Genomic DNA, 115,343 nt, shown 5'->3' with positions numbered 1-115,343 from the left:
GTTTTTAAACTTAGATACAACTTACTGAAACTTTAGTATCCCGGATTCTGAACTAGTTTATCATTTCTGTTGATCTCTCCCCGACTTATCGGGCGGAAATACATTTTATCCACCCAGGTACGGGTTTCGTTTTCTGTATTGTCCTGAGGGGTGTAAGAATAGTCATATACATCTGGATCATACCGATAAGGCACATGCGGTGTAGCTCCCGGCTTCAGCTTCGCCTCCACCTGAATATCCTTGATACCTCTGCCCAATGTGGTGGGTGCAATCAACCATCTTCTGGCGTCATGATACCTATGCTCTTCATAGGCAAGCTCAATCCTGCGTTCATTTCTGTATCGATCTCTCAAGGCGTCGCCTGCATCGGTCACGGCTGGCATACCCACTCTGAAACGTATTTTGTTGAGCCAGTTTCTGGCCTCAGCCTCATCGCCCAATTCAATAGATGCCTCGATATAATTCAGCACCATTTCAGTGTACCTGATAAATGGCCACGGAATCACTTGTGCACCCGACTGATTGTCAATGACGGCCGGATCAGAATCTATAAACTTCCTCACATAGTAATGCGTACGGCTACCATTCCAGTTCTCGATGGGAGACTCTCTCGTGTCAACGCCATTGATAATTCCACCGTCGCCATCGTCGTAGTAGCCGGTCTGGATTTGATCCATGGGATCAATGCCAGCCACATCGGAGGGTCTTGGCTTCCAATCAGCACCATCATAAAGTACAGTAGCATACAACCGAGGATCACGATCATCGTAGGGAGCGCTCGCATGGGCAGCATTATTCCAGTCAAACCTAGAGCCGTCCATCATTTCATAGTCATCTACCAGCTGCTGGATTGGTGTATTGCCTGCCCAGTTGTGGTAGCCGTTAGGCCCATTGTTAATGCCGAAGTGGATACCACCCAGCGGCCAGTTGTTTTCAACCGTATATAGCGGGGTTTGCGTTCTTTGGAAAAGTAGTTCCACTGCTGCACCCGCATCTGCCACGGCACTACCACCCCCATACGAAAGTGCCACATAGTTAGCTTTTCCTTCTTCAGGAGAAACCGGCGCAGTAAGAGCCAGCTTATAACCGCTACCTGCATCTATCACCGCTTTGGCGGCAGCTCTCGCCGCTGTCCATCTGGCAGTTTGATCTCCGCTGGTATAGCCATGAAGATCCGTAAGCCCTGATACCGAAGCAGAGGCTGTTGGAATATCATGCAAGTCGCTGGCTGCATAGATCAACACCCTTGCCTTAAGCGCCATAGAAGCAATCTTGGAAGTCCTGCCTGGAGTTTCAGGCTTTCCGTCAAGCAATGTAATCGCCTGATCAAGGTCTCCAACAATAAAGTCTACACATTCCGCAAACGTACTTCTTGCAATCGTGTAGTCTTCATCCAAACCGTACGGTTTATCAATAATGGGAACCCCACCATAGAATCTTAATAGCTGATGATAATAGTAGGCTCTCAGAAAGTAAGCCTCACCAAGAAGCCGATCCTTTAAATCCTCATTGTCAAAAGTTGCAATTGGAAGATTCTCTATTGCTGTATTCGCTTGCCTGATAGCCAGATACATATTATTCCACTCGTAGGTAGGACTCATCCAGGCCAGGTTAGCTGGATTTTCAGACCCCTCATTAAACGGGTTAATATTCCTGCCTGCATGTGTAAACATAGCCTCATCGGTTATTGCTGCAAGCATCTGCTCCTCAAAACCTCCATATCCCAAATAGGAGTAGACGTTGTATATAAATGCTTCCGACAGTGGCCCATCGCTCCAGGTAAGGTCACTGGAAATCTTGTCAAGAGGCTCTGTATTAAGAAAGTCCGTATTACATGCCATAGGCACGAACATTCCAGCAATTAGAACCCATATTTTTATCGTTATTCTTTTCATAGTTGCTCTCATTAAAAGGTTAAACGAATACCAGTGTTAATTACCCTTGCTTGTGGGTAATACGTTCCAGCAACATTTGTTGACTCAGGGTCAAAAATTCCTTGCCTGTTCAAATAACCAAAAGTAATCAGGTTAAGGCCATTCACATATACCCGGAAATTGCGAATTCCTACCCTCTCGGCTAATGTAGATGGGAAATTATACCCAAGCTCAACGTTCTTCAACCTGAGGTAATTTTTGCTCAACATGTAGTAGGTGTTGTTTCCATAGTTACCGCCAGTAAAGTAGGTATCTCCTCTACTTGCCAATCTTGGGTGAGTGCTACTTGGATTGTCAATTGACCATCTATTGTCATAGCTGTATTCCAGATAATTTCCGATGTCACCAGATTCAGTTTGCAAACGGATCACAGCACCCATCGCCCCCTGGAACAAAATAGCCAGGTCAAAATTCCTGTACTGGAAATTCATGGTTGCGCCGAAGTTGAAGGTGGGTGTATTTGTCTTGTCCATCCTTGTTTGGTCGTCACCATCAATCTTACCATCGCCATTTATGTCCTTGAACTTCATGTCGCCAGGGATAAGATTAGGCGTCACAGCACTATAATCGAGTGTGTTGTCATTGATCTCACTCATGTCTCTGAATACTCCATCAGACTCATAAACCAAAGATGATTGGTTATCATATGGGTTGTCATATGGCTTTCCCTCCTGGCGCTGGTATTCGGGCGCCCCGGGAATCTCGTCCATGAAGATGACTTTGTTCTTCGAATAACCACCGTTAATCCCAAAGGCATAAGTTAAACCTCCAGACTGATTATTGTAGCCCACAGTATACTCAAAGCCTTTATTTTCAATTTTACCGGCATTCACGGGCGGCAAAAGAGAGCTGATACCTGATGACGCAGGGGTTGAACCAGTTTTCTGGATTAGAATCTGATCTCTTTTATTATAAAAATACTCAAACGCAAATGTCAATGCGCCATTGAGCATTGTACCATCAAGACCTATGTTAGCGTTGTTGGCTCTTTCCCAGGTAAAGTTCGGGTTAGCGAGACGAGTCTCGGTAAGTGTTTTCACCACTTGTCCGTTGATGGGATATTCTCCAAAGCCGTAGGTAGCCAAATAAGCATATTCCTGAAGATTGTCATCAAAATAAACCTGATCATTACCCATTTGGCCGTAGGAACCTCTTATTTTCAAGAAGTTGACAAAGCTGATATTGTTTTGGAAAAAATCCTCATTGGAAATGTTCCAGCCAGCCAAAATTCCAGGGAAGAATCCAAATCTGTCAGATTCAGGGAAAATGTATGAGCCGTCGTATCTCCAAATGAATTCGGCAAGATATTTCTCCTTATAGTTGTACGCTGCCCTGCCATAATTACCAAGGCGAGCTCTTTCATATCCACTACCATCAGTGTTTTGAGCCAGAGATCCTCCAGCAAACAACTGATCAATAGCTGGAGAGATATAGTTTCTCCTATAAGCAAGGAAGTTATCGCCCTTGAAGGTTTCCCTTGTTATGCCTGCCATCAAGTTGATGGTATGGTCATCACCAAATGTCTTCTCGTAGTTCAACATTCCTGTGATGTTTGTATTCAAAGAAGTTTCTTCTTCTTGAGTCAGTCTAGGGTCTGAAAAAGTAGACCTCAACGCCTTTGTTAACTGCGGAGTAACTCCATCAGCTTCATAGCTTACCTTGTCCCAAGTGTACAAATACCAGGGTGTTTCCCACCTTTTATCACGATCAATCTTTTTGTCAACCGAGCCCATCAAAGTAAATTTCAGACCATCAATCCAAGGGTTGGTGATATCGACTCTTCCATTGGTTTGAATATAGTCAGTTGGGTTTTTCTGATAGCCAGTAGCGTTTGTTGTAATCACATAAGGGTTTTGTCCATTTTCAATATCAGGGCCTGGCAGACCGTTCGGCCATACTTCTGGCTCTGTTGGACGACCCCGCATCAACATTCTGAAAATAGAGCCTGCCGACTGTGTTGGATAATTCCTTACTTCCTCACGAAACATTATACCGGTCTGTGTGGAAATATACTTGTTCACTTTCGCATCGAGATTCAATCGAAAATTATACTGCTGATACTTAGTAGCAGAGTTTTTATAGTAGGCATCCTGATTTACATAGCCAATCGAAGAGAGATACTTCACATTGTCTGTTCCTCCACTGATCTGTAGGTTTTGCCTGCTTTGCGGCGACCATGTTTTGAATGCATCACCAAACCAATCCGTATCGGGGTGCCCCCATGGGTCAGAACCATCTCTATATTTTTGCATATCAGAGGGGCTGAACTGAGCACTTAGGGAGGTGCCAGTGGAAGGGGAAGTAAACGTACCTGTCTGCTGAATACTCTGCCAAGCCGCATCCCACTCGTTGGCAGGAATCGATTTGTAAATGGGCAGCTCATTCATGATCGTTCCGTACTGAACGGCGTTGGCCATTTTCGGCACTAACGTTGGCTGCGCCCAGCCCTGATTAAAGTCGTACGAAACCTGTGGGGCTCCAGTGGCTCCTCTTTTTGTCGTAACCAGTATGGCTCCATTTGCTGCCCTGGCTCCATAAATAGCAGCGGCAGCGTCTTTCAGAACAGTTATAGACTCTACATCTTGCGGACTAAGGCGACCCAAACCACCCTCTCTGTCGGGAATACCATCAATCACGATAAGGGGCGAACTATTTCCAAGGGTATTAATACCTCTGATGTTGATTTGCGAGCCATCGTTACCAGGCTCACCGCTTGTTTGAATCACCACCAAACCAGGCAAACGGCCAGAGAGTGAATTCGAGAGATCCACTGCAGGTGACTTTACCAGGTCAACACCTTTTGCAGCTACGACTGAACCTGTCACCGTCACCTTTTTCTGCTCTCCATAACCCACAACTACTACTTCACCAAGTGTTTTGGTGTCGGTAGCCAGGGTTACTGCAATGGACGACCTGCCACCTACGATTACTTCTTGCGTCGCAAAGCCAATAAAAGAAAACACCAGAACTGAATTTTCGTCTGTAACGCTCAACCTGTATCCGCCGTCAGCGTCCGTAATGGTACCGTTGGTGGTTCCTTTCTCGACAACGTTCACACCGGGAAGTGATTGGCCATTTTCGTCCTTCACAGCACCTGATACAGTGAATTCAGGGTTCAGAATTTCATTTTCAGCAGATGCCTTCTCGGGGCCCCTATTTGTTTCGGGCTTATAGAGAGAGATTCTATCTGAAATAACTTCGTAGGAAATGTCGAGCGGCTGGAGCATTCCGTCAAGTACTTCACTCAACTTCTTGTTCTCAACATCAACGGACACCTTTTGCCTGTCTTTGATTCGCTTGGGGCTGTAAGCGAATTTTACGTTGGCAATTCTTTCAATTTCTGAAATGGCACTTTTAAGTTCGACATCCTCAGCTTTGAGAGATACCTCCTTGTCCAACAGTGCCTGGCCAATGAGCTCATTGGCCGACGAAATGGATGTTGACAATGCAACGACAACCATTTGGGTAACAAATATCTTCATGCCCTGAGAAAAGTACTTTCTCCTTGCATGAAGTAGGTTTAGTAGTTTCATAAGTATGTAAGTTTGTAGGGTAGTGCACTTTTTTTAGCCCTTTTATTTACCTCACGGATCCTCAAAAAGGGGCTGGCTCCAAAGGTACTCGTGGTACCAGAGGTCATTTTCTATGTAGATTTCTGTTTCATATAATTTATCTTTTTAGTTAATAATTGGTTTCTGGCAGCCTTGTCCGTTTAGCAGGATTTTAGTGCCCATCACTTCGTACTCAACACCAACCGACTTCCCAATCACAGATAATAAATCGTAAAGAGACATGTCGGACAGGTCTCCTGTGAAAGTACAGTTGCTGATTGATGCATTTTCCATCACAAACTCTATCGAGTAATTCTCCTCAAGTTTGGAGGCGATCTCGCTCAGGGTATTGTCTTCAAATACCAATAACTTGTTTTCTCTTGTTGGCACTTTTACCGGCCTGGGTTGTTCAACCAGTGAGGTAACCAGATGAGTTTCTTTGACAAAGAAGGTCGCCTTTTGGTTTCTGGTGAGGATAACACCTTTCTTGACCTTCTTCTGGTCGGCCTCATCGGTTTCGTCTTCTTCCGACTCGTAAACCGACACTCTTCCCGACACCACATTTACTTCGATTGTAGAAGCATTTTCAGGTGCCACCATGCTGAAACTTGTGCCCAGCACCCTGGTAACGATATTGCCGCTGTATACAAAAAACGGTCGGTCAGGGTTTCTGATCACATCAAAAAAAGCCTCGCCTACAAGGTTTACCTCCCTCTTCTTTCCCGAAAATTGCCTGGCGTAGCTGATCTTGCTTTCTCCTTTTAGTATCACCTGGGTGCCATCTGGAAGCCAAATCTCCCTGGTACCTTTCGAGTTATTCTCAACTACAACCTCATCGGAAAGCGCCGGCGTGGTGACGGCAATAGTTTCAGGTTCGCCCTGAGACAGCTGCTGGTATGCCACGAAAGAAGCGATCATCAACAGAAGTGAAGCAGCCACTCTGAAAATCAACTGCCGACCCCGAACGGCAGGCTCGTTCCCTCCCTGTTCCCGGGCCTCCAGAATTCTCGCAAGCATTCTGTCCTTTATTTCAATTTTTTCAGATTCGCTCAAATCAATGTCGTTATTGCTTATATCTTCAAACCATCTTTCTACTTCAAGCTTTTCAAACTCAGAGCTACTGTTTTTCAAATAGCGTTTTAGCAGTTGTTCAAGTTCTTTTTGTTTCATTTTCATGGCGCACGCCCGGCATCAAAAAGGATATACTAATTGTTTAAATATTGTCCACGCCTACCAACTAGACGGGCAACTCGCTGTTTTTCCTAAAAGGAAGGTGAAAATAAATCAGATTTATTGTGTTCGCTGGATGGAGTCGCAATAATGGGTTAAGTTCTGTGGAAAAACCTAGCCCAGAAAAATAAGCAGGAGACTAAAAATAATGCTCTTCAAATAGAGTCGCATGACCTTCAGAGATTTTGTCAGGTGGTACTGAACCGCCTTTTCCGAAATTTTCAGCTTTTGTGCAATTTCTTCCACTGGTGAATGATCAAGCCGATTCATTCTAAAAATACTCCTTGACTTTTCAGGCAGCTGAGTAAGTCCCTCTTCTATCAGCTTCGAAAGATCACTTACTGCCATCATGCGGTCTGTATTATTCTCGCCGGCAGGAGGCGAAACTTTAAGGTAGTCGAGGTATTTATTTCTTACTACCTGGCTGTGTATGTAGTCGATCACACTGTTTCTGATGGAAGAATGCAAATACGCTTCGATCTGCTTTATATGCAGCAAATCTCTTTTGTCCCAAAGCTTAAGAAATAGGTTTTGAACAAGGTCTTCAGACACCTCCTTGTTTCGGGTGCTTTTGTAGGCTATCAAAAAAATCCTATTCCAAAACCGTTCGTATATGACGATGAATGCGTCTTTTTCTCCCCTCTGGAAAGCTTCCAGGAGTTCGTTGTCATTGGCGTAGCTGGACGAAAGCACTTTCATTTTCAAGTAGGTAGAACTCTGCAATGTTAGTAAAACTCGATATAAATCCAAGTTTAGACAGTCGGAGACTAGATTAAATATAACAAATATGGCGGTGAAATGTAAGCGCTATGGTGCATAAATATTTAGAGTGGGGTGGTGAAAATTGAGGAAACTAAATCTCCCTTCGTCATTTAAAAAGTTCTATTAGATTTCCTTTTTTTAATGCTCCTGTGTCAGGCACATTTAGAAGCGTGCCATCGCTTGGACTAAATCGGCGAAAAGGGAGTCCCTGGAAATATCCGCAACCCCGTCAACTTTTCAGCATATTTTAATTAGCTTTATTATTCCACAAAACTTTGTTTATGAAGCCTCTGCACAATCCCCCGGAACCATCCATTCTCAAAAAAGTTGATCGCCGCTCTTTTCTGAAAATTAGCGGCCTCAGCGCCACAGGCATTATCATCGGCATGCAGATAGGGTGCTCTCCTTCAAAAAAGAAAGATAGCGGCATTCCTTTCTCCCCCAATGTTTACCTGACGGTGAACAGCGACGGCACGGTGACCATAGTGGCCCACAGGTCGGAGATGGGAACCGGTATTCGTACGGGATTGCCGCTCATTGTGGCCGACGAACTGGAAGCCGACTGGAGCAAAGTGAAGGTGGTGCAGGCCATAGGAGACGAAGCCCGGTACGGAAATCAAAATACAGATGGGTCGTTTTCGGTGCGCATGTTTTTTGAGCCTATGCGAAAAGCAGGTGCCACAGCCCGAATGATGCTGGAGCAAGCTGCGGCCAACGAGTGGGGTGTTCCCGTTGGCGAGTGCAAAGCAAAAAATAGCGAAGTGGCACATGAGGGCAGTGGCAAAAAGCTAGGCTTTGGCGAGTTAACTGAAGCGGCGTCAAAACTGGAAATGCCAGCCGAAGACAAAATCACCCTAAAGAAAAAGTCAGAGTGGAAATTCATTGGCAAGTCCACACCCATCGTTGACATTGAAGACATTATTAGTGGCAAGGGCGGGTTTGGCCTGGATAAAAAGGTGGCTGGCATGAAATACGCCACGGTGCTCCGTTGCCCTGTGGCGGGAGGAAAGGTAAAAACCTTCAATGCAGACAAAGCCATGCAGGTAGCTGGCGTGCAAAAGGTATTTGAAATGCCTTTCACAGCTTTCCCGGGTGGAATAAACGCTCCTTTAGGTGGCTTGCTCGTGGTGGCGGACAACACCTGGGCGGCCATCAAAGGGCGAGATGCGCTGGAAGTAGAATGGGACTTTGGCCCCAATGCCAAATACAGTACAGCAGATTATTTTGAAGACATGCTTGGCAAAGTGAAAAACAAAGGCCAGGTGCATAGAGAGGAAGGGTCGGTAGAAACATCCTTTAAAAATGCTGCGAAAACCATTGACTCCACATACCTGATACCCCATCTTTCTCATGCACCCATGGAGCCGCCATGTGCCGTAGCTCATTTTAAAGATGGAAAGTGCGAAGTGTGGGCTCCCACCCAAAACCCCCAGGGGGCCAACGATGCCCTGGCTGAGGCGTTGAAAATAGACAAAGCCAATGTCACAGTGAATGTCACATTGCTTGGAGGTGGCTTCGGGCGGAAATCAAAGCCTGACTTTATCGTGGAAGCCGCACTGGCCTCCCAAATGAGTGGCTTTCCCGTCAAAATCATTTGGACAAGAGAAGATGATATTCAGCACGACTTCTTCCACGCCTGTAGTGTGCAGCGGATCAAGGTGGCGCTGGACAACAACAAAAAGGTGACGGGCTGGGAGCATCACAGTGTTTTCCCACCCATCGGTGGTACTTTCTCACCGGATGCAACGGGCCCAAGTTTTGATGAGCTCCAGCTGGGCATGGTCGACATGCCTTTTGATATCCCCAACATCTCCTGTCAGTCGCACGAGGCAAAGGCCATGACCCGTATTGGCTGGCTACGATCGGTAAGCAACATCCAGCATGCTTTTGCCATTGGCAGCATGGTGGATGAAATTGCTGTGGCCAGACAAATGGATCCGGTGGAAAATCTGCTCGATTTGATCGGGTCGGACAGGGAAATCCCCTTTGACAAGCTGATGGAAGGCTTTGGCAACTATGGCGAGCCTGTTGAGAAGTTTCCGATGAAAACAGCACGCCTCAAAAATGTGGTTAAGCTCGCTGCCGAAAAGTCGGGGTGGGGCAAAGAACTGCCTAAAGGGCACGGCATGGGCATTTGTGCACATCGCAGCTTCCTTACCTATGTGGCCTGCGTGGTGCATGTGGCGGTTGACGATGCCGGCAAGCTCACCATTCCGGAAGTTCACTTCGCTGTTGACTGTGGCATTGTTGTGAACCAAAACTCTGTCAAAAACCAGTTTGAAGGAGGTGGAACATTTGCCTCCAGCCTTGCCCTGAAAGGGGGTATTGCTTTCAAAGATGGGCAAACGGTCGCTAAAAACTTCGACCAATTTGAAGTGGCCCGCATGCAGGACACCGCCAAAGAGATCTTTGTTCATCTGGTAGAAAGTGACGAAAAGCCAACAGGTGTTGGAGAACCACCGGTGCCTCCTTTTGCGCCTGCTCTGGCCAACGCAGTTTTTGCGGCTACGGGAAAGAGAAGCAAAGAACTGCCCATCAAGATGAGCTAGCAGTTACTTGATGTCGCTTGCAAACACCAACAGGTATCCGTTGAGATCACGGATGCCAAACTCTCTTTTGCCATAGAAGGTGTTTTTTAGTGGCATAAAGACCTCCACTTTTGCCTTCACCTGTTGATACAGCGCAGCGGCATCGTCCACCTCGATGAATAACGAGAGACTGCCGCCGGTTTTTTCAGTATTGAAGCCTGGAAGATCTTCGCCAATACTTGCGGCGGTCTGAAACATGAGCTGCACCGCTCCATGCATCACCATTCCCCATTGAAGACCACCGCTCGGGGCAGGCACGCTCGGCCCTTCGGTAAAGCCAAAAATTGTCGAATAGTAGGCCATGGACTCCTCCACACTTGCAACCATCATGTTTGGTGAAAGCTGTTGAAATTTTTGCATCTTCTAATGGTTTGTTTGTTGCCACAAGTTAGGGCTAGCCAGCTCATCAGCTTTTGTAAAAACCCGACAGTTGATGAATTAATGCATAAGGCTGGATGGCAAAAAGTGTCCAAATTCCCGGAAATCTTTGGCAAGGTGAGCATGATCGTAGTAGCCCATATCCCAGGCAAATTCCATCAACGACCCATCGAAGCCTGAAAGTTTCCCGGAGGCCTTTCTGAAGCGAACAATGCGCTGGTAAATTTTTGGAGACACGCCTATCCTCTCCCGTGATCTTCTTTCCAGCGTTCTCTCGCTCAGGTTATTTGCCCTGCAAAATCCTTGGATCGAACCTGAGGGGCTGCTGAAGAACTGATCCGCCATGTCCCACCCGGGCTCATTTCCCAACCTCGCAAGCAAACGAAGTTCAATTATTTTGATCCTTTCTGAAACCGACAAAAATGCCAACTGCTCTGTCAGGTTATGTAAATCACCCTCATCCAGTTCCTTGAGTGAGGCAGTCCTGTTGCTAAATTCCGCCAGGGGACGCCTCAGAAATCTCCACGCTCCCTGGTTTTTAAACCTCACACCTAATAAATCTGTTGGGCCACCTGCTTTTGTAAAAATAGGTGCGGTTTGGATGCCGACATAAAAGGACTGAAACTGGTTACAGGAAATTTTGCCATGCTCCTCGTAGAGAAGTGGGGCAGAGAAGTTGAAAATAATGTCGGAACAGGCGTCGGGAAACACGGGCCTGAAGCTATTGAGCTGCGTGGCACTTTTGACACACCAATAGCACTCTACAAACTGTTGCAGCCTGAGGTCTGGAGGAAATTCTGTATAGGGCATATCAGGCTGCAACAACATTGCTGAAAGCTAGTTTTCGTACTTTCTCCAGCCGCCCAGAATAGTGCCAGCTAGCGTCCAAACCACAAGATCCGCTCCCCCGTCGACCCAGGCTAAGCCGTAAGGTCTCATCGAAAAGAAATTTACTGTCATGTGCATTAGCAGCGAAAAGGAAACAGCCATGATAAAGGCAGTTTTAGCGCCATCTGCTGCCGACCCGACATTCATTCTTTTGAAAAGCCATGCCAACACATAGGCAAAAACGATGGCTGTAATCACACTCGAAATATAGGGCGTGGAACCACCCGACATCACATCTGCTTCGGTAAGATTATTAAGCCGCATCCAGGTTTCTGCAAACATCCCATACCACAGGGCAGGGATAACCTGACCAAGCACAACAATGACCAAAATGGCCCAATGATTGATTTTAAGCGTTTTCATAGTAAGTAGGTTAGAGTGATAAGCTATATCAAATTAACCATTTTTACCCTAATCACAATTTCTTCGCCCGGTTCCAGTATTCGTCCATTTCAGCCAGCGTCATTTCCCCAAGGCTCTTGCCGTCCTTGGCCGACTCTCGCTCGAGGTACTGAAATCGCTTAATGAACTTCTTATTGGTTCGCTCCAAAGCCTCCTCAGGATCAATATCTATAAACCTTGCATAGTTGACGAGCGAAAAAAGCAAATCGCCAAATTCACCTTGTGCCTTCTCTTTATCAATTTCCTTTTCCCCGCTCACATTGAATTCTTCCTTGAATTCCTGCATCTCTTCTTCTACCTTCTCCCACACCTGCTGCTTCTTTTCCCAGTCAAAACCAACCCCTCTGGCTTTGTCCTGGATCCTGATCGCTTTTACCAGCGCAGGCAATGTTTTGGGCACACCGCCCAATACAGACTTGTTGCCCTTTTCCTTTAGCTTGATCTTCTCCCAGTTTTGCTTGACCACGTCCTCGTTCTCAGCCACCACGTCGCCATAAATATGCGGATGCCGGTTGATCAGCTTTTCACATAAAGAGTTGATGACATCGGCCACATCAAAGCTGCCAGTTTCAGAGCCGATTCTTGAATAAAAAACCAGGTGAAGCATCAAATCACCCACCTCTTTTTTGATCTCATCCTTATCTCCCTCCAGAATGGCATCCGACAGTTCATATGTTTCCTCTATCGTCAGGTGGCGGAGTGTTTCAAAGGTCTGTTTTTTATCCCAGGGGCAGTTTTCACGAAGCTCGTCCATAATGGTGAGCAAGCGGTCAAAGGCTTTCAGTTTTTCCTCTCTCCGTAAATCCGGGGCTGGTATTTTTTCCATCAAATGAATTTTCCTTTGTGGCGACTTGTTGAACAAACAGGCGGCTGATTAGGTATTGTAAAACCGCTCTTTTTTCTTTGCATAAAGATATAGAATGCCATGGTAACAGTTTTATTAGGAATTGGATTTATAGCACTGTTCTTCATTTTGATGTCGGTACGGCTGATATTTTTAAAAAATGGAGAGTTCAAGGGCACATGTGCTTCACAGAGCCCGTTCCTAAATAAGGAAGGTGTAACATGTGGCTATTGCGGCAAGAATCTACAACCTGGAGATGCTTGCGCTGACCCGGCAGGAGGCAATCCAGATTCCGAAGTCAATAAAGTTTTGTCGAAATTTTAAGGCGTTAAATCGATTAACGACAACATCTACCCTATAAAAAGGCACTATCTTTGAATTCTACCATTTTATCACGGTATTTTTTCAGTAAATTTGCGCCCGCAAGTAACTAAACCTGGAAAAGTGACTTTAATTAAATCAATATCTGGCATCAGAGGAACAATAGGTGGAAAAGTTGGTGACGGCTTGACTCCTCTGGATACTGTTAAGTTTGCAGCAGCCTATGGCCAGTGGCTATTGACACAAAAGGCTCATCCAATGGTGGTGATCGGACGAGATGCACGGATTTCCGGCGAAATCGTCTCCAGCCTCGTTGCGTCTACACTACAGTCGCTTGGCATCGATGTAATTGACCTCGGTCTTTCAACTACTCCCACTGTAGAAATGATGGTAGTGGAAGAAGGAGCCGGTGGGGGAATTATTATCACTGCCAGCCACAATCCGATACAATGGAATGCGCTTAAGCTGCTTAACAGTAAGGGAGAGTTTCTTTCTGGAAGTGACGGCGAAAACATCTTATCTATAGCGGATGAAGAGGCTTTCGACTTCGTTGACGTTAAAAAACTCGGCAGCTACACCTTCAGAGAAGGTACCATAGAAAAACACATCGAAAAAATTCTTGCGCTTCCTATGGTGGACGTGGAAGCTATCCGGCTCCGCAACTTCTCCGTTGCTGTGGATGCTGTGAATTCCACCGGTGGCATAGCCGTACCCATGCTGCTGAAGAAATTGGGAGTAGACCGTGTCGAAGTTTTCTACGGCGAACCCAATGGCCATTTCCCTCACAACCCTGAACCATTGCCTGAGAACCTTACCCACATTTGCGGTGAAATAGAAAATGGGCAGTTTGATCTGGGTATTGTGGTCGATCCTGACGTGGATCGTCTGGCACTGATTTGCGAGGACGGCAATACTTTTGGCGAAGAATATACATTGGTGGCTATTGCCGACTACGTGCTGTCGCAAAAGCCTGGGGCAACGGTTTCAAACCTCTCCTCCACCAGAGCGCTAAGAGATGTGACCGAAAAATACGGACAGAAATATGAGGCGGCTGCAGTCGGCGAAGTGAATGTGGTCGAAAAAATGAAAGCAATCGGCGCTGTGATCGGTGGCGAAGGCAATGGCGGAGTGATCCTTCCTGAGCTTCACTATGGTCGGGATGCGCTCGTAGGCATCGCCCTTTTTCTTACCCACCTGGCCAAGTTCGGGAAAAGCGTGTCGATGCTTCGGTCAAAATATCCAAACTACCATATCTCAAAAAACAAGATTGAGCTTTCGCCGGAAATGGATGTTGATCTCGTATTGCACGAAATAAAAGACAAATACCAGCGGCAGCCAATCAATACTGTGGATGGTGTCAAAATTGAATTTGACAAAGAATGGGTGCATCTTCGTAAATCAAACACCGAGCCCATCATCCGGATTTATTCTGAGTCAGAAAGTCAGGCTACAGCCGAGCACCTGGCCCACAAAATCATGATGGACATCAAAGAGATTATTTCAGAAAAAATCTGAAGCCATGCGAGTATACCTTGACAATGCTGCCACCACACCACTCGACAAAGAAGTGCTGGAGGCCATGCTACCCTACCTGACCGAGCACTTCGGCAACCCCAGCTCTATACATGGGCACGGTAGGCTGGTGAGGTCGGCGATAGAAAGGTCAAGGAAAAAAGTAGCTGAGTTACTGAATACCTCGCCCTCAGAAATCTTTTTTACATCCGGTGGTACTGAGGCGGATAATACTGCCCTGGTGAAATCGATAGAAGCGTACGGGCTTACTCATGTCATCACATCAAAAATTGAGCATCACGCTGTGCTTCACACACTTGAGTACCTGCACGAGCAGGGCAAAATTGCCCTGACCTATGTGGAGCTTGACGAAAAAGGCCATGTGAACCTTGATCACCTGGAGGCATTTCTGAAAGACCATCCCGGCAAGGCATTGGTCAGCCTGATGCATGCCAACAATGAAATTGGTAACCTGAATGATATTGAGAAAATAGGTCAGCTAGCTAAGGAGTACAAGGCTGTTTTTCACACCGACACTGTGCAGGCTGTTGGGCACTACAGGCACGACCTGCAGGTGCTCAATCTGAACATGATGGTAGGGGCTGCCCACAAATTTCATGGGCCAAAAGGCGTTGGCTTCCTGCACATCAACCATAACTGCAAGATTCATCCTTTCATTCATGGTGGTGCTCAGGAGAGAAATATGCGGGGGGGCACTGAAAACGTTCCGGGCATCATTGGCCTGGCCAAAGCGTTGGAGCTTGCCTACGAGCACATGGATGAGCACCGGAAGCACATGGAAAGCCTGAAAGAGAGCATGATCCGCCAGCTATCCGCCAGCGTTGAGGGCATCACCTTTAACGGCGACTCCGCCAATTTGGCTAATAGCCTTTATACCGTGCTCAGCATCAGTCTTCCTCCCAACGAAGACAACGACATGCTCTTATTCAGCCTGGACATCGAGGGCGTTTCTGCCTCTGGTGGCAGCGCTTGCTCCAGCGGTTCTCACGTTGGCTCGCATGTGCTGGGTGCCTTGGGAGTAGATCCCATGAGGGGAAATATCCGGTTTTCTTTCTCTCGCTTCACCACCCAGCAGGATATCGACTTCACCGTTCAAAAACTGACTGAGCTTGTGGCCGTCAGGGCCTGACCTCGGAAGCTTTCTCTAACACCAGGTTTTTCAGGCATTGTATCCAAAGCGGATGATCGTTGAGGCTTTCTACCAAGTCCCAACGTTCCCCGCCGGCCTCCAGAAATTGCTCATGGTAGGTCTCGCCGACTTCAACAGTTGTTTCGAGGCAATCCGATACAAAAGCCGGAGAAAAGGCGAGCACTTTTTTGTAGCCTTTTTCAGCAAACTCTACCAGCTTCTCGTCAGTGTATGGTTGTATCCAGGGGGTTTTGCCCAGCCTGCTTTGAAAAGCAACTGTGTATTTGTCTTCAGGAATACCCAAGCTTTCAGCAATCAACCGTGAGGTAAGAAAACACTGGGCCCGGTAGCAATACCGGTTCTTGTCGTGGAAGCTATTGCAACACTTGCCCAGCTGGCACTGGGAACCAACCGATCCTTTGAGAATCTGTCTCTCGGGCAATCCATGATAGCTGAATAAGTAGTGATCGTAGTCATGCTGCTCCATCCATTTTTTTGCCCGCTGAGCAATCACTTCTATGAACAGTGGGTCGTCGGCAAACTGATTGATGAAACGAATATTTGGTATGATCTGCCATTTCCGAACAAGCTCCATTACTTTGTCAGCAACCGAGCCTGTGCTGGCAGAGGCATATTGTGGAAAAAGTGGCACCACAATTATTTCGCTCACGTGAGCTTTCTTTAACTCTTCCAGCCCTGATGCTATGCTAGGGTTTTGATACCGCATGGCCAGTGCAACCACGTAATCATTGGTCAATTCTTTCTGAAGTAAGTCCCTGACGTCTTCCCCATAATATTTAAGCGGCGAACCACGCTCATCCCACAGCTTTTGATACTCTGCCGCTGACTTAGGCGCACGAAAGGGAGCAATGATAAAGTTAATAAGCATCCACCTTTGTACAAAAGGAATATCAATTACCCGGCCGTCCATTAAAAATTCTCTCAGGTATTTCCTTACATTAGGGGTATCTGGCTGATCTGGTGTTCCTAAATTGACCAGCAACACTCCCTTTTTCCCTTTCTTGTTATTCATATTTCAAATTTATAGACTAACAGGATTTTTTAAGGATGGTTGTCGAATTCTTTTAATTAATTTAGTTAAACAAAATGCAATCATGAGAAAACACGTAGCTCAAATAACGCTATCACTTTTATTTTCTACAGCAATTTCTTCATCCTTCGCCCAGGGCTCAAATGTTGGAAGTACAGCCTCCACATCAGGCAACGAATACCTGCAAAAGCAAAATGCTGTTGACCGCCTTGCCGTTGTTAACCCCAACACGGCAACTTTCGGAATACCCCTGCCGCCGGCATCGCTCGAAGGAGACTTCTATCTGGATTCCGAATTCAGGGAAGGCAAATTTGAGTTGACTATGGCTCCAAAAGTTTATGAGGGTTTGGTTATAAGGTATGACTTGAGAAGCAACCTTATTGAGATCAACTATGATGATGGTGTGAGAGGATTGGACGGAAATAAAGTAAAATATTTTGACCTGAAGAGTTCCACCAATAAGTACCAAAGGTATGTCAACGTGAATCAGCTAAAGGGCAGCGGCGACGATATGCCTGCCAATATTTTTCTGGAGGTAATCGTTGACGGAGCTGTGCCGCTTTATTCTTACGAAAAGATCACAATCAAGAAGGCGGACTACAACATAGCCCTGAATGTCGGCAACAAGAATGATCAAATTCTGAAGAAACCGGTTTATCTCTCCATCGTAAACGGCAAAGCTATTGAGCTAAGCAAAGGCAAGAACTCCAATGTGTTCTCACTTTTGCCTGGAAAAGAAAATGAATTAAAAGCGTATGCCAAGGCCAATAAGATCAAGCCCAAGGATGTTGAAGACTATGTGGCGATAATCAATAAAATTAACTCGATGAAGTAGAAGTTAATTAAAAATAGTGGGCGGCCCAGATAATATAAGCATACGCACTAAAGCGTATGAACCGGGTAAGGGAGAATAGCAACATCTTTTTGAACGAATATTTCAAGGCGCCCACTAGCATGCAAATGCCTGAAAAAGGTAGTGGTGTGAGCGCAGCGACAATGATCAAAAAGCCGCCATATTCGTCCAGGTAGGTGGTGTACTTACCAAAAAAGTTTTTCTCGAGGGTTTTGTAGAACTGGGTCTGATTGAGGTAGGAGCCAATAAAGTACCCGATCACTCCTGCAGCATAGGAAAGCGTGGCCAAAATCAAAACGTTAGAGATATAAATGGCTGCCACTCCTTCTCTGAGCGACCAGATCATAAATACCTCGGGTGGAATGATGCCCACCACAACCTCGGAGACTGTGAATATTGAAAATACGTACAGCGGCTTTTCGTATATGGGAGACAGCCAATCCAGGTAGTCAACATCCACATAACGTTTCACCACAAGGTAAGCTATCACCAAAAGAGCAAACCAGGCCAGGCCCTTTAAAAGATTCTGTAGCAGAAAACTTTGTCTGTTCATACTTGGTCAATTCTTCCCGGGCAAACATAAAAGTTAGTTTGTCCATTATTATCAACATTGCCAAAAAAAAGTATCTGCATCCTGAAAAATATGAGTGCACAGGGTAACTAATTGCTAAAAAGAAGGTAGTGAAGCTAAAGTTTTGTAACAATATGGGGGTTCTTTTCCGTCTGAATGTTTAAGACTTAGCAACTACCTAACCAAACCACCTTGCAAGAAAAAAAGTATTCTATTTTATATGTAGACGATGAGTCGAACAACCTCATCGTATTTCGCAATGCCTTTTTCAGGAATTTTAAGGTAATCACGTCCAATTCAGCTGAGGAGGCCCTGGATATTTTGAAGACTGAGGTGGTTCAGGTGATTATTTCCGACCAAAGAATGCCTGGCATGAGTGGCATCGATTTCCTATCGAAAGCTAACCAGATATCGCCCGATTCCATCAAGATGATTCTCACTGCCTACAGCGATATTGATGTGATACTCAAAGCGGTCAATGAGGTAGGTATTTACCAGTTCATACTCAAGCCGTGGGATTCCAACCACTTGCTGCTTACCCTCAACAACGCCATACAGAAATACGAACTCAGCACTCAAAACAAAGCCCTGATCGACGACCTGGGCAAGGCTAAGGCTAACCTGGAGCAAAAGGTGATTGAACGCACCCAGGAGCTGGCCACAAAAAACAAAGAGCTCTCCACCCTCAATGAAGTCAAGGACAAATTTTTTTCGATCATCTCTCATGATCTGAAACTGCCTATCGCTTCACTAAACATCCTGCTCGAAATTATGCTCAGCTTTAAGCATCAGCTTGATGAGCAAAAAGTGCATGACCTGGGCGAAAAAGCAAAGGAGTACCTCCAACACGTTACCCAACTGCTCGACAACCTACTTCACTGGTCATTGTCGCAAACAGGTGATATTAAAATCAGCAACAAAAAAACTGACCTGGTGAAGGTAGCCAAAGGCCAGGTGGACTTATTCGATTTTCTGGCCTCACAGAAAGACATACGAATTATCATGGAAACTGATGGACACCCGCTATGGTCAATGGTGGATGAAAACATGGTAAGTCTTGTGCTGAGGAACCTGATCAGCAATGCTATCAAGTACTCTCACGAAAAAGGGGAAATACACCTTTCGTTCAGTAAAGAAAAGGATATAGTCATCATTTCAATTGTCGACGACGGGGTGGGCATTCCACAAGAACTGATCGATAAACTGAAGGGAAATATGTGGAGCGAGCCAAGAAGGGGCACTATGAATGAAAAAGGTGCAGGCCTGGGTCTCAGGCTGGGCAAGGAGTTCATAGAAAAAATGCATGGACAGCTTATTATCGATAGCAGCGTGAATAAGGGAACCAAAGTAAAAGTATACCTTCCTCTGTATGAGGTTGTAACCCAAAAAGAAATTGCTTAAGAAAGCCTACATACTGCTCATTCTTATCTTTCTTGTGTGGGAAACTGCTTTCTCACAGGAAACTCCCTATCCGTATACAGAAGACAGCCTGAAGGCGACTTCCTTCTTGCTAAAAGCAGAAATAGCCCTCTCCGAAAAGAGACTGGACTCAGCAATTTTTTATGGTAACAATGCGCTCGCTATGGCGGAATCGAGGGCCATCCGATGCCTCATAGCCAGAAGCAATATAGTGATCGGCGACAGCTACAAGCAAAAAGAACAATTCGCCTCCTCGCTCAATCATTATCTCGTCGCCCTCAGGGAGTTTGAACTCCTTGGCAAACAAATGGAAGCATCGCAAAGCAACGACCTTATCGGTGAGCTATACGATGAATGGAAAGTGCCCCAAAAAGCCTGGGTGTATTTCATGAAGGCCTATGAGGAGAAAAAAGAGATCAATGACACGCTGGGCATGAAGTATAGCCTGGGAAAGGCTGCCAGGGCCTTTGAACTGGCTGGCAACAACCAGAAAGCGATTGAGAACTACCAACTCATGCTTCACCTGATTAGCAGCGACGACAAGCAAGCTGAGTTGACGCTATTACGCAGGCTTGCCCTTCTGCATATCGACGAAAAGAAGCACACCCTGGCCCTGGCTTACGACCTGCAGGTGTTGTCCATTTACCAGGCTATAAAGGATACGCCCGGCATCATCGCCTCTCTGAACAATATCGGTTACCTCTATCAGTACCTCGATGAAAAAATGCTGGCGCTGGAATACTTCAAAGAGTCGCTCGAACTCGACCTGAAGCATCATAGCAATGATCCATTCTATGTGGGCGACATGGTGCTGCTGGCAAATATCGGGAGCATTTACCATGATATGGGCGACAATTCCAGAGCGCTGAACTACTTCTTCGAAGCCATCAAATCGAATGAAGCAAGAAAGACTCCCTCAAAAACACTTCCGCTATACAACGAGGTAGTTGCCACCTACATGAAAATGGATCAGTGGGAAAAAGCAAGAACATTTGCTGAAACTGCCATTCAAATTGGCGAGAAGCTCCCACAAAAGTCCGAAGACCTTATTGTCACCTATAAACGCCTTTCCGACATTCACGAACATCTTGGCGATTACAAACAGTCTCTGGGATACTTCAAAAAATTTGCCTGGTTGTCCGATTCCATTTCCACTGACCGACAACGACATGCCAAGTCTCAGTTCAATCAGCTACTTACGCTGGACAAAAAAGAGAACGAGATCAGGCTGCTGATGGTAGAAAAGGAAATTAAAGACCTGGCATTGAAAGAGCTTCAGCTCGAATCTCAGGAAAAGCAAAGGGATATTGACTTGCTGCAACGTGACAATGAAATCCAGCGGATCATTCTGGGGAAACAGCTCGCAGAGAAAATCCAGGAAGAGCAAAAGCTTAAACTGGAGCAGGCCAGACTAGAGGCGCAAAACAAAGACAATGACATAGAGTTGTTGCAAAAAAACAAGTTCATTCAAGACCTTGCGCTCAAGAAAAAGGAGCTGGAAGAAAAAGAAAACCAGAAAGAGATCGAAATTCTCCTTCAGGAGCAGGCCATTCAGGATCTAGAGCTGACCAAAATCAAAAGCCTGAGAAATTTCTTCATCGGCGTCACCTCCCTGGTATTGGTCATTTTGTTCCTTATTCTGAGGAGCTACCGCATCAACGCACGGGCTAAGAAACTGCTGCAGGGCCAGAACGAAGAAATCAACTACCAAAAAGAGGAAATTGAAACTCAGAAAGACAAGCTGGAAGAGTCGTACAACGATATTAAGCGCCTCAGTGAGGTGGCCAAAGAGATCAACTCCCACCTTTCGGTAAGTGATATTGTGCAAATTGTGTTCAGGTATATACATGGCCTGATGGACTACTCAATTGTCGGCGTAGGCCTTTTTGAAGAAGACAGCCACAAGCTAAGGTTTCAGGTAATAAGCAAAGGCTCAGCTTCAATAGAAAAAATAAATGTCTCGCATAAAAAGGCCGATCACCCGGCCATTGCTTGTCTTGAAAACTCAAGGGAAGAAATTTTCTTCGATACCACCTTGCAACCCGATTTTGTGGGATTTTCTACCAATCATTCGGTTTACAGGTCGGTGATTTATCTCCCACTTGTGGTGAAAAATAAGCGCATAGGTGTGTTAACGGTTCAGCATCTGGAAGCTGAGCAGTACCAAACCTATCAGGTCAATATCCTGAGAAGCCTGGCGTTGCACGTAGCCATCGCCCTTGAGAATGCCTCTGCTTACCAACAAATTGCTGAAAAGACCCACAACCTTGAAAAAGCGCTGATGGAGTTGAAGGCTGCGCAAGCGAAGCTCATTCAAGCTGAAAAAATGGCATCACTGGGTGAGCTTACTGCTGGCATTGCACATGAGATCAACAACCCCGTCAACTTTGTTTATGCAGGCGTGGACGGGCTCAAGAATTCCCTGCAAGACCTTATTACCGTGCTAAACAAGTACGCTGAGCTGGAAGAATCAGATGAACCAAATATTTCACCTGCCTTTTTGCGGGAAATAACCGCCCTTAAAGAGGAGCTATATTTCAATGAAACCAAAGAGGGCATGTTCCAGGTGGTGGAGGCGATTCGTGAGGGGGCCGTTAGAACGTCGCAAATAGTCCACGGGCTGCGAACCTTTTCCATGAACGATAAAGGCGATAAGCAGCTGACTAACCTTCATATAGGCATCGACAATTCACTAGTGCTACTCTCCCCTAAGATCAAGGAAAAAAGGGTACGGATAAAAAAGGAATATGGAGATTCGATGAAGCCTGTTGAATGCTTTCCCGGCCAAATCAATCAGGTATTTATGAACCTTATTTCAAATGCACTGGATGCGGTGGCCGAAAAAGGTATCGTAATCATCAGAACTGAAGGTTTTGCCGATAAAGTAAAGATCTATGTGGAAGACGACGGCTGCGGCATGTCGGACGACATTCAGAACAAAATATTTGAACCCTTCTTCACCACCAAAGGCTATGGAAAAGGCACCGGGTTGGGTCTGTCTATCACGTTTGGCATTATTGAACGACACGGTGGTAGCATTGAAGTGATGAGCAAACCTGACAACGGCAGCCGGTTCACGATTACATTGCCCGTGTGATCAGGTCTTTTACGAGCTGCCCCGTCTTTTCTGGCTGCTCCATGGGAAACATATGACCAGCATCCACAGCGATGAACTCAGTTTGTTTGAACCTCTTTTTGTGCTCCTCAATGGAAGCTGCAGAACCGATCTCAAAACGATTAGAGTAGAGGTAAAAGCTTGGTACATCAATCTTCCCGCTTCCCAATGAAAATGGTGTGTGCTTAAAAATCCTGTACTCTTCTTTCGTTGAAAAATCTAGTTTCGCCCTGCCCTGCTCCGTCTCTACAAGACCGTGCTCAATGTAGTCTTTAAAAGCCTCGGGGTGAAAATCTTTGAACAGTGGCTTATTTCTGAAGCTTTCGGCTACCACCGCCTTACTGTCCCATTCCCACTTTCTCTTTTTTGCTTTTACAGCTGGCGGCACAAGCTTGCCGGAAATGCCCACAATTCTTGCGCCTAATAACAGGAGGCGCATTTTTTGACCAAAAAATGGCGGATCCATCATGATCAACCCTTGGAACAAATCTGGTCGTTTATAGTAAGCGTTCAGTGTAACCACAGCTCCAAGGGAGTGGCCAAGGCCAATGACTGGCTTCTTTTGCTTTTCTATTGATTCAATGAGCTGATTGGTTAGTGGCGCCCAGGAAAACCTTGGTTCAAACCTCTCGTCGTGCCCGAATTTTTCCAAATATTGCACATCGTGCGGCGCTAGCTGCTCAAGGAAATAGCGGTAAGTAAGCGCTGTAAACCCATTGGAATGAGCAAAATGTATAACGGACATTAATTTTTCCTTTTCTTCGACTTTTCTGAGGGCTCCTGACCCTTTTCCCAATCCTTTTTAAAGTCTTTCAGGGCAGCATCCGCCGCATACTGGAACCCTTGTGCCGGTGAAGAACCCATCGCCTTGCCATCGCTTTGATAAACAGTGTCACTTTTGCAATCTACCAGGTACAACGACGTATGGTATTTTCCACTTATCCGTTCGTGTGTCTCAAGTTTGAATGTCATTACACTACAGGAGTCCTGCCTGATCTCGGCATCCCAATTCTCCCTTGTGTCTCCAATCAGATGAAACTGCTCTATGGTAAGCCATCTTCTGGCGTACAAGCTCACCTGAAACATATCCTTGATGCCCGAATAGTCAATTGTTTCGACACTCACATGCTGGAATGGGGGGATGGGCGGAGTCGTTTGTGCGTTGGTAAAACAGGATAACGCCATTGATAGAACTACAACCAGAATCACTCTCTTCATCTTATTCAACAAGTTTTTCAATGTTTTCCTCACTACAAAAATAGAACTCTATTGCATAAATTTACCGATCAAAAGCGGTATTCTACTATCATTCAAAGTCTTTCATTGAATTTAGTTCGAATAGCATCAACCTATTGATTTCACCACAACCGCCTTCTATGAAAGAGCTAAACGAAAACACACCTATGGCAGAGATGATGAGCCACTTTAGCCAAAAAGGTACCGTCGCATGGATTGGCGTTCGTCCGGCAAGGAATGAAGCCGTTTTATCGGTCAAAAAAGTGAAAGCAACACCCGGAAACGGGTTGGAGGGCGATCGGTTCAAAGGATCGGCCAACAGCCCCAGGCAAGTGACGCTTATTCAGGCTGAGCATCTGGCAGCTGTGGCTTCGATGATGAACAAAGAAAGTGTTGACCCGGGGTTGTTAAGGAGAAATATTGTGGTGCAGGGCATCAATCTGCTGGCGCTAAAGGATAAAACCTTTGCCATCGGCACTGCTGTTCTGGAAATGACCGGCTTGTGCCACCCATGCTCAAAAATGGAGAAGGCATTGGGCTTTGGTGGCTACAACGCCATGAGAGGCCATGGCGGTATCACAGCTAAAGTAATAAAAGAAGGGGTGATTCAGGTGGGCGATTCGGTGCTTGCTTCAGAAGACGGTTCGGGTGACTGATCGCCAGTCAGTTTGCTGTCTGTTTTTTTCAAGCCAGAAAGCCTGTCCAGCTCCCAATGAGGGAGCAACAAGTCGTTGAACCTCAGCTGATACTGCTCTATCAGCGTTTTTACCATGAAATTGATCCTTCGCAAGGCATCTTCCCGGTAGTCGATCCTATTCATCGGATGGTGAATAAACAGCATGATAACTGGAAAAGACTGCTTTCTAAACTCTCCCAAAACCGAAGGAATCTGGTCACTTGCCTGCTCGCTGCCCGCCAATTGCTCATTTGCTTGCCTGGCGAGTTCTCCGATGTGTTTCACCAAATGAACGTACAGTTGCTGCGTTTCCTGAGTGGAGTTTGCGTACTCTTCGGTCAACTCATTGCTGTAGTTGGCCACCAATTTTAGTCCCGTCAGGCAAGCGTTCAAGGTCGGGTACACATTGGGCTGCCAAAATATTTCTCTGAACGTAAACAGATTTGGGAGCATCTCTGCATCATAATAAGGGTCACTCTCAAGCTGGTGAATGAGCGCTAGAGAAACCTTTTCACTCACAAAATTTCCCGCCACCAGATTGAAAGACCACTCTGATGCCTCCTCCCCAACTATTTTAAGAAAAGGCCATATTTCACCGAAATCAAGTTTCATAGGCATTTGGAAAGATAGGAAGGTCGGCAAAAAGAAAAAAGTGTGGTTTCATTCATTGCTAGAATCGCCTCAATTGTCCTGATGTTTTTTATTTTTACTTTGCGACATTAACATTTTGAACAACACTGACTCATGAAGTACTTTTTTATTTTGGCCCTCTTCGCTTTGCTTGTAGCGTCCTGTGGTGACCCTGTTACCAGGGCTATCGCCTTTGAAGATACCGACTACAAGGATATTTCTCAGGACTTGCAGACCAGGCTCATTATGGCCGAAGCTGGGGATACTATCGTTATATTACCCGGCCATTATGTGTTTAAGAGGAGCCTTACTTTGGAAGGAAAAGACAGCATCACCATTATGGGTGCTGGAATGGACAAAACCATTCTCTCCTTCCACGAGCAAACAGAAGGAGCCGAAGGCCTGAGAATTCAGAACGGAAACAAGATCGTGCTCAAAGATTTAACGATCAGAGATGCAGTCGGCGACAACATAAAAATACAAGACATTAACGGCCTGGAGCTGATCAACGTGAAATCGGAGTGGACAGGTGAGCCCGAAGAAACCAACGGGGCTTATGCGATCTACCCTGTGATGTGCAAAAATGTTTTGATTGATGGATGTGTGGCTATCGGTGCCTCCGACGCTGGCATTTATGTGGGGCAATCGCACAACGTTATAGTGAGCAACTCTACTGCCTATAACAACGTGGCCGGCATCGAAATAGAAAATACCACGAGCGCTGATGTTTTTAACAATGAAGCCTATGATAACACTGGTGGCATCCTGGTTTTTGACCTGCCTGGTCTTTCCCAATTAGGGGGAAACGTCAGGGTGTTTGACAACAAGGTAAGTAGCAATAATTTCCGAAACTTCGCTCCTAAAGGGAACATAGTGGCCTCGGTGCCTCCCGGCACAGGCGTGATGGTGCTGGCGATGACATCAGTAGAAATTTTTAACAACAAGGTATCTGAAAACAGAACGGCAGGAGTGTCTGTTATCAGCTATGACTTTGTGATGGCAGCAGCAGCCATGGACGATTCGAATGACGGCGACGCACAGATGTCGCAGAATGAAGTCGCCTATAAAGCTGACAAAAACTACAATCCTATCCCCTCTGGCGTATTTATTCACGATAACAACATCACCAGTAGCTTTACTTTGCCCTCTCTCAAAAGTGATATTGGCTATCTGCTCGTATGGCAATTCGGACTCTCCATTCCTGACATTCTGTGGGATGGGATTACGGCTGATCCAAATGACAAAATAATCTGTGTGCAAGAGAACGGTGGCGCATCGTTTGCCAATATGGACGCAGCCAATGATTTTGAAGACAGCAACCGGGATATTGATGCACACACCTGTTCAGGAAATGTGCTTCCCCCGGTCGTTTTAGAAAAACCAGTTGCTTCGCTATGAGGTTTTTTGTTGCCGTCCTTTTCCTTTTTGCTTTTTTTGCTGCCTGTGACTCAGGCCAGAAAAAAGAAGCAAGTCAAAGACTTGTCCCTGCTTCTTTAAGAACGAACAACGACAATATCCGGCAAAACAGGCAACCTCTTTCACTTGGCCCCGACAAGCTGTCGGAGTTCGTGTTCTTCGAAGGAAAACTATCGGATTTAGTACCAGGCAAAGGTATTGTCCCCTACGACCTCAACATGCCATTGTTCTCTGACTATGCCGACAAAAGCAGGTTTGTGGCCGTGCCTCCAGATAAAGTTATCACCGTGTCGGAAGATGGCTCGCTTGATTTTCCTGTTGGCACCAGGCTCATCAAAACTTTCCACTATCCCGCTAAAAACGAGGCTGGCAGAAAGCTGATGGAAACGAGGGTGATAGAAAAGACGGACAAAGACTGGAAGGCCCTGACCTATATTTGGAACGATGAGCAAACGGAGGCGTTTCTTGAAGTAGCTGGCGGCAATATCGATGTTGAACTGGAGCAAGATGGCGTGTTGCAAAAAGTAAGCTACTCAGTGCCGGATATAAATCAATGCAAAACATGCCACGGCCGATCCAACGCAGTGATTCCCCTGGGCCCAAAAATTTCGCAGCTAAATAGAGACTACACCTACCCCGAAGGCACTACTCAAAATCAATTGAGTTACTGGAAAAGCAAGGGACTTCTTGACCTTCGGGACGAAGCCGCCGCATTGGGGGCATTTCCTGACTGGAACTCCGCACATGCCAACGTCAGTCTGGCCGCCAGAGCCTATCTCGACGCCAACTGTGGTTCGTGCCACCACCCGAAAGGTTCAGCCAACACATCGGGGCTATTTCTCACCTTTGACGTCGCCGAAAGAAGTAAGTATGGCATCATGAAAAAACCCGTCGCAGCTGGCAAAGGATCAGGAGGGCGGCTTTATGGAATTGTGCCTGGCAAACCAGAAGAGTCTATACTTGTTTTCAGAATGGAGTCAACCAACCCGGGCATAATGATGCCAGAGCTTGGCCGGTCGCTACAACACAAGGAGGGAGTTGCTCTTATCCGTCAGTGGATATCAGAATTGGAGGCAAGCACTCCCTCACAATAGTTTATTTTTGCAGGCTTTAGGGGCTTACCTATAATTTCTTGTCTTTCAGGAGAGTACACGTTAAAATTAACGAACCTTTAACATCATTTTAACGTCCTGGGAAAAATAAAGTAGTACGCTTGCATAATAAATTCAAAGGGTCATGTTTAAGTTAAAACCCATCTACCTCAACGGTAAAAAGTTCATTCAACTTTCTCAGTTGCCAATGCGCCAGGCCAACGCTTTGCTGTCGTGGCTGCCAGGTAAAAGTATCATGCGCCTGATCAACGACGGCGTTGAGCTTGAAGACTGTATCGACTATTCCAACTATGAGTATTGGTTCGATACTTATTTCAAGAAGAGAGAGTTCGAGCTGGACTTTTGATATTTTTCAAATAGAGTATTGACCCCCGACGCTCCTTTCGGGCATGTCATCATATTCTCCTCATTTCTTTACAGACTATCGCTCATCAATCGATTGAATTTGTATTTTTGGAAATAACCTGTTTTTCATATTTCCCAAGTACTTCAATCGCAGCAATAAATGAGCAAAAGATGGGTATACAAAGACCTACCTGATCCCGAAACAGTGCATTCGCTGGCTTCAGGCATTAAGGTAAGCGATACCCTGGCAGCATTGCTGGTTCAAAGAGGCTATTCCACTTTCGAAGAAACCCGTGCCTTTTTCAGGCCACACTTGGGTCAGCTACACGATCCATTTCTGATGAAAGACATGGAAAAGGCGGTGAACAGGTTGAGCGAGGCCATTTTCAAAAAAGAGAAAATTCTTATTTATGGAGACTACGACGTGGATGGCACCACTTCTGTGGCACTGGCTTATGGGTTTCTCCGTAAGTATCATTCCAACATCGACTATTATATACCTGACCGTTACGATGAGGGTTACGGCATTTCGGAAACTGGCGTTCGCTGGGCAGCCGAGCATGGCTTTACACTCGTCATTGCCCTGGACTGTGGCATAAAAGCAGTTTCGAAAGTAGCGCTGGCCAATTCCCTCGGTGTGGACTTCATCATTTGCGACCACCACCTTCCCGGCCCGGAACTGCCCAAGGCATTTGCCGTGCTTGACCCAAAACGCCTCGATTGCGACTACCCGTTTGATGGACTCAGCGGCTGTGGAGTCGGCTTCAAGCTCATGCAGGCCTTTGCGATACAAAACACGGTCGATATCCAGGAGCTTTATCTTTACCTCGATCTGGTGGCTGTCAGCATTGCCTCCGACATTGTCCCAGTTGTAGGCGAAAACAGGGTGCTGGCCTACTTTGGTTTACAGAAGCTTAATAAATCGCCTTTGCCTGGCCTGAAAGCCTTGAAGAATCTTTCGGGTATTCGGGGAGATGTGACAGTGACCCGGGTAGTTTTCGGTATCGGGCCACGCATCAATGCAGCCGGCCGAATCGATCATGCGGGTGCGGCAGTGGAGCTGTTGCTGGCAAGAACGGAGGAAGAAGCCGAAGAGCTGGCAGCCCAGCTTGACATCAAAAACGACCTCAGAAAAGGCTTTGATGAAAACATTACGAAAGAGGCTCTCGCAATTATTGAGGAAGAAGATCAACTCAAGAAATCTTTTTCGACTGTGCTGTATAGAGAAAATTGGCACAAGGGCGTTATAGGCATTGTAGCGTCCCGTTGCATAGAAAAATTCTATCGGCCTACTATTATACTTACAGAGTCAAATAGCAAAGCAACCGGCAGTGCCCGGTCAGTGGTGGGCTTCGATGTGTACGAAGCCATAGCAGAGTGTGCTGACTTACTCGACCAGTACGGTGGTCATAAGTACGCAGCCGGGCTAACGATGAATCTGGACAAGGTTGAGGCCTTTAAGGAACGGTTCGAAGAAGTGGTGGCCAGAAGAATTACACCCGAAATGCTGGAGCCAATCATTGACATCGACCTGGCAATTCCTATCGAAGGTATCAACCACAAGTTTTTCAATATTTTACGTCAAATGGCTCCATTTGGGCCTGGCAACATGCAACCGGTGTTTGTCTCCACCAACGTAGTTGCCAAATCGGTAAAGCAGCTGAAAGACATACATTTGAAAATGTTCTTAAGCCAGGAAGGTTCAAAGGCTTCCCTTGAAGCTATTGCGTTTGGGTTCGGCGAGTACTACGATGCTATTGCCCATGGCGCACCTTTCAATGTGGCATATACCATTGAAGAGAATGATTTTATGGGAAACAAAACCATGCAATTACACATCAAAGATTTGAAGCTTGATTAATACCCGGAAGGATCGATGAAACTAAGTGCACACAACCTGATAAAAAAGTATAAAGGAAGAAGCGTTGTCAACAATGTGTCAGTTGAGGTTTCGCAAGGAGAAATTGTCGGTTTGCTCGGCCCCAACGGTGCCGGAAAAACGACCTCCTTTTACATGATAGTAGGCCTGATAAAGCCCAACGACGGGGAAATTTTCCTGGATGAACAGAACATTACTGACCTGCCGATGTACCGGAGGGCCAAGCTTGGTATCGGGTATTTGGCACAGGAAGCCTCCGTGTTCAGGAAACTAAGTGTAGAAGAAAATATCATGGCTGTTCTCGAAATGAGAAATATTCCGAAGGCTGAGCAAAAGGAAAAGCTGGAAAGCCTGCTGGAGGAATTTAGCCTCGGGCATGTGCGCAAAAACCTCGGCATGGTGCTTTCCGGAGGAGAGAGAAGAAGGACCGAGATTGCCAGGGCTTTGGCAGTTGATCCCAATTTTGTATTATTAGATGAGCCTTTTGCAGGGGTAGACCCAATCGCTGTCGAAGAGATCCAAACTATTGTGGCCCAGCTCAAGAAAAAGGATATTGGAATCCTCATCACGGACCACAATGTGAATGAAACGCTGTCGATAACTGACAGGGCCTATTTGATGTTTGAAGGAAAACTGCTAAAATCAGGGACTGCTGAAGAGCTGGCTGCTGACGAACAGGTAAGAAGGGTGTACCTGGGCAAGCACTTCGAGTTAAAAAGAAAAGTTTAGTCAACAACACCAATGGAAATTCTCAATTCGATAATGACCTGGGTCATGAAAAAGCGAATCCACCAGATCGAGCTTTTCATGAAGTATCCCTTTGAGGTGCAGGAGGAGCTTTTCCAGAGGCTGATTCAGCGGGGTAAGGACACAGAATACGGCAACAAATACGGCTTTGTGGATTTTCGAAATCACGAGGACTTTCAAAAGCGGGTGCCCATTGTTTCCTATGAAGAACTGGCGCCCTACATTGACCGATTAATGAAGGGAGAGCAAAATGTGCTCTGGCCAAGTGAGGTAAAGTGGTTTGCCAAGTCGTCGGGCACTACCAATGCCCGCAGCAAATTCATCCCCGTTTCTCCGGAGGCACTTGAAGACTGCCATTTTAAGGGTGGCAAAGACCTCATTTCCATCTACGTTAACAACTACCCCGAATCCAAGCTTTTTACAGGCAAGGGCCTCACCATTGGCGGCAGCCAGCAGATCAATCAGTTTGATAAAAACGCCAACTCCTATTACGGCGATGTTTCCGCTGTTATCATCAAGAACCTTCCTCTATGGGTTCAGTTTGTGCGCACACCAAGCATGGAAATTGCGCTGATGGACGAATGGGAAGAAAAAATTGAGATGATGGCCACCACCACGCTGGAGGAAAACGTAACCAGTATTAGTGGCGTGCCCACATGGACGGTCGTCTTACTACAGCGAATACTGGAGCTAACAGGCAAAACCAATATCCTGGAGGTGTGGCCAAACCTGGAAGTCTTCTTCCACGGCGCAGTAGCTTTCCCCCCGTACAAAGACCTCTTTAAGGCGCTCATCCCCTCCGATGGCATGCGCTACATGGAAACCTACAATGCGTCCGAAGGCTTTTTTGGCATACAAGACCAAAGGAACTCAGACGAGATGCTGCTGATGCTCGACTACGGCATCTTTTATGAGTTTGTCCCTTTTGAGGAAATTGGCAACGATAACCCCAAAGCACTAACACTGGAACAGGTAGAAATCGGCGTCAACTATGCGATGATTATTACAACCAACGCTGGACTATGGAGGTACAGAATTGGTGACACGGTTAAGTTTACCTCTATCAGTCCTTTCCGGGTCAAAATCAGCGGCCGGACAAAGCACTTCATTAACGCCTTCGGCGAAGAGCTGATCATAGAGAATGCAGAAACGGCGATTACTGAAGCATGCAGGGAAACCTCGGCGGTGATCAGCAATTTTACAGCCGCCCCACGTTACCTTGAGGGTGGCCAAAAGGGAGCTCATGAGTGGGTGATGGAGTTCATTAAGCCTCCACAGGACAGAACCAGGTTCATCGAGGTTTTGGACAGCACACTTCGAAAAATCAATTCAGACTACGATGCCAAACGATATAAAGGCCTTGCCCTCGAAGCGCCGGTGCTCTACGTGGTGGAAGAAGGCACTTTCTACCAATGGATGAAAAAAAGAGGGAAGTTAGGTGGCCAAAATAAAGTTCCACGGCTTTCCAATTCCCGGGAGTATATTGACGACCTGCTGGAAATGATGAACGTTACGGCATAAAAAAAGGGAGCCATTCGCCCCCTTTATTGATCTGATTTCTTCGCTCATCATGAATGCCTGTCCCGGATCACCTTGCCATCGGGCGATATCAAAATCAGGCGCTCCAGGTTGCCTTTTTCCAGCTGTATCTCAAACCTATCACGGTTGAACCTGCCCACAGAGATTATTTCATTTCGATCAACCACCTTCCAATTGCTATACTGCGAATGTATCGTAGCTTCTACTGCCTCGGGCAGTTGGGCGTGCTTCTTTATTTCATTAGCCTTTTCAAACCCCCCATCGGGTTTGTAGTACGCTGTGAAATCCAGATCACTGTTTTCGATGACTACCTTATACACTTTTGCCGTCAAGCTGCCCTTGCCTTCCATGTAGTGCAGGTACCACGTTTGATCCTGGAAATTGCTCGTTTCCGGAAATTCATTCTCCAGGCTTTTGAGTATCCGAATGGGCACTTCGCTCCTCTCAATTTTTGTGTTCTTGCCTATTTCAATTTGTTGGGCACTGGCCTCAACCACAATTCCAAAAGCTATAGCCACTGCGGCCAGCATTGATAACTTTTTCATTTCGATGGTTTTTTTGTGTTCTTTTCCAGGCAAGCGTGGCTGTTTGTCACGCTTTGGAATTTGAGGCCTCAAATATTTCCCAGATGAGTTTAAAACGATCCAAAAGTACGTTTCGTTCTTCTCAATGGAACTATTTTCTTGACTAAACCAGCTTCACATAGCTGCCCAACCACTTAATGTTGTGCCAGTAGTTCTTCACCACCTTTTGAACCCGTCTATCATTGAAATGGCCATCGAAGTCGATATAAAAAATATACTTAAAATTAGAGCCTTCTTTGGCTGGTCGGCTCTCAACTTTGCAAAGATTGATCTTGGCTTTGTGGAATTCCTGTAGAAACGTAACCAAAGCTCCCGGCTTGTCTTCGAGGCGTGCTAAAATGGAAGTCTTGTCATTGTTGCTTGGCTCGTTAAAATGGCCTTTGCAAAGAATGATGAACCGGGTAGAGTTCTCTCCGGAATCTTCAATGTTCTCAAACAGTATCGGAAGGTCGTATTCCTTGGCCGCAATATGAGCGCAAATAGCGGCCGCACCTTTTTCTTCCTTAGCTATTTTTACAGCCGTGCTTGTAGAGTTGACCGGCACCAGTTCCACTCCTTTGTCGAAATGATCCTCGATGAAAGCACTACACTGCCTGAAAGCAATGTCTTTAGAATAAATTTTCTTAATGCTTTTCAGGTTTTCTTCCTCAGTGGCAAAAGCGAAGTGGATGGCCAAAGGCAGCTCGGCAATGATGTTGAGGTCGTACCGGCCAAGCAGGTCAATTGTTTCCTGAACCACGCCCTCCTGATTATTCTCAATAGGCACTACGCCAAACCTCGCCCTATCGCTCTTAACGGTTTCAAACACCGCTTCAATGGAGTTGAGTGAGGTGTAAGTGCTCATTGCCCCATACCGGCTTTCGGCCGCCTGGTGGGTAAAACTTCCTTCCGGCCCCAGGTAAGCCACTCGTTCAGGCAGCTCCAGATTCCTCGCTACTGCGAAAATCTCAAGAAAGATGGCTTCAATGGCCGCCCTGTTGAGCAATCCTTTGTTCATTTTGTCAAGCCTGTCGATGATAGCCTTTTCTCTTTCGGGGCGGTAAATCGTGGCGTTGGTCTTTCTTTTCAGGTCACCGACCTGCTTCACCACTTCCATCCTCTGAGCCAATAAGTCCAAAATCCTGTTGTCCAGGTCATCTATCTGCTTCCGGTATTCTTCTAGTGCCATGTCCTATGCCTTATAATTAATTCCTGATCCAACAGGTATGCGCTGTGCGGATGTTGCCTTTATTTTGAAATGGGAACAAAAATGTACGTTTTTTTTGGGTAAAACAACATATAGCAGCTGTGTCAGTTGGCCGAAACGGCGGGCTTCGTCAAGGCATATTTCTTTTGGTTGTCGCATGCTAAAAAAGGCATTGTAATACGTCTGGTATTTCAATTGGTAAATTCTACTGCTTGCGCTAACTTTGGCCGCAAACAATTCCTGAAATGCAGAGAGATACATTGATTTTTGACCTCATCCAAAAAGAGAAGAAAAGACAAGAAGACGGCATTGAGTTGATAGCCTCTGAGAACTTTGCTTCTCCGCAGGTAATCGAGGCGATGGGTACCGTGCTAACCAATAAATATGCCGAGGGCCTGCCTGGCAAAAGATATTACGGAGGCTGCGAAGTGGTGGATGAAATAGAAACTCTTGCGATTGAGCGTGCAAAGGAATTGTTTGGCGCCACGTGGGCCAACGTACAACCTCACTCAGGGGCTCAGGCAAATGCCGCCGTGATGCTGGCAGTGCTTAATGCCGGTGACGCTATCCTTGGGTTTGACCTTTCACATGGTGGACATTTAACTCACGGATCCCCCGTCAACTTTTCAGGCAAGCTGTACCGGGCCAATTTTTATGGCGTTGAAAAGGAAACCGGCGTCATCAACTATGACGTGGTAGAAGCTACAGCAAAGAAAGAAAAACCTAAGTTGATGATTTGTGGTGCTTCAGCTTACAGCAGAGACTGGGACTACGAAAGACTCAGGGCTATTGCCGATGAAGTAGGTGCGCTGCTGCTGGCCGATGTGTCTCACCCTGCGGGGCTCATTGCCCGGGGTTTGCTCAACGATCCGCTTGACTATTGCCACATAGTAACCACCACCACGCACAAAACACTGCGGGGCCCAAGGGGTGGCATGATCATGATGAGGGAGGATTTTGAGAATCCGTTTGGGCTAAAAACGCCTAAAGGTGACTTGAGAATGATGACCTCGCTGCTGGACGGCGGTGTTTTCCCTGGCACGCAAGGCGGCCCACTGGAGCATGTGATTGCAGCCAAAGCCATTGCCTTTCAGGAAGCTTTGTCGGACGACTACATGAACTATGTGCTGCAGGTACAAAAAAATGCGAAGGTAATGTCGCAGGCGTTTATGGATAAAGGCTACAAGGTGATTTCGGATGGTACCGACAACCACATGATGCTGATCGACCTGCGCCCCAAAAACCTTAGTGGCAAACAGGCAGAAAATGGCCTTATAAAAGCGGATATTACCATCAACAAAAATATGGTTCCCTTCGACGACAAGTCTCCGTTTGTAACCTCTGGCATGAGGCTCGGAACTGCGGCCATGACCACAAGAGGACTCAAAGAAAAGGACATGCTGAAAATCGCCGAACTGGTGGACGACGCATTGATGAACCATGAGAATGAGTCCAAACTTTCCGCTATCAAGAAGGAGGTAAATAGCTGGATGAGCAACTTCCCACTTTACAAATAATTAAACTATATCGGCCGTGGCGGAGAGTGAAGAGAAAGAAATGTCGTTTATCGACCACCTGGAGGAACTCAGGTGGCATTTGGTACGTTCAGTAGCATCAGTATTGGTTTTTTCCGTGGCCGCCTTTGTTTCCAAGGGCTTCATTTTTGGGGTACTGATTCTTGGTCCATCCAAAACAGACTTCTGGTCTTACAGAATGCTTTGCAAGCTCTCAGAAGTAGTTGGAATAGATGCGCTGTGCATCAACGAGCTTCCCTTCATTATCCAAAGCCGACAGCTTACCGGACAGTTCACTATGCACATCACCTCCTCACTGGTGGTGGGGCTGATTTGTGCCTTCCCCTATGCCTTTTGGGAAATTTGGCGATTTGTTGCGCCGGGACTTTATTCACATGAAAGGAATTTGACTCGTGGGGCCACCTTTTTCGTGAGCTTCCTTTTCATGATCGGCGTGTTATTTGGCTACTTTATAGTAACACCTGTGTCAGTTTACTTCCTGGCCAACTATCAGCTGGATCCATCCATTCTCAACGAGTTTGATATTATCTCTTATGTTTCCACTGTAGTGACGTTGGTACTGTCAAGCGGGCTGATTTTCCAGCTTCCGATTGTGATGTATTTTCTAACGAAGGCGGGAATTGTAACGCCGGAATTCCTGATCACCTACAGAAGACACGCTATCGTCGTTATCTTCATTGTTGGTGCTGTGATTACTCCACCTGACCCTTTTAGCCAAATGCTTGTTTCGCTGCCGATCGTTGGTCTTTATGAAGTGAGTATCTATATTTCTAAGAGAATCAAACGCAGAGAAGCGAGAGAAGAAGCAAAAGAAGCGCTGAAACGAAACCCGAAATCATGAGCTTAAAAATTGCCCTGGGAGCTGATCATGCTGGCTTCGGTTACAAAGAAAAGATACTTGCCTTTTTGCAACGTGAAGGTCACGTAGTAAAGGACTTTGGCACCTACAGTGCTGATTCGATAGACTATGCGGACTTCGCTCATCCTGTGGCCACATCCGTCGAAAGTCATGAATCTGATTTTGGTATCCTTATTTGTGGCAGTGGCAATGGTGTGGCCATGACGGCCAATAAACACCAGCAAATACGAGCGGCCCTTTGCTGGAAAGAGGAACTCGCTTCACTTGCAAGGCAACACAACAACGCCAACGTATTGTGCATGCCGGAGCGTTTCGTCGACTATGAAGAAGCTGAGAAAATGGTGAAGGCTTTCCTTTCAGTTGAATTTGAGGGAGGCAGGCACGAACGAAGAGTGGGCAAAATAAGCTGTTGATTACTCCCTTCTTATATAGAAGTTAGTCCCCGCCACGCTCTCATATCTTTTGCCTATGGCAGGTGCCCGATCTATTAACTTAGGCATCAAACCTTCGAGGTCTACAATTACGTCCGGCTCTGTCTGACTGATATTGTTAAATACATTTTCAACATTGCTGTAAAAATCGAGTTGTGTTACCTCCTCCTGGCTTAGGTCCCAATTCAGGTATTTGCTGCCCAATGCGCTGCTTTCGTAGTAGCTTTCCTTATCGCCAATTACCCATATTTTCTTGCCTGCGTAGCTAGCAGGCAACAACTCCTTTTGAGCAAAATATGCATCGTAAGTAATTATCTCATTGAGCCTGGCAGGCAACTTAAATGTTGCATAGCTCCAACCAAGCACCAAAACAAAAACCAAAGTATTAAATATTTCAGCCCAAATTCTCCGCCTCATTTCCAGGATGTAGTGAGCGGTAAAGAAGGCTAGCGGCGGCACGAAAATAAGGAGCAGCTGAGGAACGATTTGATTCGAAATAGCCAGCGTGATGAATCCCGCAATAATGTTGATGAACATTACCTGCTGAAACTTCACCTGATAGTTGGCAAACCTTGCTTTCGTGTAAATCCGAAACAGAGAAACCACAAGAATCAACAGTGAGGCACCGCCGATAACCAAAAGCTGAAAAGAGGACATCAAATAATGTTTCCTGGTTCTCCAAAGTCCTTTCATAAACTGTGTGTGGAACTCATCCACAGCGTCGAGCCAATAGTAGTAAGCATAGCTGACAGAAATCACCACCGAAAAGCCAAAAAAGAGCAGAATGTACCGCCGTGGAATGGATCCCGTAAAGAGCGCCAGCGACAATGCTGTGGTAAGAAGGAAGGGAAGCAGCGGCAGATAGAACAATACTGCAACACCCAAATAAAGGCCTGTGTAGAGGAAAAGCTCGTCCCGGGTATTGTTGTCTATGCGCCGGAAAATATTGTTGATCGCTAATAAGATGAACGTGATACTGAACAGAATTGGCGACAGCGTGATGAAGTCGAACGAAAGATTCATGTACATCATGTAAAACAAGGCAGGCACGTAGGTGTTTTCCTTGTAGGCTTTGTTCCGTAGCAGTACCTGGTTGAATAGTCCAGCCTGAATAATCACCAGCAAAGCAGAGATGACGTAGTAAGGCCAGCGGGAGTCGCCAAACAGGTAGAAGATGACCTGATACATGACGCCTGACAGCGGCCCGATGTCGTCCCAAATATCGAGATAAAGGTGACCGCCCTGAGCCATTGCTTCCCCAACAAGCCGCCAGTGCAGCTCCGGTAACGTCAGTGGAATTCCCCAAATGTAAAATGGCAGCCTTACCAGCACCAAAAGTAGCAGCACAAAAATGAGGCGGTAAGGGTCGTTTATTCTAAAAAAAGATAGCAACGGATTTTCTCAAGGTTATTGTCTTGCCACGAAAATACGTGTTATAACGCCGATTGTGCAAAATAATGCGGATATTTGCCACCTTATGGAGAGCACCAGACAACAAAAATACGCCCGCTTAATACAGAAAGAATTAGGGGAGATTTTCCAGCGTGACACAAAACACATGTTTGGAAAGGCCTTTATCACCATTACGCTAGTGAAAATGAGCCCAGACCTCGGCTTTGCCAAAGTGTACCTCAGCATTTTTATGGCGTCGGACAGAGATGAAATGCTTGCGCAGATTAACGAGCGCAAGAGCCAGGTTCGAAAACTTCTTGGCCAAAGGATAGGCAAACAGGTAAGAATAATTCCTGAAATTGCTTTCTTTATTGATGACACTGAGGATCACGCACGCAAAATGGATAGTTTGATCAACAGCCTAGATATTCCACCGGCGGACGAGGAAAATGAAGAGACAGAAGGTTAACGAACTACTACTTTGAATCTACCTCTATTCATCGCCAGGAAGTATTTCGTCTCCAAGAAAAAGAAAAACTTCATCAACGTTATTTCCATCATCTCCATGGTAGGGGTTGCCGTTGGCACCATGGCATTGATCATTGGGCTCTCATTTTTCAATGGGCTGGAGGATATTCTCAGAAACCTGTACGGCACATTTGACTCGCAGATAAAAGTAGAGGCTTCAAAGGGGAAAACTTTTGCAGCCAACAAAAGCCTGATTGATTCAATAGCGGCTGTTCCGGGTGTGTCGATTGTGTCTGAAGTAATCGAAGACTTTGTGCTCATTTCCTACAACGACACTGACATGGTGGCGAAGATAAAGGGTGTTAGCGATAATTTCATCAGCAACCACCGCTTTGAAGAGCACCTTGTTCAGGGCGAGCTCCTGCTTAAGAAAGACAAAATGCCAAGGGCCATTATTGGGCGTGGCATTCAGTACGCCCTTTCAATTTCGGCCAACAACGATTTCCTCGCACTACAGCTTCATTACCCAAAAAATGTGAACCCAGGCTCGTTAAGCCCATCGAGCTATTTCAATAAGCAAAGCATTATGCCAGGTGGCTTTTTTGCTCTTGAGAAGCAGTACGACGAGACCTACATCTTCGTCCCACTTGATTTTGCCGTCACATTAACGGAGTTTGGCAACAAAAGGACAAGCCTGGAGCTCCAACTACAAGAGGGTTTCACCCCAGAAGCTGTGAAGCCGACATTGCAAAAACTACTGGGCGACCAATTCAAAATCCAAACTTCAGAAGAGCAACATTCTGATCTCTTCAAAATACTGAAGTGGGAGAAGTTTTTCGTTTTTCTGACCTTCTCGTTTATTGTGGCTATTGCCTCATTTAACATCTTCTTCTCGCTTTCCATGCTTGCCCTCGAAAAGAAAAGGGATGTGGCGATCCTCTATGCGCTTGGTGCCACAGATAAGCTCATCAGAAGGATTTTCGTGTCGGAAGGTGCACTTATCGGGCTCATTGGCGCCTCTATTGGCCTCGTGCTCGGACTTACTTTGAGCTATCTTCAGCAGCAGTTTGGGGTTGTTTCTTTGGGTATGCAAAGCTCTATTGTAGACGCCTATCCTGTGCTCATCGATCCCCTCGACGTTGCCGTTACTGCTGTGCTTTCTATCCTGGTCACCTTGCTTGCCTCCTACAGACCCGCCTACCTGGCAAGCAAATCAAAGTTTATCGCTGACTTGTGAACCCGTCAGCGGTTCATTTTTGCCGTATATAAAATGAATCGCCCTCGGGTGCTTCACCAATAAAGCTATCAATGTTTTAGTTTTCAACTGATTGGAGAAACTTCATTGATTTTAGAGTCAAACAGATTACAGAATTTTGATGCTTATTTGACCGATAATGGTTAGTTTTCAGGTTTGAAAATTTTTTGAATCTATTAATGAACGTTTCACCAGCAAAACCATTCAAATTAATTTATTCTCTGTTCCAGCACGAGTACCTCGGCTATTTGGTGGAATCGTTCGTGGTACAAGTAGATGAAAAAGGCAGGCTTTCTTTGGCTTCTCAAAATATTTCCTTCAAGAACGCACAGGAATTTGCTGCCGGGCTGGACGAAGTCGATTACGAACTCATAAAGACGATGGACTCGATGCAGCAGGATGCGGTAGTGAGTCACTTTCATAAAAAAAAGATCAAGCCGGCAGAATTCTTTTTAAAAACCTACGACACCGAAAAAGGAAACAAGCTACTACAGCAGGAAATTGAGCAGTACCTGGAAAGAAGGAGAGGAAAACTACTGCCCTTGATGGTGAACAAGGAGGTGTACGAAATGGGGCGAGATGGTGACCCTGCCTGGAAAAAGCTGGAATGGCAGAACGAACCAGCCACTGTTCTCTTCCACTTCAGGCGAAATGAAGACAACACTCACTACTTCCCAACGCTGAAGCTGAACGGCGAAAAGCTTGAGTTCAACAACAAGGGGGCCTACATCGTAAGTAAAAAGCCGGCCTGGATGGTGATGGACAATATGCTGTTCACTTTCAAAAAAGAAGTAGACGGCCATAAGCTAATGCCGTTTTTGAACAAGAAGTTTATTGTGATCCCCAAGTCGGTGGAGGATACTTACTACAGGAAGTTCGTCGCTCCTCTCGTTGCAGCTTTTGACGTATACGCCAAAGGCTTTACCATCAACACCGTTAGCTTCCCCCCAAAGGCTGTTATCACTTTTTCTGAGCTTGCATCAACAAAAGAGCTATCACTCTTTTCCGACGAGGGCAATGTGGCTGTGGCGGGCGATCCCAACGATGAAAAAATGCTTTTTGAGCTCGTTTTTCAATACGGCCCGTACAAGTTCAAAGCTGAAAATCTGACTGAAGTGAGTGTGTCGGTAGAGCAAAACGGAGACGACTACACATTTCACAGAGTCAACCGTGACCTGACGAGAGAACGGGAAATTATTGCCCTATTGAAAGAGTCGGGGCTGGAGTTGAAGCATGCAAAGGCCACCCTGAACAAAGGGGAAGCGTTCAGCTGGATGTCTTTTACCGCTCCTAAGCTGGCAGAGCTTGGGGTCAAGCTTCAGCAAAACCAAAAGGGAGACAAGCGGTACTTTATCGGTACTTCGCAAATCTCGATTGAGGTAAGAGAAAACATTGACTGGTTCGACATTTTTGCCACGGTTCGGTTCGGTGAGTTTGAAATTCCATTTCAAACCATCAGAAAGCATATCATTCGAAAACAAAGGGAAATCACGCTCCCCAATGGGGAAATCGCCGTTATCCCTGAAGCCTGGTTTACGGAATATTCTGAGCTTTTCAATTTTGCCGAAGATGGCAAAGCTGACGGAAGTGCCGTTTCACTCAAAAAACATCACCTGGCGCTGGTTAAGGAGTTGAGCAATAGCGACCTGGCTACCGTTACACTCAGCAGAAAACTGGAGAAGTTGCGGGGCTTTGAGGAGATCGAAGACTTCCCGGCCCCATTGCATTTTAAGGGCACGCTAAGGCCCTACCAGAAAGCTGGGTTCAATTGGCTAAGGTTCCTCAACAGCTACAACTTTGGCGGCTGCCTGGCAGACGACATGGGCCTGGGAAAAACCGTGCAGACGCTCGCAATGCTTCAAGCCGTGAAAGAAGAACAAAACGGCAACACCGGCACCAGCTTGCTTGTCATGCCCACATCGCTTATCTACAATTGGGAAAAAGAAGCAATAAAGTTTACTCCTGGCCTCAAAGTGCTGAACTACACAGGCACACAAAGAGAGAAAGATGTCACCAAATTTGCCGACTACGACCTGGTGCTCACCAGCTACGGCATCGTGCGGCTTGACATCGACTTGCTGGAAAAGTTTTACTTCAATTACATTATACTTGATGAGTCTCAAGCCATTAAGAACCCTTCTTCCAACATTGCCAAGTCAGTGAAGAAACTTCGATCGAAGCACAAACTTATTCTGACAGGAACGCCGGTCGAAAACACCACGCTGGACTTGTGGTCGCAAATGAGCTTTATCAATCCTGGACTTTTGGGAAATCAGGCATTTTTCAAAAATGAGTTCCTTAACCCTATTGAAAAAAAGAACGACGAAAAGAAGGTTCAGAAGCTTTACGCCATTATAAAACCGTTTATTCTGCGGAGGAAGAAAAACCAGGTGGCTACTGAGCTGCCTGAGAAAGTTGAAAACGTTCAGTATTGCACCATGACTGCGATGCAGGAAGAGGAGTATGAGACAGCCAAGTCGCTGTTCAGAAACAAAATCATGGATCAGATAGAAACGGATGGCGTCAACAAGTCGCACATGATTTTGCTACAGGGCCTGACAAAGCTCCGGCAGATAGCCAACCACCCCAAGCTCGTTGATCCCGACTATGGGGGCGACTCAGGAAAGATGGAGGACGTGACCCACATGCTGGCAACAGCTGTCGGCAAAGACCACAAAATATTGGTTTTTAGCCAGTTTGTGAAGCATTTGGCTTTGCTGGAAAATTACCTGAAGGAAAACAGAATTACCTATTGCTATCTCGACGGCTCCACCAAGGACCGCCAGGCACAGGTAGAGAAGTTTCAAAATGATCCCTCTATTAAGGTGTTCCTAATCTCTCTGAAAGCAGGAGGCTTGGGCCTCAACTTAACCAAGGCCGATTATGTGTTCCTCCTCGACCCCTGGTGGAACCCGGCCGTGGAGGCACAGGCCGTGGACAGAGCGCACAGAATTGGGCAGGAAAACAAGGTTTTTACCTACAAATTCATCACGAAGAACACTGTAGAGGAGAAAATATTGGCGCTTCAGCAGTCAAAAATGAAGCTGGCTACGGAATTAATTAGCACCGAAGAGAGTTTTGTAAAAAATCTTTCGAAAGAAGATATCCAGAATCTATTAACCTAAAAACCATAGTAATGACTGATCAGGAAAAAACCACCGTTGAAGGCGAAATCGCAACACTGGAAGGCAAGCTTACCGGCGACATGTTTCAAGACATGGAGATCAGGGATAAAATCCACAACCTCAAAATGACACTTGAGGGAGTCCGCCCGAGCAACTCTGAATTTGAGTGCGTGGGCTGTGGGAGCTAATGAATACCCTTCGGTAATATTTTCTGACCTGCCCCTCCGCAACCGCTATCTCGAAGCTAAAAGAGAGACGGCAGGTTGGGTTTGAACTTCCCACCTAAAAATTTGTCAGCCACCAGCAAGACAGCAATGGCCGTGGCAATAACCACAAGCTGAATAAGTGCTGGATTGTCGATTGTTTCGAGCATGGGAGCAAAGTCGAACGCTGGGAGTTCAGGAAGGTAATTGGGCTCTACGGTTGGGGGCGGCACCGTTTCCTGAAATAAAGGCAATATGCTAAGTACCCCAGCAAACATAGCTGCAAAAATCCCCAGTGCCATCCAAAGAAGTCGGTTGCTCTTACTGGCCCTGGCTCTTCCGGCCTCTATCCTATTCATAATGTTATCGGTGAAAAGCATATCATCGAATTCCATCATGTTATGTTCAGCCATTAGCTTGTCAGCATTTTGCATGCTTATCAACTGCTTTTGCAAAACGCTGTCCTTGCTTATTTGCTTCTCCAGCTCCTTCCTCTCACCAGCTGGAAGTTTATCTCCTAAATAGTCGAATAATTTTTGTTCCATGTTTTCCATTGCCTTTTCTTTTTAGGTCAATGAGGTTATTTCCTCTTTCAAGCACTTTCCCAGCCATTCGGCCAGCTTTTTTCGTGCCCTGAAAATTTTTACTTTAACATTGTTGGGGGCAAACCCAGTAATTTTTTCAATCTCCTCCAGCGTCAGCTCCTGAAAGTAATAGAGTGTAATCAAAAACGCATCATCCTCAGGCAACCTTTCAATCGCCTTGTTGATCCAGGCCCTCCTTTCCTTTTGAGAAAGCAGCTCACTGGAGTTCATACTGTCCGCATCCAAAACGCCGGAAGCCTTCTCAATATCTGTTTCAGGTAGCCTTTTTTTCCTCCTTTTACTTATCGCAGTGTTAAAAACAATTCTATAAAGCCATGTACTGAATTTGGCGTCGCCTTTGAACGACGAAATATTGTTATAGGCCTTAATAAAAGAATCTTGTGCTACCTCCTGGGCGTCTTCGTGCGAGCCCGCAACCCTGAGAGCAAGCGTGTAAACATAGCTTTTGTGCCTGTCTACCAAATGGCGAAAGTAGGCAGACTCCCCCTTTTTAATAAAGGTGATTAGCTCCTCTTCAGTATAACTAGTTTTTGACACCGCCCCTATGACGCACGTTTAGACACAGAAGTTACCGAAAAAAAAATAAAGTTTCATTTGTAACCGCCGCAGGAAGCCGGGCGTCATAGGGGCAAATCAAAACTTAAAATATCATGCACGGACCAGAAGTATTAATCCCATTAGCGCTGTTTACCTCCATTGCCATCACCATCATCTTTTGGAGGAAGTTTCTTAACGAAGAAAGACTAGCTGCCATCGAGAAGGGTGCCGACCCCAATGTTTTCAGAGGGAAGTCAACCAATAGCATTGCACTTAAATTTGGCTTGCTGTTTATTGGTGTAGGCTGCGGAATTTTATTTGGAGGTCTTATTGAAGGCTTTTTCAGAGATGAAGAGGTGGCCTATTTTTCCATGATTTTCATCTTTGGAGGCGCAGGACTTTTTATCTCACACAAAATGGAACAGAAGGAGAATCAATAGAATTTATTGGTTCCTCTTGCTATTTACCTGGAAGTCAAAAATATCAGTCCTTTTATAATGACCCGTTACATCAAGGGTCATTTTTTCCTTTATAGCCTCACGCAGGGGCAACTCTACCTCAATCGTAGTTTCCAAATCGAAAATAGGCTCCCGGATGTAAAACCCGTCGGGCCCCACCACACAACTCCCACCTTTCAGGAGCAAGCTTTCGGGGTTGGCTTTTAGGTCGTCTGGAAGCTCAAAGGCTGCGGGGATGTCTTTCGCCCTCAGTATCTGCCCAACGGCCAGCACAAAACACCGGCCCTCGAAAGCATACTGACGACTGGCAACCTGGTGCATTTCGTGTACTGTGGGCCACAAAGCAATGTGAACTTCCTCCCCGGTTTCGTGCATTGCTTGCCGTGTGAGGGGCATCCAATGCTCCCAGCAAATGAGCCCACCCACTCTTGCCCCAGCGATTTCTGCTGACCGCAATCCGTTTCCATCACCGACACCATAGATCAATTTTTCCGTGAAAGTCGGCATCAGCTTTCGGTGATGCACCACTAGCTCACCAGCCGAGTTGATTAGGGCCATTGAGTTAAACAACGTTCCACTGGCATTTCCGCTGCCTTTTTTCTCATTGATTCCAATGCAAACAGCTATACCAAGTTCGGCAACTGCCTGCTGTAAAGCCGCCATTTCAGGCCCGTCGATCACAATCGCATTTTCATAGGTTTTTGCGAAAACCTCCTTTGTTGGCTCGTGGTTCCAAAGGGCAGCTCCGGGGCAGTAGTCGAGCCAGGCCGGGTAGCCACTTAGCCAGCTTTCCCCAAAAACCGCCAGCACATTGCCACCACTAGCCGCCTCCTTTATCAGCGCAAGGGCTTTTTCCAAACTCCTCTTCTTGTCAAGGTATTCGGGAGCATGTTGAATAATGGCTACTTTCATTTGGATGCTGTCAGTTAAAAAAGCTGTCGTTGAGAGGATAACCCAAAAGCACCTCGTCATAGATTAAGTCGGCACTGCCTTCTTCAGTGTCCATCACAAACACGGCTGGCACTTTCACACCTCCGAGATCCATGTATCTGAGGTACCTTATTTCCTGCACGTCTTTTTTTGATAACTTTGAAACGCTGATAATTCTTTCCAGTACTATCTCGTAGCTGCCCTTGTCAAGTAAAAATTCCAATTGCGACTCTTCAGTGTCAAGTGTCAGCTTGTAAAATTCCCTGTTGTTCCATTTTTCGGAGGACAAACTGAAGTGGCCGTCCCCCGTCGCCCTCAAAGGCGATGTTGACCTAAGCATCCAAAGCAGGTCGAACGACTCCTTTCCTTCCAACTCAGTAGTGACACCACCTTGCCTGCTTACAGCCCTCCCATTGGCATAGGTGTCAGTCCACTTCACTCTCCCTTGTGTCCACTCAATCTTTATCTTATCCGGAAACTTGAGATAGGCCACGAATGTGATTGGCTCCATCGTTAGCGGCACGTACCGCCCCTTGATGCAAGCCGTGCGAAGCTGCTGAAGACTTGCCTCCCCGATCATACGAAAGTGTTTTTCAACTACCTGATTTTGTGCTAACAGCGTGGTGTGGACAAAGAAAACCAAGGTCAATACAAACCCCGCCACAACCGGCCCGGGAAGATTTCCATGCGCAAAAAGAAGTTTTCTCATATTTATATGTCAAAAGTAGCAAAAACCAAACATTTCATGCTGTTGCTTAAATCATATATAATATTGAATTAGTCCAATATATGGCCCGAATAGTGACCATATGACTGCATAGTGGGCTTGCTTTTCGATTGAATAGCAGAAAAAAACATACATGTAAGGGGCCATGCCAGCTTCCGAAAACTGAGAGATGCCTACCCTTTAATTTTGAATCATACTTTACGCTCTCTGGTTATGTTAGTTGAAATTTTAAACGGTTACGAGAAAAAAGGCCCGATGGCTGCAAAGGATTCCAAGGCCTTTGTAACCACCAATATTATCAATTACTTCTTTGGCGCACTTAACGCTATCGTTGCATTTTCACTCTTCCGCAGCTATAACATCGATGCACCTTTTACCTTTGCTCTGATTAGCCTCACCCACTTTTCTCTTACACTATATACCAACAGTCACAAAGGTTTCTGGAAGAGATACTGTACACTGGCCAACGCCAGTTTGTTCACAATACTCCTGGGATATGCTTTTGACGGCATGCTGCCTATTCAAATACTGTTCTTTACGCTACTGACTGGAATATCGGCGCTGCTTTTCGGAAACAAAGAGAAAAAATCGTTGGTGGTCTGGTTCTCCATCCCATTTCTATTCCTCACCATCACCTCACTCTCCTCGGTTACCTTCGGCGAAATCAGCAAATCACACCTTTCCCTTAATATCCTCCTGATCTGCGTGGGCATATTTGCCATAGCATTTGGTCTTGGCTCTACCATTATTAAGGTTCGTCAGGTACAAACCATACTAGATGCCTTGCTACGGTCTTCTTCAAAGGAAAAAAATTCGTTCTCCAGCCTTTCATCCACCAATCTTGAGCTGATAAAAAACGACATCACTGAGAAAGAAGGAGTTTATAAGCTGCTTGCCACCCATTCGAAAGACATTATCCTCCTTTGTTCAAGACAGGGGGAAATTACCTACATCTCGCCCGCAGTGGCAACCATTCTTGGTTACCAACCCTCAGAAGCAATTGGTGAAAACATCAAGATGTTTATCGACCCAAGTGCCAAGGGACTGACACAAGACGGCACAAATAATGACTTCTCTGTGAGAACGAAGGCTGGCAACTTTGTATGGCTGGAAGCTACTGCGCAAAAAATATTCAACGAAGAAGGACAGCACATTCAAACTCAGGCCATTCTCAGAGACGTAACCGAGCAAAAGTGGCTAAACGAAGTACTAAAACAAACAACACAGCTAGCCCGCATTGGTGGCTGGGAAACCGACGTAGTGTCGGGAAGAAGTACATATACAGACAGTTTGGCTGAGTTGCTAGGGTTTAAAAGCGGTGAAATTCCGGCCGTCGGCGAAATTCTGAAAAAGTTTAGCAAAACCTCTGCGGAAAAAATTGGCAGGGCTTATACGCAGGTTTTCGAAACAAATGTTGGCTTTGATATAGAGGCTGAATTGGAACTTCCCGGGAGTGAGACAAGCTGGGTGAGGATTGTAGTTGAGCCAAAAACTGAGAATGGCCAACTGCACAAAGTTATTGGTAGCCTTATAGACATTACAGAAAGAAAGAAAAACGAACAAGCGCTCAGTGAGTTGGCGATGGTGGCCCAATATTCAAGCTCAGGCACCATCATAAGCAACAAGAACGGATTGGTGGAGTGGGTCAATGAGGCGTTCATCAAAATGTCGGGTTACAACCTCGAGGAAATGAAGGGAAAAAGGCCAGCCACGGTTCTTCAAGGCCCGGATTCTGATGTGCAGGTTAGAAAGGCCATGTGTGAAGCGCTTGACTCCGGCACTAGCTTCAGAGGAGAAATAATAAGCTATAACAAGGGGGGTGAGGCTTACTGGGTTGAAACGCAAATAAACCCGGTTTTCAGCGAAAATGGCGAGCTAATAAAATTCATCTCTATTGAAAACAATGTGAGTGAAAGAAAAGCTGCAGAAAGCCAACTGCTGGAGGCGAAGAAAAATGCTGAAGAAGGATCTGTGGCAAAGGAAAGATTCCTGTCTACCATGACCCACGAAATACGGACTCCATTGAACGCTGTAATAGGCATGAGTAAAATTCTTATGGATGAGGAACCACGCAAAGATCAGCTTGAGCTACTACAGACACTCCACTACTCCGCCGAAAACCTGCTTACCCTTATCAACGACATACTTGATTTTTCAAAAATCTCTTCGGAAAACATTCAGTTTGAAAACATCCCCTTCAAGTTCAATGAAGAAATAAACAAGGCGGTTCAGTCGATGAAGTTTAAAGTGCAGGAACGAGGCAACACCATTGAGTTCGATGGGGATTCGAAACTCCCCAAGCTACTTGAAGGTGACCTTCACAGGATTGTTCAGGTGCTCAATAACCTCATAGGCAATGCTACGAAATTTACTGAAAAAGGAAAGATCAGGGTAGCCACAAAACTGCTTCGCCAAGACAACAACAAACTTTGGGTCAGGTTCTCAGTGGCCGACAATGGCATTGGGCTGAGCAAAGACAAGCTTCAAATCATCTTCGAAAAGTTCAGCCAGGCTGATGCCTCGACTTCGAGAAAGTATGGTGGAACGGGCCTCGGCCTGGCCATTTGCAAAATGATAGTAGAACAGCAGGGCGGCAAAATATGGGTTGAAAGCAAAGACAATCAAGGCTCAACTTTCTACTTCGATATCCCTTTAAAAACCACAAATCAAACAATTAAAAGCGACCAGCATATGACACATCTACTTGAATCCCTGGAAGAAATCCGTGTACTTACTGTTGATGACAATCAGATCAACCAATTAGTACTTGATCGTTTTTTGAAAAAATGGAATGTTAGCTTCAAACAAGCAAGCAATGGTAAAGAGGCCATTGAACTAGCGAACAAGGAGAAGTTTGACATTGTTCTCATGGACCTTGAAATGCCGGTTATCGATGGGTATCAAGCAAGTAGAGAAATCAGAGAAACAAGTAATTTCAACAGCGATACCCCTATCATTGCTCTGACTGCCTCTACGAGAAAAGAAGTGGAGGGCAATGTGTATGCTGCCGGCATGAATGACGTAATGATGAAGCCCTTCAATCCTACCCACCTGCATCAATTGCTGATGGACTACACCATGCCGATCAGAACTTTGCATCATGTGGCATAACAAGTAAGACCACTAAGCGTGGTCTTACTTCTTGATGATATCTCACAGCAACCTATACCGTTGTCCGCATGCAAATAGCTGTCTACAATTTTTCCTCTATTTTTTCTGAATCCTCCATGTCTCAGTGAAGCTTCCTGCTTCATCAGAAATTACGAGAATGTACATTCCAGGCGTAAGTCCAGAAATATCCATCGCTGTTCTTTGGGGCCCATGACTAAACGGAAGTGCTTGTAACATCAGCTCTCTTCCAGTCACATCCGTCACCCTCAAGTTAAGACTCTCAACCTTTCTTCTGACGAAATAATCGAGACTAATAATATCCTCGCCGGGGTTAGGGTACACATTAAGGTCACGAATAAACGGAGCTGCAATCCCCTTTACTGCTACTTTGTCCACTACAATTCCTTCGGGCGTTACAAGTGCGGCTACTGAAATCTCGTTGAGATCCGTCTCTGTGCCTAGTGTTAGCAAAATATCAGAACTCTGATCCATTGGAACACCCGGGTACTGAATATTTATGAGATAGGTGTCGTCTGGCAAAGTGCCAAAACTAAAATTCCCTTCTTCATCCGTCACTGTATATGCCACAAAATCATAGTCAAACTCATTGCCCTTTGCCCTAAACCGCTGGCGACTCAAGCTCACTCCGGCCCCAGCCACACGTCTTCTGTCAAGAATTCGAGCCTCTTCATCAGTGAATACGCTGTCTGGTAAGTCAGAGTCAACTCCTCCTGTTATCACACCATCGCCGTTGAGTGGTGGTGGTGTACCGAGAAGACCAATGGCCAACCCTGAAACCGGATTCCTGACTCGCAAAGTATCCGCTTGTACCCAGTCTATGGTGCTTGAATAATAGGTTTGCAGAGCGTCGGGGAACAACTCTAAGTCCGGTTTGGCGATAATGATGTAATCACCAAGTACAATTTTTTCAGCTATAAATGCCCCCTCAGGTGACACTTGTGCAGCTGCGATGGAATCGTAGGGGCCGTCTTTGATCTTGTATACGATAGCCACGCCGCTAGTCAATGGACTCTGATCGAAAGCTGAGTTTATCGAACCAGAGATAGTTGTTGTAGCCAACACATTCTGATTCCTGTTTCGAATACTGAAATCAGGCACTTTCGGGCTCTTCACCTCCACGAAATAAGCACCCATCTTGTCATAGGTCACGTTGTCGATAATGTGGAATCGCCTTGTTGCGCCTTCAATAGCCTGATCGTTAAAGTACCATTGGTAGTTGTTGGTAAGACCGCTGACCTCAATGGCTACCTTATGAGCCTGCCCGACAGGCACGCTGTCGTATCGGGTTTCACCAAACCTACGCTGAGGACTGAATAAGAACTTGTCGCCAAGAGCAGCCAGGTTTGTTTCGATGCTGACAAAACCGAGTCTGTTTCTCGTTAAATCCACAGAGGTTAAGCTGTCCAATCGCTTAAGATCAGGAAGGAACCTGATCTGGTTGTCTATTGCCGGGTCGAACGAAGGAGCTGAGTTAGAAAGATTAATAACGGCTAGCTCGCCAATGTCTCTGATGGCTGCTGGCATAGGGCCAACCATGCGGTTATTTGGCAAATTGAGCTGGCTCACTCGTCCATTCTTGAGCGTTATCCCACCCCAGGTAGACAACTCTCCCTGTAGCCAGTTGGTCTTGTTTACCCAGTTTGGCCCATCGGTTCCTTCATAGATCGCCACGAGCGCCAAACTATCTCTTTTTCGTGACGAGATCTTCAACACGTACTCATCTGTGTCCAGCACAAGGTCGGGCACCGATGCATTGGCCACACGGGCAAAATAGGTTCCCTCACTGTCCTCCGTCGTACTCGCAATAAAATAGTCTTGTTCTACGGCACCAGCAATCTCCGCATCATCTTTGAACCACTGGTAGCTGTTCGTGGATCCTCCCATTTCTAACTCAAACAGGAACGCATCGCCTGCGCTATGCAGCGTATCGAGTGGGAGCCCAAACCTCCCTTGTGGGCTATAAGCAAAGCCATTCACCGCCAGGTTCGGCTCAATGGAGCCAAAGCCCACCTTGTTATTTGAGATGTTTAGTGTGTCGAGGCTGGCCAACCCAGTGAGGTTGGGCACGAACGTGAACTGGTTCTGCTGCAAAATAAGAATCTGCAGGCTGTCCATGGTGGCCACGCTAGCTGGCACCGACCCTTCAAGTTGATTGTCGAAGAGGTAAAGTGACTTTAAACTTTTAAGCTTTGCAATGGAGTCAGGCAATGGGCCTGTGAGCTTATTCTGATGTAGATATAGCGCCTCCAGGGAGGTCATATTACCAATTTCTGCCGGCACCGATCCGTCAAACTGATTGGCATCAAGGGCGAGAATCTTCAGCTTATTGAGGTTCCCGATTGTAGGTGGAATTATTCCCTCCAATTGGTTCCCCATCACTCCGAAAATAGATTCCAGCTTGGTGAGGTTGCCAATTGATTCTGGCAGGCCCCCGATTAGCTGATTTCGCCCCAAATCGAGGGCATTGAGTGACTGAAGCAGACCTATGTCATCTGGTATCTCACCACTTATCTGGTTGTCATTCAAGTACAGCATTTCGAGCCCTTTCATCCCTGTAATGCTTGAAGGAATTGTTCCGGTCAATTGGTTGGCTCCCAGGTTCAATATACGCAGAGAGTCCATGCCAAATAGCTCGGCGGGCAGCTCCCCTATCAAATTGTTTCCGGGAAGATCGATTTCTACTACTCTGCCATTGGAGGTCTTTATGCCATGCCAGAAACCAACAGGCAAAGCTGACTTCCAATTGGTTTTGTTCGTCCAGGTATCGCCGCCGGTAGTATCATACAGCTTAACTATAGCAGCCAGGTCAGCTGAGTCCATTTGGCTGGCTGTCTTGAAAAAGCGCAAGTTAAGCCAATCGCCGCTTGCTGTTTTGTACTCCATCCACAACGTATCGGGAGCATAAACAACTGAGGACACAGACGCCAAAACGCCCGTAGGGTCTGTCAGTGAAGGTTTTGAAACCACGTTGCATACCCTGCTTAGTGTGTCAATAACTGTCGCCGAGCCGAAGTACTTTTTGTAGTAGCCGCCCGTTAATCCATTGATAATATAGGTGCCAGGCACTGTGGAATAAATGGCCGCATACGACTCCTCACTTGGTATGACTACCCCGTCTCGTTTTCTTGCACCATACTTCACCAGATAATCTCCATCCGTTAAAGGAAGCGCTCCACAGGACATCGTCACATTTGCCGACGCTGACACTGCAGACTGACTAACACTTTGACCATAGGCGACCACCCTCACGTTGTAAACACTGTCCGGCAAAAGGCTTTTTATAAGCACCTGTGATGTATCGGAGGGTACCACCTTGATATTTGAAAAAGCAGTTGCACCCGAAAGCTTGGCCTGTACAAGGTACGAAGAGGCATTAATCACTGGCGTCCACTCGATATAAGCAGACGTGGTATTTGCGGCGACAGCCCTGCTGATAACAGGAGCCAGTGGCGTAGCCGACTGACCGTGCATACTGAAGAACAAATCCCTTTCCTCAACACCTTCAAACTTTGCCGATCCAATTTGCGCATTAAAATGCACCCCGCCTGCCACCACCGCCGCATTGTGATAGGCAGAATAGTTCATCGCCCAGGAATATAGCTCTCCCTCACCGGCATCTGCCCATTTAATGGTGCCGTTGGTATCAAACGAGGCAAGGTATAAAAGACCTCCATTGACGACCGGCCCACCAAACTGTGTCGGCTCAATATCCATTGCACCGGCTACAAAAAAGCCTGTGGGGTCAGCGGCTATTTTATAAGGGTAGTCACTGCCTTGTGGCGTTCCAAAAGTTTTCCCCCAGATACCAGCACCTGTGTTGCCGCTCAGCTTGGCAATCAGGTTCAATTGTCCATTTTGGCTTACAGTTATCGTGTCTATCGAAATCGAGGTGCTTTTGGGAAAAGCTAGCACCAACACATCTCCATTTGCATCAAGGGCAATGTCCCTGGCCTCATCGTCGCCTGCACCACCTATAGATCGAAGCCATTGTATGTTTCCTGCGAGGTCGTAGTGAGCTACAAAAAGGTCTGTTCCGCCAATGCCAGTGGCAGGAAGTCCCCCAAATGTCCAGTCGTTGCTGTACTGCCCCAGAACATACACTCCGGAGTTATTTGCTTTTACTCTTTGAAACTGGTTAACAAAGTCCGTTTGAGCGGAGACGAGGGTCCCTTGCAAAGCCAGAAGCGGTGCGCCAGTGGCATCGTATTTCAATAGTGCATGACCCCCTCCTGTCAAAGTTGTCGCACCATGGGTAAGGCTGCCATTGAAGTAGCCAGCGACAAACACATTTCCTGCTGAATCGACGGCGACTGACAAACCTCCGGAATCACCAGCCCCTCCCCCTGACTTAGACCAAATCACGTCACCATTCGCTGCATTGAGCTTGATGGTAATTATGTCATTATGACCCAGAGCCGGAAGCGAATCAGCTCCGACTGTCATCGCACCGTTGTAATAACCCGTCACATACACACTTCCTTGCCCATCAATCTGAACTCCCTCTAAAATGTCGGTTCCTGTGCTGCCGAAACTTTTTGCCCAAACTGGGCTACCTAAAGAATCAAGTTTGACAGCCAAAAGGTCATGTGCTCCTTTGCTGGTGACTTGCAGCGCACCAAATGTGGTGGTGTCTGTGGTATATCCAACCAAATAAGAAGAACCCGATGCGTCAGTGACCACATCAAGAAAGTTTTCCCTGCCCCTTCCTTTAAAAAACTTCGTATTGTCCCAGGAATCCGCCAAAGAATTTGAAAACGTAAATACTTCTTCAGTATAAGTATAGTCGGAATATACACCTTGCAAAGATCTCAACCGGTAGTAATAGGTCGCTCCCGAAGCCACTGACACATCGGAATAGGTCAGCACTGAATCAGGCAAAGAGGCAATTTGGCTGTATGGGCCAATGAAATCATCCGCCCGCTCCAAACTATAACTTGCTATACCCGGCACAGCTGCCCACTTTGCGCTAACCGAACCATCGAAGGTGGCAAATGCCTGAAAGGCTCCAGGCGCAGCCGGAATAGGCAAACCAGAATCGTTATGAAAAACCAAAAATCCATTTCTATTGCCCTGGTCTATTAAATCGGTGACGCCAAAGCGCTGAGTGTATTCAAAAGAACCCGTCATTAGAATCCCCTGATCAATAGGCGAATATTCCAGTCCCCAAGGGAGGCCGAACGATCCTTCTGATTTGTCTGCCCAACGCACAGCACCATCGGTTCCGTAGGAAGCTAAGAAAAGCCTTCCGTTGCTGAGCGTGTTGGAGTCGAAGCTGGTGGCACCATAGCCCATTGTACCTGCAACAAATGCGCTATTCCCATCCGTGGTCAAACTATAGGGAAAATCGCTTTCATTAGGCGTGCCTGCACTTTTGCCCCAAAGTACTGCTCCGTCGGTGCCATTGACCTTTGCAAGAAAGATATCGTATCCACTCCCCGAGTTAGCAACACTCACAGCATCGACAGTAGCTGTGGCACCGTCAAAATCCCCTGTCCAAAATACATTTCCGGCTCCGTCAACCGTCACCTCTGCACTATAGTCTTCTCCTGGCCCTGCAAGGGTTTTAACCCATTTCAAGGATCCGTCAGTGCCGTAGTTAATCAATACCGCATCTCTGAGCGCATTTGGGGTGATCGGCGTACCTTCGAAAGACCACTGGCCGTCTACTTCACCCGAAACGTAGATATTGTTGCCGCTAACTGCGACCGAGTTAAAATTGTTAACAAAGCGGGTGTTGCCCACAAGTGTACCAAACCTGGCAAAAACCTTGCTGCCATCAGGCCCCACTTTATAAAGAGCGGGCCCTCCTCCTCCGCCGCTAAATGTAGTAGCTCCGAATGTAAAGTCTCCATTGTAGTATCCTGCCAGGTAGGCATTGCCAGCCGCATCCACAGCCAGCTTATTGACGGTGGCTTCTCCAGGGGAGCCCAGTGTTGTAATCCAAGTCACCGTTCCATCTGGCGAAAGGCGGGCAACATAGCCATCCTGTGCACCACCAACCGGTGCCGGTGCCGACTGGCTGTCAACCGTAAAAGCACCCCGATGGTAGCCTGCCACATAAATAGTTCCTCCTGGGCCGATGGCCACGTCGATAGCAAGGTCCACCGCCGGGCTTCCAAATGTTTTTATCCATTCAATTGCTTTGGCCGCATTCACTTTAACGACAATGGCATCGTTAGCGCCGTTGGAATAGATACTATCACCATTTAAGAATAAAGTGCCCGCAAAATTACCGGCCAGGTAGGTGTTGCCCAGGCTATCCACCGCCATATCGAGAAGGGTTAGCCTGCCGGGAGTTGTAAATGCTTGTTGAATATTCCAGGTGTCGGGCAAGCCAGTGCTGAACGTGGCTGCGGTTACAACGGGGCTATAAATTGATTGAGTTAATCCGTCATCATACCTTATACGATAATAGTACACGGTGTTAGCAAATAAACCCACGTCAGTGTAGTTTGCAACTGTATCACTTATGTAGCCAGGAGCCGGCAGATACGGTCCAGCTTCGCTGGTCGCTCGCTCTAGATACAAATTCAGGCCACCATTTGATGGTGAAAATGGATTCCATTTCACCTGGATCGAGCTAACAGATGAGGTAGCAGCCAAAAGACCTGTTGGAGGTGGTGGGTTTCCTCCCTCAGTGACTGTTAGCAACTGATTGGCCGAGGGGGCATTGACAATATCCACTGTTCCCGAAGGCCATTCTACCTGAAGATAGTCCATGGTTGTTTCACTACCCAAGCCAAAATGAGCTGTTAGTGCATTGGCTGAAGCAAACCCAGAGGAGCTAGTGATTGTTCTTGTCTGTGTTCCGTTCGAATACTGAAGGGTTAATTTTGCTCCAAGTCCCATATGGTTAGAAACACTGCCAACCAGATTTACTTTAAGCCAGTTATTGCCACTTGCGGCAGTATTAACGTTGGCTCTTGGTACGTTTTCGGTTGTGCCCGTATTCGCATCGTTGGTAAAAGTCAGTAGATCCAAATAACCATCGCTTGAGAAATCAGTAAGTGTCACCGCACCAAATGGGCTAAAATCAAGCATACTTTGCTGACTGGCTGTCAGCTTTGTAAAATTGCCCGTGCCGTCGTTCAGAAATATCGATGGATTGATCGCCGTAGAAAGCGTGACGAGGTCAAGGTCGCCATCATTGTCGATATCACCAAGGCTTGAGGTCCGTGCATTGATGTCAAATCCTGTAGCAGTGATATCATCGGAAACGGTGAAGTTACCTCCTCCATTGTTAATAAAAAAAGTGGTTTGAGAGGCTTGGCTCAACTGCACAAGGTCAACCAAACCATCATTGTTAAGATCGCCCCAGCTATGGCCTCTTGTACTCGCCAAGGGTGTTGTTACCAGCACACTGGTAAAGTTTTGTGTAAAAGTACCATCTCCGTTGTTCTGGAAATATGCCCTGAACCCCGTAGCACTCACAAAAAGATCGAGCGTTCCATTGCCATCTACGTCAATCCAGCTTGCAGTGGCAATGTCGTATAGCATAAAATTTAACGCTCCCACAACCTCAGAAAAGGTATTGTCTCCATTGTTTCTGAAAAGTGTAAGCGGGCTGGATGGGTTAACACTGCCCCATACTGCCAGGTCGATAAACCCGTCAGCGTCGTAGTCTCCCCAAACCCCTCCTTCGGTATTGTCAAGATTGGCAACCACAGGCAGGGTGATTGCAGTAAAGGTCTTGTCTTGATTATTAACGTAAACTTTGATATCGGTGGTTAGCGGTGCGCCCGTGCGATAACCCAAATCACTAACAAAAATGTCAGGATAGCCGTCGTTGTTAATATCCCCCCAACTGGCGCTTCTCGGGTCGGTAACGTCAGCGGTTAAATCGCCTGCGCTTAAAAGTGAGGTGAAAGTTCCATCACCATTGTTCTCGTACAAAAGATTGGGGAAGCCTGCAACTGCTGTGCTAACAGTACCCAGGAACAAATCATCGTCACCATCTAAGTCGATGTCTGCCCACGCTTGTGCATAAGTGATGATGGGTGCATTCTCGCCAAACGCAGCGTTTGTCCTGTCCAGCGTGAAGTACGTTTCATGCAGTTGCTTCAGCGTTCGGGGGGCTGAAGGTATAAAATCATCTGTTAAACTAGGATGACTTACCTTCAGCACATAAACCCCTTCATCAGCCGGAGAAAAACTGGGGATAGTGTATGATGAAGACACAGCACCACCAATATCAACATCGTCTTTCATCCACTGGAAAGTAAGGCCAGTCCCTGTAGGGGCAAAGGTAAGCGTTTGAGTTTCGGAAGGGTTCAGAAAATACTCTGTTGGATACAGCCCACCAAAAGGCTGCTGCGCACCGTAGGTAAATGTGCCAACAGATTCGTATGGTTCAAGGTCTCCGAATTGGAGGTTATTGCCGTCGACATGCAGGGTAGTCAGTGATGGCCAGTCTGGCACAAGCACAAAGTCTGGCAAATTGTCAAAGTTGTTGTAAGAAAAGTCTACCTGCGCCAAACCGGATAACAGAGCCAAAGACGAAGGAATGGCACCGGAAAATTGATTGCCGCTTAAGTTCAATATTGCCAGCCCCGACCCAATATTGCTAAGCTCATTTGGAAGAGCCCCTGACAAAAAGTTCGCCGATAAATCCAGTGAGATTAATGAGCCCAAACCACCAATTTCAACTGGCAAAGGTCCGGTGAGAGCGTTATCTGAAAGATCCAGGGCAGTAAGAGCGGTCAAATCTCCAATAGATGCTGGAATTGGCCCCGTCATAAAATTCGAGGGTAAGTCGATCTGCACTACATCGGCACCCACAACCGTTACTCCGGCCCAGGTGGAGGCATCTCCCGTGAGCCAGTTCAAATTGTTGGCCCAGTTTGGCCCATCCGTTGAGTTGAATAAATCAACAAGTGCCGCCTGTTGGGTTGGATCGGTCTGGGCTTGCAACTTAGAAGGCCTAAAGCTCAAAATGAAAGCAATGGTTAGTACTACCAGAAAGGCATACTTAGTCTTGGGAGTGTTTGGTTTGGTCAGCATAATACTCAGGCTAGCGCTAATACTAATTTAAAACATGTAACAATATAAACTATTTGTCAAAAAGTCATCAAACTTTGACCAAGAGGCAAAATGTGTACACTGTCGAACAGCTAATTGACTCATAAGCGTACAATTAAACAATACTCCTAATTGAGTATTTTTATAATCTACTGTTAATCAGACACATAGACAAACAGGTACGTAACTTGTGGCTGGTTTTGCATAAATCTTCTCTTTATGCTCAGAAGTTATATAATTGTCGCCATCAGAAATTTGCGCCGCCAGGGCTTTTATAGCTTCATCAATATTTTTGGTTTAACGGCTGGCGTGCTTTCCAGCCTGTTTCTTTTGCTCTATATCAAAGACGAGCTGAGCTTCGATGCCTTCAACAAAAACGCCGATCAAATATACCGTGTAGGCATGCACGCCTCTATTCAAGACACCAAAGTGGATATTTGCCAGGCTATGTCACCCATTGGGCCTACCATGATGGCAGATTTTCCCGAAGTAGAAAATTTTGTTCGGATCAACTACCCTGGCAGGGAATTGGTGACAAAAGATGATCAGCAATTCTACGAGGAGAAATTCTATTTCGCCGATTCTTCTTTCTTTTCCATTTTTAGTCTTCAACTACTCAAAGGAGATCCTCAAAAGGCACTTGTTGAGCCCAATTCAATTGTGCTGACTGAAAGTGTGGCAAAAAAATATTTTGGCGACGATGAGCCAATAGGCAAGGTGATCAAAACAGGGTCTGAAGAGTGGCAAAGAATTGTTACCGGTGTGATGAAAGATGCGCCGACCAACTCACATTTTCAGCCCAGGGCACTTATCTCCTATAGCAGCTTGCCGGTGCAAGGCCCTTCTGCGTGGGGCAATATCAACGACTGGGTATACCTTCTGCTTGCTCCTGGCACTAACCCAAAAGTGCTGGAAGCCCGATCCCCAGTGTTTATGGAAAAGTATACCGGTGACCTCTTCCGCCAGTTCAATGCAAAAGCCGACTTTTACCTTGAACCGCTCGCCAGTATTCACCTCTACTCTAAAAATGAAGGACAAATTGAGCCAGCCGGAGACATCACCTATATCTATGTTTTCTCCATCGTCGCTGTATTCATATTGCTTATTGCCTCCATTAACTATATGAACCTTGCCACAGCACGGGGCACCATGCGGGCCAAAGAAGTGGGCATCAGAAAAGTGCTTGGCTCTTATCGCAAGCAATTGATGATCCAATTCACTGTGGAGGCCATGGTGGTGACTCTTCTTTCCGTTGTGTTAAGTGTCGTTTTAGCCTTCTTCCTTCTTCCCTATTTTAATGAACTTGCCGACAAGACGATCACCCGAGAGTTCTATAAGGATCCCGTTATTTTGCTTGCTTTAAGTGGGGTTTTGGTGTTTTTAGGTTTGGTGTCGGGAAGCTACCCGGCTTTCTACCTGTCCAGGTTCCAGTCGGCGCAGGTACTAAAGGGCAGAGTCTCCTCCAAATCGGGGAATCCGGCACTCAGGAAAACGTTAGTGGTCTTCCAGTTTTCCATTTCGATCATAATGGTGATCTGCACCTGGGTGGTGTACGACCAGCTCAACTTTATGAAAGAAAAGAACCTCGGCTTCAACAAAGATCAGGTCATCCGCATTCCGCTGGAGGGGCAAGAGGCACGCAAAAAACTTGACGTGCTAAAACAGTCGCTTTTGACTAATCCGGATATTTACAGTGTAGGCTCCGGGTGGGCCACTCCCGGAGGTGACTTTAACCTGAACGGTATATTTGTGGAAATGGAACAGGGAGGTTTTACGGAAAAGGGGTTTATGAGCTGTCAGGTGGATGCTGGCTACCTCCCAACGCTTGAAATAGAGGTGGTAGAGGGGCGCAATTTTTCCGAAGGCACAAAGAGCGATACTTCCAACGCTGTGATAGTGAACCAGGAGCTGGCCCGGGAAATGGGCTGGACGGAGCCTATCGGAAAGCGGTTCAAGGTAATGACTGGTGACGGCCTGCAAACCCGGGAAGTAAAAGTGGTAGGCGTTATTAAGAACTTTCACCAGAGAGCGCTTCAGGAGCCTATCATGCCCATGATTATTCACAACAGTATCCAAAACGGTATTTTGCTGGTGAGGATCAACACGGCTAACACTGGCGATGTGTTAAGTTTTATTGACAAGACCTGGAAAGATATTATTACCAACAGGCCACTACAGTATTCCTTTCTTGAGCAGGATTTCTACGAGAAATACCAGGCAGATGAGTCGAAAGGCCAGGTTTTTGCCACGTTCTCCATTTTTACCATTGTTATTGCCTGCATGGGTTTGTTTGGCCTTGCTTCGTACACGGCAGAGCAAAGGAAAAAAGAAATCGGACTGAGAAAAGTGATCGGTGCCTCGGTTTCGAGCATCATGCTATTGATTTCGAAGGACTTTCTGAAGCTGGTTGGCGTTTCTATTTTGATCGCCTTCCCTATCGCCTATTATGCCATGAGCAATTGGCTGCAAGAGTTTGAATTCCGGATCAGCCCCAGCCCAATCACTTTTATTTCTTCGGCTGGCCTCATCCTGATTGTCACGCTGTTTACAGTCGGTTACCACAGCCTGGTAGCAGCTACAGGTAATCCTGTGGCCTCATTGAAAGACCAGTGAGGCCCATTAAAATATCTTTGTCAGATTTAGGCTAAAACCTGGCAGCACCATTTCGCCATCAAGAACCTTGTTGAATGGATTTTCAATCATTCCTTCAGAGCGATAAATGTATGTCACCCGCTTTGCGGAGTCGATCAACCAGCCAAGACGACAACCATTGCTTTGATACTCTTCCATTTTCTTGTGTAACTCGGAAAGCCGATCAGAAGGAGACATCAGTTCAATGATAAAGTCGGGACAAATTGGCGGAAACCTTTCTTGCTCTGCAAGTGAAAGTGCCTCCCATCTGGCTTTTGCAACCCATGATGCATCGGGGGAGCGAACTGCTGCATTTGGAAGCGTGAATCCGGTAGACGAATCAAACGTATATCCAAGGTTGGTTTGCTCATTCCACGCATCAAGCCTCGCACCAATGCGCATTCCCTTATTACCAATTAACCCCCCGCTTGGTGTCATAATGATAATTCTTTTATCAAAAGTTCGTTCAAACTTCAAGTCTCTGTTTTGCTGGCAAAACAGATAAAACTCCTCCTCTGTAAAGGAGTCAAGTACTTTATCCGGAAATTTGAGTTCGAAAGAGTCCATTTCTTGCCTTTTACTCAAAGATAGTAAATCTGCAGATATGCTTGTAGAAGTATCAGGGAGTCGTACAGATTGTAATTCCAGCAAAAGGACTGCTGCCAGGCGCCCCCGGCATATACTCAATGTGAAGATTGAGCCCACGCCAAATGAGCAACAGGCCAAGACACGCAATAAAAATGGGAGCCAGCCTTCTTACGCTCAGCCAGCTGAGATGATTGGCTAACCCACTGCCATAGGAAATAGCCAACAACATGGGCCAGGTGCCCAGACCAAAGAAGATCATGTATAAGCTACTTTGAAAGTAGTTGGCCATGGACAATGAACCGGCTATGGCAATGTAGACCATGCCGCAAGGCAGCAGGCCGTTCAATCCGCCAAGCCAAAGTTGGCGAAACGGGCCACTCGAAGCCACTGCCTTGCTCATCCATTTTCTGACATGGCCTGATAGCCATCCAGTTGTTTTTGCGGTAAGGTAATGACTATGAAATCGGGAAGAAATCAAGGGAAATATCACTGACGCAAGCAGCCCAATACCAAGCAGGAGAGAAAACCACTTTTGCAAACCTGCAAGTTGGGCGGCAAAACCAAGACCACCCAGTGTAAGGCCCAACAGAGCGTAGGTAAGAATTCTACCCGTGTGGTAGGTGATTTTTCCATAGCCGCTACCTCCTTTGTGAAGGGCAAAAACAAGCGGGCCACACATGCCTGCACAGTGTAGGCTGCCAAATAGTCCAAGCACAAAAGCTGACCAGAGCGGCATATCAGATCACTATAGTTTTCTCTTCAAAGAAAGTCTGTCCTCCTTGTTGCCAGGAAATTTTCATTTTCCAAAGTCCCTTTTTTAGCTGAGAGGTGTCCATTTGAAAACTTCCTGTATCGTCCAGCTTCAGCAAAAACTTCTTATCAAGTTTGGCATCAGATGGACGAAACATGACGACTTCGCCAGTCAGTGCAGCTCCTTGTTCACCGAATGAAAGCTCCAGCCGGTTCTCACCGGGCGTGCGGGTTACCTCAACTTTTGTCGATGATTCCTGGGCGTTGGAAATGTCATCGATCCTCGATTGGTACTTGATTTCCTGCTGGTAGTAGTCTGCTGAAACCAGCGACACATCCTGCCGCACGCACACCACCACAAGGCTGATAATAAGACCTGCAAATAGCACAAAGGCTACTGTAATCCAGCTTCCGAAGTTCATGGCTTTTTCTGTTTAAAGGGCCCTAGAAAGTTTGTCTTTATCTCATCAAGCAACTCTCCGTCTCTATAGAGTTGTATCACCAGCTTATTACTGGTTTCGGTCACATTCTCTCGTGGCAGGTCAATAAAGTAAACGGACTCCAGGTTGCTGGCTGCCGGTATCACCAGGCCTTCGCCCCCTACCCGGTCAATCGTGCCTCCCTGGGCGTCTTTCAGCTTCACTTCTATGTGAATATCCTCATAGGTTTTGTTCACAAACTGAATATTGTAAAGATTGGAGATCATTCCGTTTTCCTTCTCCTGATAAAGCATTCCCGGAACACGCAGCATGGTAGCTTCCACGTCTGTTCGGGTGGTAAGCAGAAAGGCCAATAGCCCCAAAATTCCCACAAGGACTGCGGTGTAGGCAGCTATCCTGGTGTTAAAAGAAAACTTCTTCCCCTCACTGACCATGCTGTGACTGTAGTAACCAATGAGGCCCGTTGGGCGGTCAACCTTCGTCATTACCTCGTCGCATGCGTCTATGCAGGCTGTGCAGTTGACGCACTCCAGCTGGGTGCCGTTTCTGATGTCGATTCCGGTTGGGCACACATGCACACAAAGCTTACAATCGATGCAATCACCCTTAGGTGGTTCGGCTTTTGCTCCGGTTACTTCTTTCTTTATTTTTCCTCTGGGTTCGCCCCGCAACCAGTTGTAGGCCACAACGATTGACTCTTTGTCGAGAAGCACACCCTGCAAACGGCCATAAGGACAAACAGCGATACAAGCCTGCTCTCTAAAATAGGCAAAAACCCAAAAGAAGATCCCTGTAAAAGCAATAAGCCCAATGAAACCCGCCATGTGTGCTGTGGGCGGCTGCGATACAATGGTAACCACCTCGTCAATCCCAATCAGATAGGCCATAAGGGTATGGGCGATAAGCGCCGAAATCCCCAAAAAGATGGAAAGCTTGAGGCCCTTCTTCCAAATCTTTTCAAAATTCCAGTCCTGTCTGGCCAGTTTACGCTGCTGGTTGGCATCTCCCTCGATCCAGTACTCGATTTTCCGAAAGACCATCTCCATGAAGATAGTCTGAGGGCACATCCAGCCACACCAAATACGGCCGAATACTACGGTAAAAAGAATCACAAACACAAAGAAGGCGATCATGCCTATCCCAAAAATGATAAAATCCTGAGGCCAGAATACCGTGCCGAATAGAATAAACTTGCGCTCGAAAATATTGAAAAGGAACATTGGGTGCCCCTTCCAGGAAAGGAAGGGGGCACCAAATAATAAACCTAACAAAAGCACTGTTACTGCTATCCTGTAGGTGTGATACCTCCCTTTGGGCTTTTTGGGGTTAATCCACACTCGCTTGCCCTGTTCGTCTACAGTGGCAATCGTGTCACGGTACAGTTCATCATATTCATATAAATCTTCCATCGCTTTTTTGGGACACTTACGTCTTGGCTCTAGTTTCCAGATTCCTGCCCTGCGGCTCCCGGCTCATAAGGATCTCCCTGGGGTTCTTTGGGGCTTGCGGGCGTAGTGCCCTGCATAGTCAGGATGTAACTCGCAACGTCCCTGATGTCTGTTGGTTTCAAAGTAGCCTGCCAGGCGATCATACCCTTCTGCGGCACACCGTATTTGATGGTTTTGAATACATCGCCAATTGATCCCCCATGAATCCAGTAAACATCGGTCAGGTTAGGCCCAACGCCGCCGCCGCCGTCAGCAGCGTGGCACACGGCGCAACTCTTGTCGAAGATGTCTTTTCCATTAGCAAGTTCAGCTTCAACAGCCGTTGCTTCAACACTGTTCTCATCCAGCTCGTTTACAGCAAGTAGCTTTCTGGCCTCAGCCTCCTCACTGGCCAACGCTAATTCGTTTTGATATTCCTCCTCCTGAAGTGGAAGTGTATCGAAAACATGGTAGGCGAGCATATAAACCACTGCAAAAACTATAGACAAATAAAACATGTACTTCCACCAGGGTGGCAGGTGATTGTCGAGCTCTCTGATGCCATCGTAGTTATGATCGAGCAATACGGCGTCCTCTTTTTCAAGTGGCACCGCATCCGTCATTTTTTGATTGAACCTCGCCCAGAAGCCGGGGCCTTCTTCATAGGTCAGCCCCTGGTCAGCTAGCTCGCTCACTTTTTCCTTCCTGATAATTACTTTAATAATGGTAAGGGTATAGAGCGCTACTACTAGTACGAGAACGGCCACAATGACCACAAGCGCCATGGCAGTGTAGAGCAACAATTCAGGGCTATCGGAGGTGGCTGATGAAGCACTTGCATCCTGGCCAAAGCCCACGGCAGGCATCAGCAATCCAAAAAGCGTTAAACACGTTTTCGGCTTGTTCTTTAGTAAGGCCAAAAGTCTATTTAAGTGTGTCATGATTCAACTGGTTAGGTGTGGAACTTTGATCGCTATCCATAGGGAGGTGGCTCATTTCATCGATATAGTCTTTATCTGCCAACCAGACCCAAAGCAATAGCCCGACAAAGAAGGCGAAGAAGATGGCCAGTGAAACAAGCGGCCAAATCTCTATGCCCGTGATTGATCTTAATACTTCCTTATACATGGCTAGTTTCCTCCTTCTTGGGTTGACGATACATTTTGATTGGCAACTCCCTTCACTTTGATGTCAGTGCCCAGGCGTTGCAAATAGGCGATGAGTGCGATGATTTCTGCCTCCGGAGCGATCTCTATGCCATCCTTTTTCAGGTTTGTGGCTATCAATGCAGCTTGTTTACTCATAAGCGCATTGGCTTCATCTTCAAACCCTTCCTCGTAAGGTACCCCTACATGGCGCAATGCACTGATCATGGCCGGAGTTAAGTCGGCATCTACCTGTTGCTCAAACAACCAGGGATAGGGAGGCATAATAGAGCCGGGCGACATGGATGTGGGGTCAAGCATGTGATTGAAATGCCATGAATCGGGGTACTTGGCGCCTACCCGGTGCAAATCGGGCCCGGTACGTTTAGAGCCCCACAGGAATGGATGGTCGTACACAAACTCTCCTGCCTTAGAATATTCTCCATAGCGCTCCGTTTCCTCCCTGAATGGGCGCACCATTTGAGAATGGCAAGTATTGCAGCCCTCCCGGATATAAATATCTCGGCCGTGCAATTCCAATGGTGTGTAAGGTTTCACGCTGGCGATAGTGGGCACATTGGATTTGATCAAAAATGCCGGCACAAACTCAATCACCCCGCCGATTAAAATGGCAACAAGTGCCAGACTGGTAAAAATGATCGGCTTGCGCTCCAATACGGCGTGCCAATGCCCTCCAACAATTTCCCTCTTTTCAAGCGCTGGTGCTTCGGCTGGTTCATTGGCAATCAGCTTACCCGCATAGGCTGTTTTCACAAGGTTGTAAGCCATTACCAGCACTCCTATAATATACAGCAAACCACCAACAGCTCTCAACATGTACATAGGCACAATTTGAGTGACAGTTTCAAGGAAGTTAGGATACTGCAAGAAACCATCTTCTGTGAATTGTTTCCACATCAAACTTTGGGTAATACCTGCCCAATAGAGTGGCAAGGCATAGAAAATGATACCAAGGGTACCAATCCAGAAGTGGAAATTGGCGAGCTTGTCGGAGAAAAGCTTTGTCCCATAAATCCGTGGGATCATCCAGTAGAGCATGCCGAAAGTAAGGAAACCATTCCAGCCCAGGCCACCTATGTGCACGTGGGCAATGATCCAGTCGGTGAAGTGAGCAATGGCATTCACATTTTTCAGTGAAAGCATAGGTCCTTCGAATGTTGACATACCATAGGCGGTAACTGCCACCACCATAAATTTCAACACTGCATCTTCACGCACCCTGTCCCAGGCACCACGAAGCGTTAGCAGGCCATTGAGCATACCACCCCACGAAGGAGCCAGGAGCATGATGGAGAAGACAACACCGAGTGACTGAGCCCAATTGGGCAAAGAGGTATAGAGCAAATGGTGAGGGCCTGCCCAGATGTAAATAAATATCAAAGACCAGAAGTGAATAATAGACAGCTTATAAGAGTAAACTGGTCTGTTAGCCGCCTTGGGCAGGTAATAGTACATCAAGCCAAGGAAGGGTGTGGTAAGGAAAAAAGCCACGGCGTTGTGACCATACCACCACTGAACCAGTGCATCCTGCACACCAGCAAAGGCTGAATAGCTTTTGAACAGGCTTACCGGCCATGCAAACGAGTTGAAAATATGAAGCACTGCAACGGTGACGAATGTGGCAATGTAAAACCAAATGGCCACATACATGTGCCTCTCCCGCCTCTTGAGGATGGTGCCTATCATGTTGATGCCGAAAACGACCCAAATGAGGGCGATGGCAATGTCGATCGGCCATTCCAGCTCGGCATACTCCTTAGAGGACGTGAAACCAAGCGGCAATGTGATGGCCGCAGCCACAATAATGAGTTGCCAGCCCCAGAAGTGAATCCAGCTTAAGGCGTCGCTCAGCATTCTGGCTTTTAGCAGCCGTTGCAAGGAGTAATACACACCGGCAAACATAGCGTTGCCCACAAATGCAAAAATCACCGCATTGGTGTGCAGCGGCCTGATTCTACCAAAAGTGGTGTACTGCAGGTCAAAATTGAATATCGGGTAAAAAAGCTGAATGGCTGCAGTAAGGCCTACCAGCATACCCACGATACCAAAGACAACTGTAGCAATAGCAAAGTACTTTACTATCTTGTTGTCGTAGCTGAATTTTTCTAATTCCATATTTTATAGAGGGTTAAGCGAATGGAAACATGGCAAAGCTATTTGAAAGCACATGCCAGGCGAATGACGAATGCCATTTGCAATACTGACTTTTGTCATATTCAATCAGGCAAATAAGAGGCTCAAAGTAAGTGTAATGAAAAACAGAAATGTTTACATTACGTAAAACAACAACCCGATCTTTCTAACCGATTGAAAATAATGAAGAGGACGACCTTTTCCAAATACCTTGCCTTCCTCTTTGTCATCTTTCTTACCGCCCAGACCCATGCTCAATTTTTAGGTTTTCGAATGAGCACTGGTGCCAAGGTGATTGAATTCCCGTTCGAGCGATATAATAACCTGATTATTATCCCGGTGACTATCAATGGCAGGGTTACCGTCAAGTTCATCCTCGATAGCGGCGTGCAGAATTGTATACTCACCGAGCCACTTGTTGCCTCTCTCCTCAACCTTACCTATGATCGCACCATCACTTTTACAGCACCAGGTCAGCAAGACAGTATTTTGGCTCATGTGGCCAAAAATGTGCAGCTTAAGCTCCCCGGCATTGAGGGACAAGGCATCTCCATGCTGGTGCTTGATCAGGACTACCTCAACCTAAGCAATCAGCTTGGCACCGAGGTATTCGGTATCATCGGGTATGAGCTGTTCAGCCGGTTTATCATCGAAGTCAATTATGACAAGAAGGTGGTAAAATTCTACGAGCCTAATTTTTTCAACCCAAAAAAATACTATGAAAAAGTGCCACTCATAGTTCGTGGTACCAAGCCCTATATGGCTGCCGAAATCACTCAAAAAAATGGAACCAAAATGAACGTGGCCCTGATGGTTGATAGCGGCGCCAGTCACGCAATTTTACTTGATCAGAGCACCAGTTCGCTGATTCATCTGCCAGAAAAGAACCTTGAGGCGAGCCTGGGCAAAGGCCTTGGCGGTGATATAGAAGGCGTAGTGGCCAGAGTCGACAAGGTGAAGATCGGTAAATACAGCTTTGACGATGTGATCGCTTCCTACCCGAATGAAGGTTCGTATGGCCTCGTTCCGGAAGAAGCTGAGCGAAGGAATGGCACAGTAGGAGGTGAAATCCTCAGCAGGTTCAATCATATTTACGACTACTTCAGCCAAACGCTTTATCTCTCAAAAAGCGTTGAGTACCAAAAGAAGTTTGAGTACGATATGAGCGGGCTGGAAGTGGTGGCGCATGGCACAGAGCTCAATCGCATCAGGGTTGTTAATGTGAGGGAAAACTCGCCAGCAAAAAGGGCTGGTGTGATGGAAGGCGATATTATCAAAACGGTGAACGGCCTGACCATAACGAATACAAGCCTCAACTTTCTTACCACGCTCATGCGGCTTAAAAAAGGGAAAAAAGTTACGCTGAGGCTGCTGCGAAACGCAGAAGAGGTAAAGGTCACTTTCCGCCTGGAACGAATGATCTAGAAAAGAAAGTCCCTGTACACCGCCGTGATGAAGGCTCTGCTGTTTTCGTATGCATCAGCAAAAGCAGACTCGTCAGTAAATTCACTTTCTACCACTTTGTTCCTGTCGAAGTCGAAAGCGAAATAGCCATTGGCGTCAACCCAACCATAGCCGTTGTGGTGCTCGTACATAGCAAAGCCCCCCGACCCTTCGTTGAGCAAATCCTTACTGAACCGATAGCCGGAAACTTCACGATCCATTTGGTTTAATAGCGTTTTGGCAAGGTCATATTGAGAACCTATTTTATCCACTTTGGCTCCCCGAAACTCCTCTTTGATCACTCCTCCCCACCAAATCATGGGAATGTGGTACATCTTATCATTGTAAGGAAAGGGGTTGTATTCGTTGGTGCGACCATGATCTGCAATCAACACAAACAAGGTCTTGTCGTGAATAGGCGAACGCCTGACCTTTTCAAAAAACTTACCCAAATGCTCGTCGGCATAGGCAATTGTAGCAGCATAGGCCGCCCACTCCCCGCCGGTTGGCCAGTCGGTCAGTCCTGGTATGTCATACGGTGAATGACTGCTTAGTGTAAACAGGGAACAAAAGAAAGGCTTATCTCCTTTGCCTGCTCGTTCCAATTGATCGTGAAAATAAGGCAGGGTAGCTTCATCGTGTGCCCCCAGTCGGCCCCGAGGCTGCAAGGTGCTAAGCGAGTCTTCGTCGAACAACTTGTTAAACCCGGCATTGACCAGATAACCACCTATATTTCCAAAATCGAGGTCGCCACCGTAGTGGTATTCCGAATTGTATTCGCCGAGGCTCCGGGGGAAAGAAGGCAGGCTGCGTATTTTCTCATCCTGCTGATTGATGGGACTTCGAGGCAAGGCCGGGTAACCGCTAAAAATGGATGCGTTCCCTTTTTGTGAGGTCCATGACGCCGCATATACCCGCTCAAAAAGGATGCCTTCACCGGCCACTTTCGAAACACTGGGAGCGCCCACTCCGCCGAGCGCCTCCACCATTTGGGCCGACCAACTTTCGAGCACAATGAACACAATATTGAAGGTGTCCTTTTTAACCACCTTTGTAGTCAGGCTGTCGTGGTCACTCAACAACATTCTTGTTATATCCTCCGCCTTCTCTTGCGGATATTTGCCAAAAAACTGGTCAAGATTGCCCTTGCGGTAGCGCAACCATTTATCTCCAAAGTTCCAGATGGTGTTAACCGAGGCATCGTTGACAATATGGTAGTTAGAAAAATAGCCATTAGATATGCCTAACGGATACCTGCCCAAACCCCCTCTTATAGCCACAATAAGCAGAAAGGCATAAAAAAGAAGCGCTGGAAGGCCAATGGCAAAACGCCGGAACCAGGAACCCGGCGCAGCTACTGGAACTGCCCTCTTCAAAAGTTTGCGGTACAGCAGCCAGACAACAAGCCCCAATACCAGCACCATCAGAGCAAACTCAACCATGTAAGCGGGAGTCGCTGTGCGAACCATCTCGGTAGGGTGGGCAAGGTGCACAAAAACACGTGAGGACAACTTCGACTTCCACTCCTGATAAGTAACCGTTTCACCTACGTGAATAAGAATGGTTAGGGCTGCAAATAGCAGAATCAGCACGGTGATGACTTTGGTCAGCACGGTTCTCGCCCGCTGATGCCCGACAAAGAGAAAGGCCAGGCTTAGCAAAAAGGGGATAACGGTAAAATAAGCAGCCGCAGAAAGGTCAAGCCTGAAGGGCATATAGAAGGCCCGGAGCGTTTCATGGAATCCAGCTTCGCTCCATATCTCCGGAAAATAGAAGGCAACGAATAGCAACCGCTCGAAAAAGAAGAGGATGAAGAAAAATCCCAGCACTCTGAGAACAAAGGCTCCAATGTTCAGAAAACTCTTAACCGGGGTGCTCCCCTCAGGTGAAAACAACATTTATCCGTCTGCTAAAGTGTCTATCGTTAACCTCTTGATTGCGCAAAGGTAACTTTTAGTTAACGATTACCTTACGGCTATTTTTCGGTTTTGTTCTCGTCTTTTTTGATGTTGTCGTCGAACAGCATTCTCACAGATGGCCCGTAGGTGTCTTCGTACTGGCCGCTTTTCATTGCCCAAAGAAATGCGATAAGAAACACAATCGCCACAACTACACTAATGCTGATAAGAAGGATAATAATTTTCATCTGTTATGTGAGTTTAAGGCGGCCTGCCACCAATCGGACTAAAACAGTACTAAGTGCCACAATGCTGATGCTGCTCACAGGCATGAGAATGGCAGCCAGCAGGGGGGTAAGCATGCCTGTCATGGCAAAACTTAAACCCACAATATTGTAGGCAAATGATACACCAAAGCAAATAAAAATAATTTGTCTGGCTCGTCTGGCGAACAACAGAAACGTTGGAAGCCGCTCGAAGCTTTTGGCATCCAAAATAGCATCGCTGGCTGGCGAAAAGCTGGCCACATCTTCGCTGATGGCCATGCCCACATCGGCCTGCTGAAGTGCCCCCGCATCATTCAGGCCATCGCCCAGCATCATCACTTTTTCACCACTAGCCTGACAAGCAGCCACATATTCCAGCTTCATTTCCGGTGTCTGATTGAAATACATGGGCGTTTCGTCGGGAAAAACCTTCTTCATCAACGTCTGTTCGGTAGATCTGTCGCCGGAAAGCAGCGTAGTTTTGAAACTGGCTCCGAGCTTTTGAATTACTTGCTTCAGTCCACCTCTTGTTTTTGTGCGAATGGAAAAGTGACCCCGGGTAATTCCATCAATGGCCAAATAAACAACGTTGCCTTCCGTGATTGATACCTGGGCCTCTTCAAAGCAAAATGATGGAGAGCCAATGCGATACGCCTTCCCGTTTACGGCCGCTTCAATACCTTTGTTCTCAATTTCCTTAAACTTATCAACCGACAGCTTTTGTGCAAAACGTTGCGAAAGGTGCTCGTGCAGTTTACGGCTTAGCGGATGGGTGGAATGACCCGTCACAGAAAAAATGGCTTGAAGCTCATCGTCCGAGTAGCGCCCACCCAACATCACTTCCCCGTCCTTTGCATAGGTAAGCGTGCCCGTTTTGTCAAAAACCAAGCGATTGATGGTAGCCATTTTCTCAATGATGTGGGTATTTTTTAAATAGAGTCCGGCTTTGCCCATCGTCACCATCGCATTTCCCAGCGTAAATGGTGTGGCCAGTGCCAACGCACAGGGGCAGGCAACAATAAGCACCGCTGTAAAAGCATTTACCGCCAGTGTGGGCGATTGCTGCCACCAAAAAATAAACGCTCCGGTGGCCAGTACCATGACGGCCATAGTAAAGTACCTGGCGATTACATTGATTAGCTGCTGGTACTGTTCCTCATTTTCCTTTACAAAGGAGCTATGGTTCCAAAGCTGGGTAAGGTAGCTCTGCGACACATCCTTTTCAATCAGCACTTTGATAGAAGCACCTCGCTGTCGGCCGCCGGCATACAGCAAGTCATTCTGTGTCCTTTTTACAGGGTCGCTTTCGCCGGTAACAAAGCTGTAGTCTACCGAGGCCGAAGGGCTGATGAGAATGCCATCAGCTGGTATCAGTTCTTTGTTTCTAATCAGCAAAATATCGCCTTTCTTAATGTCAGAAACGGGGATGTTTCTGGTTGCACCGTCAACCCACTTGAGCACCGCCAGGGGAAAGTAGGAGGTATAATTCCGCTCAAATGAAAGGTGGTCGTAGCTCTTGCTCTGAAACCACTTGCCAATAAGTAAGAAGAACAACAAGCCCGCAAGGGAATCGAAATAGCCCGCCTCCCCACCTAAAAAAACCTCATACGTGCTTCGCAGAAAAAGGGCGGCGATACCAAGAGAAATGGGCACGTCTATATTGACAAACTTCTTTCGCAGACTCTTAAAAGCGGAAACAAAATAGTCCTGCGCAGAATAGAACACGACAGGAAGTGCCAAAAGGAAATTCAGATAGCCAACAAATTGTTTGAGATATTCCTCGTCGCCATCGAAGCCGAGGTATTCAGGAAAGCTGAGCAACATAGTATTGCCAAAGCAAAAACCCGCTACACCGAGTTGTGCATAGAGCTTCCGGTTGGGTGAGGAAGCTTTCCTCTGTTCCTTTGCTTCGTCTTCGAGCGTAATGAGCGGGGCGTAGCCAATGGAAGCCAGTAACTCTACGATTTTTCTTAGGCTTACATTATCCTGCTGAAAGGCTATCGTAAGCTCCTTCTTCACAAAGTTGACCCTGGAACTTATCACCGAACTCTCCAACCTTGGAAGGTTTTCCAGTAGCCAAAGGCAAGAGCTGCAGTGAATAGCGGGAATATAAAAGGTCACTTTTGTGGTCTTGCCGTCAGTGAAGTCGATCAGTTTCTTGCTGATTACCTCCTCGTCAAGAAATTCATAAGCCTCACTTGACTTTGGCTGCTTCAAGCTCAACCCAGGGGTTTTCTCCAGTTCGTAGTAGTCGCAAAGCCCGTTGTCCTGTAGTAGCTCGTAAACTGTTTTGCAGCCCTCACAGCAAAAGTGCTTTTCATGGGCCAAAATAGGCTCAAAGAGGCACTCATCACCACAATGATAGCAATACGTTTTCTCTGCAACAGGCTTCTTTGGGAGGGTTGTCTGCATGTTCCAAAATTCAGCGACAATACTCCTCTAAGTTATGATATTGGGATTTATTTCTACTGACTTTTGTCATTAAGTGACAAACTCCTAAACAAAACACCCCGGCGTCTGATTTTACCTTATATTTCTCCTTCATGAAAGACGTGGTAATTATCGGTGGTGGGCTAGCCGGTCTGGTCAACAGCATACTGCTGGCCAGAAAAGGACTCCAAGTGCTGCTGGTCGAAAAAAAAAGCTACCCCTTTCATCGGGTGTGCGGAGAATACATTTCGAATGAGGTGGTGCCTTTTTTGCGACGCAACGGGCTCTACCCCGCCGATTTCGAACCCGCCACCATCAAACAATTCAGCCTGTCGGCCATCTCTGGCAAGCAGGCCTCAGTACCACTTTCTATGGGAGGCTTTGGTATCAGCCGGTTTCAGTTTGATCAGTTCCTTTATGAAAAAGCCGTTGAAAGCGGTGTAGAGTTTGCGCTCAATCAATCTGCTGACGACATATCGAGAGAGGGCCAGGGCTTTGTGGTAAGTTATGGCAACGGCCAATCAACCAGCAGCAGGCTGGTGATTGGGGCGCACGGCAAACGGTCTAAAATTGACAAGCAGCTCAACAGGCCTTTTATGAAAAAAAGGTCGCCCTTTGTTGGTGTGAAGTACCACGTGAAAACCGATTTCCCAAATGATTTGATAGCCCTTCACAATTTTACGGGCGGATATTGCGGCATTAGTAAGGTTGAAAGCGATACTTACAATATTTGCTACCTGAGCCGCACCGAAAACCTGAAAGCCTTTGGAAGCATCGCAGAGATGGAAAAGGCTGTGCTCTACCAAAACCCAAGGTTAAAGAGCATTTTTGAAAATTCCGACTTCCTGTTCGATGCCCCTGAGGTGATCAACGAAATTTCCTTTGAGAAAAAGGAGACGGCAAAGAACGGAGTGCTTATGTCCGGCGACTCGGCTGGGCTGATCACTCCCTTATGTGGCAACGGTATGGCCATGGCCATTCACTCCGCTAAGATTTTGTCAGAAACAATTACTTCTCACCACCGGAATGATGGCTTCGACAGGGCGGCCATTGAAAAAGAATATGCTCAGAAGTGGAGGCAGCAATTTGCCCGCCGCCTTTGGGTAGGCCGCCAGTCACAAAATCTGTTCGGTACTCATCTTACCTCCAATATTGGGGTGGGGCTGGTAGGTGGCTTGCCATTTTTTGCCAAACGCATTATCGCTCAAACGCATGGCCGACCTTTCTAGGTAAACAGCCAAAGCCAGGAAAAAAAAAGGTTGAGGCAGACTGCAGAATAGAAGTTCAGCCGCATGGTGTTTCTAAAGTTTGCCTGCTTTCTATCGTTTCGCACCCCGGCATACCACCAGAGAAAGTAGGCGAGCACCGGGCCCATGGCTATTAAAAAAGCCAATGCTGTTGTCATTTCATAGCTCGTCAAAAAATAGTAGAAAAACCCGCCGCTTGCCAAAGTGAAACAAACGGCTGTAAAATGAAAAGTGCCCAAAACACCAAGCTTACGGCTTAGCGTCTCATCTCCTCTTCTTCCGTCCTCCTCGTGTTGATACACCTGGGTCATGGGGTACGAACCCCAAAGCAAGGCAGAGGATAAAAAAGCTGGTACGAAATATTTGGCGTTCAGAAATAGCTCAGGGGAAAAGTCTTTCAAGCCTACTACTACCAACATAAACGTGAAATACCCTTGAAAGAAGCCGGCAACAAGCCAGCCAAGCAATGGCTTCTTTTTCCAGCGGGTAAGTGGGTGGCTGTAGGCTTTCGACGCCAGTCCATAGCCAAAAAGCATCAGTGCAAATGCCCAATTAATCATAAAACCAGCGACAAGGGCTACGGCATCGAAGATCAACGACGTCCAGTAAAGTTCTTCAGATACTTTTGGTGGACGCTCCAAACCACCAATGCTTTCTTCATCTTTATCAAAATATGAGTTAAACCCGTTGCTGGCAGGGTAAAGGAAAAGGTGGAGTATTAAAAAAATAATCCCGGTCAATAAAACACCATCAGGCTTTACTGTCGCACAGGCAAACACAAATACCGGCAATAAGTAGAAGGAAAAGGGTATACGAAGATGAAGCCAGGTAGCATTTTGTAACATATAATAGCCAAGTGTTTGAACAAGTAAGCCTAAATTTAGCTTATTATACCATCTATGGAATCTAATATTCTCGGAATAGGCACCGCCACCCCCGCTCATCGCTTTAGTCAAAGCGAGATTCTGGGTTTTATGATTAAAGCGCACGGGCTAACCGGGAAAGATGCCAAAAGGTTGGAGGCACTTTATCGGGCTTCCGGTATTCGATACCGCCATTCGGTGCTCGACGACTATGGTGCGGCAGTAGATGCCTTCACTTTCTACCCCAAAAATGGTCGCCTGGAGCCATTTCCAACCATCAGCTCCAGAATGAACCGGTACAAACGGGAGGCATTACCTCTTTGCCAAAAAGCCGTAACAGATCTTGAGAAGGCCATCGGGCTGAAGCCAAAGTGGCAAAAGGAGATAACGCACCTTGTCACTGTTAGCTGCACAGGCATGTATGCTCCGGGGCTTGACCTCGAGTTGCTGCAACAGCTCGGTCTGGCAGGTGATGTGCAACGAACAGCCATCAACTTTATGGGTTGCTACGCAGCGTTCAATGCCATGAAAGTGGCCGACAACATCTGTCGCTCGCACAACGGTGCACAAGTGCTTGTCGTTTGCGTGGAGCTCTGCACCTTGCACTTTCAGAACCAGCCCACCGAAGACAACCTCCTGGCCAATGCTCTTTTCGCAGATGGTGCTGTAGCCATGCTTATTGCTGGAAAAAAGAAAAACGGAGTCAACCTTAAGCTTGCAAACTTCCTCTGTGATGTCGACACAACGGGAGAAACTGACATGGCCTGGCAAATTGGCGACTTCGGTTTTGAGATGAAACTTTCAGCCTATGTGCCCGACATTGTAAAGGGTGGCATCGGAAAACTAACTGAAAAACTTCTGAGGCAACACGGGGGCTCTGTAGCCGCTGTCGACTACTTTGCCATCCACCCGGGAGGTAAGCGAATACTTGAATCCATCGAAGAGGCCATTGGCATAGAAAAGGCGCAAAATTGGGCGGCTTACGAAATACTCCGTGAATTCGGCAATATGTCGTCACCCACCGTGTTATTCGTTTTGAAAAGGATCATGCAAAGCCTGTCGGAAAAAGATGAAGGGAAAAAGGTGCTTAGTTTCGCCTTTGGGCCTGGCCTAACGCTCGAAAGTATGCTGCTCGAAATCAATGTCGGAAGTAATGCCTGATTTTTCCAGCCGCTCGGAAGAACTGGAATGGATGGATGATCTTAGCTCCTCGGGAGACATTATTGTCCAAACTCTCAAAGAGCTCGACACTATCAACAGGTTACTTGGCGGCAATAATATCAGCCTGAGTGGGCTAAAAAAGCTACTAAGTCGGCACCCTGAAAAACGAAAGGAAAAAATAGTCATCGCCGACATTGGCTGTGGAGGCGGCGATATCATGAAGCTGCTTGCTGGCTGGGGTAGAAAAAACAATCTACAATTGGAGTTGATAGGCATTGATGCGAATCCCCATGTGCTGGAGTATGCCCGGGAGAACACGAAAGATTTTCCTGAAATCAGGTTTGAGCAGGTTGATATTTACTTGAAGTCGTTTTCCAAACTAAAATTTGACATTATCCACACCAGCCTTTTCACGCATCATTTCCCCGAGTCCGAGCTCATTGCCTTCTACTCTCAATGGATCGGGCAGGTGAACATGGGCATTATCAACAATGACCTGCACCGCCACTGGTTTGCGTACCACTCCATCGATTGGTTAACAAGAACGTTTTCCCGCTCGCCCATGGTCAAATACGATGCCCGGCTATCCGTGCTCAGGTCATTTCTCAAGTCCGACCTTGAGCAAATACTCCATAAAGCCAAGATTCAATCTTACGATATTCAATGGAAATGGGCGTTCCGTTGGGAATTAGTCATATATGCCTGATATTTGAGCATGGCGCATCAGCACGGACACCATCATGGGCATCACCATCATCACGAGCACGACAGCTCGGGAAAGCTTCGGGCTGTTTTTTTCATCAATCTGATCTTTGCCATTCTAGAGTTGATTGGCGGCCTGTTGACAAATTCCATGGCTATTTTATCGGACGCCCTTCACGATTTGGGCGACTCCATGGCCATAGGGCTCAGCTGGATTTTTGAGCGGATTTCCAGAAAAAAACGGGACAAAAATTTTAGCTATGGTTACAAGCGGTTCTCACTCATTTCGGCTACCATTAGCGGCCTCATTCTTTTTGCCGGTTCTGTCATTATCATCATTGAAGCAGTTCCACGTTTCTGGAACCCAGAGCCGGTACAAACTTTTGGTATGCTGATTTTTTCTGTGTTGGGTATCCTGGTCAACGGTGCTGCTGCGTGGAAAATGTGGGGCGGAAAAACCGCCAACGAAAAAGTGGTGAAATGGCACCTGCTGGAAGACGTGCTTGGCTGGGTAGCAGTACTGATCGGCTCCATCGTCATACATTTTACCGATTGGTATTTTATCGATCCCTTGCTGTCGATAGGCATAGCAGTTTTCATCCTGTTTGGTGTGTACCGCACATTGAGCGAAACCATCACCATATTTCTACAGGCGGTGCCAGATGATGTATCCGTGAAGGCGATCCACGATCAGTTGATGGCCATCGAGCACGTGAGCAATGTTCATGATATTCATGTGTGGACAATGGACGGGCAATACAATGTGCTTTCCTGCCACCTGGTAGTGGAAGATAGTGCTTCAGCTCAAGTTGTCGCCGCTGTCAAAAGGGACGCCCGAAAAGTTGCCACCTCTTTTGGCATCAACCACCAGACCTTTGAGGTGGAGACCACGAAGGATGTATGCGAATATGAAGATTGTTAAAAGGGCTATCGCACCCAGGTTGTTTTCTCCTCCACCGATCCTCGGTTTCCTTCGGGCCATTTTGAACCTGCTACTCCAACAAAAAGGAATCCGAGAAATTTGTCATTCTCACCAAGGCCAAAAAAAGACTTTGCCTCTTCCATGTAGGTGATCCCTCCAGAGCCCCAATAACAACCAACTCCATAGGCAGCAGCCGTCAGGTACATGTTTTCGACAGCGCAAGCGACCGCCTCTACTTCCTCGATTTCACGGATTTTTCCTTTTGCATCTCTTTTCATCCCTATGCCGATAATGTGAGATGAAGTTAGTGGCTTGGTTTTAAGCCCCTCGTATTTTCCTTCGTTAAAATTGCCCTGGGCGGTGGTTACTTTCTTGAACAACTCCGCCTGAAAGGCGGCCAGCTTTTGAATGCCGTCACCGGTGAAAACGGTAAACCTCCAGGGTTCTGTAAGCCCATGAGTGGGTGCCCAATTGGCATTTTCCAGCATTTGGTGAATAACAGCTTCGTCCACCTTCTCCCCGGTAAATTGCCCTGTGTAAATTGATCTCCTGTGCTTAATGAGTCTGTTGAATTCCTCTGTATTGAACATTTTGCTGCTTTTTCCCCGTAAAGCTAGTCAACAAAAATTACCGGGAAATAATTATTCTGTAGGTAATTATTGGCCTGCCAGGAACCAGTTGATCATGAAAACGAAGGACGTATACCCCATTATTGACATCAGCAACGTCCAACAATTGCATGTAGTTCTTTTCGTTTTTCAGCGCCGTAGTTTTCAGGCTGTTTCCGTTCAGATCCATCAACTCAGCCACAACGTTTCCTTTAACCAGCTGCTCATATTTGATGGTAACGAATTTGTCAGCCGGGTTAGGATACACTTCAAGGTCTTTGAAATAGCTCAAATAGATGCCTGTTTCTTTCACCTTCGTAATAAGGAGCGACTCTTCCGTCACCAGTGCTTCCAGTGAAATCCTGTTTTGCTCCAGGCCTGCTCCGCCTCCGAGCTGGAAGTCGATAAATGAAGCTGGGTCTATTGGAATGCCCGGGTACTGAATGTTGATCCGGTAGTCGCCGTCAGCCAGGTTACTTATTTCAAACTCACCGTTTTCATCGGTCTGTATGTACACCACCAATTCATAGTCATCTTCGTTTCCCTTTGCTCTGAACCTTGAACGACTAATGCTGACTCCTGCTCCCTTCACCCGTTTGCGGTCCAACACTTTGCCACTGCCGAAATCTTCATCCAAAAAACCCAACACAACGTTGTCGCCATCATCTGGTGTCAACTCTCTTGGAAGATACTCCATCGTAATGTCGGCGCCAGTAATGTTTTCCCTCAAGTTTACGACGTCGGCAAATGCCCAATCTATCGTCCTTTTATGATAGGTGGGAATATAAACGTTGTTGTTTTGGCTGGCATAGAGCAGATAGTCTCCTAACACAAGTTGAGAAATAAAAAACAAACCGTTGGCTCCCCCGGTATAACTACCCAGGGTGTCGTAACGCCCAGGTCTAATGCCCAGCGCAGCACCAGTGGCATTGGCAACATTGGCTCCATCTGCGTTCGTTACTCGCCCTTGCACGCTGGCTGTCGCCCTGATCTTCTGAGTATTGCTGGCCAGAATAAGGTCAGGAACTAGTGAACTCGTAGCACGGAGTTCGTATTCTCCCATGTTGTCATAAATCAAATCATCGATGGCATAGGTAGACGAGTTGGCCTGAGCAACCGATTCACCATTCCGAAACCATTGGTATTCGTTGGCAGATCCGCCGACCGACAAATCATGAACAAAAGAGGTATGAACCGGCTGTAGGGAATCCAGCGCCGTTCCAAATTTGCCCTGGTTAGCATAGTTAAAATTAGAGAGTCCGATGTTCGGTTCAAGGTCATCAAATTGTAAAAGGTTACCAGAAACATCGATCAACTGAATATTAGGCAACGTTGAAAGGTTGGGAAGGCTTTCCAGCCTGTTGCTCGCCAGGTTGAGCGTTTGAAGGTTGGTAAGCTGTGCAGCCGAAGCAGGTACGCCCTGTCCGATTTGGTTATTTGAAAGGTTCAGACTGGCCGCCAAAGACAACTTTCTAAGGTCAGCTGTGAGGCGGCCTGTGAGGTTATTGTCAGCCAGGTTGATGCCCACTACCCTTCCTCCCTGGACGCTGACGCCGTGCCAGGTATCTATCGGGGCAGTTAACCAATCTGTTTTGTTGATCCAGTCGTCTCCATTTGCTCTTGCATAAAGCTTTACCAAAGCGATGGAGTCGGCTTCCCTGCTGTTATTGATTTCGCTGGCCAAGGCATAAAAGTTAAAAAGTGCGTCTTCAAAACTGGTAACCGTGCCGTTGTCAACCGTGCCACTGGTAGACTGCTGGCCCAGGCTTTCGTAAGTACCGCCAAGTTCATCTGATGCCACTATTGAGGCATTGTTCATCGTGCCTATGAAGCTTTCATTGATTGTCGGCAAGGTAATTTTCCCCTCAGTCATTTCGCCCGAAACAACTGTTCTCTCCCAATATCTAGCCTGTGAGATTTCGACAACCCCCAGGCCACCTTGGCCGACCGGGTGAGGTTCTTTCGCCTCCATGGCAACCACCGGAGCATTGCCTTTTACTTTTATTAGCTCAACTGGAGTGAAGGTGGAGCCAGTGCCAATGGGAAAGTATTGATTGCCCTGCCCTGAAATTTGCATTTTCCCCCGGACATAACTCGACAAAGATGCGCCGGAAATACTGGCAGTACTTTTCACAACAAAGTTGGCCGATGGGTTTACATCTATCAGCCCGTCCGTGAGCACAAGCCCTTCAGTAATTAAAACATTGGATGAAATCTGCTTTGAGCCTCCACCGTTGACAAACAAAGACGCCAGATTTTGGCCGTTGTGGGCAAACGCCTGGTCAGAGCCGAACAAATTCACGATCCCCACACCAGCATAAGTGCCAGCGTTGCTCCAGTCGTTGTAGAGATAAAGCGTGCCATTATTAGAAATAGTACCTTGGTTGATCGCATTGGCTTGCACACCAACCTTGGTGGCAACAGTAATACCTATCGTGGTGCCTGGGCTGGTAGTAAACTGGGCCAGCGAGGAGTTACCTCTGATCATCGCTCCCAAAAACAAAAAGACTATTACTATATATCTCATCCCTTTGTCAGTTAATCAACCTTCTGAACGGTATAGTAAATTCTGAAGCTCAGTAGCGCCAAGTTTGAATTTGCCTGTTTAGTCTGGAAGCTCAAGTAATAGAAATACAGATCATTGTCAATCAATGGAGCATTGATGAACGTCTCCGAAAGATTTTGCACGGCAGGATTTTGGCCTGCGCTTGTCACGTTTGTCATTGCGATACCCCCCGTGGCGGTATGGGTTCCTCTAGCGAGTTGCACAGTAACATTGTATGTTGCATCATTATCAATTACGAAGGCGTCTACTTGCGTTACTGTCGCACCGTTGGGCAGTTCAATGCCTGCCGACATTGTTGCGTTAACAGTAGCAGTTCCATTGACGATGTATTTTCCCAGCGTGCCTCCTTGTGTGGCCAACGGTTCGTTAGCCTCAGGAGTAAAAGATTTATTAGAGACAGAAAGGATTTTGGTCACTGCCGACGGGTAGAAATATTCAGTGGCTTGGATATTCCCGTTTACTTCAAGCACTTCACCCGGCGTAGTTGTGCCAATACCGACTCGACCAAAACCGTCAATTGCCATAGCATCCACATAGGTTGGCCCGACAGTATTGGTTAGCACAGAGAATCTTATTCCTCCGGCTGAAGCTGTCGTCTTTAGTGCTGAAATTTTACCCAGATCAAATCTATTAGATCCATTGGTTGATCCCCTAAAAGAAAGTGCAACGCCGGTGCCGATGCCACCGAGATTATTGTTGGTCAATGAAAGCATGCTAAAAACAGATCCATTAGCTGTTCCATCGCTAAACTCTACTTTATAGGTGCCGTCAGCGGCACCGTAGGAAACCCTGTTTCCCTGTAAAAAAATATCGCCAAACAGCCCGCCGCTCCATGGACTACCCGCTTTTAACGTCAGGTTTCCACCGTTTGTAGCGCCGCCAAATTGCTGCCCGCCGCCGGCACTAACCGTCAAATTGTTACCGTTTCCAGCAACTGCATTCCCCACCTGAATTGCACGGTTGGCACCCTGTTCCAATTGGAAATCGCCATTAGCATAAGCTACCGGGGAACCAGATGGCCCGTTAAAATAAATTTTACCATTTACCAGGACATTAGAGGGGGTTAAAAAACCTGGCTGAATACCCGGATTGAGAACAATGTCACCACCCACATCACTATTGGTAGCCCCATCGCCGGCGGTCAATATCAAGTCGTTGCCCACTCCCGAGGCCGCCGACGCAATTGAAATCTCCCGGTCATTTCCCTGGTCGAAGGTAATATCCTGACTTATGCTACCGTCAATCCCTGTGGCATCGAGCTTCAACCAACCGCTGCCGTCATAGCCCTGAAATTCACTTCCAGTCCACCTTAATGTCCCAGCATTGGTTCCCGCCGTGTTGCCGATTTTGACACCACCGTTTACTTCTAGTAATTCAGCTGGATTCGGTGCACCAATACCAACATTTACACCATTACCCAAAATCATTGTATTTGCATTCGCCGCAGTAGTGTTTGCTCCGATGGCTATAGCGTTCGTCGCACTGGCGATCGCATTTGTTCCAACAGCAATAGCGTCATCCTGAATTGTTATCGACGACGCCCCTATAGCCACTGTTCCTGAAAATGTGCCACCCGTTGACCCGGCACCGGATCCAATCGCTACATTGTCTGATCCTGAAACGTTGTTGTCACCAGCCTCGTAGCCTAAATACGTATTGTCGGCACCAGTTGATGTGATTACACCGGCCCTGTATCCGTAAAATGAATTATTCGACGATGTAGCTGTCGCCCCGGCAAGCCACCCCATTATTGTGTTGTGTGATTCCGTTGTCAGGTTACCGCCCGATGCTCTGCCGTAAAGCACGTTGCCCTGACCAGAAGTTAGGAGATCCCCGGAAAGCACTCCTGCCTTCAGTGTTCCAGTAGGAGCATCCTCAAAAACAACGGTACTTAAATCGACATAACCCTTGGTAGCCGCATCGGTTGAGCTAACCGGCGTGCCTAAGTTTGTTGCCAACTGTCCACCCATATTAACTGAAGACGCCGGGTTTCCAAACCCACTAAGTGGGATATTGGATTTGTCTAGCTTTGCATCTGTTACGGCATTGTTTGCTATCAGCGTAGCTCCCTGAGTGCCTGATACGTCACCAGCCAGGGAGCCTGTAAAACCAGTGGCGGTAACATTTGTGAGTTGTGAACCGTCAACGGCCGGCAAACCGGTAGCATCGAGCTGCACAACATTACCGGGGGATACCCCCACGTTGAGTCCAGCCGCCGTGCCGAGCCCTGTAATAACGGCTGTGCTAATACTATTAATGTCATCGTCAGTGATGGTATTATCGGCTATTTTTCCACCCGTGCCACCGCTGACGGCACCATTTGATATGATGGTTGTTCCCTGGCCACCCGCCACGTCGCCAGCCAGTGCCCCTGTAAAATTGACTGCAGTTACATTGGTCAACTGCGAGCCTTCAACAGCTGGCAATTTGGCACCTCCGTCAAGCTGCACCACATTATTGGCAGCAGCACCTACATTTAGGGCGGCGGCTGTTCCCAGGCCCGAAATCTGGGCAGCGGACATGTTCACCAGCGCAGATCCGTCCAGTGCAGGCAGTGTACCATCCGAGGGTAGTTGAACCAGGTCGTTAGTGGTCACTCCGGCATCAAGGGTAGCGGCTGTGCCAAGGCCTGTCACTTTGCCCACGGCAACATCGGCAATATCGGCATCCGCAATGGAGCCATCAGCTATTTTTACGCCAGTAACTGCATTATTTGCAAGCTTTGCAGTGGTCACATTACCATCTGCCAGATCGATTGTGATGACTGAGCCATCAACAATTTTATCACTGCTTATTGCGTCAGTGGCGATTTTCGCTCCGGTGACGTTACCATCTGCTATTTTTCCATTAGTGACTGCGTTTGCCGCCAATTCCGTGGCACCAATAGTGCCCGCTCCAATTACCGGAACAATGCCAGTCAAACTAGACCCGTCTACAGCAGGCAAAGCACCACCACCATCCAGCTGAACTATTTGATTTGCCCCTGTGCCAACATTAAGTGTCGCCGCAGTTCCCAGGCCTATTATCTTTCCCGCATCAACATTGCTGATATCAATGTCTGAAATTGTTAAATCCTGTATTTCCAGGCCGGAAATCCCTCCAACCGGGACTTCAAACGTTGACCCATTCGACACCAATGTAATGCCGTCCACAAAGGACAGGTCGTTGACCATATCATGCGTAATGACGCCGTTTTGAATCAATGCCGTTCCAGTATTATCGATATTAATATGGCCGGAAATTGCATGTTCCTGAGGAATATTGGTGCCGTCGCCAATCAGCAGCGTACCGTTGGTAAGCGAGGCCAAACCGGTAACGTCAGTCGCAGGAGCCCAGGCACTGCCGGTCCATTTTAGTACCTGACCTGGGGTTGCGCCCGATTGGGTAATCTTTGCTGGCGCTACGTCGCTTACCTTGGCGTCTGTCACCGACCCATTCACCAGCTTTGCCGTTGTTACCCCATTGTCACGAATTTCAAACGACGAGCCGTTCGACGCCAGCGTAACTCCATCCACTACTGCGGTGTTCAGGTCGGAGAATGCGATCGAGCCATCTATAACTTCTGCGCTGCTGACAGTATTCGGGCCTGGGGTAGCGGGAATGTTCGTTAAACCGCTTCCATCGCCCGAAAAGGAGCTCGCCGTCACTGATCCTGTGGTCGAAATGTTCTGTGCACCAAAATCTGGGGTAACCTTGGTACCAGCAATTGCTGCGGCAGCGTTGACGTCCGCATCTGCAATCGATCCATCAATAACTTCCGGGCTGCCTACTGTATTTGGCCCAGGAGTCGCTGGTATATTGGTCAACCCGCTTCCATCACCGGAAAAAGATGCGCCGGTTACTGTGCCTGTGGTTAAGACATTTTGGGCGCCAAAGTTTGGGTTAACCTTTGTTCCTGCTATGGCGGCCGTCGCACTTATGTCTGTGTCAACAATTGATCCATCTATTATGTCAGCGCTGCCAATGCTGTTTGGGCCCGTGGTGATTGATAATATCTCAACCTGTAGTTCTTCGAGCGCAGCCTGGGTATTGGTGGCCAATAGGTTTGCATTGGGAATGACCGTCTGATTAGACGCCGAATCCAGGGCAAATTTCCAAAGACTTCCATTCCAAACGAGGCTAAAACCCGTTGATGGTGCGATGCTGTCCAGCGGCAGTCCTTTGAGCCCTGAAACCACCAGAGAATCGAACCTGCCCAACACATCGCCGGCAGATGCTGTTGTGATGGTCACATCATCTGTTGCATCGATATCGCCTAAGTTGGTAATTTCCTGACCGACAATTGAAATACCGTCACCAGCTACAAACTGAGAGAGTCCAATTGCGTTCCAGCCAGCGTTGTACCAAACATACAGTGTCCCATCATCGCTATCGAAAACCAACATGCCATTGTCGGTAGCCGTCAGATTGGCTGCGAAGGCGGTTCGCTCAGCGGCGGTTAGTCGGGGAGCAAGAAAGCCTTGATTTCCATTAATAGCGATTAACTCGAGGACAGCATTTTGATTTGGCGTTTCGGTGCCAATGCCAACTGAGTTTTGAGCATACAAGTTCTGAATAGCACATACCAGTGCAATTGAGAACACCAAAATTTTAAATTTCATGTTCGATTAGATCGGTTGAGCCCATATACGGCTCAAGAAAATACAATAGTTACAGAAAAGGCCCGCAAACTGGGCTATAGGCAGCACCCCAATATAATAATTTATCAATAAAAAATATCACTTAAACTGCCTAAGTGGTAAAATGGGCATTGGCCTCCTTGCTCAGCTATCTGCTTATAATTATTCTTAGTGAAATAATACCAGCCCCATTTTCTGCTGTATCGTAAAATCGCAGTATATAAATTCCTGCTCTTACGCCATCAACATCAAGAAGAGCCTGCCCATTAGAGCCCTGCTCAAGACTAGCACTTCTTATCGTCTGTCCCGTCAAGTCCATCAGGTCGGCTACTACGTCACTCCTCACCAATTTCTCATAACGGATTGTCAAGAATTTATCCGCTGGGTTCGGATACACTTTCAGCCCTTTGAAGTAATCGAGATAGATGCCTGTTTCTTCGACTTTTGTCACCACAATAGATTCCGGACTGGCAAATGCATTTACTCTGATGCTATTTTGTTCTACTCCGCTTCCTCCTCCGAGTTGAAAATCAACAAAAGATGTCGGATCCATTGGAATACCCGGATATTGAATGTTGAGCCGGTAATCTCCGTCGGGCAAATTGTTCATTTCAAATTCACCATTTGCGTCGGTTTGCACATAGGCTATTAGCTCGTAGTCCTCGTCATTATCCTTCGCCCTAAATCGTGAACGACTCACGCTTACTCCCGCTCCTTTCACTCTCTTTCTGTCAAATACCCTCCCGTCAGCATCTCCAAAATCTGACTCAAACAACCCGCTGAATGTATTGTCGCCGTCTGCCAGGGTCAATACAGGCAAAACACCCTCCATCGTAAGCACCAGTTCACCAACATTGCCACGGAGCTGAAGAAGATCAGCAAAGGCCCAATCGATGGTGCTTTTGTAAAAGCTTGGTAAAAAGACTTCTATATCCTGCTCAGCATAAAGCAGATAGTCCCCCAGAACAACATCTTCGATGAAAAATGTGCCGTTTAGCTCGCTTCTAAAGTGCCCTGTGGTATCGTAGGCACCTGACTTGACTATAAGTAGTGCGCCAAGAGCATCACTTATCGGAAGTTCGCTTTTGTCTGTTATCCTACCCGAAAGGCTGGCTGTAGCTAAAACTCGTTGCACCCTACTTTTGATAGTCAGGCCAGCTACCTTAGAATTGGTCACTTCCAGTTGGTAGTCGCCCATCTTATTGAAGTCTATTCCATCAATAGTGTACTCTGCCACATCTCCTCCCTCTAACTCCACGCCATTTCTGAACCACTGATAACTATTGGCACTGCCACCAATCGATACGCCAAGAATGTAATCAGCACCCACCGGCACCAGCTCTTCCAACATTACTCCCGCCAATTTTTGTGGACTATATACCAGGCTGGAAATGTTGATGTTTGGCTCGAGGTCATCAAACTGTAGTCTGTTGTCCGAGACATTAAGTAGGGTAAGCTGAATGATATTTGCCAACCCCGGGAGGCTGGTGATTTCATTTGCCGATAAATCGATGTTCGTTAGCTTCCTCATATCGCCCAGAAATCCCGGCAAGTCACCTGAAAGGTTGTTTGCGGGCAAGTCAATCCCGCTTACTCTATCGCTGGTAACTGTTATACCAAACCAGGAAGATAAATCGGCCGTGTTCCATCCCGAATTATTTATCCAGTTGTCCCCACTGGTTGAGTTATACAGTTCCTCCAACAATAACCTGTCACGCTCGAGAGAGCTCACCCTGAGTGCTACAGGCATAGTTGTTAACGTCAGCCCCGGAACGATACTACTGGTAACTTCTACATAGTAGTTGCCCTCGTCGGCAAATGTTGGAAAATCGATCGTATGATTGACCCCGGCAGCATCCCCGATTGAGATTTCATTTTTAAACCACTGATAATTGTTTGCGCTGCCGCCGACCTGGCGATCCAAGGTCAGGCTTTCCCCTCTCTCCTGAAGCGTATCAACCTGGGTAAGAAGTGGAGCCTGTGGCGAAAACGTGAAAGAGGCTAGCCCTATATTGGGTTCCAGTGAGGCAAAATCAAGAACATTACCAGCAACGTTGGTGGTAGAAAGTGTCAGTGATTTCAGGTTGGGTACACCGGTAATCTGATTATTGCTGACATTGAGGGTTCTCAATGAATCAAGCACAAGAATATCATCGGGCACGGCTCCTCTGAGGCCGTTTGCAGACAAATCAATGCCTGTTATCCTTGACAGGGATGCCGTTACTCCAAACCAGTTCTCAATTTTCTGGCCAGGTGCAAGCCAATTAGTATTATTGACCCAATTAGCTCCGTCAAGAGATTCATATAGGCGTACAAGAGCCAGGGAGTCAGATGCGATGACGCCATCCTTGATTTTCCGGATTTCAAGCACACTACTATTTTCTGCGAGATTCCCTGCTAAGTCCGTCACACCTACCGACCGAAGACTTGCCTGTAACAACGCAATGTCTGCGGTGACCAACAAGATAAGCTGATAATTTGAGGCGTTGATTTGGACAATTGTATCCACGACACCATTGAGCACCTCAAAATCCTGGCTTGTCAGATTGGTGACTGCTTCTGAAAATTGGACGTCAACAAGTATGATGCCTGTCATTGCTGGCTGAGGCAAGCTGTAACTCAAAGTGGCTGTGGGGGGAACAATGTCTTTTAGCCCTTCGGTACTAATTGTATCGCCCCGGTTGCCAAGACTATCGGTTAAAACAACTTTAACGCTGATAATACCGTCGGCCAAGCTGGCCAAATCTATTTCGGTAAGGCGCTCTGGGTCAGAGGTAATAGTGTCACTTCCACTTATTGTCAGGGCACTGCTGTCCGCCTCGCTATTAATAAAATACTCAAACGTTGCTCCTATCTCTCCATTTAGTATGTCGAAGTCTAATAACTGTGAATCGAGATTCACGGGCCCGCTTTGCACAATCACGGTGTCAGCAGTGGCCGGGATGTTGTCGATGCTATACACTTCTCCATTGAAGGGGATGCTGATAACGCCTGGCAAAACTCCAGTGTTATCGGTGAAATCCAGGCCCAGGGTGCCCCCGGCTGCACCAAATTCTGCCGCAACGAGCCAGTTGACCCCATCTACATCTGATACAGCAGTTAAGATTGGACTAGCTACGCCGGATTCGACAAGCGAGAAATTTGCTTCGGAAACACCGGTCACCGGCTGGTCGAAGGCGACAGTCCAGCTAACTGAAGAAAAGTTATTTGGGTTGGCATCGTTTTTTGTAATAGAAAGAACCGATGCCGGCGATTTAATGGTGATTGGCTCACTTATGAGGGTCAGCTCCGTAACCACAGTGTTGGTTACCCTCAGTTTATATACACCGAGATCCAGTGGGCCAAAGTTTGGTATTTCGTAGGTGTCAGATGTGGCACCGACAATATCTTGGCCGTCCTTCTCCCACTGGTATTCGTTGTTTATTCCACCGACTGCAAATGCCAATGTTTGATTATCTCCTGCATTTAGTCCAATTGTTTGGCTCAGGCCGAATGGCTTCTGTCCTGCATTGACGGTGATGATGCCTACGTTTGGCTCTAAATCTTCAAAGGTGAATCGATTGTTGCTCACATCAAACGAGGAGAGCAGCCCGAGTGAGCTCATGTCGGGCAAGTGGGTCAGTTCGTTGTTGCTGATATTAAAACTGGTCAGCGCCTGCAAATTCACTATCTGCTCAGGGACACTGTCAGCCAAAAAGTTATCCGACAGATCAATACTGACTGCTTCAGATAAGTAGGCCAATTCATAGGGGAAACCGCCCTCCAAATTATTACTGCCCAAGCTCACCGCTTGCACCCTGCCTCCCAGTGTGTCTATTCCGTACCAGGTGTTGAGATCCACATTGAACCAATTGGTGCTATTTACCCAACTTGCGCCAGCCGTTTTCCTGTAAATAGAATCAAGGGCCACACTGTCTATCATAAGAGAAAAGCTTAGCAGTTCGAAGGCAGTAGTATTTGTTAAGCTCCATGCTCCATTTCCATCTTTTACCCTCGTTAAAAGGTTATGGCTGCCACTACTTAACGAATTGACGGCAATAGGTATGCTGACATTTTCATCAATGGGATTTTGGGGAGAAGCTACAACCACCTGGGTGGCCTGACCCACGCCGGGGTCTGTATCTATGGCGTATTCAACAGTAGTTATCAGCCTTGTCCCGTCTCTAAAAAAGGGTCTTGATTCAATATGGCTCCACTGCCCCCTATCATCCAGGGCCCTGATATGAAGCGTATGCATCCCGGGAGAAAGTGATCCAATAGGTATGGGAACAGCAGCATCAACCAGGGTTCCCGGAGAAATGGCCAGCGCCAAACCGTTTCCATGCCCCGGATCCACATCAAAAAAGTATTCCAACGAGGTAATGGTATTTTGGCCCTCAACACTCGAGGTGGTGATGAAAAATGGCTTGCGCTCCGTCGCACTCCACTGACCGGAGGCATCACGCACCCTGAAATAGACCGTGTGAAAGCCAGTGCTTAAGGAAGTCGTGGGAATTTGCTCCATCAGGTCTACATCTGTGGATGGTGTTACTGCTACGGCCACTCCGTTGCCCTGACCCGGATCAACATCTATGAAATACTCTACGGCATCAATGTCATTTCGAACTTCGCTGGTCGACTGGCTAAGGAAAAATGGCCGATGCTCCGTAGCGCTCCACTGACCGGAGGCGTCACGCAGTCTGAAATAGACCGTGTGAAAGCCAGCACTTAGGGAAGTTGTTGGGATTTGCTCCAGCAGGTCTACATCTGTGGACGGTGTTACTGCTACGGCCACACCGTTGCCCTGACCCGGGTCAACATCTATGAAATACTCTACGGCATCAATGTCGTTTCGAACCTCACTGGTCGACTGGCTAATGAAAAATGGCCGATGCTCCGTAGCACTCCACTGACCGGAGGCATCACGCACCCTGAAATAAACCTTGTGAAAGCCGGCACTTAACGATGAAGTTGGAACTTGCTCTATCAGGTCTGCATCTGTGGATGGTGTTACTGCTACGGCCACACCGTTGCCCTGACCCGGATCAACATCTATGAAATACTCTACGGCATCAATGTCATTTCGAACCTCACTGGTCGACTGGCTAACGAAAAATGGCCGATGCTCTGCTGCACTCCACTGACCGGATGCGTCCTGCACCCTGAAATAGATGTTATGAAAACCGGAGCTAAGGAACGCCGTGGGGATCAGCTCAAAAACATCGACATAAGCGGACGGCGTCACCGCCACCGGCGTTCCATTACCCTGACCAGGATCAGAGTCAAGGTAATACTCCATACTTACTATGTTGTTGCGTGTTTCGGTTGTGGATTGACTGATAAAAAAAGCTCTTCTTTCAAAATGACTCCATACGTTGTTCTCATCCATTGAGCGAACGTACAATGTATGCATGCCTGGTGTAAGCGAGCCAGTGGGCACGGTGAAGTTAAAATCCACCTGAGCGCCGGGTGTGACAAAAACGCTGGTACCACCACCAAAACCTGGGTCGGCATCTACATAGTATTCCATGGCCGCTATTTGCGGCGCTTGTGCCAGCCCAAATTGCGCACAGCATATCAACCCCAGAATGGAAAGAAGCTTTTTCATCTTTTTCGGGATGAGCTGTACTAGTTTCCTTTGGCCTGGATGTGCACATTCAAGTCATTGCCTTCAATCACCATAGAAGGAACATCGAGCACCTGAATGGTGGGTATTAAAGTGCCCTCCAAATTAAAAGGGATTGGGCCTCCATACACACCCATGTCGGTGCCATTGGTGCCTGAGCCAAGAGCAGGTGAGCCCGTATCCAGGGTTGGGTCAAATGTTGAGAGAGAGGGAACTCCCGTTCCAAATGATACATTGACAAAAAGAGGGTCTTGACCAGTAATATTATTAACACTTGTGTTGCCACCAGTAGTGAGAAATCCTTGAGTGGCCTTGCTGGTAAAACTCAAATTGTTTTCAAAAGTGTTATTGGAAAGTACCACTTTTCCCCTTGGCCCAATACCGTAAAAAATGTTGTTTTTCACTATGCTGTTTCTGAGCTCTTCGAAAGCGAACCAGCCGCTACTGATCCCATCGTTGTGTATGAACAAATTGTTTTCGATGGTGCTGAGGTCTGTTGTCAGTGTCCCCTGCTGTGCGTTGCAACAATCTGAACCACTTGAACCATAAATAACATTGTTTGCAATAACCACGTTGGAAACATACCCCGCCAATAAGTCTATTGTTTCCTCCGTTGAAGTGCCAATTCCATGCCCAAGCAAATTATTTCTAATTATGATGTTGTTGAGTGTGGTTGTGCTTCCTTCATGCTGAATTCTTAGTATCTGACTGTTTTCAAGAAGCAAATTGCTTAGAGTCCCGGCAACACCGCCGAGAGTAAGTGATGCGGAAATAACCATTCCCGATATCCGGGTACCGCTTGCCGCCGGGTCGGCTATCTCGACAGTGGTTACGAAGGATCTGCTGGAGCCATCAGTATCCGGAAAAAGCCCAATTCCAAAAATATTAAGTCGCTTGTCAATAATGATTGCTCCATAACTGCTGGAGCTCCGTATTACGTGAATAATGTCATCATCCGCCGCCGCCGCAATGGCGTCCTGCAGAGCTGTTGAACCAACAAAAACAGCACCCGGCACGGCTACTGCCCCCGGGTTTCTATCCGCCGTCAAAATGTTTTGAGCACTTCCGAAGTAAGTCATAAGCATCCCCAAAAGAAAGGCAAGCCCATTTTTTTGCTTAAAAAAGGTTTTCATGATCCTGAGAGTTAGTTAAAAACTTTAGCTGATGATCAGCCTTTTGGCTTTTTCATAGCTTCAAGTTCGGCCCTCAGATACCTGCATGCTAACAGCCACGTAACACGGACTCACACAGATGTAACATATAGCCCAAAAAATCTCAGAAGTACCTAGTGGCTTGATTTTTCCTCAAGTTCCGAGGGCAGCAGACCATACTCTTCTTTGAAGCATTTCGAAAAATAAGAAAGGTTATTGAAGCCCACCTCAAAGGCAATTTCTGTCACGGTGGCGCTCCTCTGCCGGATAAGCTGATGAGCCCGCTTCAAGCGGATGGATCTGATGAACTCGCTGGGCGACTGGTCAGTAAGTGCCTTCAGCTTACGGTGGAGGTGCATCCGACTCATGGCCATTTCGTCACTCAGCCATTCTACATTTAATTCCGAATCTGCCAGATGCTTCTCCACTAGCGCCACCGCTTTTCTGATAAAAGTTTCGTCCATTGACATGGCTTCTACTGAACTCGGCTCCAACAAAACCTGCTGGCGGATTCTTTCCCTCAACTTTTGTCTGATATTAATCAGGTTGTCAATCCGTACAGCCAACTCTTTTCCGTCAAATGGCTTGGTTAAATAGTCATCAGCTCCGGTTACAAGCCCTTCTATTTTATCTTCACTGTCGGCCCTGGCGGTCAGAAGCACAACAGGAATATGGGAAGTGCCAACATGTTCCTTCAATTTCTTCGTCAACGTATACCCATCCATGACCGGCATCATTACATCGCTGATGATCAAATCGGGTACCTTTTCTTTAGACATAGCCAACCCTTCTTCTCCATCGCCTGCTTCAAGAATTCTAAACTGTCCCTCCAGTTGGCTTTTGATATAGGCTCTCACATCCGGATTGTCTTCAACTACCAGCACGACAAGGCGGCCATCGTCAGCCACTATGCCAGTCTCTGTCAAAACTTTGCTTTTAGCCGGCTTTGTGGCAACATCGGCGGTCACTTTTTCTGCAACAATTTCGTCTTTCCCAAAGTGAGCGCTTCCTTTAAGCAATTTGACAGTAAACACTGTACCCTTGTCTCTGGTACTACTGACACTAATTGACCCATGATGAAGCTCAACAAGTTCCCGGGTCAGCGCCAGCCCGATCCCTGAACCTTCCTGAAATCTAGTTATTGAGCTATCTACCTGATAAAACCTCTCGAAAATATTTTTCAGTTGATCTTCAGGGATTCCAATGCCTGAATCCGCCACATCAATTTCGACGGATTCTTGTAATTCTCTTATGGTCAAACTGACGCTTCCGCCGTCTTCTGTGAACTTAATTGCGTTAGTGATTAGATTAAAAAAGACTTTTTCAATTTTGTCTACATCAAAAAAAATGTCCAGCGAGTCTACCTCCGAGTAAATAGACAACGTCAACCCCCGGCGCTCTGCCAGCGAGTCAAATGATCTGGTCAGCCCTTTCACAAATGATACAAAATCATATTTTGCAGCTTCTAACTTCAGCAAGCCGGTCTCCAGCTTCGACAGATCCAAAAGCTGGTTGATCAAGCGCAAAAGCCGGTCGGCGTTGGACTTCATCATGCTCAGCACGCTGCCCGGCATCACTGCATCGTTGCCATCCGCCCGATCGTTTAGCGGGCCAAGTATTAGGGTGAGCGGTGTTCGAAACTCATGGGAAATATTGGCAAAGAAGTTAGATTTCACTTTGTCCATTTCCTGAAGCTGCCTGGCCTGCTCCTCAAGCTGTGCATTCTTTTGCTCGATTTCTTGTGTTCGCTGTGCTACAATGCGTTCAAGCACCAATTTTTCTTCTTTAAGTTGTTTGGAGCGCCGACGAATAGTCAACTGTATCGTTCCCACAAACAACGCCAGGTAAATGACAAATGCCCACCAGGTGCGATACCATGGCGGAAGGATCAAAAAAACATAGGAATCGACTTTGCCCTGTACACCATAAATGTTTCTCCCTCGTACATAGAAAGTATAAGACCCTTCAGACAAGTTCGTAAAGTCTTTTTGTGTCTCCGTTGTCCAGGCCGACCAGTCTTCATCATATCCTCCCAGCATAGTCTGGTATTCGTTTTTTTCTGCAAAGTCGAAACTGGTTGCCGCAAATTGAAACCGTATGAAGTTGTTCGGGAACTCGAATTTGGAGACTACCATTGCCTCTTCCTTCTGGTTACCTCCAAAAATCAAGGAATCACTTTTGATGATAACCCGCCTTATGAGTGTATTGAAAGGTCTATCATAATTAACTGAGACGCTATTGTCATGTCGCAACAAAAGATCGTTGCCCCCCAGCCAGGTAATGCCATTGGGCTCTGAATAGATATAAAAAAGGTTGACGTCTTCCAATCCCGCAAATGCGTTATTCACCCAGGCGTACTTTCCATCTTCTCCCCTTTTTGCATAGCCAGTATCCCTAACCTTCTTATCACGATTGTATACATGTATCCATGCTCTACCATCAGTCCCTTCCTCAAAGCTATAGGCGGCATGAGAGCCATTGGCCAGCATGTCTCCAAAAGTAGAATCAGGTCGAAATTTATTCAGCCCAGCATCAAACTGAAAAATACCACGGTGGGTGACTATTACCTTACCTCCTCCGTATGGATAAACGAAATTTTCAACCATGGAGGGCAGGCCTCCCAGCGTATCATACAGCTGCGTCTCCTGAATCTCAAGCGGGGAGCCCGGATTCGTTTTCAGTCGATAAATACCACGATGAAAGGTGCTAAGCCAAAGAATACTATCCACGACCAGCATTCGGCGGATTTCCCCTCCGACATCAGGTAGTTTTCCGAGACTCTCCCATTTTTCGCCTTTCACTTCGAACACTGCTACGCCATCGGTAGTGCCGCCGTAAACAATGTCTGGGTTTTGCGGAGATTGATAAAGTTGGCGATATCCCTGAGGAGCTACAGGAACTTGCTCGAAGCCGCTTTTAGTCAATACCTTAATACCAAAATCGGTGGCAACTACTAAAGAACGGTCGATCGTCAGAAAAGACCAGGCACTATTGGCCCCCTCAATGCCACTGAACATTGCGCCGTCCTTATCATTCCGCATTCTTGAGACTTCATGGCCCGTTGCTACATAGAGTTCATTGTCATGCCTGATAATGGAATTCACTATGCCACGAACACCATTTTTTTGGTCAAAACGAGTAATTGGAGATGCAACGTCAACCTTACTTATTCCGTTGTCGAGCGCCAACCATACGGCACCACTATAGTCAACAAATGCAGCGTGAACCGCATCATTTTGAAGCCCGTTCCCAGTATGAAGTCTGTATTTTAACTCCCCACCACCTGTAACTACTACGGTTCCCCCCAGTATGGTACTTAGCATCATGCTTCCATCCTCTAACCAAATGCCATGATAAAGCAGGCTTTCCTTAAGAAAAGCATCAATTTCAGTGGGAAACACTGAAAATTCTGTCCCGTCGAAGTGGTAAAGTCCATCATTTGATGTCCCAATGACCAAGCCCCCACCAGCTTTATTCCCAAGCATAAAATAGAATCGCTTGTCCATCAGTTTCTCACTCCCCGGCACCAGCTGCAGAGAGTCTGCGACAAGCTTCAGAAGACCCACATTTCGCTGCTGCACATAGAAATCATTGTTTACAAAAAATGAGATGCCGAATGCATTTTCGCCTGACTGCCAAGTCTTCATTTTCGACCCATCCCATCGGAGAATGTGACTATACCCACAAAAATAAGTCCCTTCAGGTGTCGAGAAGGTTCTTCGCATATTTCTAAAGTCCTTATTTTCCTCCCCCACTTCAGACTTGAGGGATACAAACTGCATTTGCCCGATTGAATCCGGTGCCAGATAGCCGATTTCGTCATAGCCGCCAGCGAAAATTCTATTGCTTTCATCTTTAGCGAGAGAGAAAAACAGGCCCGTTTTTGTTTCAATTATCCTCCATCGAACGCCATCAAACTCTAAAACCCCATTGGTATTGGCAAAGTACAGCACTCCTTTTTCATCCTGAGTTGTGGCCCAGTTTTGAGCGTGCCCTCCAGTTTCTTTATGGCTGAAATTCGTTATTAGTGGAATCCCCATCTCATTGCGGCTTTGCCCAAAAAGGTTTTGCCAGCTAAAAAAAATGATGAGTACCATGAGACCTCTGAAAGCAAGTTTCATACAATCGAAGGTTAGATTGCAGGTGCAAATTATCGGCTGAGCAGCTATAACAGATTAGAACATAGCACATAATATACTGAAATACAACTACTTGCGTTAAAAAAATTTACCCATCAGAATCGCATGTGATTCCTGGCTACTTCTTCACTATCAACCTGAATGAGGCTATCTCTACTCCATTCCTATGCTTGTCAAAAAATCGCAATATATATAAGCCGTTTTTAACATCTGTCAGATCCAATACCGTCTGCTGGTTGGTTCCCTGCCGCACCTCTTTCGACATTATTGCCTGACCGTTCAAATCCATAAGCTCTGCTTCAACCCTGCCCTTTACAAGCTTCTCGTACCGTATCGTGATATAGTCATCCGCCGGGTTTGGGTACACCGTCAGCCCCTTGAAGTAATCCAGATAGATGCCTGTCTCTTCCACCTTGGTCACCACAATGCTGGTTGGCGTAGCCAGCGCATTGATACGGATGCTGTTCTGCTCAACGCCTGTGCCACCGCCAAGCTGAAAATCGATAAAAGAAGTAGGATCCATCGGGATACCCGGATACTGAATGTTCACTCGATAGTCCCCGTCAGGTAAGTTGTTCATCTCAAACTGACCCGTTTCATCGGTTTGAACATAGGCGATCAGCTCATACTCATCTTCGTTGTCTTTCGCTCTGAACCTGGAGCGGCTCACACTTACCCCGGCTCCCTGCACTCGCTTTCGGTCAAGAACCCTGCCCCCAGTGTCCCCAAAGTCCGATTCAAAAAGACCTTTGAACGTGTTGTCTCCATCCGCCGGGGTCAACTCCCTCGGTACGTTAACCAGCGTTAACGCCAGGTCTCCAATATTGTCTCTTAGTTGGATCAGGTCGGCAAACACCCAATCGATGGTACTACGGTAGTAACTCGGGATGTATACCTGTTTGTCCTGCTCACCGTACAGCAGATAGTCTCCCAATACCACATCGTTGATTGTAAACACGCCATTGTCGCTGCTGGTGTATAAACCTGTCGTATCATACGCTCCTTCTTTTACTCCTAACAATGCACCTGTTACGCCGCTAACTCTTAATTCGTTCAGGTCTGTTGTCGTGCCTGTAATGGCGGCAGTAGCAAGGACTCTTTGTACTTCGCTTCGCAAACTGAGGCCAGCTACTTTGCTATTGGTTATCTCCAGCTCGTAGCTTCCCATATTCTCATACCTTATTGGTCCTAGCTGATAGGTGCTGCTGGTTCCTGCTTCTATCGATGATCCGTTGCGATACCACTGGTAGCTATTGGCCGTCCCACCAACTGGCACCTCTACTGTTACTTCTGTGTTCACTGCTACCTTTTCGTCTCTGGCCTGGCCGGTCAGCTTCTGAGGTGCATAGGTCATACTCGCTATGCCTATGTTAGGCTCAAGGTCGTCGAACTGAAGCCGGTTGTTTCTAACGTCAAGGGTGTTGAGTTGTATGATGTTGGTTAGTGCTGGCAAGCTGCTTATCTCATTGTCATTCAAATCAATCACTGTAAGTCTCCTCATGTCGCCCAGACGAGCGGGTACATTACCAGCAAGGTTGTTCGACGGAAGGGTAATACCTGTAACACGGTCGTTCTCTACTGTGATGCCAAACCAGCTCGTTATGTCAGCTGTGTTCCAATTGGTTTTGTTTGTCCAGCTATCGCCAGCCGTTAGGGTATAAAGCTCGGTCAGTACCAGCCTGTCTCGTTCCAATGAGCTTACCCGAAGTGTAATAGGCAATGTGTTCAACGTAAGGTTGGGTAGCAGGCTATTGCTAACCTGAACTGTGTAGTCGCCCTCTTCGGCAAACGTAGGGAAGTCAATTGTATAGGTAGCTGCGATGGCTCCGTCGATGACTGTCCCGTTTTTATACCACTGATACTGGTTTGAAGCCCCCGCACTTGTACGGTCAATTGATAAAGGCTCTCCTCGCTCCTGAAGCAGGTCAACTGCGGTAAACAAGTCAGCTTGCGGCGAGTAGCTAAACGTCGTTACTCCTGCAAACTGCTCCAAGGAACCAAAGTCCAGTTGATTGGAAGACAGGTCCAATATTGACAGTGCTGACAGGTTAGCATTGGCTGGCACCGTGGTGACCTGGTTATTGGCCAGGTCTAGCTGCTGTAGTGCATTCAGCTCGGTGCCTGTCAGTATTGGAAAGGCGCCCGTCACATTATTAGAGGCAAGGTTGAGGGCCGTCACCCGGCTATTTGTTACTGCTACGCCTGCCCAGCCTCTCACCTGGCTTACCTTCCAGTTCCCTGAACTACTCCAGCCAGCACCTCCCATTTCATCGTAGATTTTAACCAGCGCTGTCGAGTCAGACGTTAGCTCTGGTGAGTAAAGGGTGTGCACCTTTATGGTATCACTGTAATTAGTAGTATCGGTAGCGGTGTAGCCTCGAACTCTGTAAAAGTAGTCGGTGGCGTGGTACAACCCACTAACTGTTGCACTGGTGTCCGTCGTAACCAAGGGGTTGAAGCCAGTCAGCTGACTGGCAAACAATTCGTCGGTCGCTACTTCAAGCAAATAAGCACTAACGCTGGCCACAGAGTCCCAACTCGCCAGGAAGCTGTAGGTCGTGATGGAAGTGGCCTCAGACACAATTACGCTTAAACTTTCTTCCAGCGTTCTACTGTCTGTCAATGGTTCTGTTGTCAGGTAATTGATGGTTGCTCCAGTACCATTGTAGGCATATACATCGTAATCCACCAATGTTCCCAGCTCTAAGCCAGACAAGTCATCGGTGAAGCTTGTGTCTGATCCTGCATACACCACGTACTGATCAGCATAGCTGGCTCCTGCCGCATATTCCGTCCCATCTTCAGGTACTGTACGAGACGTCGGCGTATAGTACCGAAGCACAAGATACCCCTCCGCTCCGTCAGCAGCCGCAGTAAAGTTACCGCTCATCTGCCGGCCCGGTTCCAGGCTTAGGACAAGCGCTGTGGGCTGGCTCAGCGGTTCAGTAGCAAGCAACGCTTCTGCCCCTGTTTGGATGTTCCCGGCCAACGGGTTAACGCTATACACTATTCCGCTGCCGCTGCCATTGTATCCAAATACATCGTAGGTATAATCCGTCTCGAAAGACAGCCCACTATCGGTAAACGTGGTGCCAGCGCCAACCATTATTACCGTATTGTCGACAGAAGGGTTACTGCCTTCCGTGAGCTCTGTGCCGGTAACCGGGCTGTAAGCTACCGCTGCCGTAGGACGCCTGATCACTAAATAGCCCAAGGCTCCAGAACCTGTAAAGCTCCCATTTACCTCATTGGCTGCTGCAAGGCTTAGGTTCAAGGCTGTGGGGGTGACCGGAGTTGCCGAAAGTGTAGTAATGTTGCCGGTCAATGCGGTCGTGCTGTATACAATGCCAGCCCCACTGCCATTGTAGGCATACACGTCGTAGGTGTAATCTGTTTGGTTGGCAAGACCGGCGTCTGTAAAGACAGTAGTTGGGCCCACAGTTATCACGTGGTTATCAACTAATGGGTTGCTGCCAGCCGTTAACTCTGTGCCGTCAACTGGGCTGTAAGCTACAACTAGTGCAGGGCGTCTGATCACCAAATAGCCAGAAGCTCCACTCCCTACGAAGCTTCCATCTACCTCATTGGCAGCAGCAAGGCTTAGGCTCAAGGCTGTGGGAGTGGCCGGGGCCACAATATCTCCAACCGACAACGGATCACTCGAAACATCAATGTCGGTCACCGTTCCAAATGCTGCAGTGAAACTGGCGTCATCCACAGAAAAGGTAATGGGAGAAGGCGTAATTCCTGCCCCGGTTGCCACATCGGCCACCAGGAAGTAGTACCTGCCTGCGGTGTAGATCCCCCCGAAAAGCGGTGAAAATTCTACTGAACCAGCTGTAAGTGAAGAGGAATTGTATGTGTCATTGTCAATCAAGGTAGCAAGGCTGTTGTCCAGTGAAATAACTAATCGGTAGTTCTCCAGGTAGGTGTCCGGATCCGATGAGAAGTTGACCTTCAACCCGGTCACTTCTCCATAAGGATCAGCAGCCACGAGAAACTCCATCAAAGTAATATCTGAAGTTCCTGCCGAAACATTCACCTCACTGCCAGTCGCATTTTGAAGGGTCGCCGTAAATAACGGATCAGCATCAAAGGTAATACTTGGGCCGCTGTAGCTAAATGCCTCAACCGTTACCGAGCTTACATCAATACCAAAATTATCTGTGCTGAATTGAATACCCGGCTGGGTAGGGTTGGCCTCTGGTTCTGCATCTGCTACCAGGAAAATATAGTGAGTACCTATTGCTAAACCGTACGCCATAGAGGCAAACTCCAAATCAGTCATAGAGAAAAAAGGACTACTGCCAATCAGGGTATTGTCACCGGTGGTGCCGAACAAAGCATCAGTAGAATGGTAGAGCCTATAGTTACCCAGGCTTGCCGACAGGTCAACGTTGGTGGTAAAGGCTAGCCTATCCAGATCGGCAGCGTCAGTGAGGCTGACACTCAATCCTGCCACCACCACATCGGTGTCGGGATAGGAAACAGTACCCGTTGGTATTTCCCCGTTTGCCGCCGCCACCTGTAACTGCCCGAACCCTGCCTGAAATTCAAAAGCACCAAGGTCTACACTAAGCCCTGTGTACCTCCGGTTATTGGCCAAGTCATTAGGAAGCTTTTCGGTAAAGTTTCCATCCCCGTCTTCATCAAGAAAGTCGATGTTGACGGAATTGTTCAATAAAAGATTGTTGCCTAGATCAATGGCGGGCGACCCTGACAAAAGTCCATAATCGCCACCAGGCCCATCTACAAAATTAGGATCGGTGCCGAATACATCATAGTCCGAAACGTCGCTATAGACAAGCGGGTCCCAAAACTCTACAATGGAATTTTCAACCGTAAATGATCCCCCATCCCTAATGCTTGGTTGACTCCCCTCTGGTGCTGCTACTGAGGCATTGCCCCAAAAGATGGTGTTTTGTATTTCAACATAAGCTCCATCGTCAAAGCTCAAACCGCCTGATCCGTCGTTAGATGAATTGTCGACAATAGTTGAGTTGACAGAAATGAATGTGGAAAGATAATCCGCATGCGCCGCACCACCATTGTCATAAGCGAAATTACCTGCGAACAAATTTTGAAATGCTTCATAATAACTTTCACTGAGGTAAAGCCCCCCTCCCGTTACTCCATTTTGGCTATTCCCGATGAATTTATTGTAATATCCAGGCGTCTGGTTAGTCAGGTTAGAGCTACTCAGGTAAAGCCCGGCCCCCTGAACAGCTGAATTGTACTGAAAAATAGATCTGTAAATAAAGGGCTCCGATGCGTCCAGATAGACCCCTCCACCTACCGTGGCGTTATTATTCTGAAAATGGGTCTTGAGAAAAGTAACTTCTCCGCTTGTTATATAGACGCCACCTCCACTAGTCCCGGCCTGGTTATATTCAACCACCATGTTATTCAGGCTCAAGTCCGTATTGGAGGAATAAATACCTCCTCCAGAGGTGGTGGCATTACCGCCACTTATCGTGAACCCATCAAGGAAAACCCCTTGCACATTGCTTACAATAAGCACGTTGTTCGAATTATCAGCCATATTGGTGAAATTGAAATCGTCATCACCATTTAAATCGCCACTCAAAACAGTTTGTGCCGGGTCAGCAAATCGTTGTGAAAGGTCTGTTTCAGTCGCATCAAAACCACCAAAAATCTCAAGGTCATTTTGTGCAATCACAAAAGAAAGAGACGTATTACCAGCATCGGCCCCGTCAGGCAGATACACCCCATTGGCCAGCCATATCTGGTCACCACTGATAGCAAATGTCAGGGCATCCTGCAAGTCGACAAAGGCATCGGCCCAGGAGGTGCCATCATCAAGACCTGACGCCGTAGCGTTCACATAAATAACAGTTGGCACCCGTGACCCCGCTTCCACTGAACCGATGTCGGGATTGCCGTCAAACCTTGGTGCTCCTCTTTGGTCATACTCATTGCCCTCAGCCGGCGAACCAGCGTCAATAGCCGGGCTGCCCACGCCAGGGAGGTGTGTTAAAGTGGGCCCTCCGTTATCCGCAAGCGGCTCAAGCAAGGCGTCTATAGGGGTAGTATTGTCCCCAACCAAGTCATTGGTGAGGGGGCTAAATGTCATTCCGGAGTTGTCGCCGACGAGATTGTAGTCGGCTGATGTGAAATCACCAAAGGCGTCTGGATAGGTGTCGTCCAGGTTCCCAGCCAAAATGGTATTGTTCAAAGTGACTGCACCCAGAGAGTTAAAGTAAATGCCCCCTGCGTAGCCTGTTCCGTCACTGTCACTATTTCCCTGATTGAGGGTAATGGTGGAAGAGTATATGTTGAGCGACCCAGCGGTTACTTCTATAGCACCGCCATAGTTTATTGCCGAGTTGCCAGATATTGTACTGCGGCTAATTGTTACCAGCGAATTGCCCGAGTAGCTAATAGCCCCGCCGCTGTTGGCAATATTATTGTTAAAGGTTGAGTTACTAAATATAAGATAAACTGTGCTGCTAGCTCCGGCAACAGCTCCTCCAAGGTAGGCTTCGTTCGCTTCAAAGGTCGTATTTTCTGTAGAAATGAATCCCTTTTCAGCATATATCGCCCCTCCATCATAGTCGGTTACGTTCCCGTCGAAAACACTATTATCAATCAAAACCTGGCAATCTCCCAAAATATTGAATATGGTTCCGCTGGCACCTGTAAGGCTGTTGCCTGTAAAGCTTGATTCATTGACCAATACTTGCGGCCCTGCTCCAAAAAATTCATCCATTAGGTGAAACATCGGTTGGCCCACCATGGTGTTCCCAAAGAACGAACAATGCTCAATATTGAGGTCTTCTTTGATAGTTAGCAAAGCGCCGATATTTCCGTCGATTAGAGCATTGGTATAATTCACGTTGGTGAAGCCGAGGTGGCTGAGTGTAAGGGGGGCGCTGGCGTTGAAGAGCCTCACACCAAACACACCACTGCCCTGGTCAACATCCCCGGAACCATTTATGACAAGGTTATCAACCTCGTATCCGTTGATCACCAGCTGCTTGGTGCCAATATCCAGGGTAGAAAGCACTGTGATTTGCGAGCTAGCAGGCAGATTGAATCTGACCGTGTCAACAGATACCGTACTGGCGTCCAAAATCGCCTGACGCAAAGTACCAGGGCCAGCATCAGCGGTGGAAGTGACGATTAACGAAGTGGGTACGTCGTCGTAGAGATAGACTTTGTCAAAACCTACCCCGTCATAACTGGTTTCACTTGTCTCATTCGTCAAAAAACGAACCCTAAACCTCACTGGGCCGGTAAGATTAATCGTACTCAGGTTATAGCTGTACTCTTGCCAGCCTCCAGAGCCGTCGGACCAGCCATCGGTGCCTGACACTGTTCCTGCCGGAGGGTCACTACTGACGTTGTACCAGTTGGGGTCGCTGGCCTGGCCCAGCACATGCCAAAGACCATCCGTCGATGAATATTCTATGTAGGCAATATCATTAGCATAGTCAAAGGTTTCGAGCCCATCACCAGCATTGAAATTCATGTCGTAGATCAGCGAAAAGCGGAAGGTCGGATTCGTAAGGCCTGAAACGTCAAAAAACGGGCTTTCAATATAGCTGTCTTCATTTTCATTATAGCTTGATTCAAGGCTAGTTGTAAAAACCTGTGCGCCATCTGCTGCATCATTAATTACCGAACCGCTGGGGAATCCGCTATCCCAAGAAGGGTTCGATCCCCCCACCATCCAACCACCATCTCCACTTTCAAAGCTTTCAAAATAGGGAAAGGCGGCGATCGGCTCAATTATTTCAATGTCAGCGTTGAAAACATTGTCTGCCGGGACTTCATCACCCGCAAGGGTTATACTTACCGCAAGCTGATACGTTCCAACACTTGCCAGATTGGCCAGGCTGGTAAAGGCATATTCTTGTGTTTGCAGGGGGTTAATGGTGGCTGTGAACATTTCTGTTGCGGTTATTGCCCCCGGGTTGATTTCATAGCTAACATTAAAGTTCTGAATCGGATCCTGACCGAGGTTAGTGATTCTGGCCTTTACCTGATAGTCGCCGGTAGGTGCGGTAAGTGGCGATGTGATAGCGGTGACACCTGCATTGGTGGTGGCGTCGGACACATAGATTGAGTAGTCCTCAGTTTCGCCATAGTCGTATGTGCCGCAAGCCTGCACGTCTCCCGCAACAGTCGTCTCCATCAGCACTATACGCAACTTTAGCAGTGCATTGGTCGCTGCGTCTATGGGCACCGTGATGTCGTCACTAAAATTGGTCGGCGACAGGCTAACCGTCGACGTATATACCAACTCGCCTGGCGAAAAAACAAAGTCGTTGTTCCAGTCCACAAAAATTTTGGCGATCTTATCATAGTCACCATTGCAAGTGCCGACATCTAGTGAGAAGGCGTTCACAGATTCGGGTGCCACTAAAATAATTTCTGAGCTATAGTCAGTATATGTTTCGCAGGAGAGGGTATTGGTTGTGCTAACACCCCCCATGGAAAATGCTACTATCTTAGAGTCAGCGGCATCAGTTGCTGCGGAAGCGCAATGCTCAGTGGGGCAATCCTCAGTATCTCCGGCAAACGTCCATGAGTAGTTTGTTATTAATACTTGCCGGTCAGCTGCGGATGAGCAATAGGTAAGGCCCGCTGCACCCAGCGTTAAGCCTGTTGGAATAATTTCGGTGGCTCCGTTGTCATCTGCCCAGCCCATCAACAAAGCATCATAATTGGCTTTGGAAAGACCACTGTTGTCGAGCATGTTGTCGCCGGAAGTTGAATTTAGACTGCCAATGTCCCACGCCCCAAGGTTCTGATCAAAAGCAGTCGCATTGGAGAACATGCTCCGCATTTCGAAGACTTGACTCACATCCCAACCGCCAATATCCTGATTAAAAATGGTCGCATCCTCGAACATGTGGAACATATTTGTGACGTTTCCCACTTGCCAACCGGAGATATCGATATCAAAAGAAGACGCTCCAGAAAACATATATGACATATCCTCCACCGAGCCTACGTCCCAAGCTCCAATGTCCTGATTAAAAGATATCGCATAGGAGAACATCGAATACATGTCCGTAACAGCTCCAACTTGCCAGTTGGTAATATTTCCATTGAAGGAGTCGGTTCCTTCAAACATGGAACGCATGTTTTCAACATTGCTTACATCCCAGCTACTCAAGTCCCCATCAAATGAACCCGCATAGCTAAACATGGAACTCATGTCCAACACATTGGAAAGATCAGGAGCATCTATTGCATTGTATATAAGATTGTTGCACCCGGCAAAAGCCGCATTCATATCCGCCCATGCAATATCTCCCCACTGCTCAATAGACAGTATTTTCAAACGGTCGCCTGAACTGTCGAAATAAATTGCCGGAAAATCCCCGGCGATATACACCCGATAGAGGCCGACAGTTGGCAACACAAAACTATGAGGCTGGTTTCCGTCATTAAATGGTCCTGCTGAGCCGTTATTTGACACCTCATTTCCTACTTCCTCCCAGGTGACGCTGTAACTATAGCCGATACTGGTTCCGGTGGTCGGTATGGTTATAGTTTCGCTAGTGCCTGTGGTTTGCCAGATAGTAATGAAGGGTTTGTATTCGGAATAGCTCGCAATGAATATATCTCCGCCTCCTGCTGAAATAAAATTGGATACCCCAGCATTTGGGTCAAGGTCAGTAGTTCCGTCGAAAAGGCCCGTTAAGTGAATTCTGCCGCCGCCGTCAATGGCTATGTCCTCAGGTTGTTCGGAAGTACTGGAACCAATGTTTTCAGCAAACGATACTATGTCACCGGTTGGATCAAGCTGGACTATAAATATATCATAAGACCCGGCTGACGTAATATTTTGGGTCGCTACTGAGGGGTCAAAATCCGTTGTGCCGTCAAAATAACCGGCAACGGTAATATCTCCCAGGCCACTCACTACAAGCGAGTTTGCAAGTGTCTCTACGGTTCCATTAAAAGCCCTACCCCACACAAAGTTTCCAAAATCATCATGCTTACTTATGTAGGCATCTACGGCCGTACCTGTAGCTGTAATATTTACGGGGCTATTGGTTGGGTCGAAATCAGCAACGCCAGCGAAATACCCAACCGTATATACCTGCTCGGTGGCGTCTACCCCAATAGCCTGACCCGTAATGCCTATGGCATCGTCGCTCACCATTGAGTTACCCCACTGAAATATGCCGGAAGCATCAAGCTTCAACAAAAAAGTGGCAGTCGTGCCTGAAAAAGTCATATTGGAAGTGCCTATTCCCGGATCCAAATCAACGACTCCATTAGTAGTTCCAACTGAATAAACACTACCTGATGCATCTATGGTCATATCTGAAACAACGGTAGAAAGACCCGATGCACCAATTGTCTTTACCCATACGAAATCGCCATTGGCATCTAACTTACTGAAGAAGGAGTCTAAGTCTTGTGCAATCACGCTTGCGTCACCAGCGCCCGGGTCAAAATCTGTTGTGCCATCAAAAGAACCGGCAGTATATACGTTGCCAGATCCGTCAACAGCTATAGCTGCACCAGAATCAGTACTAAGACCGTCACTAAGCATGCTTTTTGCCCACACTAAGTCCCCGTTAGCATCGTATTTGGCAACAAACACATCGCCTCCACCAACTGCTGCAGTAAGGTTAGTTGTCCCTACGCCCGGATCAAAATCAACAATATCTCTAAACCACCCTGTTATATAAAAATTGCCGCTAGCATCTACGGCAATATCTCCTGGGCTATCCAAATCGGATCCGCCTATGTTGATGGCCCACAGGAAGTTCCCTGCCTCGTCCTGCTTCAAAACAAAAATATCACCATCACCTACCGAAGTTAGATTAAATACAGACCCGCTGGGGTCAAAATCTACCGTACCAAAGAACCTTCCAGTAGTATACACATTGTTGGTTCCATTGTGAATGGCGATAGCTTGTCCAAATTCAAAAGCGGCCGTTCCATAGGCACTGGCATTCTCAAGCTTTATGACCTGAGCATAGTGTAAATGACCAAATGACATAAGCAGCAAGAAAAGCACAAAAGGAACCTTCGGGCATTTCAGTAAACAAGTGGTTGGAATTTTCATATTTCGGTTAACGATTGGGTATTAATTATTTTTATAGAGATGATTTCAAGTAAAACACACTCTTTTTATAGTTGATGTTATTAAAGCAAAAATTTAGTTAGTATGGGTAGTGGCATCATGGGTGGTAGAAAAACGAAGGTGAACCATATTTTCAGACATGCAAATGGCTCTCACCTGATCGACAGAAAAGGCTGCTGAGCAAAGACCGGTGAAAAAGAAGATATAAGATTGCAAGCTCATATCAGTATTTTGATACGAGGACAAAGAGATTTCAACGGTGACATAGCACGCCCAAAAACAAAAATTATAAGTGTAGGAAATGTCGACGTCAGCCTACTTTCGGTATGAAAAATGGGCAAAAAACGTCTTTATAACAAGGCAGCTGGCAACATCGAATAGTTCGAACGACACAATAGCAGTGGAAGTCCTATTACGCTTCGTTCATAAACATAATGTCAAAATTTAACTTAAGCTAAACAGATGTGTATAATTCTAGTAAAATATTTTTAACGGTTCCGTCGGCTGTGTTAGACCAAACAACAAATTCATCCATCGGAAGCTTAGAATTACATTTTAACACAGAGGAATTAGAGAAATACAATTTCTTTCTGGGATTATTATATTTCTATGTTGTAACTTGTTCAGTTAAAGCAATCAACCTAAATCTGTCGGTTCATGAAGACCCCCATTTTGTTTTTTATTAAAAGCTTGCTGATTTTTTTTCTGGGATTATCATTTCTACCTGCGTCAGCCCAGTATAAGTTTGACAGTAAGCCATTCAAAAAAAGCTTTGAGAAGGCAAAGAAAGCTTATGACGATTACGACTATGCCACTATTCTTGACCTCGAAGCTGATCTTCTGAAATTTTCCGAGCCTAAAAAAGATACTCTCACGGCCTTTGTTTACTCTATGCTGGGTGAGTCATACGATGTGGAGGGCGACCCCATGAAGGCCTATGCTTACTACAAAAAGGAATATGCGCTACGACAATCTATTCAGGATAAATCAGAATACAATTATGGGGGGTTGTTGTTCAACCTGGCTTTCTATGCCATGGGGCTTGGCGACTACCAGGAGTCGGAAAGGCTGTTTTTAGAGCTGGCAGAGGAAGACAAAAAGACCTACGGTAATAAAAGCGAGGAATACGCAAGGACTGTGAAAAACCTCGCTGACCTCTACAAGAGCATGGGGCGCTACAAAGACAGCGAAACCACGCTCAGAAAATTAATGAGAGAAATTGATCGTGACAATCCCAATTATCCTTCGATCGTCACTAACCTCGCCATTTTATACACGGCAACGGGAGAGTATTCGAAATCGGAGAGGACTTTCGAGCAAGCGCTGGAGTTGCTGGAAAATAGTGTTGGAAGCGCCTCGCTTGATTATGTTGTTGCATTAAGTAGCTTAAGTTATCTCTATCAGTCGGCAGGCCGCTATTCAGAAGCTGAAGAAACGCTTACAACGGCCAACTCAATTCTAAACAGGCTTCAGGGAGAAAACGAGCAGGTAAAAAGTCTTATTTATAACTATACAGGTACCGTTAAATTCAGGATGGGGCTTTACGACGATGCCGTAGATTACTTCACGCAAGCGCTAAAAATAGATTCAACACTGTATGGGACGGAGTCTCCTTTGTATGCCTATTCCCTCGACGCCCTTGGGTCTGTTTATAACTATATGGGCAATCATGCTCAGTCTATTGAAGCGTATGAAGAAGCGTCACGCATCATTGGTGACGCCATGGGTACTGAAAGCTTCGACTACTCCTACACCCAAGCCAACCTGGCACTTGCGTATATCAACGACGGCCAGCTGGAAAAAGCTCTCAGCACAATGACCGAAGTGCTGGCCACTGATAAAGCCGTGTTAGGAGAAGGTCACCCAGACTACGCCAATAGTGTACACAACATGGGTAATCTTCAGTTCAAACGAGAAAACTATAGCGAGGCCGATAAGTATTACAGCGAATCTTTAAGAATAAGGAAGAGAGCTTTGGGTACCACTCACCCAAAATACGCAGAAACGACGAATAAGCTAGCCATCCTCAAGTGGGCTCAAAAAGACTCAAAAGGTGCCGAAGCCTTCTACAAAGAGACGTTTGACAACTTCTTCACCCAGATCAACGGCTATTTCCCCATCCTTAGCGAAGACGAAAAAGCTACGTTCTACTATACCAAGTTAAGAACTGCCTTTGAAGAGTTTAATTCTTTTGCCATTGACAGGTTCAAAGACAACCCAGCCCTTATTGGCGATATGTACAATATTCAGCTGGCTACGAAGGGATTAATTCTGTATGCCACCAACAAAGTGCGTGAAAGCATCCTTAACAGCGGTGACACTGTCGTCATCAACAAATACCAGGATTGGATAAGCCAAAAGGAAAAGATTGCCAAATTATACTCTTCCAATGATGAGGAGCTAGACATCAGAAATCGAAAAATTGACTCCCTGTCCAGCATTGCTAACGCCCTGGAAAGGGAATTAAGTACAGCTTCGGCTGCCTTCTCCAATACCTTTGTGAAAAAAGACTACACCTGGCAAAATGTACGAGACAAGCTTAAACCTGGAGAAGCGGCCGTAGAAATTATCCGTTTTAGAGAATTCAAGCCTGACTCAAGCGGCATTTTCACTGACAATATATACTATGCGGCGTTAGTTGTTCGCAACGACACAAAGGACAACCCTGATTTGGTAATCATAAGAAACGGCAACCAAATGGAAGACCGCTACCTGGCCAACTATAGAAACGCCATTCGCTACAAAATTGAAGAAGACTTTTCATACGGGCTATTTTGGAAGCCCATCGCTAACAAACTAGAAGGCGTCAAAAAGGTGTATTTGTCTCCTGATGGAGCCTTTAATCAAATCAGCATCTACACCTTGCGAAACCCTGACACTGGCAATTACACTCTCGACGAAATAGAGATTCAAGTAGTAACCAACACCAAAGACCTGGTGGAGGAAAGAAAAGTCTCAGCCTTTCAAACTAAGGACGGCAAAGCGGTGCTCATAGGGTACCCCAACTACAACAAAGGTGCCTTCGAAGACATCAAAGCTGAAGAAGCCATTGCTTCCAGCGTCGTTGCGGATGCCGCTGAAGGCGGTGCAGATAGTAGGGGTGTGCGGGGAACCAGAGGCACACGTGGAACACGGGGGTCGAGAGGCACAGATGGCGAAGAAGCTGTTAGCCGTGGATTAACAAGGGGGGCTTCCAGGGGGCTTCCAAGAGGAATCAGAGGAAACCTTAACCGTTATATAAACAGCGACGACCTATTGGCCCTTCTTCCCGGAACAAAAGTGGAGGTGGAAAAAATTAATGCACTCTATACATCAAGTAAAACATCATCGGAAATTGTGATTGGTGACAATGCCATTGAGACGTCGCTCAAAGATGTCCGCTATCCTCGCACCTTGCACGTAGCCACACACGGCTTCTTTCTTGAAGACCCAAAGCCGGAGGAGGCCATTGACACTAAGTATATTGAGAATCCACTTCTTAAGTCAGGACTCGTGTTTGCGGGGGCCAATAGTTTTCTGGCAACCGGCGAAATGACAGAAGATGACGGGATTCTGACCGCCTACGAAGCGATGAACCTCAACCTTGATGGTACTGAGTTGGTGGTGCTGTCTGCGTGCGAAACGGGGTTGGGCGAGGTGCAAAATGGAGAAGGCGTCTACGGGCTTCAAAGGGCGTTCAGAGTGGCCGGTGCCAAAAGCATGATCATGTCGATGTGGACGGTGGATGACGACGCCACGCAAGAGCTCATGACTCACTTTTATGAAAATTGGCTAAAGACAGGAGATAAACATGCCTCCTTTATTAATGCGCAAAAGTCGTTGAAGGAAAAATATCCAGAGCCTTATTTCTGGGGAGCATTTATAATGGTCGGCGAATAAGAAATATTCCTTATCCGAAATTGCGAACCCTTCTGTCTGCGGCAGATGGGTTTTTATTTGAACATAGGCGGATGCTGAAGGTGAAAATCCGTCAACCCCTGAATTTCTGACCCAAAGGCAACCAGCTTGTCCTCCTCAAATAAATGACCAACCAGGGTAAGGCTTGTCGGTCTCTTCTTGTCATCGAAGCCAGTTGGAAAAGCCAACGCCGGGTGCCCGGTAAGATTTGTTATCAGCAACTGGCGACTGAATGTGGGCGAAATTAAAATGTCAATTCCCGCAAGTGTCTCATCCATCTTATCCATCAACACCTGCCTGTGCCTATTCGCCTGAAGGTATTCCACGGCTGGTATAAACCTTGATTGTCTCAGTGAGTTAGCTCTGGAGCCGCCCGTCTGCTCTACCATTTTATCAACATCATGGCTTCTCACGAGGTCGTCGAAAAAAGCCCCTGCCTCGGCTCTGAGAATCACGTCAAAAGCGCTGTAGGGAATTGAATCCTCCGCAGGCAATTCAATCTCATGCATTTCATAACCTGCTTCCATTAGTCTATCGAGTATGGCAATGGCGTTTTTTCCAAGCTCCGTGCTGTCGTTTTTCATCATGCCCTTTAAGTAGCCCACTCGTAGCGATTTGGCCGAGAGCGCCGCTGGGTGTAAAAGCTGGACGTCGTCGACTGTAAGATCGAGGTTGTCAGGTCCCATAATGGCCTCTAACACTAAGGCGCAGTCCATGGCCGTTTTTGCAATTGGCCCAGGCTTGTCCATGCTCCAGCTCAGGCTCATGCAACCGTATCGGCTCACCCTTCCAAAAGTGGGCCGCAGGCCAGTCACACCACAGCGGGACGACGGGCTGACGATAGAGCCAAGTGTTTCCGTGCCGATACCAAATGGCACAAGCCCCGCAGCCACGGCTGATCCCACTCCAGCCGAGGAGCCGCTGGCTCCCTGGGTGGTATCCCAGGGACTTTTCGTTTGCCCGCCAAACCAAACGTCGCCACGGGCAAGAGCGCCTGATGTGAGCTTTGCCGCCAGCACAGCCCCAGCCTCCTCAAGCTTTGTTACGACGGTAGCATTGTAATCCAGTACCTGATGCTCGTACGGCTTTGAACCCCAGGTGGTGGGGTAACCCTGCACCGCAAACAAATCCTTGATGCCGTAGGGTATACCATGCAACGGGCCCCGGTATTTACCTTCCTCAAGCTCTTCATCCATTTTTCGAGCCTGGGCCAAAGCAAGCTCCTCGGTTACGGTTATCACTGCCAGCAATGTCGGGTCGTATTGCTTAATCCTATCGAGAAACAACTGAGTCAGCTCAACTGAAGAAACCTTTTTTGCTTTGATTAGCGCGGCCAGTTGCTCGACACTTAAAAAAGCCAGCTCTTCATTAGAAACTGCGTTTGGGTTGGTTTCTACAGACCAATCAATTTTTTTGTGCTGTTCTTTCGAGCCCTCCTGATAATTGGTGGTAAAAAGGAGTGGCGGCACAACTGTCTCGGGCAACCGAAGGTTTCTCATCGCTTCATAACCCGTCAGGTTCCTTTCCAGATAGCTGAACATAGTGTCGACATCGCCCTTGCTAAGTTGCAAGCCGATAAGTTTTTGTGCCGAGCCTATGTCCTTCCTGGAAAACGGGTGCTTCGAAGCGACAAAAAATCCGCTTCCAAAACTCAAAACCAGCAGCAGCAGCAAAACGATTCTTCTCTTCATGGAATATTTTTTGAGAAGCTATAGAAGTATCTCAACGGCACCAACAAATTTTTTAGGAATGGAATCCCACACACCATTTTCTTCGGGTTCTATTTATATAGTTATATTTGTCACGCTCTCAACTCAGTCGCTGTTAATGATTTCAAAAAAAACCAAGTATGCACTCAATGCGCTGGTTCACCTGGCCAAAAAATTCGAGCAAGGGCCGGTGCTAATTAGTTATATCTCCGAGCAGGAAAACATCCCTCAAAAGTTTCTTGAGGCTATTCTTCTTGATCTGAAAAATGCAGGCATACTAGCCAGTAAAAAGGGCAAAGGCGGTGGGTACTACCTCATTAAACCCCCCGAAGAAGTGAATGTGGCTGATGTTATGCGTTTGCTTGACGGCCCTATTGCGCTACTTCCCTGCGTCACTTACAAATATTATGAACGCTGCGAGGAGTGTAAAGACGAAGAAACTTGTGGTATCAGAGATGTATTTATGGCTGTTAGAAATGAGACCGTTCAGATACTGAAGCAAAACACCCTGGCTTCCATCATCGGAAAGGAATCGGTTCAAAAGTGATTTTTTTTCTTTACCCAAAAGTCTACTAATTTGGTATAGTTTATAGATTTTATAATATTTGCCCGCTTATTCGGAAAATATGGGGCTAGATGCATGGTTGGTATTGGGCGTGATAGTAGTGGCAGTGCTGCTATTCGTCACGGAATTCTTCTCAATCGACGTTGTTGCGCTACTCATATTGTCTTCACTGGTTCTTCTGGGTATTATCAGCCCTGAGGAAGGTGTAGCCGGCTTTGCCAATCCCGCCACCATTACCGTGGCTTTCATGTTTGTTCTCAGTGCCGCTCTGCTGAAGACAGGTGCGCTTCAGCTAATGACGCCCAAGCTTGCCGGCCTGTTCAAATCGAATTACCTTTTTGGGATGATCAGCCTCGTGCTCTTTGTCGGGTTCACTTCGGCTTTTGTCAACAATACGCCAGTAGTGGCGGTATTTATCCCCGTTGCCGTGCAGATCGCCCACACCAGCAATATAAGTCCCTCCAAGCTGCTCATTCCAATCTCCTTCGCTTCCATCTTTGGTGGCGTTTGCTCCCTAATAGGTACGTCTACCAATATTGTCGTATCAGGTGTGGCGATGAAAAACGGACTGCCCGAGTTTGGTATGTTCGAAATGTCTCCCCTTGGTCTGATCTTTCTTGTGATTGGCACGTTGTATATCGCTTTCATTGGGATAAAACTTCTTCCCGACCGATCGGTGGCCGAAGGATTCAAAAGCAGTGTTTCTTTCCGGGACTTCCTTACAGAAATTGAGTTAAAAGAAGATGGGG

72 protein-coding genes (1 of these 72 only partly in view) are annotated in these 115,343 nt (G+C 46.9%); 32 read left to right on the top strand and 40 right to left on the bottom strand.

Going from position 1 to position 115,343, the window contains the following annotated elements; genetic code table 11:
- Window positions 1-32 precede the first annotated feature (32 nt).
- The 4 genes from GC130_RS27460 to GC130_RS27445 all read right to left on the bottom strand — a co-directional run bounded on the left by GC130_RS27460 (window position 33) and on the right by GC130_RS27445 (window position 7,414).
- Window positions 33-1,895 (bottom strand): RagB/SusD family nutrient uptake outer membrane protein, encoded by a 1,863-nt coding sequence (locus GC130_RS27460; protein ID WP_152001571.1) that lies wholly within the window; start codon window positions 1,893-1,895, stop codon window positions 33-35.
- Window positions 1,896-1,906: 11 nt separating this feature from the next.
- Window positions 1,907-5,467 (bottom strand): TonB-dependent receptor, encoded by a 3,561-nt coding sequence (locus GC130_RS27455; RefSeq protein WP_226940629.1) that lies wholly within the window; start codon window positions 5,465-5,467, stop codon window positions 1,907-1,909.
- Window positions 5,468-5,611: 144 nt separating this feature from the next.
- Complete coding sequence (locus GC130_RS27450; RefSeq protein ID WP_193218040.1) at window positions 5,612-6,655, bottom strand: FecR family protein; 1,044 nt, start codon at window positions 6,653-6,655, stop codon at window positions 5,612-5,614.
- Between the two features lie 174 nt (window positions 6,656-6,829).
- Window positions 6,830-7,414: an RNA polymerase sigma factor gene (locus GC130_RS27445; protein WP_152001569.1), complete on the bottom strand. Its 585-nt coding sequence runs from the start codon at window positions 7,412-7,414 to the stop codon at window positions 6,830-6,832.
- 344 nt (window positions 7,415-7,758) lie between these two features.
- On the opposite strand from GC130_RS27445, the gene GC130_RS27440 reads away from it, so the two are divergent.
- On the top strand, window positions 7,759-10,026 hold the full coding sequence (locus tag GC130_RS27440) for a molybdopterin cofactor-binding domain-containing protein (protein ID WP_152001568.1): 2,268 nt from the start codon (window positions 7,759-7,761) through the stop codon (window positions 10,024-10,026).
- Between the two features lie 3 nt (window positions 10,027-10,029).
- Here GC130_RS27440 and GC130_RS27435 read toward each other — a convergent pair whose 3' ends face one another.
- The 4 genes from GC130_RS27435 to mazG form a co-directional block, all read right to left on the bottom strand.
- A complete protein-coding gene (locus GC130_RS27435) occupies window positions 10,030-10,425 on the bottom strand; it encodes a glyoxalase/bleomycin resistance/extradiol dioxygenase family protein (RefSeq protein WP_152001567.1) in 396 nt (131 codons plus the stop codon).
- 78 nt (window positions 10,426-10,503) lie between these two features.
- The gene (locus tag GC130_RS27430; RefSeq protein WP_152001566.1) at window positions 10,504-11,271 is read right to left on the bottom strand and encodes a helix-turn-helix transcriptional regulator; all 768 of its coding nucleotides are present in this window, start codon (window positions 11,269-11,271) and stop codon (window positions 10,504-10,506) included.
- 9 nt (window positions 11,272-11,280) lie between these two features.
- A complete protein-coding gene (locus GC130_RS27425) occupies window positions 11,281-11,694 on the bottom strand; it encodes a DUF1761 domain-containing protein (protein WP_152001565.1) in 414 nt (137 codons plus the stop codon).
- A gap of 52 nt (window positions 11,695-11,746) precedes the next feature.
- A complete protein-coding gene (gene mazG, locus GC130_RS27420; RefSeq protein ID WP_152001564.1) occupies window positions 11,747-12,559 on the bottom strand; it encodes a nucleoside triphosphate pyrophosphohydrolase in 813 nt (270 codons plus the stop codon).
- 99 nt (window positions 12,560-12,658) lie between these two features.
- Between mazG and GC130_RS29035 the strand changes: the two genes are divergently transcribed.
- From GC130_RS29035 to GC130_RS27405, 3 genes are all read left to right on the top strand, one after another.
- Window positions 12,659-12,901, top strand: a complete 243-nt coding sequence (locus GC130_RS29035) for a hypothetical protein (RefSeq protein WP_152001563.1) — start codon at window positions 12,659-12,661, stop codon at window positions 12,899-12,901.
- A 120-nt stretch (window positions 12,902-13,021) separates the two neighbouring features.
- Window positions 13,022-14,413, top strand: coding sequence for a phosphoglucosamine mutase (glmM, locus tag GC130_RS27410; protein WP_152001562.1), 1,392 nt, complete (start codon window positions 13,022-13,024; stop codon window positions 14,411-14,413).
- 4 nt (window positions 14,414-14,417) lie between these two features.
- Window positions 14,418-15,560, top strand: coding sequence for a cysteine desulfurase family protein (locus tag GC130_RS27405; protein WP_152001561.1), 1,143 nt, complete (start codon window positions 14,418-14,420; stop codon window positions 15,558-15,560).
- Here GC130_RS27405 and hemH read toward each other — a convergent pair.
- Window positions 15,550-16,593 carry a ferrochelatase gene (gene hemH, locus GC130_RS27400; RefSeq protein ID WP_152001560.1) on the bottom strand — a complete coding sequence of 348 codons (1,044 nt, stop codon included), beginning with the start codon at window positions 16,591-16,593 and terminating at the stop codon, window positions 15,550-15,552. The two genes, GC130_RS27405 and hemH, sit on opposite strands and share 11 nt — an antisense overlap.
- A gap of 82 nt (window positions 16,594-16,675) precedes the next feature.
- Between hemH and GC130_RS27395 the strand changes: the two genes are divergently transcribed.
- Window positions 16,676-17,446: a hypothetical protein gene (locus tag GC130_RS27395; protein ID WP_152001559.1), complete on the top strand. Its 771-nt coding sequence runs from the start codon at window positions 16,676-16,678 to the stop codon at window positions 17,444-17,446.
- A 7-nt stretch (window positions 17,447-17,453) separates the two neighbouring features.
- Here the strand turns inward: GC130_RS27395 and GC130_RS27390 are convergent, their stop codons facing one another.
- Window positions 17,454-18,017, bottom strand: coding sequence for a YqaA family protein (locus GC130_RS27390; RefSeq protein ID WP_152001558.1), 564 nt, complete (start codon window positions 18,015-18,017; stop codon window positions 17,454-17,456).
- A gap of 210 nt (window positions 18,018-18,227) precedes the next feature.
- On the opposite strand from GC130_RS27390, the gene GC130_RS27385 reads away from it, so the two are divergent.
- Window positions 18,228-19,436 (top strand): hybrid sensor histidine kinase/response regulator, encoded by a 1,209-nt coding sequence (locus GC130_RS27385; RefSeq protein ID WP_152001557.1) that lies wholly within the window; start codon window positions 18,228-18,230, stop codon window positions 19,434-19,436.
- Complete coding sequence (locus tag GC130_RS27380) at window positions 19,429-22,551, top strand: ATP-binding protein (protein ID WP_152001556.1); 3,123 nt, start codon at window positions 19,429-19,431, stop codon at window positions 22,549-22,551. Before GC130_RS27385 ends, GC130_RS27380 begins: the two co-directional genes overlap by 8 nt.
- Here GC130_RS27380 and GC130_RS27375 read toward each other — a convergent pair.
- On the bottom strand, window positions 22,535-23,314 hold the full coding sequence (locus tag GC130_RS27375; RefSeq protein WP_152001555.1) for an alpha/beta fold hydrolase: 780 nt from the start codon (window positions 23,312-23,314) through the stop codon (window positions 22,535-22,537). The two genes, GC130_RS27380 and GC130_RS27375, sit on opposite strands and share 17 nt — an antisense overlap.
- Window positions 23,314-23,787: a hypothetical protein gene (locus GC130_RS27370; protein ID WP_152001554.1), complete on the bottom strand. Its 474-nt coding sequence runs from the start codon at window positions 23,785-23,787 to the stop codon at window positions 23,314-23,316. The genes GC130_RS27375 and GC130_RS27370 overlap by 1 nt, the downstream gene beginning before the upstream one ends.
- A 158-nt stretch (window positions 23,788-23,945) precedes the next feature.
- On the opposite strand from GC130_RS27370, the gene GC130_RS27365 reads away from it, so the two are divergent.
- On the top strand, window positions 23,946-24,461 hold the full coding sequence (locus GC130_RS27365) for an MOSC domain-containing protein (RefSeq protein ID WP_152001553.1): 516 nt from the start codon (window positions 23,946-23,948) through the stop codon (window positions 24,459-24,461).
- On the opposite strand, the gene GC130_RS27360 is transcribed toward GC130_RS27365, so the two are convergent.
- Entirely contained in the window at window positions 24,413-25,093 is a 681-nt protein-coding gene (locus GC130_RS27360; RefSeq protein ID WP_152001552.1) for a hypothetical protein, read from the bottom strand. The two genes, GC130_RS27365 and GC130_RS27360, sit on opposite strands and share 49 nt — an antisense overlap.
- Window positions 25,094-25,225: 132 nt before the next feature.
- Here GC130_RS27360 and GC130_RS27355 point away from each other — a divergent pair, with 132 nt between their 5' ends.
- The 6 genes from GC130_RS27355 to GC130_RS27330 all read left to right on the top strand — a co-directional run bounded on the left by GC130_RS27355 (window position 25,226) and on the right by GC130_RS27330 (window position 32,131).
- Window positions 25,226-26,509, top strand: coding sequence for a parallel beta-helix domain-containing protein (locus tag GC130_RS27355; protein WP_152001551.1), 1,284 nt, complete (start codon window positions 25,226-25,228; stop codon window positions 26,507-26,509).
- Window positions 26,506-27,621: an SO2930 family diheme c-type cytochrome gene (locus GC130_RS27350; protein WP_152001550.1), complete on the top strand. Its 1,116-nt coding sequence runs from the start codon at window positions 26,506-26,508 to the stop codon at window positions 27,619-27,621. The genes GC130_RS27355 and GC130_RS27350 overlap by 4 nt, the downstream gene beginning before the upstream one ends.
- 142 nt (window positions 27,622-27,763) lie before the next feature.
- Window positions 27,764-27,985 carry a hypothetical protein gene (locus GC130_RS27345; RefSeq protein WP_152001549.1) on the top strand — a complete coding sequence of 74 codons (222 nt, stop codon included), beginning with the start codon at window positions 27,764-27,766 and terminating at the stop codon, window positions 27,983-27,985.
- A 159-nt stretch (window positions 27,986-28,144) separates the two neighbouring features.
- Window positions 28,145-29,845, top strand: a complete 1,701-nt coding sequence (gene recJ, locus GC130_RS27340; protein WP_152001548.1) for a single-stranded-DNA-specific exonuclease RecJ — start codon at window positions 28,145-28,147, stop codon at window positions 29,843-29,845.
- Between the two features lie 15 nt (window positions 29,846-29,860).
- Window positions 29,861-30,592, top strand: a complete 732-nt coding sequence (gene lptB / locus GC130_RS27335; protein WP_152001547.1) for an LPS export ABC transporter ATP-binding protein — start codon at window positions 29,861-29,863, stop codon at window positions 30,590-30,592.
- Between the two features lie 45 nt (window positions 30,593-30,637).
- Window positions 30,638-32,131, top strand: coding sequence for a GH3 auxin-responsive promoter family protein (locus tag GC130_RS27330; protein ID WP_226940628.1), 1,494 nt, complete (start codon window positions 30,638-30,640; stop codon window positions 32,129-32,131).
- Between the two features lie 47 nt (window positions 32,132-32,178).
- Here the strand turns inward: GC130_RS27330 and GC130_RS27325 are convergent, their stop codons facing one another.
- Window positions 32,179-32,694, bottom strand: coding sequence for a PepSY-like domain-containing protein (locus tag GC130_RS27325; RefSeq protein WP_152001545.1), 516 nt, complete (start codon window positions 32,692-32,694; stop codon window positions 32,179-32,181).
- Between the two features lie 142 nt (window positions 32,695-32,836).
- A complete protein-coding gene (gene pheA / locus GC130_RS27320; RefSeq protein ID WP_152001544.1) occupies window positions 32,837-33,901 on the bottom strand; it encodes a prephenate dehydratase in 1,065 nt (354 codons plus the stop codon).
- Window positions 33,902-34,164: 263 nt separating this feature from the next.
- On the opposite strand from pheA, the gene glyA reads away from it, so the two are divergent.
- Genes glyA through rpiB form a run of 3 tightly spaced genes read left to right on the top strand, consistent with a single transcriptional unit; the run spans window position 34,165 to window position 36,726 of the window.
- Complete coding sequence (gene glyA, locus GC130_RS27315; RefSeq protein ID WP_152001543.1) at window positions 34,165-35,436, top strand: serine hydroxymethyltransferase; 1,272 nt, start codon at window positions 34,165-34,167, stop codon at window positions 35,434-35,436.
- 40 nt (window positions 35,437-35,476) lie between these two features.
- Window positions 35,477-36,295: a twin-arginine translocase subunit TatC gene (tatC, locus tag GC130_RS27310; protein ID WP_152001782.1), complete on the top strand. Its 819-nt coding sequence runs from the start codon at window positions 35,477-35,479 to the stop codon at window positions 36,293-36,295.
- On the top strand, window positions 36,292-36,726 hold the full coding sequence (gene rpiB / locus GC130_RS27305) for a ribose 5-phosphate isomerase B (RefSeq protein WP_193218039.1): 435 nt from the start codon (window positions 36,292-36,294) through the stop codon (window positions 36,724-36,726). The genes tatC and rpiB overlap by 4 nt, the downstream gene beginning before the upstream one ends.
- On the opposite strand, the gene GC130_RS27300 is transcribed toward rpiB, so the two are convergent.
- Window positions 36,727-38,136: a hypothetical protein gene (locus GC130_RS27300; RefSeq protein WP_152001541.1), complete on the bottom strand. Its 1,410-nt coding sequence runs from the start codon at window positions 38,134-38,136 to the stop codon at window positions 36,727-36,729. It lies immediately after the preceding gene.
- An 85-nt stretch (window positions 38,137-38,221) separates the two neighbouring features.
- Between GC130_RS27300 and rbfA the strand changes: the two genes are divergently transcribed.
- The 4 genes from rbfA to GC130_RS28775 all read left to right on the top strand — a co-directional run bounded on the left by rbfA (window position 38,222) and on the right by GC130_RS28775 (window position 43,172).
- Window positions 38,222-38,605 carry a 30S ribosome-binding factor RbfA gene (gene rbfA, locus GC130_RS27295; protein ID WP_152001540.1) on the top strand — a complete coding sequence of 128 codons (384 nt, stop codon included), beginning with the start codon at window positions 38,222-38,224 and terminating at the stop codon, window positions 38,603-38,605.
- Window positions 38,606-38,617: 12 nt separating this feature from the next.
- A complete protein-coding gene (locus GC130_RS27290; protein WP_152001539.1) occupies window positions 38,618-39,841 on the top strand; it encodes an FtsX-like permease family protein in 1,224 nt (407 codons plus the stop codon).
- A gap of 197 nt (window positions 39,842-40,038) precedes the next feature.
- Window positions 40,039-42,984 carry a DEAD/DEAH box helicase gene (locus GC130_RS27285; RefSeq protein ID WP_152001538.1) on the top strand — a complete coding sequence of 982 codons (2,946 nt, stop codon included), beginning with the start codon at window positions 40,039-40,041 and terminating at the stop codon, window positions 42,982-42,984.
- 11 nt (window positions 42,985-42,995) lie between these two features.
- Window positions 42,996-43,172: a hypothetical protein gene (locus GC130_RS28775; protein ID WP_193218038.1), complete on the top strand. Its 177-nt coding sequence runs from the start codon at window positions 42,996-42,998 to the stop codon at window positions 43,170-43,172.
- Between the two features lie 56 nt (window positions 43,173-43,228).
- Here GC130_RS28775 and GC130_RS27280 read toward each other — a convergent pair whose 3' ends face one another.
- A complete protein-coding gene (locus GC130_RS27280) occupies window positions 43,229-43,732 on the bottom strand; it encodes a hypothetical protein (protein WP_152001537.1) in 504 nt (167 codons plus the stop codon).
- 21 nt (window positions 43,733-43,753) lie between these two features.
- On the bottom strand, window positions 43,754-44,329 hold the full coding sequence (locus GC130_RS27275) for an RNA polymerase sigma factor (RefSeq protein WP_193218037.1): 576 nt from the start codon (window positions 44,327-44,329) through the stop codon (window positions 43,754-43,756).
- A 113-nt stretch (window positions 44,330-44,442) separates the two neighbouring features.
- Between GC130_RS27275 and GC130_RS27270 the strand changes: the two genes are divergently transcribed.
- On the top strand, window positions 44,443-44,769 hold the full coding sequence (locus tag GC130_RS27270; protein WP_152001535.1) for a DUF6249 domain-containing protein: 327 nt from the start codon (window positions 44,443-44,445) through the stop codon (window positions 44,767-44,769).
- 3 nt (window positions 44,770-44,772) lie between these two features.
- Here GC130_RS27270 and GC130_RS27265 read toward each other — a convergent pair whose 3' ends face one another.
- Both GC130_RS27265 and GC130_RS27260 read right to left on the bottom strand, forming a co-directional pair.
- Entirely contained in the window at window positions 44,773-45,699 is a 927-nt protein-coding gene (locus GC130_RS27265) for a carbon-nitrogen hydrolase family protein (protein WP_226940627.1), read from the bottom strand.
- A 10-nt stretch (window positions 45,700-45,709) separates the two neighbouring features.
- On the bottom strand, window positions 45,710-46,426 hold the full coding sequence (locus tag GC130_RS27260; protein WP_152001534.1) for a hypothetical protein: 717 nt from the start codon (window positions 46,424-46,426) through the stop codon (window positions 45,710-45,712).
- Window positions 46,427-46,699: 273 nt separating this feature from the next.
- On the opposite strand from GC130_RS27260, the gene GC130_RS27255 reads away from it, so the two are divergent.
- Complete coding sequence (locus tag GC130_RS27255) at window positions 46,700-49,555, top strand: PAS domain S-box protein (protein ID WP_201568591.1); 2,856 nt, start codon at window positions 46,700-46,702, stop codon at window positions 49,553-49,555.
- A 96-nt stretch (window positions 49,556-49,651) separates the two neighbouring features.
- Here GC130_RS27255 and GC130_RS27250 read toward each other — a convergent pair whose 3' ends face one another.
- Entirely contained in the window at window positions 49,652-58,576 is an 8,925-nt protein-coding gene (locus GC130_RS27250) for an FG-GAP-like repeat-containing protein (protein ID WP_152001532.1), read from the bottom strand.
- Between the two features lie 237 nt (window positions 58,577-58,813).
- Here GC130_RS27250 and GC130_RS27245 point away from each other — a divergent pair, with 237 nt between their 5' ends.
- A complete protein-coding gene (locus GC130_RS27245; RefSeq protein ID WP_152001531.1) occupies window positions 58,814-61,207 on the top strand; it encodes an ABC transporter permease in 2,394 nt (797 codons plus the stop codon).
- 6 nt (window positions 61,208-61,213) lie between these two features.
- Here GC130_RS27245 and GC130_RS27240 read toward each other — a convergent pair whose 3' ends face one another.
- The 6 genes from GC130_RS27240 to ccoN all read right to left on the bottom strand — a co-directional run bounded on the left by GC130_RS27240 (window position 61,214) and on the right by ccoN (window position 67,711).
- On the bottom strand, window positions 61,214-61,792 hold the full coding sequence (locus tag GC130_RS27240; RefSeq protein ID WP_152001530.1) for a Uma2 family endonuclease: 579 nt from the start codon (window positions 61,790-61,792) through the stop codon (window positions 61,214-61,216).
- A 52-nt stretch (window positions 61,793-61,844) separates the two neighbouring features.
- Window positions 61,845-62,549 (bottom strand): sulfite exporter TauE/SafE family protein, encoded by a 705-nt coding sequence (locus tag GC130_RS27235; RefSeq protein ID WP_152001529.1) that lies wholly within the window; start codon window positions 62,547-62,549, stop codon window positions 61,845-61,847.
- 1 nt (window position 62,550) lies between these two features.
- Window positions 62,551-62,985 (bottom strand): FixH family protein, encoded by a 435-nt coding sequence (locus GC130_RS27230; RefSeq protein WP_152001528.1) that lies wholly within the window; start codon window positions 62,983-62,985, stop codon window positions 62,551-62,553.
- Window positions 62,982-64,412 (bottom strand): cytochrome c oxidase accessory protein CcoG, encoded by a 1,431-nt coding sequence (ccoG, locus tag GC130_RS27225; protein WP_152001527.1) that lies wholly within the window; start codon window positions 64,410-64,412, stop codon window positions 62,982-62,984. Before ccoG ends, GC130_RS27230 begins: the two co-directional genes overlap by 4 nt.
- 29 nt (window positions 64,413-64,441) lie before the next feature.
- Window positions 64,442-65,371, bottom strand: a complete 930-nt coding sequence (locus GC130_RS27220; protein ID WP_226940626.1) for a cbb3-type cytochrome c oxidase N-terminal domain-containing protein — start codon at window positions 65,369-65,371, stop codon at window positions 64,442-64,444.
- 189 nt (window positions 65,372-65,560) lie between these two features.
- Window positions 65,561-67,711, bottom strand: a complete 2,151-nt coding sequence (gene ccoN / locus GC130_RS27210) for a cytochrome-c oxidase, cbb3-type subunit I (protein WP_152001525.1) — start codon at window positions 67,709-67,711, stop codon at window positions 65,561-65,563.
- 201 nt (window positions 67,712-67,912) lie between these two features.
- On the opposite strand from ccoN, the gene GC130_RS27205 reads away from it, so the two are divergent.
- Entirely contained in the window at window positions 67,913-69,154 is a 1,242-nt protein-coding gene (locus tag GC130_RS27205) for an aspartyl protease family protein (RefSeq protein WP_152001524.1), read from the top strand.
- On the opposite strand, the gene GC130_RS27200 is transcribed toward GC130_RS27205, so the two are convergent.
- The 3 genes from GC130_RS27200 to GC130_RS27190 all read right to left on the bottom strand — a co-directional run bounded on the left by GC130_RS27200 (window position 69,151) and on the right by GC130_RS27190 (window position 73,748).
- Window positions 69,151-71,070, bottom strand: a complete 1,920-nt coding sequence (locus GC130_RS27200) for an LTA synthase family protein (RefSeq protein ID WP_152001523.1) — start codon at window positions 71,068-71,070, stop codon at window positions 69,151-69,153. The genes GC130_RS27205 and GC130_RS27200 overlap by 4 nt on opposite strands.
- A 77-nt stretch (window positions 71,071-71,147) precedes the next feature.
- Entirely contained in the window at window positions 71,148-71,318 is a 171-nt protein-coding gene (ccoS, locus tag GC130_RS27195; RefSeq protein WP_152001522.1) for a cbb3-type cytochrome oxidase assembly protein CcoS, read from the bottom strand.
- A gap of 3 nt (window positions 71,319-71,321) precedes the next feature.
- Window positions 71,322-73,748 (bottom strand): heavy metal translocating P-type ATPase metal-binding domain-containing protein, encoded by a 2,427-nt coding sequence (locus GC130_RS27190; RefSeq protein WP_152001521.1) that lies wholly within the window; start codon window positions 73,746-73,748, stop codon window positions 71,322-71,324.
- 131 nt (window positions 73,749-73,879) lie between these two features.
- Between GC130_RS27190 and GC130_RS27185 the strand changes: the two genes are divergently transcribed.
- Window positions 73,880-74,995: an NAD(P)/FAD-dependent oxidoreductase gene (locus tag GC130_RS27185; protein ID WP_152001520.1), complete on the top strand. Its 1,116-nt coding sequence runs from the start codon at window positions 73,880-73,882 to the stop codon at window positions 74,993-74,995.
- Here the strand turns inward: GC130_RS27185 and GC130_RS27180 are convergent.
- The gene (locus GC130_RS27180) at window positions 74,992-75,858 is read right to left on the bottom strand and encodes a UbiA family prenyltransferase (RefSeq protein WP_152001519.1); all 867 of its coding nucleotides are present in this window, start codon (window positions 75,856-75,858) and stop codon (window positions 74,992-74,994) included. The two genes, GC130_RS27185 and GC130_RS27180, sit on opposite strands and share 4 nt — an antisense overlap.
- 54 nt (window positions 75,859-75,912) lie before the next feature.
- Here GC130_RS27180 and GC130_RS27175 point away from each other — a divergent pair, with 54 nt between their 5' ends.
- The 3 genes from GC130_RS27175 to GC130_RS27165 are packed head-to-tail and all read left to right on the top strand — an operon-like array spanning window position 75,913 to window position 78,661.
- On the top strand, window positions 75,913-77,037 hold the full coding sequence (locus GC130_RS27175; protein ID WP_152001518.1) for a type III polyketide synthase: 1,125 nt from the start codon (window positions 75,913-75,915) through the stop codon (window positions 77,035-77,037).
- Window positions 77,030-77,743 (top strand): methyltransferase domain-containing protein, encoded by a 714-nt coding sequence (locus GC130_RS27170; protein WP_226940625.1) that lies wholly within the window; start codon window positions 77,030-77,032, stop codon window positions 77,741-77,743. The genes GC130_RS27175 and GC130_RS27170 overlap by 8 nt, the downstream gene beginning before the upstream one ends.
- A 9-nt stretch (window positions 77,744-77,752) precedes the next feature.
- On the top strand, window positions 77,753-78,661 hold the full coding sequence (locus GC130_RS27165) for a cation diffusion facilitator family transporter (RefSeq protein WP_152001516.1): 909 nt from the start codon (window positions 77,753-77,755) through the stop codon (window positions 78,659-78,661).
- A gap of 5 nt (window positions 78,662-78,666) precedes the next feature.
- Here GC130_RS27165 and GC130_RS27160 read toward each other — a convergent pair whose 3' ends face one another.
- From GC130_RS27160 to GC130_RS28770, 8 genes are all read right to left on the bottom strand, one after another.
- On the bottom strand, window positions 78,667-79,251 hold the full coding sequence (locus GC130_RS27160; protein WP_152001515.1) for a nitroreductase: 585 nt from the start codon (window positions 79,249-79,251) through the stop codon (window positions 78,667-78,669).
- Window positions 79,252-79,288: 37 nt separating this feature from the next.
- Window positions 79,289-81,796, bottom strand: coding sequence for a T9SS type A sorting domain-containing protein (locus GC130_RS27155; protein ID WP_152001514.1), 2,508 nt, complete (start codon window positions 81,794-81,796; stop codon window positions 79,289-79,291).
- Window positions 81,797-81,807: 11 nt separating this feature from the next.
- Window positions 81,808-86,436: a hypothetical protein gene (locus GC130_RS27150; RefSeq protein ID WP_152001513.1), complete on the bottom strand. Its 4,629-nt coding sequence runs from the start codon at window positions 86,434-86,436 to the stop codon at window positions 81,808-81,810.
- 166 nt (window positions 86,437-86,602) lie between these two features.
- A complete protein-coding gene (locus tag GC130_RS27145; RefSeq protein WP_152001512.1) occupies window positions 86,603-92,041 on the bottom strand; it encodes a T9SS type A sorting domain-containing protein in 5,439 nt (1,812 codons plus the stop codon).
- 20 nt (window positions 92,042-92,061) lie between these two features.
- On the bottom strand, window positions 92,062-93,192 hold the full coding sequence (locus GC130_RS27140; RefSeq protein ID WP_152001511.1) for a right-handed parallel beta-helix repeat-containing protein: 1,131 nt from the start codon (window positions 93,190-93,192) through the stop codon (window positions 92,062-92,064).
- Window positions 93,193-93,344: 152 nt separating this feature from the next.
- On the bottom strand, window positions 93,345-97,331 hold the full coding sequence (locus tag GC130_RS27135) for a hybrid sensor histidine kinase/response regulator transcription factor (RefSeq protein WP_152001510.1): 3,987 nt from the start codon (window positions 97,329-97,331) through the stop codon (window positions 93,345-93,347).
- A 136-nt stretch (window positions 97,332-97,467) separates the two neighbouring features.
- Window positions 97,468-108,405, bottom strand: a complete 10,938-nt coding sequence (locus tag GC130_RS27130; RefSeq protein WP_152001509.1) for a BspA family leucine-rich repeat surface protein — start codon at window positions 108,403-108,405, stop codon at window positions 97,468-97,470.
- 93 nt (window positions 108,406-108,498) lie between these two features.
- Window positions 108,499-108,645: a hypothetical protein gene (locus GC130_RS28770; RefSeq protein WP_193218036.1), complete on the bottom strand. Its 147-nt coding sequence runs from the start codon at window positions 108,643-108,645 to the stop codon at window positions 108,499-108,501.
- A 435-nt stretch (window positions 108,646-109,080) separates the two neighbouring features.
- Here GC130_RS28770 and GC130_RS27125 point away from each other — a divergent pair, with 435 nt between their 5' ends.
- Window positions 109,081-112,302 (top strand): CHAT domain-containing protein, encoded by a 3,222-nt coding sequence (locus GC130_RS27125; RefSeq protein ID WP_152001508.1) that lies wholly within the window; start codon window positions 109,081-109,083, stop codon window positions 112,300-112,302.
- Window positions 112,303-112,355: 53 nt separating this feature from the next.
- Here GC130_RS27125 and GC130_RS27120 read toward each other — a convergent pair whose 3' ends face one another.
- The gene (locus tag GC130_RS27120; RefSeq protein ID WP_152001507.1) at window positions 112,356-114,011 is read right to left on the bottom strand and encodes an amidase; all 1,656 of its coding nucleotides are present in this window, start codon (window positions 114,009-114,011) and stop codon (window positions 112,356-112,358) included.
- A gap of 136 nt (window positions 114,012-114,147) precedes the next feature.
- On the opposite strand from GC130_RS27120, the gene GC130_RS27115 reads away from it, so the two are divergent.
- Window positions 114,148-114,576 (top strand): Rrf2 family transcriptional regulator, encoded by a 429-nt coding sequence (locus tag GC130_RS27115; protein WP_152001506.1) that lies wholly within the window; start codon window positions 114,148-114,150, stop codon window positions 114,574-114,576.
- Window positions 114,577-114,655: 79 nt separating this feature from the next.
- A protein-coding gene (locus GC130_RS27110) for an SLC13 family permease (RefSeq protein ID WP_152001505.1) crosses the window boundary here: on the top strand, window positions 114,656-115,343 show its 5' end (the start). Its footprint extends 1,106 nt past the window's final position; the window shows 688 of its 1,794 coding nt (coding positions 1-688); its start codon is at window positions 114,656-114,658; the stop codon falls past the right edge of the window.

This window comes from Imperialibacter sp. EC-SDR9, from assembly GCF_902498805.1.
Classification (GTDB): domain Bacteria; phylum Bacteroidota; class Bacteroidia; order Cytophagales; family Cyclobacteriaceae; genus Imperialibacter.
Note: the sequence above shows the minus strand (reverse complement) of the source record. Positions and strands in the feature narration are given on the sequence as shown.

Bases quoted from the DNA above. Each gene is read 5' to 3' on its own strand.
- GC130_RS27460 (WP_152001571.1), bottom strand. From the start codon at position 1,895: ATGAAAAGAATAACGATAAAAATATGGGTTCTAATTGCTGGAATGTTC.
- GC130_RS27455 (WP_226940629.1), bottom strand. From the start codon at position 5,467: ATGAAACTACTAAACCTACTTCATGCAAGGAGAAAGTACTTTTCTCAG.
- GC130_RS27450 (WP_193218040.1), bottom strand. From the start codon at position 6,655: ATGAAACAAAAAGAACTTGAACAACTGCTAAAACGCTATTTGAAAAAC.
- GC130_RS27445 (WP_152001569.1), bottom strand. From the start codon at position 7,414: ATGAAAGTGCTTTCGTCCAGCTACGCCAATGACAACGAACTCCTGGAA.
- GC130_RS27440 (WP_152001568.1), top strand. From the start codon at position 7,759: ATGAAGCCTCTGCACAATCCCCCGGAACCATCCATTCTCAAAAAAGTT.
- GC130_RS27435 (WP_152001567.1), bottom strand. From the start codon at position 10,425: ATGCAAAAATTTCAACAGCTTTCACCAAACATGATGGTTGCAAGTGTG.
- GC130_RS27430 (WP_152001566.1), bottom strand. From the start codon at position 11,271: ATGTTGTTGCAGCCTGATATGCCCTATACAGAATTTCCTCCAGACCTC.
- GC130_RS27425 (WP_152001565.1), bottom strand. From the start codon at position 11,694: ATGAAAACGCTTAAAATCAATCATTGGGCCATTTTGGTCATTGTTGTG.
- mazG (WP_152001564.1), bottom strand. From the start codon at position 12,559: ATGGAAAAAATACCAGCCCCGGATTTACGGAGAGAGGAAAAACTGAAA.
- GC130_RS29035 (WP_152001563.1), top strand. From the start codon at position 12,659: ATGGTAACAGTTTTATTAGGAATTGGATTTATAGCACTGTTCTTCATT.
- GC130_RS27405 (WP_152001561.1), top strand. From the start codon at position 14,418: ATGCGAGTATACCTTGACAATGCTGCCACCACACCACTCGACAAAGAA.
- hemH (WP_152001560.1), bottom strand. From the start codon at position 16,593: ATGAATAACAAGAAAGGGAAAAAGGGAGTGTTGCTGGTCAATTTAGGA.
- GC130_RS27395 (WP_152001559.1), top strand. From the start codon at position 16,676: ATGAGAAAACACGTAGCTCAAATAACGCTATCACTTTTATTTTCTACA.
- GC130_RS27390 (WP_152001558.1), bottom strand. From the start codon at position 18,017: ATGAACAGACAAAGTTTTCTGCTACAGAATCTTTTAAAGGGCCTGGCC.
- GC130_RS27375 (WP_152001555.1), bottom strand. From the start codon at position 23,314: ATGTCCGTTATACATTTTGCTCATTCCAATGGGTTTACAGCGCTTACT.
- GC130_RS27370 (WP_152001554.1), bottom strand. From the start codon at position 23,787: ATGAAGAGAGTGATTCTGGTTGTAGTTCTATCAATGGCGTTATCCTGT.
- GC130_RS27365 (WP_152001553.1), top strand. From the start codon at position 23,946: ATGAAAGAGCTAAACGAAAACACACCTATGGCAGAGATGATGAGCCAC.
- GC130_RS27360 (WP_152001552.1), bottom strand. From the start codon at position 25,093: ATGAAACTTGATTTCGGTGAAATATGGCCTTTTCTTAAAATAGTTGGG.
- GC130_RS27355 (WP_152001551.1), top strand. From the start codon at position 25,226: ATGAAGTACTTTTTTATTTTGGCCCTCTTCGCTTTGCTTGTAGCGTCC.
- GC130_RS27350 (WP_152001550.1), top strand. From the start codon at position 26,506: ATGAGGTTTTTTGTTGCCGTCCTTTTCCTTTTTGCTTTTTTTGCTGCC.
- GC130_RS27345 (WP_152001549.1), top strand. From the start codon at position 27,764: ATGTTTAAGTTAAAACCCATCTACCTCAACGGTAAAAAGTTCATTCAA.
- recJ (WP_152001548.1), top strand. From the start codon at position 28,145: ATGAGCAAAAGATGGGTATACAAAGACCTACCTGATCCCGAAACAGTG.
- lptB (WP_152001547.1), top strand. From the start codon at position 29,861: ATGAAACTAAGTGCACACAACCTGATAAAAAAGTATAAAGGAAGAAGC.
- GC130_RS27330 (WP_226940628.1), top strand. From the start codon at position 30,638: ATGAAAAAGCGAATCCACCAGATCGAGCTTTTCATGAAGTATCCCTTT.
- GC130_RS27325 (WP_152001545.1), bottom strand. From the start codon at position 32,694: ATGAAAAAGTTATCAATGCTGGCCGCAGTGGCTATAGCTTTTGGAATT.
- pheA (WP_152001544.1), bottom strand. From the start codon at position 33,901: ATGGCACTAGAAGAATACCGGAAGCAGATAGATGACCTGGACAACAGG.
- glyA (WP_152001543.1), top strand. From the start codon at position 34,165: ATGCAGAGAGATACATTGATTTTTGACCTCATCCAAAAAGAGAAGAAA.
- tatC (WP_152001782.1), top strand. From the start codon at position 35,477: ATGTCGTTTATCGACCACCTGGAGGAACTCAGGTGGCATTTGGTACGT.
- rpiB (WP_193218039.1), top strand. From the start codon at position 36,292: ATGAGCTTAAAAATTGCCCTGGGAGCTGATCATGCTGGCTTCGGTTAC.
- rbfA (WP_152001540.1), top strand. From the start codon at position 38,222: ATGGAGAGCACCAGACAACAAAAATACGCCCGCTTAATACAGAAAGAA.
- GC130_RS27285 (WP_152001538.1), top strand. From the start codon at position 40,039: ATGAACGTTTCACCAGCAAAACCATTCAAATTAATTTATTCTCTGTTC.
- GC130_RS28775 (WP_193218038.1), top strand. From the start codon at position 42,996: ATGACTGATCAGGAAAAAACCACCGTTGAAGGCGAAATCGCAACACTG.
- GC130_RS27280 (WP_152001537.1), bottom strand. From the start codon at position 43,732: ATGGAACAAAAATTATTCGACTATTTAGGAGATAAACTTCCAGCTGGT.
- GC130_RS27270 (WP_152001535.1), top strand. From the start codon at position 44,443: ATGCACGGACCAGAAGTATTAATCCCATTAGCGCTGTTTACCTCCATT.
- GC130_RS27265 (WP_226940627.1), bottom strand. From the start codon at position 45,699: ATGAAAGTAGCCATTATTCAACATGCTCCCGAATACCTTGACAAGAAG.
- GC130_RS27260 (WP_152001534.1), bottom strand. From the start codon at position 46,426: ATGAGAAAACTTCTTTTTGCGCATGGAAATCTTCCCGGGCCGGTTGTG.
- GC130_RS27255 (WP_201568591.1), top strand. From the start codon at position 46,700: ATGGCTGCAAAGGATTCCAAGGCCTTTGTAACCACCAATATTATCAAT.
- GC130_RS27250 (WP_152001532.1), bottom strand. From the start codon at position 58,576: ATGCTGACCAAACCAAACACTCCCAAGACTAAGTATGCCTTTCTGGTA.
- GC130_RS27245 (WP_152001531.1), top strand. From the start codon at position 58,814: ATGCTCAGAAGTTATATAATTGTCGCCATCAGAAATTTGCGCCGCCAG.
- GC130_RS27240 (WP_152001530.1), bottom strand. From the start codon at position 61,792: ATGGACTCTTTCGAACTCAAATTTCCGGATAAAGTACTTGACTCCTTT.
- GC130_RS27235 (WP_152001529.1), bottom strand. From the start codon at position 62,549: ATGCCGCTCTGGTCAGCTTTTGTGCTTGGACTATTTGGCAGCCTACAC.
- GC130_RS27230 (WP_152001528.1), bottom strand. From the start codon at position 62,985: ATGAACTTCGGAAGCTGGATTACAGTAGCCTTTGTGCTATTTGCAGGT.
- ccoG (WP_152001527.1), bottom strand. From the start codon at position 64,412: ATGGAAGATTTATATGAATATGATGAACTGTACCGTGACACGATTGCC.
- GC130_RS27220 (WP_226940626.1), bottom strand. From the start codon at position 65,371: ATGACACACTTAAATAGACTTTTGGCCTTACTAAAGAACAAGCCGAAA.
- ccoN (WP_152001525.1), bottom strand. From the start codon at position 67,711: ATGGAATTAGAAAAATTCAGCTACGACAACAAGATAGTAAAGTACTTT.
- GC130_RS27205 (WP_152001524.1), top strand. From the start codon at position 67,913: ATGAAGAGGACGACCTTTTCCAAATACCTTGCCTTCCTCTTTGTCATC.
- GC130_RS27200 (WP_152001523.1), bottom strand. From the start codon at position 71,070: ATGTTGTTTTCACCTGAGGGGAGCACCCCGGTTAAGAGTTTTCTGAAC.
- ccoS (WP_152001522.1), bottom strand. From the start codon at position 71,318: ATGAAAATTATTATCCTTCTTATCAGCATTAGTGTAGTTGTGGCGATT.
- GC130_RS27190 (WP_152001521.1), bottom strand. From the start codon at position 73,748: ATGCAGACAACCCTCCCAAAGAAGCCTGTTGCAGAGAAAACGTATTGC.
- GC130_RS27185 (WP_152001520.1), top strand. From the start codon at position 73,880: ATGAAAGACGTGGTAATTATCGGTGGTGGGCTAGCCGGTCTGGTCAAC.
- GC130_RS27180 (WP_152001519.1), bottom strand. From the start codon at position 75,858: ATGTTACAAAATGCTACCTGGCTTCATCTTCGTATACCCTTTTCCTTC.
- GC130_RS27175 (WP_152001518.1), top strand. From the start codon at position 75,913: ATGGAATCTAATATTCTCGGAATAGGCACCGCCACCCCCGCTCATCGC.
- GC130_RS27170 (WP_226940625.1), top strand. From the start codon at position 77,030: ATGCCTGATTTTTCCAGCCGCTCGGAAGAACTGGAATGGATGGATGAT.
- GC130_RS27165 (WP_152001516.1), top strand. From the start codon at position 77,753: ATGGCGCATCAGCACGGACACCATCATGGGCATCACCATCATCACGAG.
- GC130_RS27160 (WP_152001515.1), bottom strand. From the start codon at position 79,251: ATGTTCAATACAGAGGAATTCAACAGACTCATTAAGCACAGGAGATCA.
- GC130_RS27155 (WP_152001514.1), bottom strand. From the start codon at position 81,796: ATGAGATATATAGTAATAGTCTTTTTGTTTTTGGGAGCGATGATCAGA.
- GC130_RS27150 (WP_152001513.1), bottom strand. From the start codon at position 86,436: ATGAAATTTAAAATTTTGGTGTTCTCAATTGCACTGGTATGTGCTATT.
- GC130_RS27145 (WP_152001512.1), bottom strand. From the start codon at position 92,041: ATGAAAAAGCTTCTTTCCATTCTGGGGTTGATATGCTGTGCGCAATTT.
- GC130_RS27140 (WP_152001511.1), bottom strand. From the start codon at position 93,192: ATGAAAACCTTTTTTAAGCAAAAAAATGGGCTTGCCTTTCTTTTGGGG.
- GC130_RS27135 (WP_152001510.1), bottom strand. From the start codon at position 97,331: ATGAAACTTGCTTTCAGAGGTCTCATGGTACTCATCATTTTTTTTAGC.
- GC130_RS27130 (WP_152001509.1), bottom strand. From the start codon at position 108,405: ATGAAAATTCCAACCACTTGTTTACTGAAATGCCCGAAGGTTCCTTTT.
- GC130_RS28770 (WP_193218036.1), bottom strand. From the start codon at position 108,645: ATGAGCTTGCAATCTTATATCTTCTTTTTCACCGGTCTTTGCTCAGCA.
- GC130_RS27125 (WP_152001508.1), top strand. From the start codon at position 109,081: ATGAAGACCCCCATTTTGTTTTTTATTAAAAGCTTGCTGATTTTTTTT.
- GC130_RS27120 (WP_152001507.1), bottom strand. From the start codon at position 114,011: ATGAAGAGAAGAATCGTTTTGCTGCTGCTGCTGGTTTTGAGTTTTGGA.
- GC130_RS27115 (WP_152001506.1), top strand. From the start codon at position 114,148: ATGATTTCAAAAAAAACCAAGTATGCACTCAATGCGCTGGTTCACCTG.